Genomic DNA, 115,343 nt, shown 5'->3' with positions numbered 1-115,343 from the left:
TCAGCCTTGGCAAGTCCTTCTCTCCCAGAACTCGCTGTCAAGACGTCCCAGCTGGCGACCATTTCTAAGCTCAGCTGAGCCACTTCCCGAATATCCTCTTCATCATCAATTACCAGGATGCGCTTCGTTGTCACCATTGGAGTTTTCCTTCCTGTTGGGAACTATCCGATTCAGCAAGGCAATGATGCGCCCTTCAAATTGTTCTGGAGTAATCCGACCTTTCGTGAGAAACTCGGTTTGTTCCAACTGTAGCCGCTCTCGTTCGGCATTGTTCAAATCCTTAGCAGAATATACCACGATTGGGATGTGGCGCAGGCGATTGCACTGACGCAGCCAGTCTACTACAGCAAAACCATCGTACTCCGGCAGCACGATATCCAGCACTAGCAAATTGGGATTCATCGTTGCTAATTTTTGAATTGCCTCGCGTCCGTTTTTCGCGTGAATCGTTTCCAAACCGTGGCGCTCAAACCGAGCAATCAGTACCCGCGCCAGATCCAAGTCGTCTTCCACCAGCAAAACTTTGGCAACCTTTGCCTGTTGCAAGGATTGCTCCAGTGCTTGAAATAATGATGCTTCATTCAAGGGTTTGCGAACCCAGCCCGTAAAATCAGGAGGTCGCGGCTTGTCATCATCTGAGTTTGGTGGAAGCGATACCTGAGGCGAAATGTCGTTGATTGGAGAATCTGCGCTGTCAATATTAGAACCGGCTGCATTCTCCATCGTAATTGAATTGGATGCGATCGCATCTGACGGAGCAGACGGCTGCAACTGACCCAGATCGGTTTGCAGAAGGTCTCCCTCTAGCAGGCTACTTAAGGTCTGATTCTCTAAAGAAGATTTGAGGAAATTACTCTGCTCTGGCGATAAAACGCTGAAAATGACGATAGGAATCTCTCTCGTATCAGGTCGCTGTTTCAAAACCGCCATTGTTTGCCAACCGTTCATACCGGGCATAATCAGGTCGAGCAGAATTACAGCAGGTTGCTCCTGTAGCGCCAATTCTACAGCTTCTTGACCTGAGAAAGCCGTCTTGACTTGGTAGCCGCGCTGTTCTAGCAAAGTTTGGACTACGGTACAGACCGCAGGCTCATCATCGCACACCAGCACGAGAGGCGTACCCAGTGCATTGTCAGCGTCCGAAGGTAAGGGCACGGCACCGTCCTGAGTAGCTAGGGAGGATTGGGCTAGCGCTGTCGTTACATCCCCCTCAGAGAGATTCTCCCGTTCATCCTCAGCATTCAGCATTCGTGTCTCACCGCTCAAAAGGGGCAGTGTGAAGAAAAAGGTACTACCTTCATTCAGCGTACTTTCGACCCAGATGCGACCTCCATGCTGTTGCACAATGCTGCGGCAAATTGCTAACCCCAGACCTGTGCCACCTTTATCGCGCGAGTCAGAGGCATCAACTTGTTGGAATCGTTCAAAGACGTTTTCCAGCTTCTCTGCGGGAATCCCTCGTCCTTGGTCTTTCACTTTGAACAAGACTGTAAGGGTGAGAGGTTGAGGAGGCGAGGGGGTAAATTCTTTCTCTGTTCCACCCTCCCCGGCTCCAGGAGCGAGAAATCGCGTCTTTACAGGCTCCGCGGTCTGTTGAATTTCGGCGCTGAGATAGACGCTGCTGCTAGGAGGAGAGAATTTGATGGCATTGCTGAGTAGGTTCGTCAGGGTCTGGATAATCCGGTCAGGATCGGCGTACAGTTGGGCGGATAGGGGAGATACGCATAGGGTGACTCCGGCTTTGTCAGCCATTGCCCGCATCACCTCTGAAGCTTGAAGCATTAGAGTTGCGGCATCGCAAATCTGATGCTCCATCGCTACCTGACCCGACTCGATGCGCTCAATATCGAGGATGTCGTTAATCAGGCGCACTAAGCGGTCGGTATTCGAGACGGCAATCTCCAGCATCCGTTGAGCCTTTTCAGGTTTAGCCATGAGCAGACCCCCTGCCAGCAAGCCGAGGGCACCACGAATCGAGGTTAGAGGCGTCCGCAGTTCGTGGCTGACGATGGAGACAAACTCATCTTTGAGGCGTTCTATGGCGCGGCGATCGCTAACGTCACGGGCGATCGCTGAGGCACCCGTAACCTGACCCGCCCGATTCTTGATCGGAGAGATCGTAATGGCAACATCAATTTGACTGCCGTCTTTTCTAAAACGCACGCTTTCATAAGGGGGGATGCGTTCTCCCTGCTTGATTCTTGCCAAAATTGACGCCATCTCATTGAAGCGGTCGGGTGGCAGCAGAATCGAGATCGGCTGCCCCTTGACTTCTTGGGCGGTATAGCCATAAATTCGTTCAGCCCCAGAGTTCCAGCTGGTAATGATTCCATCCAGTGTTTTGCCTACGATCGCATCTTCTGAGGACTCAACAATCGAGGCTAGTTGGGATAAAGCTTCCTCGCCCCGCTTGCGTTCGGTGATGTCTCGTAAAATTACAGTAAATATTTTTTCGCCAGCTAATTCCAGCTTAGAAATGGAAGCTTCCGCCGGAAACTCCACACCATTTTTACGCTGTCCAAATACCTCGTTGCGCTCTCCCATTTTCCGGGCGTTACCCACAGAAGTGTCAAAATTGCGGATATGCTGACGGTGAGCGATCGCAGCCCGTTTCGGCAGCAGCAAATCCAGGGACTGACCAATTACCTCACTGGCGGTATAGCCAAAGATTTTTTCCGCCCCTTGGTTAAATAAGGTAATTTGTTGTGTTTCGTTTACCGAGATAATTGCATCCTCCGCAATATCCAAAATTCCAGCCAGTCGCGCTTGCGATGCCTTTCTCTCCTCCTCTGCCAACTTGCGCTGCGTGATGTCTTGAATCTGAGCATTAAACAACGGTTCACCCTTGGCATTATGCACCAGCGATGCACTCAAGAAAATCCATACAATGTGTCCCTGTTTGTGGAGGTATCGCTTCTCCACGTTGTAATGCTGAATCTTGCCAGCCAGCATTTGGCGCATATATTCCAGATTGGTTTCTAAATCGTCTGGATGCGTAATCGCCGGGAAGTTCGTAGCCAGTAATTCTTGCTCCGAATAGCCAACGATCTCGCATAAAGAACGATTGACTTCCAGCCAGCGTCCATCTGTTGCCACCAGCGCCATTCCCACCGCCGCATAGTCAAAGGCACTCCGAAATCGTTCTTCGCTTGCTTGCAGCGCCTCCTCCATCTGCAAGCGGTAGGCGATTTGGGTTTCCAGTTCTCGGTTCGTTGCTTCCAGCACTGCGGGGCTTGGAAGAGCCAGTGCTTTAGGAACCAATTGCACCAGAGACGCAGCCGTATACACCGAAACTAAAGCGGTAATTGCTTTGATAAACCCCGATAGCCAATAGGTAGGATGCCACAGCGTCCAAATCTCCATGACATGGGTGGTACCACAGGCGATGATAAATGACCCAAATAGCAAAAAAATCCAGTCAAATGGGAGATCCTGACGCTTGCGGACAAAGTAGAACAGCGTCACTGGGATCGAATAATAAGCAAGGGCAATTAGAGAATCGGACACGATATGAAGCCACACCAAACCAGGCTTCCATAGGTAGCAATGACCGTGAGGGATAAACCCTCCTGAAGTAAAAAAGACGTTTAAAAATTCCAGCATTAAGCTTCTTTCCTTAGCCTTGAAGTAAAAAAGACGTTTAAAAATTTCAGCATCAAGCTTCTTTCCTTAGCAGCCTGAGTCTACCTTAAGGTAAATTTTCTAATAGAGTGAAAAGAAGCCTCGAAACAAGACTTTAATAATCCCATTACCCCCGTTGATAATCTCATTTCGTTTGACTGTTGGTATATTTAATTTTCCGAAGCTACCGATTGGTCAAGACAAGGAGAATTGTAAGTTTTTGGCAATCCAAAATAGTATAGCAATCAGATTTTAGTTGTGATTTAGGGGTTCAGATCCCCGACTTCTCTAAATTTGGGTTCTGAACCCCTAAATCATTTAACACGGCGATACACTCCTTCTCCTGCTAGAGGGATTTATAGTCTTCCTAGCCAAACTAATCAATTTTTTTGTATTTCTTTTCTTCGCGTCCTGGGCGTCCTTTGTGGTTCGTAAAAAACAACATTTCAAAAATAAAACATAATTGCGATAGCTTTTATTATTTTATCAATATAGCTTTTACACTTAAAAGGGTTTACATAGACGGAGTTAAGCCTCATATTATTAAATACAGATTTGAGTAAAGGTGCGTTTGCCAATCAGTCTATGAATTCAGAAGATATTCGGATAGCGATCGCGCAAGCGAGAGAGGCCTGGATTGCTCGTGACGCAGAGGCTCTAACCGCACTGTTTGCACCCGATGGTGAAATCATCCTACCGGGTCAACAATGGCAGGGGCAAGACAAAATTCGGCAAGAAGTTACTCATTTTGCTCAGCAATATTCAGACATAAAAATTGAGATTCAGCAGATTATCGTTGATGGCGATCGCGCAGTAGTCGAGTGGTATTACGAAGATACTGAAAATGCAACAGGTCATCGGAACAAAGCTGATGATGTCATTGTGATCAATTTCAAAGAGGGTCAGATTAGTCGCTGGCGTGAATATTTTGATACTGAAACCCCTAAGCTAAGAACACAATGATTGACTCTATCTATCAGAAACTTAAAATCGTGATGATTTACCCAACTTGTGTAGGCTCAGGGGATGGTTCTAGGGGAAACGCCAACCACACCCAAAGGTAAATCGGCAGACCAATTCCGGTTATAACAACGCTTAAAACGACTATAGCAACCCGTACACCCAGGAGTGACAGTCCCCACCGTTGCGCGATCGCTGCACACACTCCTGCAACGACCTTGCGGCGACGGCTGCGGTAAAAAGTGGCAGTTGGTCTTTCTGGTGTGTTTACCCCAGTTCGCAACCTGTTCCTTTTGAGGATTAAGGAAATGAGGAGTCCGACAAAACCCACAACCCCGGATGGAATCGTGAAAATTGCACCCCAATGAGCAAAGGTCATAAACGTAATCACATCCCCAAGCCAGGGGGTTCCAGGACATTTATAGATAACGATTCCCCTACCACCGGCTTCACAGGCGAAGCGTTCAGCCAAACCCGTACCTCCCAAAGTCAGTAGAATTGGGAAAATGCTGTAGAAAACACAAACGGCAAGCAGGACTAATTGCCAAGGAATCGAAAGAGAACGTCGAATTGCGATCGCAGAAAGCGCTGGGCCGAAAAATAACAGCGCCGTAATTATAACTAGAGAAAAAATGTCACCCATTTGCCGATTCCTAATATCTTGTCTTACCGTAGAAAACGCTGAGCTAGAGTTGCTTAGCGATAGATTCTAGAGGATTGGGTTGAGCATTTTTTGGATATTGCGGCACCACCGTTGGGTAAGGATTGATCAGAGCATCGTCAACCCAGCCGGAATAATACTTGACACTGGTAGAATTCTTCGACAGATTCACGAACTCCAAATCGCCTCGCATAGCATTCAGGTTAATGCCGCCGCTAGCATTGTGCTCTATAGGCCCAATGCCTCTCGGCCCCCCTCCAGAGTGACACTCACACACTTCATCAAATCCTCGGACAAAGCGCGAACCATCCCAATGCCAGCCATTAGCAGGCCAGGAAACAGGAGAAAACCACACCGGCGGTTTTTCCGATGACCCAAAAATCTCAGACCAAGAAGTTGCTCCCTGCCCATCCAGCGTCGCTGTGAAGCCTTGGTCATATCTCACCTCGTAACGACCTTTCCGGCGGAGCAGGGATTGACCGCTACTACTATAGTCTGTAGGCAGCCACCAGAGAACTTCAACCGTTTGTCCCGCAGGCGCATCGAGAGTAGCCGCAGGCGTCTCATTCAACAACGCGCTGTAGAGGGGTACTTTCTCAGTCGGCAGTCGCGCGGTGATGGCAAATCGCCAGCATTTCCAATCAGGATTATCAGGTACTGACAATTGCAACTGGCAGATACCGTTGCCAGTCCCAACCCAAAGCCGATCTGATTCCAGCAATAGCCGATCGGGAATGGCACCGATGAGGGGACTATTATCCACGCGGTAAGAAGTTACAGAACCCGATTGCAGGTCAGAAGAGTCGGGACGATATGCCACTAATCCCATTCCTGGTGAATAGTTGTTGCCTTCCCCACTTATTTTTGTTGCCATCCAGAATGTTGGTCGGTCGGGGGTTCCCGCAATCTCGAAATCGAGAATCTCCTGTCTATCCATCCCCTGTGGATGAATAACAGTCCATTGCTCTTGCTGTGGGTGATAACCGACAAGCGTTGTTTTGCCGGTATAACCTTCTCCTTGCGGAAAGGCAAGTGACCACCATAAGCGATCGCCTACAATTTTAGCGGCGGTAATGTAAGGAAAGCTCAAGCAACCCCCTGTATAAAGGGTTTGCGTTTTTGGTTGCTTACTTTCGGGCGTAATTAGCGTAATTACGACTTTTGCTTCTTTTTGGCAATCTGGAGTTTCTGAATTCCCTTTACGATTTACCCGATATTGATAAGTCTTGCCTTTATATTTAATCGTTTCATAACGAGAAGGCAGATTTAACTCTCCCCCTAGCGCTTTTTGATGCTTCTCCGGCTGAGAAACAAAATTCTTCGGGAGGCTTCCTGGCTGCACAGAAAAGTTACTACTATTTTTGTCAAAGACAAAATCATACTTGCGCGATTGAAACTTTACAGTATCGCCAGAAGTCACAATGTTGCGGATGTGAAAATCAAACGCCTGGGAAGGCAATTCATCTTTATCAGAAACCAGTTTGGGCAATTTAGTATCTGAATGATCCGAATTCACTATCTGGGAACTTTTGTCAGGTTGTGAACTCGTTTTTGGGTTTGAAGCTGTTGATTTAGTAGAATTAGTTGACCGCTCAACTGCCTGAGGAGATTGAGGAGTTTGAGTTACACAGGCATTGAGGATTCCAACAATACCGAAAATTGCGACAAGATGCTTCAAAGAGAGGTTTCCTCTCTTTCTGGAAAAATAATTTAATAGGGAAATCACGTTGAAACAGAGATGAACACGATGGATATAGATACAATCTTCGTTTTTAGATTTCCCGATAAGTAAGTAAAAAAAAGTTTATTTAAGTCACACTTTCTCTAACGTTTATCAAAAGTCTATAAAACAGAATTTTTTCAAGTTTCAGCCTTTTCGAGATGTCTCCGTGTGTTGTAATCAAGAACACCTCGATCTCTTGAAAACTAGATCGTGCGCTTACGTGCTGTCTCGACTAACGCCTGAAAGATGCGTTGCTGATAGGGATCGTCGAGAGCAAGTTCGGGATGCCACTGAAGCGCGATCGCCCAAGAATGGTGTTCGTGTTCCATCGCTTCAATTACCCCATCAGCAGCGCGTGCTGTAACCCGCCATCCAGGCGGTACTGTCCGCACAGCTTGATGATGCCACGAGACTATCTCCGGCTCTGTGATGCCAATTATGGCAGCGAGGCGACTCTCAGGGTCAATTTGCACGGGATGCTGGCAGAAGCGAGATTGATGGGTGCGGTGCGCGATCACGTCCCCAAATTCATCCGGCAGATGCAGCACCAAGTTGCCACCTGTTGCGACTACCAAAATTTCTAAACCGCGACAAATCCCTAAGATTGGGATATCTGTATCTAAAACCAGCTTGGCTAAAGCTAGCTCAAAGGTATCACGCTGATGATCGACGTTATAAACGGTGGGATGAGATGAGTCGTTGTAAATAGCGGGGTCAATATCACCCCCGCCGGAGAAGATCAATCCATCAATTCTTTCTAAGATGGCTGCGGGATCGGGTTCTCCCGGTGGCAGCAACATCGGTAAGCCACCCGCTAAGCGCACTGCCTCTACATAGTCGCCTCTGATGCTAAACAGGCGCGTATCCATCTGACCAGCGGTCGTAATTCCAATGAGTGGCGGCTTAGATTTCATTTCCTGATGTTAGCAGTTGATTCAGGCGATCGCTCTGGCTTCGTCACCTCAGCATTGTGAGATTCTTTCCCTGATGCTGTTACAAGCAATACAGTTCCCTGAGCCGTTTTAGGAGATCCTGCAACAGGGCGTGGCGAAAAGGGAAAGTAACCGCATCATTCTCAGCCAGCCCGCAGTCCGTCTTGAACTCAAGTTCAAGGCTCATGGCTGAGGTCCATTCAAGTGGGCTGAAATCCTTACTCAGTCTGCTTCAGAAGACTTGATTCTGTTAGCAAGGGGTTTAAACTCCTGGTGGGTAAACTGTACATCGACAAAGCCAAGCCAGAACATCATCCCCGCTGTTTGGGTTTCCCGGAAAGTTGCTATTTGTGAATATTCCCTAGGGAGTAATCAAACGAGGTTAACTTTGGGTTAAGGTAACATTAACAAGAGATTTTGAAATAAAGACTCAATGTCATAAAAAAATAGCCATGACCAATCCTGACCAAGTGAGCAAAAACAGCTTTCTTTCCCCTCAAAGTCGCTACTACGGCTCATTTTCACCCGAACATCTCGCTTTTAATGCCAATTTGCAAGAGTTTGCTCACAAAATTGGCTACATTTCGGCTCTAGAGACGGGAGGTAAGCTTGCTCCCGAACAAGCATACGAACAAGTAAAGGGTCTCTGGAAGCAGTTAAAGCGGAGCAAGAAGGCGCTCTCGATTGGTGTAGAGCGACCCTCAGAAACAAGATAATTTTTTGAGAGTAGCATTTCAAATAAAACTGATACAAGCGGGTTGAGCAATGGAATTGCTGAACACTATTTTTGTTGTCATACCGTCATTGAATGGCTACATAGGAACTGATGACAAAAGTGTTGGTGATTGAAGATGAAGAGGTCATCCGTGAGAGCATCCTAGATATCCTGAGTGAAGGGGAATTCATTCCCATTGGTGCTGAGAATGGCAGTATCGGAGTGCAATTGGCAAAAGAATTGCGTCCCGATTTGATTTTATGTGATGTGAGAATGCCAGAACTTGATGGATACGAAGTTCTCAGGGCACTTCGTTCCGATCCGGTTACAGCTCCAATTCCCTTCGTTTTTCTCACGGCTGATACTTCTGAAAACTTCTTTCACCAAGAGCAACTCTTAGGTGCAAACGGTTATCTTGCTAAACCGTTTACAACTGCCTCACTTCTAGAAGCGATCGCTACTCATCTGAGAAAATAATGTCTTGGGAATGTATCCTTGAATTTCATACTAAAGGGGGAGGCGGAGTCTCCCTTTTTATTATGTTTAACCAGATGCCAGTAAACAAGGGAAGTTTTAGATAAGAAAACGGCTATTTCTCATTGCTTTCTCATTACGCCTGAAGACTTTCAACGCATACTTGTAGAGAGTGTACAGGAAGCAACGCCGTGGGAAAAACGGAAAAACAGAACATGCTGGCAGGCGAGTTGTATCTAGCGTCTGACCCAGAACTCGCTGCTGGAAGCAAACGGGCGTCTCGTCTATTAAGAATGTACAACGCGACGACTGAGGAAGAGCTAGAGTTGCGATCGCAAATTCTCAATGATTTGTTCGCTCAGGTAGGCTCAACGGTTCAAATTGTACCTCCATTTCACTGTGACTACGGCAGCAATATTTACGCTGGCAACGGGTTGTACATGAATTATGGATGCGTAATTCTAGACTGTAATACCGTTCATATCGGTGACAATGTTTTGTTTGGTCCCTACGTGCAAATTTATACGGCTTATCATCCGACCGATCCTCAAATCCGTCAAACGGGGCTGGAACTCGCTGCACCGATTAAGATTGGCAATAATGTCTGGATTGGAGGCGGCACTATCATTTGTCCAAGGGTGACAATTGGCGACAACACGACAATTGGAGCTGGCAGTGTTGTTGTCAAAGATATTCCTGAAAATGTCGTGGCTGCTGGAAATCCCTGTCGCATCATTCGACCAGCAACTTAAGTTTTGCTAAGTTTAATTAGAATTGATTAAAGAATTTTTAATAATTTAACAGTGAGATGACTCCAGAAGAAACTAGATTAAAAGAAGACCGGGAGCGCAAAGCTTATTGGCGGCGATGGGGGCCTTATTTGAGCGATCGCCAATGGGGAACGGTGAGAGAAGATTATAGTCCTGATGGCTCAGCTTGGGACTATTTTACCCACGATCAGGCTCGTTCTCGCGCTTATCGCTGGGGAGAAGATGGGATTGCCGGAATTTCGGATAACCATCAGCGACTTTGTTTTGCGATCGCGCTTTGGAATGAGGAAGATCCGATCCTTAAAGAAAGGTTTTTCGGTTTAACGGGAAAGGAAGGAAATCATGGGGAAGATGTCAAGGAATATTACTTTTATCTTGACAATACCCCCACTCATTCTTACATGAAATGTCTCTATAAATATCCTCACAAAGCCTTTCCGTATTCCCAACTCGTTGAAGAAAATAAGTGTAGACGTTATCAAGACCGAGAATTTGAGCTACTCGATACTGGAGTGTTTGATTCTGACGCCTACTTCGATATTTTTGTCGAGTATGCCAAGAATTCACCGGAGGATATTTTAATTCAAATCAGTGCGGTCAATCGGGGAACGGAAGAGAAAACCCTGCATCTTCTACCAACCCTCTGGTTTCGCAATACATGGTCTTGGAATCATTCTGAAGAGAAGCCTAGAATCAAAAGACTTAAAAGTGACAATCATCTAAGTATTTTAGAAGCGACTGAAGCAAGCCTAGGCGAACGCTGGCTTTATTGTGAGGGGAATCAGGGGGCGGAAACACCGCCCTTACTGTTGTTTACAGAAAATGAAACAAATCAGGAAAGATTATTTGGGGTAAATAATCCCTCGCCCTACGTAAAAGATGGGATTAATAATTATCTTGTATCCGGTCAAGAAGATGCTGTAAATCCAAACCAAATAGGGACTAAATTTGCTGCTGATTATATCTTAAAAATTGGTGCAGGCGAAACTAAAGTTGTTCGACTACGACTAAGCGACTCTCCCGGCTTTGCCGAACCCTTTGGCGTCGATTTTGACACAACTTTTCAAAACCGAAAACGCGAAGCTGATGAATTTTACGAACAAGTTACTTCTCCGTGTTCTCTAACAGAAGAGAAGCGAAATATCCAGCGACAAGCTTTTGCGGGAATGTTGTGGAATAAGCAATTTTATCACTACGTTGTAGAAGAATGGTTAAAAGGCGATGCGATTCATCCAGCACCAAAGTCGCGCCGAAATATTAGGAATTCTGAGTGGATTCATCTTTTCAATGATGATATTATTTCCATGCCAGATAAATGGGAATATCCTTGGTTTGCTGCCTGGGATTTAGCCTTTCATGTCATCCCCTTGGCAACAATCGATCCAGATTTTGCAAAGCGGCAACTCGATAGATTGACGCGGGAATGGTATATGCATCCCAACGGTCAATTACCAGCCTATGAATGGGATTTCAGCGATGGGAATCCGCCGGTTCATGCTTGGGCAACATTCCGCATTTACAAGATTGAACAAAAAATGTATGGTTGCGCTGATAAGAAGTTTTTAGAGCGCGTATTTCAAAAGTTGTTGCTTAATTTTACCTGGTGGGTGAACCGCAAAGATATTGGGGGAAAAAATGTATTTCAAGGCGGTTTTTTAGGCATGGATAACATTGGTGTCTTTGACAGAAATGTGGATCTGCCTACCGGAGGGAATTTAGAACAGTCTGATGGTACAAGTTGGATGGGAATGTACTGTCTAAATATGCTAGCGATCGCGCTAGAGTTGGCACCAGAAAACTCCGCTTACGAAGATATCGCCAGCAAATTTTTTGAACACTTCCTTTATATCGCTGATGCAATGAACTGTATGGGCGATGCAGAGACATCTCTGTGGGATGAAGCGGATGGTTTTTACTATGATATGTTGCATTTACCTGATGGTAGCTATTTGCCACTAAAAGTGCGGTCAATGGTTGGGCTGATTCCTCTATTAGCAGTTGCCACAATCGAACCAGAAACTTTAGAGAAGCTTCCAGGTTTTCAACAACGAATGCAATGGTTTATTCAAAATCGCCCTAACCTGAAACAAAATGTTGCGTGTATGGAAACGCCAGGGGTTGGTGCTAGAAGATTACTCGCGATCGCTTATCGAGATAAACTCCGCCGCATCTTAGAAAAAATGCTCGATGAAAACGAATTCTTAAGCCCCTATGGGATTCGCTCTGTTTCAAAATTTCATGCGAAAAATCCCTACATTTTTGGGGTAAATGGCGAGCAATATCGAGTAGATTACGAACCCGCAGAATCCAGTAGCGGCTTATTTGGAGGGAATTCCAACTGGCGCGGTCCTATTTGGTTTCCAATTAATTATTTAATTATTGAATCTCTCCAAAAATTTCATTACTACTTGGGTGATGATTTCCAAGTCGAGTGTCCCACAGGTTCTGGGCAAATGATGAATCTCTGGGAAGTCGCCACAGAATTGTCGCAAAGGCTAACCCGAATTTTCCTTCAGGATGAATCAGGTAAACGTCCGGTTTATGGCGACTCGGAAACCTTTCAAAATAATCCCCATTGGCGCGATTTAATTCTGTTCTACGAATATTTTCATGGCGATAATGGCGCAGGACTGGGCGCTAGTCATCAAACTGGCTGGACAGGTGTAGTCGCTAAACTCATTCAGCAATGCGGCGAATACGGCGGACAAAATCAAGCTTCCAAACCTGCTCAAAAATAGACTGAACGGTGAACTATTATCAGTAGCAGGGTGATTCAGCTTACTACTGCAAACTGGACGGGCAAAGTGTTGGGAATTGAAAAACTGGGGAAACCGGAATTCAAGGCTGGAGTCAAATGGTTAGCTTGGTCAGCCGGTCTAGCAGTAGCAAGCGTTGGGGGCTGGCTAGTTTATGGGTTGCTGCTAAATCGCTCCGGCGACCCAGTGGCGGTGCGTTTGGTAAAAGTAGAGCGAGGCACCGTTGAGAACACGATCAATGAAAGTGGCGTGGTTGAATTGGGCGGTCAGCAAACCCTGAAATCTCCCGCAGAAAGCGCTGTGGAACGGGTGTTAGTGCAACTTGGCGATCGCGTTCAAGCTGGTCAAAAACTGATCGTTCTGCGCGACACCAAGCAAGAAACGAGCCTCGATGCCCAGCAGTTGGAGATTACGAAACAGGAACTCACCTTAGCACGCAGTCGCCAGAAAGTTTTAGAAGCTCAGGAAAGGCTAACAACTGCCCGACGAGAACTCCAAAATCGTGCCAATCAGCAGGCGGCGATTCGGAAACAGGAACTCAGTATCAAACGCAATCAGCAGAAGATTGCGGAAGCTCAGGAAAAGCTAATTGCTGCCCAACAGGAACTCAAACAGCTGCAAGCGCTAGCTGAAAAGGGCTTTATTCCAGGTAAAGAACTCCAAGACCAACAAGAAAACGTCCGCAACGCCCAATCTGCTCTCCGGGACGCTCAGTTAGAAGCGAGTACGAGTAGCCTGGAACTCCAGAACCTTCAGCAGCAGCGTCAAACGGACCAGCAAGAAATCTTAGACAAAGTGGCGACTGCACAAACTGAACTGCGACAGGCACAATTAGAAGTCGCTACCACCAGTCGGGACATCCAGATGAAGGTGCTGGAAATCAAAAATCTTCAGCAGCAACTCCAAAACAACATCGTCACTGCGCCCATTCAAGGAAAAGTTCTCAACATCATGGTCAAGAATGGGAATGGAGTCAATATCGGGAATGACCTGTTGACTTTGGGCGATCCGACACAAGAGTTGGTGAAACTCAATCTTTCCACGCTGAATGCCGCCAAAGTGAAAAGCAATCAACGTGTCCGCATTAGTGTGATTGGTCCCGATGCGAAGAAATTCACCGGACGAGTGCAAAGCTTGTATCCCCAAGCGATCGCTAGCACTTCTGGCAGTAGCGAACAGGAAAGCCAATCTGGGCAAGCCACAGTACCTGCAACCGTCAAGCTTGACCAACCCACCCGCAGATTAATTCCTAGCAGCCAAGTCAGCGTCGAAATCATTTTGCAGCAGCGCCAGAACGTCGTGGTTTTGAATACGGAAGCCATACAGCGTTCTGCGCCTAAACCCTTTGTTTGGGTGAGAGACTCTTCATCCAAGGCGCAAAAACGAGAGGTATCTTTGGGGCTAGAGGGATTAACAACCGTGGAGGTGACTGCGGGCTTGCAAGCAGGAGACGCGGTGGTGTTACCCCCGCCAGATGTTTCCCTAGAGCCAGGAACGCCCGTCGTTGTCCAAGACAAATTAAAAATGAAAAATAAAAAGTCATAGGTAATGGGTAATGGGTAATTGGTAATCAATATCCTTGCTCTGTTGCTCAGCCTGGGAAACAGAAAAAAGAAACATGAGAAGTTATTTTTAATTTTTAATTGATATGAGCCTTTCCGCCTTCGACCTCTTCGCCCTCACCTGTAACTCCCTACGCAGCAACCCTGTGCGTTCTACCCTCACCACTTTGGGCGTTTTTATGGGTGTAGCGGCAGTCAGCGCCACGCTTCAAGTTGGCAGCATCAGTCGGGCGGTAATTGCCAAGCAACTCGCTGAGAGAGACGCCCCTCAGGTATTTGTCTACGTGCAAGAGGAACTCCGGTCAGAAGACATGGAATACTTGCGACAGCGGCTAGAGGGCGTGCGGGCAATCAGTGCCTCTAGTGGGTTCTATCCGAATCCTCAAACCTTATTTCAGGATGAAGAAGCCGAACCTGACATGACACCCGTTACTCAAGACTTTCTGCTGACTTCGGGTAAGCAATTGGTAGCAGGGCGCTTCTTCACCCCTGCCGATTTTGAAAACTATCGCCCTGTAGCAGTAATCGATGAATTTTTAGTAGACAAACTTTTTAAAGGTCAGAATGCTGTTGGAGAAACCATTTATGCCAACGCCAGACCCTATGTCGTTGTCGGGGTCGTGCCAACCGTTACCTCATCTTTTCGGGAACCTGAAGGTGAGGTATGGATACCGATGTCGTTTTACTACGCCCTGACGGGTAGCCGCGACATTGGCTCTATCCAAATACGCCCTTACAAGATAGAAGACTTAAAGGATTTGGCAGACAAAGCCAAGCAACTCATGGAACAGCGCTTCCCAGGCAAAGAGGTTTATGCCTCGAACAACGTGCGGCAAATCTTGGCGCAGCAGGAAACCCTGGAAATGGCATCCAATGGGCTGACAGCGGTAGGAATCATTTCGCTACTCATCGGTGGCGTCGGCATTGCCAATATCACGATCGCAGCAGTAATGGAGCGTACCCCAGAAATTGGGCTGAGGCGGGCAATTGGAGCAAAAAGGCAGGACATCTTGCTGCAATTTATTCTGGAAGCGGCAATTCTGAGTTTATTGGGGGGAACTGCCGCTATCATCTCGGTGCATGGGTTAACGATGGTCGTCGCCGAAACTTTTAAGTTACCTTACGAATTTGAAAGCAAGACTGCTGCCTTGTCCTTAGGAGCTGCACTGTTGGTGGGAGTCGGCGCGGGGTTTTTGCCTGCGGTGAGAGCTAGCCAGCTCGATCCAGTGAAAGCATTGCGTAACTCTTAGCCTCACTAATAGGCATTGCGTAAAGCAGCTCAATTTTGGATTTTGGATTAAATCGGCAATTGTTCCATCTAAAATCTAAAATCAATCAGCTAAAAGCTACCCGCAATCATGCACAAGCGCGACGACCTAAATTCTCAACCTCCAGCTTCTAGCGGTAGGTTTTTGCCTCCTATCCGCTCTCTTTTTGGGGGAGTCGTTCTGCTTGCGAGTGCAACTTTGGGCACGGCGTTGACGTTAGCCGTCGTTCTTAAGCTTCATTCAACGGTGGTAAGCGCGACTACTACTAATGTTCCGACAGCGATCGCTCAGACACAGACGCCGGTACTCGCACGCCCGATTCCTGTTGCGCCGACGGATAGGGCATCGGAAACTGGGTTAAAGAATGCGATCGCTCCTTTCTCGGTTTCCCCTCTCCCAACCAAAACTAGTCAAATTATTAACACCCAGCCAAGACAATTCCCATCTTTTCTTACGGCTACTAGGCCGCCTGTGCAAGAAGATTTGGGAATATCTATTATCTCCCCATCAGCAAAAATTATTCCCAGCCCATCTTCGCTCCCAATTGCAACATCTAGGTCAATTTTAAATACTTTATCTGAAGCCAGAAAACCAGCCGCTTTATTAGCTCAAACTAGACAAAGCCCTAACCAACAAGAATCCGTAACAACTGGACGTAGGATTCAATTAACCCTAGCTGATGTTGTAATTTTGGTATTGCAAAACAACAAAGATATCAAAAACGCTTATTTAGAAAGAATCGCCCAAAGGCAAGACTTGGCAGTAGCGGAAGATGCATTCGTCCCTGATTTTACGCCTAAACTATCATTGAATCTCGACCGCTTTGGTTCGGGGGGAAGCACAAGCACTAATAGCGATGTTGGCGTTGGCGCAACTGTTGAAGTTAGGGTTCCTACAGGAGGCAGGCTGAGTTTTGGCTGGGAAACAAATGGTCAAACGTCAAATATAAATAATTTCAATGTTGATAATGACGATCTATTTGGCTCAAATCTTCAACTGCGTTTAACTCAACCTCTCCTCAGAGGTGCTGGTGTTGCAGTTAATCAAGCTCCCGTTGAAATTGCCCGACTCGATGAAAGAGCAAATATTCAAGGTTTAAAATCAACTCTCATTAATACTATCACTGACGCTATCTTAGCCTACCGCAATTTACTCAGAGCGCAGGAAAGACTGAATATTGAGCAAATTTCTCTAGAAAGTGCCCGACAAATTTTAGAATTTAACCAAGTCTTGATTGAAGCTGGCAGAATCGCGCCAGTTGAAATTGTCCAAAGCCAGACAGATATTGCAAATAGAGAAGTCAGTTTGTTAGCGGCTCGGAATAATCTGGAGTCTGTCAAATTAGCTTTATTGGATATTCTAGATATCGAGCAAACTCTTAATATTGAACCTGTAGAAAAAATAGTATTGCAATCAAAGTCTTTAGATTTAAATAATCTAAAACAAGTTGCCTTTCAAAACAGACCGGATTATTTGCAAGCACAGTTCAGCTTGGAAAGAACAAAATTTGAAAGATTAATTGCCGATAATAATCGGCGCTGGAATTTAGACTTAGATGCAGCTTACGGCAATTCCCTAAATGACACAACCCAACTAACTGCTGGGTTAATCTTGTCGCGTACCTTCGGCGATCTCACTGTGGAACGGGATTATCAACGAAGTCAAGTAAACTTCCAGCAAGCAGAAAATACTTTAGAAAATCTGCGTCAAAGTATCGATATTCAAGTAACAGATAGAGTCAGAAATGTAAATTTGAGCCTCAGACAGGTGCAACTTGCCCAACAAGCAAGGCAATTAGCCGAAAGAACACTAGAAATAGAACAAGAAAAACTGAGATTGGGAAGGTCGGCAATTTTTCAGGTTGTGAGTTTTCAGAATGATTTAGTAGAAGCAAGAAACCGAGAACTGGATGCAACGATTGAGTATCTCAATGCCTTGACAAATCTCGATCAATCGGTTGGTACAACATTGGAAACTTGGCAGGTGACGATTGAAAGAAAATGATATCAAATTTAAGGAAAAAAACTATTGTTAAACTACCTGAGTCTCGGTCTCAAATAGGATTCGTTTAACTGAGGCTAAAGTAAAACTATCTTTTTCCAATTATTTATTACCCCTGACCGATTCTATCGGCATCACGTCATGAAAGCGGGTATAGTCAATCGAACGCCGCCCGTCTGGCATCCTCGATAAGATATCCACAAAACGCATATTCCACAGGATATCTGACGTGGCAAAGGAGTGACGGGCATGGATCGTCTGTGAAACGATTTCGTCTAACCCAGTCAGCATCACGACGATCTCACTTTCCGACTCAGCCAGGGAGTCCACTGTAGCCCCATAAAGCGGACTCGTCTCGTCAATCTGATGCATCACGGTCCAGCTCAATGCGAACATAGATGTATGACTGCGAACCAATTTGAGATCGTAAAACCGGCGCATGAATTCTCCCTCTCGGTTGACTTCGTTGCGAACTAAAGTCACCCGGATCTGCGCTTCTACAATTACGTCGCGGCGCTGGTTAGCCGTCCGAAACATCAGAGTCGGCACCCCATCATAGGGAGCGATCGCTGCCACGCGACTGAAAATCACCCTCGCCGTTGGCACGGAGAACCGCGCAAACGCCAGTCCAGTCGCCATTGCCACTCCGAAAAGACCCGCCAGCGCTTCGACTGTCACCACCGCATTCGCGTAAGGCGTGCGCGGATACATCGCGCCGTAGCCGATGGTCGCCATTGTTTGGACGCTAAAGAAGAAGGCATCAATGAAGGAACCTGGGCGAGCGTTTTGGATGCAATCTCCTCCGGCTAGATAAATGAGAGCAAACACCGCGTTGGAGACTAAATACAACACACTGAACAGTGCTAAGAACCATCCCCAGGAAAGGGTAAGCAGCAAATGATACAGATCGCCCCGATGAAATCCTGATACCCCTCGCCGCACGATGTTCAACTGCCCATCTTGGCTGATAAAGCGTGTTAATGAGGGCGAACGATATCTTTTGCCCATAGATTGTTGTTATTAGGAATCGGCCTCACGCAGGCAACCTTTCCTAGAAAGCTATCCCATCAAGAGGACAAACACAAGCATCTCGGTTGAGCCATCGTTCTCCCACCTGCTTCAGCGCTGTCATCACGGGTTGAATTTCTCGCCCCTTCTGGGTAAGCGAATACTCTACGCGGGGAGGAATTTCTGCGTAGACTCGGCGTTCTATTAAACCATACTCTTCTAGTTCTCTGAGCCGTATCATCAGCGTTTTGGTGCTAATTCCAGGCAATGCTTCTAGGAACTCGTGGGTACGGCGATCGCTGGCAAACAACTCTCTGAGAATCAGAATCGACCATTTACTGCCGATTAAGTCAACTGTGAACTGAATTGGGCACTTTGTCTCTATGCACTGGCTGCTGTTAAGCATTGATGCCTCTAGATATCGCTCTCTTCTTTGCTTATTCTGACCAATCTTCTGAAGGGAGGAACGCTGAAGTTAGCTCTCGCCAAATATTTTAATCTTTCTTAATAAAGCGCTGGACAGGTTGCAGCAGGTTAATCTTTTACTTTTGGTAACTATAGTGTCCTTCCGGTTACTGTCAGATTTACGGATTTTCTATTTTTAGGAGTTGAGTAGGATGCAAATAGAAGGAACAAACAACCTTCCTTCCCACATAGGGTCTTAATAAAAAAATAGCTGGGGTTTTACCAATGATTCGATTACTTGTCGGCGTATTAGTGTTTGTTATCAACACAATTTACCGCAATCGCCCCTATCCTCGTTTTTACGTACTAGAAACAGTTGCTCGTGTCCCTTATTTTGCCTACTTATCTGTTTTACATCTTTACGAAACAATCGGAATGTGGCGCAGAGCGGATTGGTTGAAAGTTCACTTTGCTGAATCTTGGAACGAACTCCACCACCTCCTGATTATGGAATCTTTAGGAGGCAATAAAAATTGGTTTGATAGATTTTTAGCACAACATACTGCTTTAGTTTATTACTGGGTTGTCGTTTTTCTCTATATCATCAGTCCCAGCTCTGCCTATCACTTCATGGAATTAGTGGAAGGACACGCTTATCATACTTACGAGACTTTTTTGCAAGAAAATGAAGCAGAGTTAAAAGCTACATCTGCACCACAAATTGCTATCAATTACTATCGAGACGGCGATTTGTATATGTTCGATGAATTTCAAACCGGACGAGTTCCGGAAGAACGCCGTCCCGCCATCAACAACCTCTACGATGTGTTTGTAAACATTCGGGATGACGAAGCCGAACACGTCAAGACGATGGTAGCTTGCCAGAAGTCTGATGCTCAATTAACCTTCAAGAGTCCGCATACTATAGAAGTTGGTACAGCGCTTCTCGTCCCAGGTGAAGAAGTTAAGTCTGTTGCTATTCAATAGAATTCGCTAATAAAACAATAAAAGTAGAGATATTGACAACATCTCTATTTTTATCGTTTTATCAAGAATTTAGAAACGGCTGCATCTTGTTTTTGCAAAAACATTACTTGTCTTAATTGCCATTCAGAACCCCACGCTAAGCCTCCCCGTAAACACTTATAAGTTGGATTTGGTTCCAAGTACCGAACCTAAGCAGGTTTTGGATTTCTAGCTTTAAGTGAACTGGATTAGGAATTAAGCGATCGCATTCTTGTGAAATCTCAGCCGTTCAACCAATTCATAAAACGGTGTCCAGTTATCTTCTTGGTCAATTTTCTCCCAAACCGCTTCTATTTCTGGTCTAACTAACACCGTTTCGGGATTATGATGACGCAACCGATTCGCTATATTATCCAGCTCGCTGTCTGGGAAACTGAGTAAAGTTTGTAAAAATATATTTCTCCAATCTTCCAATAATGCGGTAGCCTCAGGCGCATTCAAAAATTCATCTGCTTTCAGAATATTTCTCGCATCGTCACGCCAATTGCGGTCAAACTGATTTGTTACTTCCCAAAAGAAACCGTGATAGCTTACTTGTGTTTCTACCAGCAGTTTCAGGGTTTGCATCACTAATTCTTCTGCGGCTAAATTGGGCAGATTCTCGAATCCCAGTTTACCAATCATCCGCGCGGTGTAAGTTCGGTTATAATGCTCGGCAAATTGGGATAGAGCAACTTCCATCTCTGCCATAGGAATAACCGCGGATAAAGGTTGTTGGAGCATTTCTAAATTGAGCTGGCAAATCCCTGGTTGATTGCTGTAGCTGTAGCGTCCGTAATAGTCAAAGTAGGCAGCAGTAAATTTGGGATCGTAGGTGTTAATAAAAGCGTAGGGACCATAGTCGAAACTTTCCCCAGTAATTGACATATTATCGGTGTTTAAAACCGCATGGCAAAACCCAACTGACATCCATTGAGCAACAAGTTCTGCAACCCGCTTAACTAATTCTGCATAAAACAGAATGTATCGGTCTTGCTTATCTTTGAGGTGAGGATAGTATTGTTCAATTACATGGTCTAACAGCTTTTCGATTAAATCCTTGCGCCCAAAAAAGTGCAACCGCTCAAATGTTCCAAAACGAATGTGGGAACGGCTGAAACGAATCATTACCGAGGATCTTGTTGGAGAAGGTTCATCGCCTCTCCAGAGTCCTTCTCCCGTTTCAATCATCGATAAACAGCGGGAAGTACGAACTCCTAAATAGTGAAGCGCTTCAGCAGCTAAAACTTCTCTGACGCCACCTTTAAGCGTGAGTCTACCATCGCCTCCTCTAGAATACGGAGTCGTACCAGACCCTTTCGTCCCAAAATCATAAAGTTCTCCATCCGTACCGCGCACTTGTCCGTAGAGGAATCCTCTGCCATCGCCTAATCGAGAGTTATATTCTCCAAACTGATAGCCGTGATAACGCAAAGCTAAGAACGGTTTGACTCCTTGAAACATCCCAAACGCTTCGATAAAATCATCGTCTGTCACCGCGTCTGGTTTCAGTCCCAATATTGGTAATAATTCATCGTTGCGAAAGCGCAGAATATATTTAGGAAAGTCTGCCGCTGCTACTCGATCAAAATAATCATCGCCTAAGGCTTCTAAGGCAGACTCATAATTGAGAGTTAAAAATGGATTGGAAAACTTTTCAGGAGTCATAAGTTACTAAAATACCCAATGAATGTAATTCGTGCCTATACAAACGTAGATGCGATCGCGGCTTCCCAAAGGGTAGTTTGCCTGCGCGGACTGAAACAAACATTATAAAGATTGCGTAGGCAGTCTTTGTTTGTATAGCGCCAGACTTTAGTCTGTTAGCGAAGCGGCACGAAGTGCGCGCATCTTTGCCAGATGTTTCATTTCTATGCTACGGATAAGCAAGTATACAGTTTCAGCATCAAAAGACTGAAATATGCTTATTCGTTCTGCTACACCGGCTGACGTGCCATCTGTCCTCCCAATGGTTGCCAAGATTTGTGCCTTGCATGAAGCTTGGGATTCGGCAAAGTATGGATTCTTGCCGAATCCAGAGTTGCGTTATGAGAAGTGGTTGGGTAGGATGGCGTCTAGTGCATCGCTGGATGCGCCACCGCAACGCGATCGCAATATCTTCCTAGTCGCTGAGGCTGAAAATAAGCAAGTGGTGGCGTTTCTGGTAGCGACGGTAGAACGGGAAATCCCCATTTACCGTTTACAGGAATATGCTTTTATTCACGACCTCTGGGTTGAAGAGGAATATCGCCAAGCTGGAATTGCGAAGGCGATGGTGATGCGAGCGATTGAACGCTTTAACTCAATTGGAGTCAAACAAATTCGCCTCGATACGACTGTTGCTAACGAGGCGGCGAGGCGATTATTCTCTTCCTGTGGCTTTCGGCTCAGTACGATAGAAATGCTGATTGAATTAGGCTGATACGAAGAGAACGGCTTATTTTGTAAGTAGGGGCATCGGGTTGAACAGCTCTACCGTACTCCACACTCTTGTTTGGACAGCCACCCGCACCAGAGTGTGAACCTTCCCTTCTCGTTCAGACCAAGGTGTGTTTTTTGAGAAGCTTAGCCAATCCCGGTATCCCTTCCTCCACGTTTTTCTTAGCCGAGCCGCGCAATTTTTTATAGGTACCCAACGCGAGGCTGCTTCTGACGCTCTCCATCCTGGCATCGGTAACGCTCAGGATAGCATCTGCGGCGGGAGAGCGGCTGGCAACGAAGTGCGTGACTGGATCTCCTTTCTGGACACTCTCGCTCCAAATGGGATCGAGTGCTGTACACAATCCTGGCAGGAACTGCTCGACGGCGTAGCCAATGTACCCTGGCTTTATACCCTTGACCGCGCTGTAGCCTGCCTTTATAGCAAGACCAGATATACCTGACTTGGAAGCGACCTCCTCATCGATCAATTTGCAGAAGTCATCTACAACTTCAGCCTTTTTGTTTGGGTTCAAGAGCTGGTCGCTAAGTGCCATTTCGATCCTCCTAAGTGTAAAAGCGCTAGTGTAAAAGCGCTGGATTTTGATTCCACTAATTGTTTAGGGAAAAAACAGAATAAATGCTATCACAGTTACAAACTCTTATAAAGAAAAACTTAAGCGCATAGTTAATCTGGGGGAAGCGATCGCCCCTATCTTCTACCTGTTACAACAAGGGTGTCAATGGCGGGCGTCGCATAATTTTGCAAGATTGCACCAAAAAATTTTGTATTCTTCAAAGTCGATTGAGATTACGACTAATCAATCAAACTTGCTATGACTAATGCCCTGCGGGTGATTTAGCGCTAGATCCTTTCCCTAACAGGACTTACGCAGTTAATTAGTGAATGCCTGATTCTATCGTAGGGACATGGCAATCAAAAAGCCCCTACAGCGTGTTGACGTGCATAAGCCCTACCTAAAACTGACTCAGGCTAGATTTGAATATCTTCAGCAACTCCGCCAGACAACTCATGCCAAAATTGCCCAAATGTTTGTCAAGTTGTCAGAGGATTAGCTACTGCGTGTAATACAAGGACTGGCAATCCTTAACGATGTGTTTGAGGGAAAGGCATCCGAAGCACCCAGTTAATACTACGGTTTAATTTGACTTGAGCGAGAAACCCCGGCGTGTCTGCCGATATTTTGCCAACTGCACTTGGAAACTTACCGTATCAGTCATTTCCCCACTTTTGACTTGCAAAGTCCACTGACCGGGGCGCAGCGACCAAAATAGCGAATTCGATGGTTGCGTTGCCAGCTTTTCGCCATTTAACCACCACTCTACAGACTGGCTGAGCGTTCCAGCTACTTTAAACTCTAGTTGCTGCATTTCTGTCTGTGCATTCTCTGTACCTTTGGGATTCGTTTTTTCACTTGGGTGCAACAAGAAAACATCGCCATTGTGAGGAGACAAAATCTTAACGCCACTAGAGACAAAACTTGGTTGATGCTGCCTTGCTAACCACTCATCGTACTCTGGAGGCAACTTCGCAGTACCTGACTGACGCTCATAATCGCTAATATCTTCTGCGTAAAAATATTCTTGCACTACTGAGGGGCAATCTGGGGTAGGGCGTAAGCCAGAAATCACACAGATTGGGCGTTGCACGAGATTTTCTGGAGGGGGAAAGGTGGCGGGTTCTCGATTCTGATGGAGGTGTAACATGATGCGATTCCAGAGGGGTGCTGCACCTGTCACCCCCGAAACCTGCCGCATAGGATCGCCGTTAAAATTGCCCACCCAAACGGCTACGGTGTAGTCGGTGGTAAATCCAACCGTCCAAGTATCTCGAAAATCCGAGGAAGTGCCTGTTTTAACTGCTGCGGGGAATGGTAAAGCTAGCACCGAGTCTACCCCAAAGGCACTCGCACGAGCATGGCGATCGCTCAACATATCCGCAATCAATCCCCAGGTGGAAGGGTTAGAAGGTTGCAGCTTGGAAGGTTTGCGGTTGGCAGATGGCGGGTTGGAGAATGTGGTGACTAGCGGTGTGGCTTCTCCACGTCTTGCTAAAGTAACATACGCCCTCGTCAACTCCCATAAACTGACTTCACCGCTACCCAAAATTAACCCCAATCCGTAATGTTCGGGCGACCGATTCAAATGCTCAAACCCTAATTGATGCAGATGATTTAGAAAATTTTGCACACCGACTTTTTCTAATACCCGCACCGCCGGAACATTCAGGGAATTTGCTAAAGCGACGCGAACTCGTACTGGCCCTAAAAAAGTTTCATCATAGTCTGTAGGACTATAGAGTTTTGCACCGGGAATCGCGTAATGAGTTGGCACATCCGCCAAGATAGTATTCGGACGAATTGTGCGATTTTGTAGGGCAAATTCATATAAAAAAGGCTTCAAGGTAGAACCGGGTTGGCGCAATGCCTGTACCCCGTCGTTGCGACCGAGTTGGGGTTCATTAAAGTAATCGGGAGAACCCACATAAGCCAAAACTTCCCCCGTGTGGTTGTCAATGACTAAGGCAGCTGCGTGATGGACATTATTGGGGGTGAGGGTACGAATCACTTGCTGCACTTGCGCTTCCACAAATTGCTGCAAAGGGCGATCGATACTGGTGCGGATCTGGGACATCCGATTCGGGATAGCGTTTTGTAGGGTGCTAGAAGATTTTGGATTTTGAATTGAAGAATTAGATAGTTGATTAGATACCCAAAATAAAAAATGAGGGGCGGCAATAATTCCCTGTTGTCTCGGTGCTAGGGAAATCTCTTCTTTATAGGCTCGATCTGCTTGCGTGCGAGTAATATAACCATCTTCAACCATGCGATTCAGGACATAAATCTGCCGCTTTTTGAGGCGTTTCCAATGATCGTAGGGATTGAAATAAGTGGGATTATTCGGAACGGCGGCGAGAAGACTCGCTTGGGCAAGATTGAGTTCGCTGGCAGGAATATCGAAATAGTTACGAGAAGCGGCTTCTAAGCCATAGATATTCCCCCCCATTGGCAGGCGATTGATATAGGAAGAGAGGATTGCATCTTTATTCATACCTGCTGCGATGCGCCAAGATAGCCAAATTTCACGCAACTTGCCCGGTAAGGTGCGGGGAACGGGGTCTAACATCCGCGCCAGTTGCATCGTAATCGTAGACGCACCAGAGGTAACTCTTCTTGCCTGGATGGAATCTTTAAGCGATCGCGCTACAGCTTTCAGATCCAGCGCCCCGTGATGATAATATGAGCCATCTTCAGCAGCTAGAATCGCGTTGATAAAGTGGGGCGAAACTTGATTCAGCGGCACCACAGCGGTATGCTCTTGGTCGCGGGTCAGCAACCTTCCTAAAGGAAGTCCATTGCGATCGCTAAATTCTATCGCTTGCGTATCCTGGGCAATATCTTTGGCGCGAACGGGTGCCAGATAAGGAAGCGATCGCACGCTCAATCCCAGCAACACCAACGCTAAGAATCCGCGAAATTTCTGGTTTCTTCCCCAACGCCACAATAGTTGCTGAATTTGGATTTGCCCCTGCTTGGGTTCTCTCATCATTTAACCCTTTAGCCAACGAAGACTTACCCCCTTATCTTCATTGTGGCGATCGCCTTTACCGGATGAAGGTGTTTTTAGGGGATGCGCGATCGCATCTTCCCTCTAAGCGCTTGAAACTGGCAGATGGTACGCTTCCACCTCAAGAGAATGATGGGTAATTCTTCCTAATCACCCACTAGGGTCAGCCAATCGGATGAAGCAAGTACCCTTAAACCGCCGTAGTTTTGTAGTAATACAAGTAACTTATCTATAAAACAATACGGTAGCCATTATGAAGATTGTTCTACACACTTTTGGTTCGCTAGGCGATTTGCATCCTTATATAGCGATCGCCCTAGAATTAAAGGCACGCGGGCATCAAGCAGTCATTGCCACAGCGGGGTTCTACCGTAACAAAATTGAAGCGGCTGGTCTTGAGTTCCACCCAGTCCGTCCCGACTTGCCCACAGACGTTGAACAGCAACGAGAACTTGTGCGTCAGATCATGGACAAGCAAAACGGTACAGAATACGTCTTTCGCCAAGCAATCTTACCTTATGTCCAAGAAACTTATGAGGATCTGATGTCGGCAGTGCGCGGTGCTGACCTGTTGGTGACGCACCCCCTCAGCTTCGCAGGAACGTCCGTTGTTGAGAAAACAGGAATTCGTTGGGTTTCCAGCGTACTGTCTCCAATGTCGTTCCTCTCCGCCTACGATCCCCCAGTGGTGGCGACTTTCCTCAGTTGGCTGAATTTACGCATACTTGGCCCTAGGTTTAATGGATCGCTCATCCGCCTTGCCAAAAATCGTTTCAGCTCGTGGGATGAACCCCTGCGACAATTACGGGCGCAGCTTGGTTTATCTCCCCTTGCCGATTCTATGTTTAAAGGGATGAACTCCCCCGACTTAGTGCTGGCTTTATTTTCAGAAGCTCTCGCAACTCCTCAACCCGACTGGCCAAAGCAGACTTGCATTACCGGATTTACTTTCTACGATCGCAATGGCAACGCTGGTCTATCTCCGGAATTGTCGTCATTTTTGGATGCGGGAGAACCGCCAATTGTCTTTACTTTGGGAAGTTCCGCCGTGTGGGTTGCTGACAAGTTTTACCTCGAAAGTGCCAAAGCTGCCTTAAAGTTAGGCTATCGGGCTGTATTGCTAGTTGGCAACAATAACCCCTCCCTGCCAAAAGAGTTGCAATCTAAAGATATTGGTATTTTTGACTACGCTCCCTACTCGGAACTGTTTCCCCGGGCTGCTGCGATTGTGCATCAAGGAGGCGTGGGCACAACCGCACAGGTGTTGCGTTCCGGTCGCCCGATGTTGGTCGTACCCTTTAGTAACGACCAACCAGACAATGCAGCACGCATTACTCGTTTAGGAGTCGGACGGACTATCGATCGCGATCGCTACACTGCTTCCCGTGCGGCTAAGGAACTCGATCGCCTGTTGCGCGAACCTCGTTACCAGGCTAAAGCTACAGAAGTTGGCAATAAGGTACGAGCAGAAAACGGGGTTAAAGTTGCCTGCGATGCAATCGAAGCACAATTGAAAAAAGATAAGAACGCTACCAACCTTCAAAGTGCGTCCGTCTCGCCTGTTTAACTATTTTGTGGATAGATGTGATCGCGTCTTTAGAAGATTGGAGCGATTTGGATAGACGCGATCGCACTTTTGCATTAGTAAAATTTACCAAGACCTTTATCGCTGAATAAGGAGATGACCTATGGCAATACAGTGTTATAACATACGTAACTACTATCTAATCAAAAGGTGATAGTATGCACGTCATCAAGATTCGACGGATTGGCAATTCTTTGGGAGCAACGTTGCCTAAAGAAGTATTGCAGAAACTGAATGTCAACGAGGGAGATACTGTTTTTTTGACAGAAACGGCCGATGGGTTTCAAATAACTGCTTACGATCCTGATTTTGAAGCAGCGATCCAATCCTTTGCAGAAACACGCAAAAACTACCACAATGCCTTACGGGAATTAGCTAAATAGGATGGAACCGCGATGGATGTCAGAAACAGCACCAATCTCGAGCTAGGCAGCGTTACTTGAAACTGCTAGTTGGTATTTGGCATATAGTGTAAGTATGGAGTGAATACTATGGCAACACATAACACTTGGGAAAGACTGGGAAATGCTGTAGAATACTTGGCTTCAACGCAAGACAAACTACAGGAAAGACTGAGCCGAGCTTTTCGGGCATATTTATCGGCGCTTCAAGTTAAAGATTTTCCGGAAGAATTGAAAGAAGAATTCAGTAAAATACGTGAAGAAATGCTAAAAGAAGAACCTTTTGGAGCAGAACGTAATATTGAGTCAACGACCAAAGTAATGACTGATGAAAAAGCGGAAGAAATAGCTAAAAATATTTTCAATTTATATGACCAAATTACCCGAAATTACTGTAGTCCTGACGAATATTAAATTAACAATACAAGGAAATAGCTCATCAATCTACAGTCATTCATAATACTAGGGTAGGCACTGCTAACCTTACCAAACTTAAAAATTATCAGGGTCTATTCCCTTTTGTCGTAACTTGGCAATTAGGGCATCAAGCTGTTGTTGTGCTTGTTCAGCTTGCTCTTCTGGAGAAGAATATCTTTTTCCCTCAGAGTCTTACCAGTACAACCATTCCCGCGTCCATCCCTCGTAAGTGCCTCGTCCCTGTCCAATTCCCAAGCCAATCTCAGGCATCCATACAGGCTCACCGGGACAACGCACATAGACTTGTTGCCTGGAGTTTAGCCGAGTGTGAGTAGCGTTAGCTCAGCATAAAGTAAAGATTTTAAGCGTAATGATTCTCCTACCCGGAAGACTGAGTAGTTGAAATGTAGACCTCTTGTTAGTGGGTCATGTAGGGATAACTCTTGTGGTTTACCCTCCGATGAATTACCTGCAATGAGGGAAAAAGTTATGCCAGTTTCAATTCCTGATACAGATTCGCTTTCTTCCCTTCTTGCACAGGATAGTACAGATAAATCCTTTCAACAGATAGGCACAATCGTGAGAATTTGGATGCGGTTTCTGGTTGTCGTAGCATTCGTACTGGGGATAGCCGGATGTGGCGTGATTAATCTCTCTGGAAATGAACCACTTCCAGCAGTTCCCTCTCTAGCGACGCCGCAACTACCGGACTGGATTGAGGAAATTAGCCCGACTGGTGAGGTTGAACCTTTAGCGCAGATCCGCATCCGATTTAAAGATGCTTTAATTCCTGTTGAGAGTCTTGATAGCCCCGATCAACAGCAAAAGCTGAAACAGTTTGAGATTTTGCCGCCGCTACCAGGGCAATTTCGATTTTTGACGCCGCGAATGGTGGGATTTCAAGCCGATAAAGCATTGCCGAAAGCAACGCGAGTCAGAGTCACTCTGAAAGCTGGTTTGGCGGATCTAAAAAATCATCGTCTGGATAAAGATTTAGCGTGGACTTTCAATACCGAACCGATTAAACTAACTAATTTACCGACTACTAATCCTGAAAATCCTGATAATCAAGCGATCGCTCTAAAGCCAACTCTAAAATTTAACTCAAATGTAGAACTGGATATCGCTTCAGTCCAAGAGCATTTGAAGCTAGTTCCGGAAGGAAAACAGAAGGATATACGGCTGAAAGTTGACTTAGAAAAAAAAGAGACACCCTCAGAGAATGAACAGCCACAGGAGAAACTTGACCATTCAACCCGCAACTGGACATATAATTTAGTACCGCAGCAGACTTTAGAAAAAGCGACTCGTTACCGCTTAGAATTTTCTCCGGGTTTGCTTCCTACTCGGGGGAATCTGCCCAGCGAGATATCTTATGTTAGTCAGCTAGCTACTTATTCACCTTTGAAATTACTGATAATTAAATATTACGGAGTACCCGATGCCGGAGGGACTTATGGTCGGTTTGTGAAAGGAAGCCCTCAACTGCAATTTAATAACGGGCTTGACGCAGATTCAGCGATTGAGAATATTACTGTAACTCCTGCGCCAAAAGAAGCTATTAAACTGGTTCAAGTTCCTGATGGAGAAAGTCTTGTTAATCTCAATCCTTGGGCATTAGAACCTGCCACTACTTATACAATTACTGTCGGTAAAAAACTCAAGGATAAGTTTGGGCAAACATTGGAGAAGCCAGTTACGCTGAAATACGAAACGGGCGATGTAGCTGGAGATATTTGGGTACCATCCAATCTAAATATTTTCCCATCGGGTAACGATTTGAATTTGAATATTTCTACTGTAAACTTACCGGAATCGAAATATAAAGCGGCTTATCGGGTATTGCAGCCGACAGATTTAGTTTATGTAGATTCCGCTTATCCCAGAGGTGATGGAAACGATTTATTACCGAATCCCAGTTCTTGGCAAAGTGTCAAGGTATCGGGTAAGAAAAATCAATTAGTTGATGCGACTGTTCCCATCCGGGAAAAACTGGGTACTGCTACGGGAATGTTAGCTTATGGGGTTCAGGCGCGAACTAATCGTTATGAAGAAAATGGTAAGCAACAATGGCGCGAACCGACGACTTATGGAATGGTCGAATTGACTAATTTAGGAGTGTTTGCACAGTGGTTCCCTGATTCGGGATTGATTCGCGTGCATCACCTCTCAGATGGTTCTCCCGTAGCATCTGCACCTGTCGAGATTTATGAATCAAAATTGGAGGCAAAATCTCGTCCTCAACCTGTACCTTGTGCATCAGGGAAAACGGATGAAGCGGGGACATTACTGTTGCGTCGTGAGGATATGCAGCAATGCACAAAATCTAATTCTGGATTTGAACAAGGGCCTAAGTTGCTCGTAATTGCTCGCGAAAATCAAGATTGGGCATTTGTCCGCACGGAAGAATATAGCGGTGCTTATGGCTATGGTGTTGATGCTGGATGGGATGATGAGAAGCCAGTATCGCGGGGGGTTATCTTCTCGGATAGACAGCTTTACCAGCCAGGGGAAAAAGCATCGTTTACGGGTTTTGCCTACTACTTACAAAATGGAAATATCCAGCAGGACAAAAATTCTAGTTATAAAGTCACTCTCTTAAATCCAGATGGTCAAAAAACGGATTTAGGTACTCAAACAACCAATGAATTTGGAAGTTTTTCTCTAGAAGTGCCGTTTAAGGCTAATCAACCGCTTGGCTATTATTCGATTCAAGCGAAAGGCAAAAGTGGTGTAGAAGTTTTGGGTGACTTTCGCGTTGCCGAGTTTAAACCGCCTAATTTTAAGGTTGAGCTAAATCTAGATAAAGAATTTGCTCTAAAAGACCAGCAAGTTGAAGCGAAATCCACTAGCAATTATCTGTTTGGTGCGCCTGTGGAAGGCGGGAAGGCTCAATATTACGTCACGCGATCGCAAGCTGATTTTAAACCGAAAGGGTGGGAGCAATTTTCTTTTGGGCGACAGTGGTTTTGGCCTGAGGAGAGTCCGACTGTTGCCAGCGATGTGTTGCAATCCAATCAGGTATTAGATGGTAGTGGGAAGAGCAGCCAAATTGTCAAGATAGCCAAGGATTTGCCTTACCCGATGACGTATCGGGTAGATGTGCAAGTCGCGGATGTGTCGAATTTGTCAGTATCGGATTCTAAGACGTTTACGGTATTGCCCAGCGATCGCTTAATCGGGTTACAATCCAATTTCGTTGCGGATGCTGGTAAAGAGTTTCCCGTCCAAGTTATCGTTACCGATCCTACCGGCAAGGTGATGGAAGGACAACGGGTGCGCGTGGAACTGCAACAGATGAAATATAGCAGCGTCACGCGGGTGGTAGAAGGCAGTAATACCGCTAAAAATCAGGTCGAATATAAGACAGTTGCACAGACAGAAGTAAAATCTGGAACCAGTCCTCAATCTGTCTCTCTCACACCTCCAGAATCGGGTTCTTACCGGATTCGAGCAAACTTTGCAAACACTAAGGATGAAGTTACCGCAACCGATTTGCAGATTTGGGCGACTGGTGGCAATGCGGTAAGTTGGGGAGAAAGCGATCGCGATCGCTTGGAAGTCAAACTCGACAAAGACACCTATAAACCGGGTGAAACGGCTACCGCTTTAATTCAATCTCCTTATCCGGAAGCCGAGTTATATTTTGCCGTTGTCCGCGACAAACCCCTGTACAAGACAATTACCAAAGTCAAAGGGGGTGCGCCGCAGATTCAATTCCAAGTAACGCCGGAAATGCTGCCTAATGCCGCAGTAGAGGCGGTATTAGTTCGCCAAGGCGTTCCCCTAAGTCAAGTGGAACCCGGAAGCTTGGAAAACTTGGTGCGGATTGGGTTTGCTCCTTTTAAAACCAACTTGGATGATAAGTATTTGAAAGTCCAAGTTACCCCAATTCAAACGCAACTAGAACCGGGTGTTCCAGAAACCGTACAACTAGAACTGAAGGATGCACAAGGCAACCCAGCACAAGGACAGTTTACCGTCATGGCGGTAAATGAAGCGGTGCTGCAACTCAGCGGTTATCGTCCGCCGGATTTGGTGCAGACTGTTTATGCAGAGCAGCCGATTTCAACTCGATTTAGCGATAATCGTCCAAATGTGGTGGTGCAACCAACCTCAATGACGAAACCGAAAGGTTGGGGTTATGGCGGGGGACAATCAGCAGGAGCAGCGAATACCCGCACCCGCAAGGATTTCCAAGCTTTAGCTTACTACAACGGCTCTGTTCTCACAGACGCAACAGGGAAGGCAGAGGTGACATTTAAGTTACCCGATGACTTAACAACGTGGCGGGTGATGGCAGTTGCTACCGATGGGAATTTGCACTTTGGTAACGGCGAGGCGACATTTATCACCACGAAACCGTTGCTGTCTAACCCTATATTGCCGCAGTTTGCACGTCCGGGCGATCGCTTGGAAGCTGGCTTATCGGTGACAAACAATACCCAGCAAGCAGGAAATCTGGCAATTAATGGTGTGGCGAACGGTTCGCTTCAGTTTGCAGAGAATAAACCTGCCAATCTGCAAACCAAAGCAGAATCTGGTACTCGTGCTTATCGCTTTCCCATCGTGGCGGGAAGTGCGGGTAAATCTCAGGTGAAGTTTATCACTCAGTTGAATGGAACCGCTGATGCCTTTGAAGTGCCTTTGGAGGTGAAAGCGCTAGAGATTACCGAACAAGTCGTTGAAAGCGGTACAACTACGAATCAGGTGAAGATTCCCCTAAATGTGGATAAAAAGGTTGTCCCTGATGCGGGAGGTTTGGAGATTTCCCTTGCCAGTACGCTGATACCGGAAATTACCGCACCAGCGCGTCAAGTATTGCAGGATGAGCAATTGCCATTCTTGGAACCGGCGGCGAGTCAATTAGCGATCGCATCCAGCTTGCAAACGCTTTCTCAAAAATACGGTCAAACCTTTGCACAATTCAACCCGACTCAACAAGCGAACCAATCTCTAGAACACCTGCAAAAACTCCAGCAACCGGATGGTGGATTCGCTGCTTGGCCTGGTCAACAGAAGTCCGATCCGTTAGTATCTCCTTACGCAGCTCAAGCTTTGGCAAGAGCCTCGAAAGCGGGACTGACGGTGGAACCGAGAATGGTGTCTCGCTTGACGACTTACTTGAAGAAAATTCTTGCAGATCCCGGTCAATATGATTTTTGTAAGCAGCCACTCTGCAAGAATCAGGTGCGACTAGAAGCACTGTCTGCGTTGGCGGAACTGGGAGAAAAGCGCAATGACTTTCTTGCAGACATCTACGCACAGCGCAGTCAATTCGATCCGGTTACGCAGATTAAGCTGGCGCGTTACCTGTCTCAGTTCCCAGAGTGGCAAGAAGAATCTCAAACTCTAGCGAAGCAATTCCAGCAGAATATTTATCAAACGGGTCGCACTGCTACGGTAAATTTACCCCAAGGTTTATCTTGGCTCAACTCGTCAACAACAGCGCAAGCTCAAGCTTTGCGCCTTGCGATCGCGCAAAAGACTAACCCAGAAATCCTGGATCGGTTGTTGCAAAGTCTCCTGACACTGCGACGAAACGGCACTTGGCAGAATACCTATGACAACGCTCAAGCACTCACTGCTTTAGTGGAATATAGTCAGACACAGCCAACTCCGCCTAACTTTGGCGCAACAGTGAAACTGGCTGGCAAAAAATTGACAGCGGCGCAATTTAAAGGATACGCCAACCCCAGCCAGGATCTTAAGGTGCCGATGACCCAGTTACCACGCGATCGCCACGATCTGATTGTGCAAAAATCGGGTCAAGGTACGCTGCACTACTTGGTTGCCTATCGCTACCGCTTACAGGGAAATCAACCGGGAAGATTTAACGGCTTACGGGTAACGCGAGAAATCCGTCCTGCCAATGAAGAAAAGGTGTTGCGAAAGCTCAGCCTTTACGCTTCTGATGAGCCGTTGACGGTGAAAAGCGGTCAGGTGTTTGATATTGGTTTGGAGATTATTACCGATCGTCCGGTAAATCGTGTGGTCATTACCGATCCGCTCCCAGCCGGGTTTGAGGCAGTCGATGCGAGTTTCCAAACTTCTACGGCTGCATTACAGGCAAAAGAAGATAACTTTGGCTTCAAGACGATTTATCGCGATCGCATTGTTGCATATAGCGATCGCTTGGAAGCCGGGGTCTACTCCCTGCACTACCTCGTCCGTTCCGTGACTCCAGGCACCTTCCTTTGGCCTGGTGCAGAAGCCCATCTACAGTATGCCCCAGAAGAGTTTGGACGCTCGGCTTCTTCTACTTTAAAAGTGTCAGATTAGAGTAGTTCGGAAATTGACATTATGTTCTCTCTCCTCACTCTTATCTAAATCCGGCTGATTACCCAAAATACTCTGGAACCCCACCTTGCGATCGCCTGCGGCTGGCTCCGGCTCCCCTCCTCGCTTGCGGGGAGGGGTTGGGGCTGGGGTTCCAAGACACTCTCTAAGCCAGATTTTGCCTACTTTTGCCTTTTGTATAGCTTTTGCTTTTTAACTTTTGCTCGTTTGCCGATTACTTTTGCCGCGATCGCCCTTTCTTTGCAAAGATTAGATTGTTATGCCACAACGGCAGTTATGGCGATATCAAGACTAAGTAAATTCATAAGGGAAGCAGCATGGCTGGAAAAACAATAAATAATAATGCCAGTGGTTTTCTGGTTGTCCTCTTGCCACTGGCGTTTGCGATCGCCTTCCTGTTTGTAGCATGGCCTGTAGTGCTGGCACTGGGGTTGGTGGGCATCTGTTTAAAGCTTTGGCAAAACTATCAATGGCAAAAGTGGAGCCAGCAAGTCAATCCTTTTTTCCATCAGCTAATTCAGGAAACCCAAGGGCGCGTTACAGCACTCGACTTGTCAATGAAAGCAAATCTCTCTGGAGCGGCAGCGCAGCGGTACTTAGATACAAAAGCCCAAGAATTTGGGGCACGCGCCCTTGACTATCAAGACAAAGGCAAAGTGTATTACTTTATTACTGCGAACACTTTAGGTAGCATCTTTGACGATAGCGAACCTTCTAGTCAATCTTATGTCAATGATGCTCCAGAAGCTGTGGCACCTGCCCGCAAAGAGCAGCAACCACAGGAATCAGCGGATGACGAGGAGTTTGAGGAACCTGAAAACGAACCCACTGACGAACAGAGGGCTTCTAAAGCGCTGATCCAATCCGAACTTGCAAGGCGGCTGGATGTTCATTCCAGTACCATTTACAAACGCAGAAGTGAGCCATACTTCGCAGATTGGAGCCAGGGCCGAGATCCAGAAGGAATATCCTGGAGATTTGAACCCGACAATATGCTATTTTTCCCCATCGAAACCGAATCTTAAAAGGAAAGCTGAACCAGCATCAAGGTAAAAGGCAAATTTTCTGGAAAAAGGATTCAGTTTGGAAGCACAAAAAGGCAAGGGACGATTCCCTTGCCTTTTGCTGTTTGTAGGGTATCTGCTTGCCTACAACACGGTTATCCCTCCCCGGAGGATTGAGAAGCATTAAGAAATTAAAATGATCCTTAAAAAAAAGGCAAAATAAGAAAACAAAGGTTAATAAAACGGGTTTGCATCCTACTGTGTCCAACCTGTCGAAAGCATTTATGAATGATCGAACCAAAATGGTCTGCTAATCAAGCAGTTAAGCTGGATACGAATTATTACCCTCGTATCATTAATAAGAAGATAAGCTTAGTGCCGCGTCAGATTAGCTCAAAACAATCCGAAGCACTACGAATCATCGCTCGTCAGGTTGCGGCTCAACAAGAATTACGCCGTGGTTTGAACCGTTTGACCCATGCCCCTCAACCGCACCCACGAGGGGACAAACAGCCGGAGCGCTTTTTTACGCTCTCAGAGGAGCGCCTGCGCCTACTAGAATCCGTTGTTGTCAATGCGAATGACGCGATTGTAATTACGGAAGCCGAGCCATTGGAAGAACCACTTGGCCCCAGAATTGTCTATGTGAATAATGCCTTTACCAAGATGACCGGCTATCAGCCGGAAGAGGTAATCGGCAAGACTCCCCGCTTATTGCAAGGATCTAAAACTCAGCGATCGCAACTCGATAAAATTCGTCAAGCTTTGTCACGATGGGAGCCGGTCAGAGTTGAGTTGATTAACTACCGCAAAGACGGTTCCGATTTTTGGGTAGAACTGAATATCTTACCCCTGGCAGATAGTACGGGTTGGTTTACCCATCTGCTAGCGGTGCAACGAGATATTAGCGATCGCAAAGCTGCTGAGTATGAACTAAAATCCCATGCGCGGGCCTCAGCAGCAGTGGCTCAACTGGGGCAAGGGGCGCTCTCTGGCACCAATCTAGATGCGCTGATGCAAGAAGCAGTGAAGCTGGTTGCCCAAACCCTGGAAGTGCCCTATTGCCAGGTTATGGAACTGATGCCGGGAGGCAATGCTTTCTTCATGCGGGCGGGCGTTGGTTGGCAGGAAGGGCTGGTGGGTTCGGCAATCATTGGTGCCCACGATCGTTCTCAGGAAGGATATACCTTGCTGACAGGGAAGCCAGTGATTGTGGAAGACCTCCGGATCGAAACGCGCTTTTCCGGAACGCCGCTGCTGCACAACCATCGTTTAATCGCTGGTATGAGTGTGATTATTCATCGTCAGGGGAACCCGTTCGGTGTTTTGAGCGTTCACACCCCAAACCACCGACGGTTTACGGAAGACGAAGTTCATTTTTTGCAAGCAGTTGCGAATGTCTTGGCAACGGCGAATGAACGTCAGCTAGCGGAAGAGGCGCTGCGGGAAAGCGAAGAGCGCTATGCATTGGCGGTTCGCGGGAGTAATGAGGGGTTGTGGGATTGGAACCTAAAAGCCGAAACCGTCTATTTTTCGCCGCGATGGAAATCGATGTTAGGTTGCCAGGAGGATGAAATTGGCGATAGCCCGGAGGAGTGGTTTAACCGCGTACATCCAGAAGATTTGGAGCGAGTCAAAAGCGCGATCGCTGCCCATGTGGAAGGACTGACTCACCACTTCGAGAAAGAATATCGGATGTTGCATAAAGATAAAACCTACCGATGGATGCTTTGTCGAGGAATGGCGATTCGAGATGCCAATGACAAAGCCTACCGGATGGCAGGATCGCAGACGGATATTACCGACCGCAAAGTGGCTGAGGAACATCTCATCTATGATGCATTTCACGATCCGCTGACAGGTTTGCCGAATCGAGCCTTATTTATGGAGCGACTGTCCCAGGCGATCGCGCGAACCAGAAGACAACCAGAATATCTGTTTGCCGTCTTATTTCTGGATCTCGATCGCTTCAAAGTCGTCAATGATAGCCTCGGTCACGTCATCGGAGACCAACTGCTGATTGCGTTAGCAGAGCGGCTGCAAAGCAGCGTCGCTTCTGGTCTGCAACCCTCTCTGTGTGGCAGCGATACTGTGGCACGGCTTGGGGGCGATGAATTCGTCATCCTCCTAGAGGAAATTCAAGATATCAGTGTCCCCACTGCGATCGCTGAACGCATCCAAAAAGACCTCCGGCAGCCTTTCAACCTAGATAGACACGAGGTTGTCGTGACAGCCAGCATTGGCATTACCTTAAGTGCAATCGAGCAGCAAAGCGCATCAAGCACTTACAAAACTTGTCCCTACCCCGGAGACGTTCTGCGTGACGCAGACATCGCTTTATATCGGGCCAAAGCACTAGGCAAGGCCCGTTACGAAGTGTTTACCACCGCTATGCACACTCATGCGATGGCTCGCTTAGAGTTAGAAAACGATCTCAGACACGCCTTAGCAAGGACTGAGATCAAAGACCGGCTTCCCACAAAAATTGTCAATTCTTCTGGCTACTCTTCACTTAGTCTCTTGGGGAAGGGGAAGCGCCTACAGTCTGCATCTTTGAGTCATTCTTTCCTGCTTCACTATCAGCCCATTGTCTGCTTCATGACTGGCAGAATTACTGGTTTCGAGGCACTGGTGCGCTTGTCCCACCCGTTTCGCGGCTTGGTTTCCCCAATTGACTTTATCCCTATCGCCGAAGAAACAGGGATAATCATCCCCTTAGGCGCTTGGGTTCTGCGCGAAGCCTGCCGTCAGATGCGGCTTTGGCAACAAGAATTTCCTGGCTTAGCGCCATTAACGATGAGTGTTAATCTTTCGGGTAGACAGTTTTCCAAACCCAATTTAGCCGAGCAAATTCAGCAAATTCTCCAAGAGACTGAGTTACCAGCGCCAAGTCTCAAACTGGAAATTACCGAAAGTGTGGTGATGGAAAATGCCGCTGACGCTACGGCTAGTTTAGAGCAACTGAGCAACTCCGGAATTAAACTCAGTATTGATGACTTCGGAACCGGCTATTCCTCTTTGAGCTATTTGCACCGCTTTCCACTCAATACCTTAAAGATAGACCGTTCCTTTGTTAGCCGGATGGATGCAGAAGGCGAAAATTCTGAGATTGTCCAAACAATTATTACACTGGCTCACCATCTGGGATTAGATGTAATCGCAGAAGGTGTAGAAACGGCGACTCAGATGGAACAACTGCGATCGCTACGTTGCGAAGCTGGGCAAGGATTCTTCTTTTCCAAGCCGCTCGATAGCGAATCTGCGAGAGCATTAATCGCCGCAACCCCTCAATGGTAAGACTCTGAAAAAGGCAAAATTAAAAATTAAGATGATTTTTAATCTTCTCAATCTACTAACTATTGATGAAATCCCTCAACGATTTTTGCACTTGTGGTTGGTTGATGTAGACCTTGGCGGCTTCAATTAGATTCATGACATTTGCCGGACTCGCATCATCGATATCGTCACTCAACCGTTTTCCGGTCAACTTGCTATCGAGTTTAAATTGCAAGCGCAAGTAACGATTATCGTCATCAATAACCTGTTTAGCAATGTAACTATTAATATCTGACGAAGCATCAAAAATTACATCAATAATCGGGAGTGCCCACTGAATCGCACCCCATTGTTGGGCACTTTCAAGCGGAATTGCGCGGGTAAGACTTCCCGTACCGAGAGATAAAACCGAAATCTCGTCGGGTTTATAGCCCAACCGAAGGGCTTCAGCGATCGCGCAAGCTGTAGGATTATTTGCCCCAACACCGCCGTCAATCACCGAGTATACGTTGGTAATTCGGTAAGCAGAGGTATTGTTGGGCACTACGTTCCACGGCGCATCCACAATCGCCATCCGAGTCGCCCCTCTGTAACCTAGGATGCTACGAATCTGACCGCGTCCCGTCCCACCAGTGATTTCAATCTGCATTTGATTGTAATCACCATTGTCTTCTGCGGCTTCTTTCCCTAAAGTAATCGAGTTTGTTTCTCCGCTTTGGGCAATCCCTTCTTCCTTTTTATCTAGTCTATAGGCAGGAAAGAAAGTTGGGGCGGAGGCAGAACAGACGCACGCTTCCCATAAGGGAATTTCAGCAAAGATTCTGCGCCAGCTTTTAAAAATAATCGGTTCTCGGTTAATTGTGTCGTAGGCAGTAATTAAGAGTTTTGTTGAAGTGATTTCCGACAGTTTTTTGTATTTAAATTCTTCTTTGAGAGAGTCAATCAAACCTTTATTTGAGTATTTAGGGGCAGAAGGTCCATACTGAAGAAGCAACCCTACCCGTTGCGCCGACCAAAGGTTTCGGTAGGGAAAGATTCGAGTTCCTTTGTTCTGGTACACATCTACGATGTCTTGGGCTGTGCGATCGCTAGCAATCGACGCCGCCAAAATTGACCCGGTAGAGGTTCCTGCGATTAATTGGAAATATTGACTTAAGGGCTGACCGATAATTTTCTCAATCTCTGTCAGCATCGTTGCCGAAATGACGCCCCGGATACCACCACCGTCAAAACTCAAAATGCGAAAAGTCACGCTTTTTTTCTCTCCTAAAGACTGCTCTCAAGTCTAATCGCTAATTGCTAATTTATCCGGGTTCATGGTTTTTTTCCCATTACTCATGACCCATTACCCCTTACCCTTTTGATTCGTTCTCGTGATGTCAATCGTGATTTTGCCACCAAAGTCTGGAATCGGTGCGCCCGGTTTCGTTAACCGCACTTGGACTTGTGACACTTGCTTGAATTCCAAAATGGCATCTGCGATCGCGCTGATTAACTTTTCGACTAGGGCAAACTTAGCGGTTTTCACCAAATGCTTCACTGTCGAAATTACCTGGCGGTAATCTAGAGTGTCTTCTATTGCGTCGCTGATGCCTGCTGGTGCCAAATCTAGCCACAAAGTCAAGTCCACTTCAAACCATTGCCCTAATACCTGCTCTTCTGGTAAGTAGCCAGTGTAGCCATAACAGCGAATTCCTGTTAGCTGAATGCTATCCATTTTCTCAAAAACTTTAATTTCCTTTCTACTTCAAACCTGAGAAGCCAAAACTTCTCCCAAATTCTCCTCTTGTACCTTTGTTAAATCTTCAAGATTCTCAATCATTGTGGTGCAAATCTCATCTAATGGCAAATCATTCGGATTGCGTCCGAAAGGATTTTCAATTTCATTGCCAATTTCTTCAATGCCAAATAAAATAAAGCTAATTATACCGACAACTAGCCCTGTCCACCAGCCGGAACTATCGACAATTTGAAATGGCAGCGCAAACCCATAGATCAGCAACAGTCGCTTTAGGTAAATCGCATAAGCTAAAGGAATGGGTGTTTCTAAAATGCGTTCGCAGCTGGTTAAAGCTTCTACTATTTGATCTAGCAATCCATTCATTGCAGCTAACTGATTGTTATTTAAGTAGTTCCGCTCGTGTTGCTGCTGTAGGTAATCTCCAATCCAAAGTGCAATTTTTAGTGGGGGATTTTTAACATTTTTAAGTTGGATAAATTGGGATGGAGTTACCATTTCTAACTCGTCGTTTAAAGGCTCTTGTCGTAACTGCAACTTAGTCGCGATCGCAAAAGCCCCCAGTAACCGCATTACTGATGCTTTATTCTCTCTATCTATCGGTTCTGCTTCCGGAACCGATACCTGAATTTGCCGCGCTAAATTGCGGACGTTCACCACTAAAACCCCCCAGGATTTGCGCCCTTCCCAGAATCGCTCGTAAGCCGTATTTGTCCGAAAAACTAATAATAAACCTAGGACTAGATTGTAAACAACATTAGTAACCAAATTATCTAAAACATTTCCAGATATCGGCAACTTAAGATAATAGAGGATAGAAATTAAAAAACCAAACCCTCCACACAAAAGAACGCGGGGGAAAATAGTCGGTACGACTGAACCCTGCAACCGTAAAGCCATTGCAAACCAACTTTTTTTCTCGATAGTCATGCTGCTATTTATTAGCTGGACTGAAACAAAAAAAGATTTAACTAATGGCTATTTCCTTTATTCAACAATATCTTGGCGAGTGCTAGCAACGATATCAAATAGCTCTTTTTGCTCTGTCTGAGGAACTTCAAACTTATCCAAACTTTGTTGAAAATCCGCCAAAAAAACCTCCCACTCTTCAGGAGAGATTTTCAGATGAACATGAGAATCGTGCATTGAACGACCCGTATATTGTTGTGGGCCACCTGTCGCCCAGCAAACCATTTCCGTCACAAGATACTTAAAACCTGCTTTTGATACTCGATGATGTGCTTCATCTACGAGAGGATTCGCATTTAATTTTGGGTCAACCATGATTCTGTCAATGAAATCATCGACTACGGCTGCAATATTGTAAACACCGCCCAGACGCTCGTAAAGTGATGGTTGTGAGTTCATAGACATGGCTCCTTTTTTAGTTCAAAGATTCCTGAATTGTCCCTTCCCAATGCCAGAATTAGCGATTACTAGGTAAGCCTCCCAATGTTTTTAAAAACATCAATCCTACTTTAAAACCTACCCCAGCGCTCGTGAATAAAATTTTTCTTGCCTTCTGTCGAAAAAATTCATCCCTGACTTTCCCCGTGCTGGTTTTGGGAGGTGGGAAAATTAAGAAAATTAAGAGAGTTTCTCTGTAAATTTCATAATGGAGATGCTCCCAATGACTGACTTTAGACCTACGAAAACTCTCGCCAGATATTCGTACTACACCTAGATCGAGTTTTTACAAATCTCGATGGGTGAAGGGTTTGGCATCTGCACCGCTGTATGTGGCGGCAATGTGTCCATCGCCAGCAATTTGATATTTGTATGTCACCAGTCCTTCTAAGCCTACAGGCCCGCGAGGAGGCATCATTTGGGTACTGATTCCCACTTCTGCGCCCAATCCGTAGCGGAAGCCATCGGCAAAGCGAGTTGAACAGTTATGAAACACTCCAGCGGCATTGACTTGTGCCAGAAAATTACTGGCAGCAGCAGCATCTTCTGTCACGATGGCATCAGTATGCCGAGAACCGTAGGTATTAATATGGTCAATGGCTTCTGAGAGAGAATCCACAATTTTGATTGAGAGAATCAAATCGCTATATTCTATCGCCCAGTCGGCTTCTGCCGCCTGTGTAATCTTCAGAATTTCGCAGGTGCTTTCATCGCCTCGCAATTCTACTTTTTTTTCTTGCAAAGTATTCGCAACTTGCGGTAAAAATTCCGATGCGATCGCGCGATGCACTAGCAGAGTCTCTAAAGCGTTGCAAGCGGCTGGGTAGTGGGTTTTGGCATCTACAGTAATCGAGATCGCTTTTTGCAGATCCGCTGCTTTGTCCACATAGACGTGACAAATCCCTTCCGCATGACCTAAAACAGGAATGCGAGTATTTTCCTGCACAAAGCGGACAAATGAGTTAGAACCTCTGGGAATAATCAAATCCACATATTGATCTAATTTCAGCAGTTCTAAGGTTTCCTCTCTGGTTGTTAGCAACTGCACCACATCTGGGTTAACTTCAGTCTTCGCTAATCCCTGGCGAATGGCTTTCACCAGTGCTTCACAAGAACGTACCGCTTCCTGTCCGCCTTTGAGGATGACACCGTTGCCAGATTTGATAGCAAGGGTAGAAATTTGCATCACTGCATCGGGACGCGCTTCAAAAATCACTCCCAGGACGCCTAGAGGACAGGTGACGCGCTTGAGGATTAATCCCTCATCGAGTTCCCTGTGAACCTGCACCGCGCCCACGGGATCGGGCAGCCGCCCCACATCTCGCACTCCGGCGATCGCTGTTTTTAGTTTTGTTTCATCTAACTTCAAGCGGGCGTAAAGCGGTTTGGGGATTCCTGCCGCCTCCGCTGCCTTACAATCCGCTGCATTCGCCGCCACAATCTCTGGTGTTGCGGCTTCTAGCGATCGCGCGATCGCTTCAATCGCTTGGTTTTTCGCCTCTGTGGACAGAACTGCCAAGCTTCGCGCTGCTTGACAAGTTTTTTGAGCGATCGCACTTAAGGTCATGGAAGCAATCTGGGAAGTCATGGCTCTGAATCAAACGCCTACGTTCAAGCCAAAGTTTAGCAAAATGTGGCTTCTGTTTAAATTCTAATAGATGGGATGCCTGAGTTTAAATCGGATGAACCTAAGGCTAGAGATAGGTTTGCTACTTTTTAATTGATTTATCAACTAAATTTATTCGCTTTATTTTAGCTAAGTTTAATAAAATCTTAATTGCTGTTGGTAAAATATATAAGTAGTATGAAAATAAAATTTTCAAAAAAATTACAAAATCTAACTTACTATGAATATACATCAAGAAAAACTGTTATTTTCTGCTAGCCCACCCGCAGCTCAACAGTTGCACTCAAGACAACAGTTGCGGCTTTATTTGGCTCAAGAGTACCAAAAAGCGCAGCAGTTACGAGCTGATGGCGCTAAAGAGCGCCAAAAATCACAGCAGTTGCTAGCTAATTTGCCTAAAACCCGTCAAAAATTACAGCAATTGTTGGCTAATAGTGCTGAAAAGTGCCAAAAGTCGCAGCAGTTATGCGCTAATTCAAATAGAAGTGTTCCGGTCGAGCTGTTAGACATTGATTTAGACATTGATTTAGATGAACGCCTTCCCGCGATAGAGTTGCCCTTAGATTCATTAGAGTATTTCGACGCGCTTGTGCAAGCGCAGTCAGACGTAGAGACTCGTCTGCAAATGATAGATCGATTGCAGTTAGACTTAGTAGAAAGTTTGCGATCGCTTGAGAACTCGCTTGAGGAATTGTCACTTGATCTAGGCAAATGTCCGCTAAAAGAAGAGCAGTTGATAGAAAATCAGCAGCTAGATACCTTAGACAGGGATATATCCCAAGAAGCTCCCGATAGACTTGAGGGGGAAAAAATTATCAAAGCCATTGACAAGTTTCTCGCTCAATATTTAAGCGGAGATGGGTCAGGGAATAATGCATCAATCGCCAGCGACACTCTTTGAGTGTCGCTGGCGGCGATGATATTTTTGATTTAGACCGGCACATCTATGAGGGCGTGTTTGTGCCATACCGCTACCAAACCTTAGAACCGCAATATATTCCACCCAACTGAAAAGCGCTATCGGTTCTAAATTTCGGAAATTTTCTTCATCCAACCTGTAGTTTCAAAAGGAGCGAACACTGCAAGCGCAATGTTCGCCTTCTTCTTGGTGCTGAGGACTCAAACCGCTAAAGGCGCGGGTCGTAAATTTCATCGCAAATTCATATAAGTATCCTTTGCCTGTGAAGAGTATATGAAGTTACACGGTTTCAGTATTTTAACGGAAGATAATCGAATCCAATGACCTCTAAGTTAGGTAAAGAACAATCAGGAAATGGGTTTCAGAAAATGAGTGCAGTTTCACAAAACGGATGGGATTCCTGGAGAATGGCATCAATCGCGATCGCTCGGAATGCAAGAGCATTGGAACAGCTATCGGAGAAACTGACCTCAAAGTACACAGATTCAGAGATGGCTGGGATATGGCGGCAGGCACGCTTGGTGCTGGCAGAAGAAGATGAGTGCTGGCTGGAAGAAGAACTGTATCGCATCCTCATTCAGGATTCCCAGTTAGCAGCTTAAAAATTTAGAGTTCCTTTTTTAATTCGCCCGAAGCTGCTAACTGAGCTTTCGCTTGTTGCCAAAGCGTTTCCAACTCATCTAATGTGTAATCTGAGAGGGGACGGTCGGCAAAAGCCTCCATTTTTTTTAGACGCTGAATAAATCGCTGATTCGTTCCCTGCAAAGCTTCTGAAGGATCAAGATCGTACCAACGGGCAAGATTAATCACCGTAAATAATAAATCTCCCAGTTCCGCTTGCTGATGGGCTTCGTCTTCCTGTTGCAGTGCCTCTTCAAATTCTGCTAACTCTTCGTGAAACTTCGCCCACACGCCTTCAATATTCTCCCACTCAAACCCAGCCGCCGCCGCCTTTTGAGATATCTTCATCCCCGCCATCAGTGGCGGCAATGTGCGGGAATAACGAGTCAGTTTGCGACTTAGCTGTTGCGTGTCTTGAATCGTTTCTCCTTTTTCTGCGGCTTTGATCTTCTGCCAATTTTCGTGGACTTCCTCCGCACTTTCGACTTCAACCTCTCCAAAGACGTGAGGATGACGGCGGATCAGCTTTTGAGTCAGCCCCTGAACTACATCGGTTAAGCTAAATTGCCCGGATTCGCTGGCAATCTGCGCTTGCAGCACCACCTGTAGCAATAAGTCCCCCAGTTCTTCAGCGATCGCTTCTTTATCCCCAGTGCGAATCGCATCTACGACTTCATAAGCTTCTTCGATGACATATGGAGTGAGCGTTTGGGGAGTCTGCGCTAAATCCCACGGACAACCCCCATTGGGCGATCGCAACTGGGCAACAACCTCAATCAACTGTTGCAGCGCTTCTAGTGCAGTTTGAGGCATGGGATGAGCAGATTCTGGGGAATTCAACATAAACGAAAACTCAGTTTGCCTTTCGATCTTACCTTCGCGTTCTCTGCGTCTTGGCAGTTGGTTTCTTGAGGGTGCGCCGACTCACTTTGCCGGTTCGCTTCCGAGTCTTCACCCGCTTAGGCATCACCGCCTTCAATCCACTTTTTTTAAACCGTTTGTAGGCAGAACCCCCCCAGTCACTGAAAGAGTGACTCATTGCACCCAATTCCAAACCCACAAATAGTGCTATCCATTCAGCCGGGTATTGAGTAAGCGATCGCTGCGCCTGATTCGCTACTACCTGCCAAGTCCACCCGACACCCCAGACTAGCTGTAGTATCCCCAATATCAACAATCCCACGAGAAAGAGCCAGCAGGCGAGATAGAGCGATCGCACGATTGTCCCAATTGCTAACCCGTGGGAAAAAATCGAGCGGTGACGTAAACTCTTCTGGTAGGGTATCCAAATCCACCGCAACCAGCCCCAACGCTGATAAGGACGCGAGTTTAGATCCAAGTCTGGGCTAAACATCAGCCCGCTGAATAAAAATCCTCCGGAAACGATTAACGTCAGATCGCCACTGCGAGTCAGCCCGAACGTCATGCCAGCCACCCAAGGCAGGCACCATAAAGTAATGCGATCGTGCGTCCGACCAGAGGGCATCCGTTAAAATTTGAGATTTTTTAAAATTTATTCTGTTTGAATAGTAGCAGCAGCAGCGTAATCTGCTATTATCTAAAAAGTGTCTGAATTTGGGCGGTTAGCTCAGTTGGTAGAGCGCCTGCCTTACAAGCAGGATGTCACTGGTTCGAGTCCAGTACTGCCCATTAAAAATTGTATAGTGACTAATTATCTGTCATTCGTGACAGATAAATGTCATTAACCCAAATTCCGCTTCATCCAGATTCATATTGGAGAAGCGAAAGGATGCGAGAATCTTGTAGCACATTATGGAACCGAACGATTGGGGTCGCCTGTTGTGCTGTCTTGGAGCGATCGCGCTTCACGCCACTTTGCGATCGCATTTATCAACGCTTGCAAGAGAAGATCAGAAGCTTTGAGCAGTAGATGAGTCTATAATGATGGGGAATTCAGCTACCAATGTCAAAATTTTTATTAAAGCGATAGGAAGGCTTCATTTCTTAAACTTCAGCTTGATAGGATATAAGATTACCGTCATCATCTGAGGTTATGACGTGTAACTCACAACCTTCGAGGGGTTTAGGAGCAATGGGATATCGGTTTTTAGTTTTGTACTGTTTGGAGCCAATTTCATCGGTGTAGAATTCTCCTATCCAACTACCTACGACTTTCGCAAAATTTATCAACTCATCTTTAGGTTGATTTTGGTTAGACGTTTTCTTGAAAAACTTTGTAGATGTCTTCTTATCAACTTGGGCAAATGAAACATAAGCTCCCTCACCTGGAGCTATTGCCACTGTGAATATTGCGTCCAATATTCTTGATGCTCGTTCTCTAGCCCGGATATATGTGGGATGTATTTTGGGATGATAAGGCTTGTCTAATTTTGGACGGTAACAAAATACCTCAAAGCAAGAGCAAATGAAAGCAGGGCCATTATTATCAAGATTTAGATTTTTCAGCATTTCTTTTAATCCTGAATCCTTAAAGTTGATCGCATCAACATAGGTTACCTCAGTCTCGAAATCGATTCTATGGATACGAACCATTAGGATAGCCTGATGTTGCCAAACAATAAGCCCTATTTCGTCACTTCTGAGTATTTCACCAACAAATAGGCAAAGGCTCTTAATGAATCCTTCTACAAGATTAGAGTCTAGTTTCCTGCTGTAAGCCCATTTAATATCAGATACTTTAATTGTTTTAGTCAAAATTTCCAGTCTCCTTAAAACAAATTTCAGAAAGGCTCTATCACTGAAAAAGTGTAGGTTTAGATAAACAATACTGATGACCGTTATAGAATCAAAAATAATGAGCGCAGGGAGGCTAAACTGAAAAAGAGTTTTCGGTCGTCCTCATGTCTTCCCCACAAACTCCACCTAAGTCTCCTGCATCCAAGATACAACTGACACCACGCGAAAAGGCAGAGAAAGTCCTAGCAGCAGTCTTTGACCCGGTAGATGTCATCGGCAAGGCTGTGATGGGCGACCTGTGGAAAACTTTTTGCGAGACTGTACAGGATGCGATCGCACTTAGTCTGTTACTCCAGATTCCGAGCTTGATTGGAAAATGGATTTTGGGTAAAGAGTTCTCAGGGTTTGATGTATGTATGCAGGAAAGTCCATTGGGGGTCAACCGCTATGCCTGCTTCATTATCGTTATCTCGGACTTTTGCCTTTGGATGGTTCTGGCAGGTCGGGTCATAAGCCGTTTTCTGTCAGACCTTAATCAACTTCTTGCAAAGAAGGGAGGTCAACGTGTCGGCAAACCCTAATTCATCGATGCTTGCAGAACTTCAAGCTAGCTTGAAATCACTACTCAGGCAGGTGTCCTTCGTTTTTCTAGGGTTCGTAGTTTTGCTGCTAGTAACCGGAGGTAATCTACCATTCTCTTGGTTAGTTACATATATTGTCATTGGAGTTCTTTTTGTTGCCTGGGATGAGTACAGACGTAATTTTCACTATTTAGAACCAAGTGAAAAGCTTGTTGAGCTAGCTGAAGAAGAATCAAATCAGCAGTCACAACGTTTAATAACTAAAGATTTTCAACTGGCAATACTCCGGCGAAGTATCCGTGAATGGAATGCCTGGAGGCAAGAAGCACCGATAGAGATTCACCTCAGCGGAGCTAATCTCCGTGGAACTAACCTCGTTGGGGCTGACCTCGCTGGGGCTGACTTTCGCGGAGCCAACCTTCGTGGGGCTAATCTTGGTGAGGCTGACCTCCAAGATGCTGACTTTCGAGACACCCAGCTTAGCAGAACAAACTTTCACGGAGCCAACCTCACTGGAGCCAACTTTAGTAGAGCTAACTTGAGTGAAGCAAACTTTAGCGAAGCAAACCTTAGCGAAGCAAACTTCAGCAGAGCGCATCTCGGCGGAGCTAATTTTAGCGAAGCAAACCTTAATGAAGTCAACTTCAGCAGATCTCACCTCAGCGAGGTTAACTTCAGCAGATCCCATCTCAATGAGTCTAATTTTATTGGGGCTGACCTGAGTGGGGCTGACCTCAGTGGAGCTGACTTCAGCGGAGCCAACTTTCTTGGGGCTGACCTCAGCGGAGCTAACCTTCATGAGACTAACCTTAGCGGAGCCAACCTTTACAGGGCTGATCTCTGTGGAAGTAATCTGCTGAAGACTATCCTTAGCTACGCTAACCTTATCGGGACTAACCTTAGCGAGGCTGAATTCACCAGCATTGTTGTAGAAAACGCTATCTTTGGGGACAACCGTGGCTTAACAAAACAAGACAAAGCTGATTTACGTGCGCGTGGAGCTATTTTTCGGAACTTCCCTGACTCAGATATTCCGGCTTCCGTGAGAAGGTAACATAAAAGTCTCTACATTCTTGGCGATCGCTCATTCACTCCCAACTTCGACCCAGAAGATACAATAAAATCTTGATCGCCGGAGGTGAACGTGATGCCCCCACTACTGAACAAAACAACCGACCAACGCATTATCCATCAAGGAACTTGGGAACAGTTCAAGTTCATCCAGAAGGGCTTTGAGGGTTCTCCTGGGGTGCGGCTGTTTTACTATGACGGGACGATCGAGATTCTTATGCCGGGACGCGAACATGAAATTTTTGCCAGTATCATTGGTTACTTGGTGACTACTTTTCTTGCAGAAAAGGGCATTTTCTTTCAGCCAACTCGGTCGATGACTCAGGAAAAAGAAGGAGTTGTCTCGGCTCAAGCGGACGAATCTTACTGCATTGGGAGCGTGAAGTCGCTTCCAGATTTGTCGATTGAAGTTGTCTTTACCAGTGGAGGCACCAGCAAGTTAGAACGCTATAAAGCTTTGGGCGTTCCAGAGGTTTGGTTTTGGGAAGATGGATTGCTGAAGCATTATCATCTTCGAGACGGTAGCTATGAACCCATTGAGCGCAGCCAGCTACCGGGACTCAGCGAACTCGATCCCGATCTGCTCAGACGCTGCATTTTGATGGCAGAAACTGACGCTGGAGAAGCGATTAGAGCATTCCGCCGAGAGATATAGCTTTAAGTAGATTATGCAGATTGTTGTATTGCCATCCTGGGGTATTTCTTCTTAAGAGTTACATCCACTCAGCGCGAGGTTATTAAGAGGTTATTAAAACGATGCGATCGCGTTTTGCATGAAGTAAGGGCGCGATCGCGTTTTGTTTGATGAGTGCGATCGCGGTTAACCCAGCGCGGGAACGGCAGGATTCATCGGTTGAGGGCGAGTAGAGCTAATTTTAGACACCGCTAAAGATTGCGATCGCACTCTGGCATCGCGATTAATTTACAATAATTTACTCAGCGGGTGCCGATAAAAGACCACGCTTGGCGCAACCTGCACTGAGAACCAACGCCCAAACAGCAGGCATTCTTGCGATCGAGTTGATCCCTATTCCCTCTACAATTGAACAATTCAGAATGTCCAGCAGGACTTGCTTTTGCGCGAGAGGGAAAATGAGCCATCGTCCGATTATTCTAGGCATTGTTGGTGACAGTGCCGCTGGGAAAACAACACTAACACGAGGAATTGCTCAGATATTAGGTGAAGAAAATGTCACCATTATCTGTACAGACGATTATCACAAGTACGACCGGATTCAGCGTGCAGAGAAGGGAATTTCAGCACTGCATCCCGACTGCAACTACTTGGATATCATGGAGCAACACCTGTCCCTGCTTCAAAATGGACAGCCCATCCTGAAGCCGATTTACAACCACGATACCGGGATGTTCGACCCGCCTGAGTATATCAAGCCGAGCAAGTTTGTGATTGTTGAAGGGCTTCTCGGTTATTCAACCATGAAAACCCGTGACTATCACGATGTAAAAGTTTATCTAGCACCGCCTGAATCTCTACGCGCTGAGTGGAAGATCAAGCGAGATACGATGAAACGGGGCTATAACGAAGAACAAGTTCGCGAACAATTGAGAAAGCGCGAACCAGACTCAGAAGCATACATCCGTCCCCAGCGCCAATGGGCAGATATCGTGGTCAGTTTCTACCCACCTACAGACACGCCAGAGGAGAACAGTTCACACCTGAATGTGCAATTGGTACTCAGACCAACAATTCCACATCCAAGCTTGACCCAAATTTTGAACCCAAGCAGTCCTAATTACAAACCGGCAATTCGCCTGGAACTTGAGCGGGATATGGGTAAGCCGGTTGATGTGCTAGAAATTGATGGTCAAGCCACGAGCGAACAAGTCAAAGACTTAGAGCGGATGCTGTGTAACGACATCCCCGATTTACTGCCTTTCTGTAGCTTGGACGGCACCCCCAATCTGGGTACTCTCGTCGGGACAACAGGGGAAACGCTCCAAAGTTACCCTCTGGCACTGACTCAGCTACTGGTTGCCTATCATATGCTCAAAGCTGCAAATATCCACACAGTAAAGAATTAAAAAATTAAAAATGCAAAATTAAAAGTTGAATTTATCAATTTTTAATTTTTAATTCTTAATTGTTTTGTTCTTGGCGCGATCGCAACTCTTGCGAGACTATCGGGAAAACTAGATATAGTCTTTCCCGGTGCATTTATGACCTATTGCCTCAGAATTGCAGATATACCCCTTAGCGAACGTCCTCGCGAACGATTAATGGCTCAGGGAGCCAAAAATCTTGCAACCGCTGAGCTAATTGCGATTCTGCTAGGCACGGGTCAAGGAGCAGGGAAACTCTCTGCTGTCGGTCTTGGGCAGTACATATTACAAGAATTAAGTCAACACCAACGCGATCCGCTGGATATGTTACGAGATATCAGCGTTCAAGAGTTGACAAAAATCCCAGGTGTAGGGCCAGCAAAAGCAACCACAATTCTAGCAGCCGTTGAGTTAGGAAAACGGGCGTTTCTATCTCGCCCCGGAGTTAGCACCATGATAGACAGTCCTGCTGCTGCTGCTGCTGCACTCAGTCATGAGTTGATGTGGCAGATGCAAGAACGATTTGCTGTTGTGCTGTTGGATGTGAAGAATCGCTTGGTGGGTACTCAAGTGATTACCATTGGCACTGCGACTGAAACGTTGGCTCCTCCCCGCGAGATTTTCCGAGAAGTCCTTCGCCAGGGTGCGACGAGGCTGATTATTGCACACAATCATCCGTCAGGGAGCATTGAACCGAGTCAGGAAGATATCGATTTGACGCGCCAGTTGTTGATGGGAGCGCAATATTTAAGTATTCCGCTGCTAGATCATTTGATTTTAGGCAATGGGGACTATCTGAGTCTGCGGCAAACAACAACCTTATGGGAGGAGTATCCGCAGGGGGATTGAAGTCGTGACAACGTCCCCATAACCTCTATACTTTACCCACATCTGTTGAAAACCCTGTCATGCTACGGGAAAGGGCGCAGCCTTTGGATAGCGAGTTGCCCGTTTTTGTCCTCAAGTTATCGCTCAAATGCGAAGCCCTACAGGGTTTTTGGACTTATGAGTAAAGCATAGCTATTAACCTGGAGGGGTTCTCTAATTCACAAATGAGAGTTGCTGATTATGAAGAAGTCGGAAAGCTAAATCACTGGCTCCTAACTAAAAGAAGATTGCTACATAGACTACTTTTGAAAGTCTTTTTAAAATTCATGAAAAGCATTGGCGAGATCCCGACTTCTCCAAGAAGTTTGGGATCTGAATCGCTTGTAAAAACCGTTTTGGCTAACCGGCATCTTTGTAACAATTTCTGTAACAGAAGCCCTGTTTGCATCTTATTGCGTCTAGATTCAGGAGAAAGATACGGGTAATCCTGCTATTAATCGGCAATGCTGCTAAAAGATGTCCGAGACTATCAAATTCTGTTTCTATCCTTGTTCCTGTTTTTGGGGATTTGGACAAGAGACTGGACGCTAAGACCGGATCTAATTCTAGTGGTGATGATAACTTGTCTAGTAACTCAGTCGCTAGCAGTATCGATTAAACAAAATCTATTCAATTTGCTTCCGGTACAAGATAATTGTCCAAATGAAATTGATTCTGGTTTAACAAATGTTCTTGCCAAGCTTTCATTACGGAGTGCCTTGATTACGGCTTTAGGTTTGAGTTTGCTACTAAGAGCCGATAGTTACAGCACGATGATATTGGCAGGCTCTTTCGCAATTATCAGTAAATTTATTTTTAATTTTCGGAACAAGCATTTTTTTAATCCTGCTAATTTTGGCATTATTGCAGCACTTATCTTGACAAAAGATGCCTGGGTTTCGCCCGGACAATGGGGAGATGAATGGTGGTATGCGCTGTTATTTGCAGGCACAGGGGGGACGATTTTAAAACGAGTCGGTCGTTGGGATACAACTGCGGCTTTTTTAGGTTCCTACGCTTTTTTGGAAGCTATTCGCAATATTTGGCTTGGTTGGACGTGGGATGTATTTTTACATCGATTGATGAGCGGTTCTTTGTTATTATTCGCTCTATTTATGATTACAGATCCTCGTTCTATTCCTAACGCTAGGATTGGGCGTTTAGTATGGGCAGTTTCTATTGGCTGCTTAACTTTTCTCTTGCGAAATCAATTTTTTGTATCCACTGCGGTTTTTTGGGCTTTATTTGCTTTGGCACCCTTGACCATATTTCTAGATTTTATCTGGACAGCGCCCCGATTTTCATGGGGAGAGAACCCCTCACCGACATTCAGTAATTTAGTCATTAATAAATCTGAGGAAATTGAATCTGAGACGTATCTACAAGCGTAAATTTTTACTACTTACTTACTAGAAGAGGCGGCAATGAAGCTATTTCGGATTGGGAAAACTTTAGTGATAACGCTTCTGGCTGTTATTTGCTTTGCTCCGACAGCCTGGGGATTTTGTGGCTTCTATGTGGCAAAAGCGGATACAAAGCTTTACAATAAAGCCTCGCAAGTGGTAATTGCTCGCGATCGCGATCGCACTATTTTAACGATGGCGAATGACTATCAAGGCGATGTCAAAGACTTTGCCTTGGTTGTCCCCGTTCCAACAGTGCTTCAGAAAGAACAGGTTCACGTTGGCGACCCTAAAATTATCGAACGATTAGATGCTTTTAGTGCGCCGCGACTGGTGGAATATTTCGACGAAGATCCTTGTAATCCGGTCATGTACGAGAGACTCGCTGCACCAGCAGCCGCACCAGCGTCAGGCGCTGCAAGAGCTAGCAGGGATGAAGACAATAGCTTGGGTGTCACGGTAGAAGCTCGTTTCAATGTAGGAGAGTATGACATTGTTATTCTCAGCGCAAAGGAATCAAACGGTCTAGAAACGTGGCTAAATCGCAACGGATATAAGATTCCACAGGGTGCAAAACAACTGCTGCAACCCTATATCCGGCAAAACATGAAGTTCTTTGTTGCAAAAGTCAATCTTAAAGAATTTCAAAATTCCGGTTCTCAGTTTCTGCGACCCTTACAGATGGCTTACGAATCGCCTAAATTTATGTTGCCGATTCGTCTAGGGATGATTAACGCTACCACCGAGCAGGATTTAATTGTTTACGTTTTATCCCCTAAAGGACAAGCTGAAGTTACCAATTACCGGACTGTAAAAGTCCCTTCGGATGCTGAAATTCCAGTATTCGTTAAAAACGAATTTAGCGATTTCTACAAATCGATGTTTCAAACTTCTTACACTCGTGAAGATAAAAAGGTTGCCTTTCTGGAATATGCCTGGGATATGGGTAGCTGCGATCCATGTTCTGCCGAACCTTTAAATCGAGAAGAACTGCGGAAAGCTGGTGTCTTTTGGCTAGATTCGGGTAGCCACGAGTCAGCGCCTTTCCGGAGATCCATTGCTCCTTCTAATGATGTGTTTATCACCCGTCTCCATGTTCGGTATACCCGCGATAAGTTTCCGGAAGATTTAGTTTTCCAAGAAACATCAAATAACCAAAATTTTCAAGGTCGTTATGTTCTACGCCATCCCTTTACGGGAGATGTGAAGTGTCAAGCGGGTCAACAGTACAAAAAGTCTTTGACTAGACGATTTGAACAAGAAGCGCAGACTTTAGCGAAGCTGACAGGGTGGAATATTCAGGATATTCGCAAGAAAATGCCTGTTGCACAAAGCAATTCTAGGCCTTGGTGGCAAAATATTTTCCCTTGACACTTCGCTTAAGTCTCATAACTTTACATTTCTGTTAAATAAGTAGGTTTTTTATGAAGCTTCCGTGAAGATGAGGCATCTTAAAACCTGCTTATTAGCTTCATAGGGTTGTCTTAACGTGCGATCGCTACTGTGTGAGGAATAACCAAAGCTAAGTACAAACACGGTTGCTATGAAGATCCAGAAAGCTCTAATTTCCCGGTTCGATCGCCTTGTATCCGGAGGATTGCTGACAGCAGGGATATTAGGAGCGATCGCGATCGCGTCTGGGTCAGCCCAAGCCACCACTCTCCGCTTTGCCACATTCAACGCCTCACTAAACCGCAACGCTGAAGGTCAACTCATTACCGATTTGTCAACCCTGGACAACGCACAAGCAAAGACCGTTGCTGAAATCATCCAACGAGTCAACCCTGACGTGCTGTTAATCAACGAATTCGACTATGTAGAAGGCGGAACAGCAGCCCAACTATTTCAAAATAACTACCTTTCAATTAGCCAGAATGGTGCTTCCCCCGGTGAATATCAATATCGCTACGTTGCACCCTCTAACACTGGCATACCTTCTGGATTTGACCTAGACAACAATGGCACAGTCGGCGGTCCAAACGATGCCTATGGCTTCGGATTCTTCCCCGGACAGTATGGCATGGCGTTGTACTCCAAGTATCCAATTTTAGAAGAAAGCATCCGCACCTTCCAAACCTTCCTGTGGAAAGATATGCCGGGAGCCTTACTTCCCGACAACCCAGCGACACCCGAACCCAATGACTGGTACTCCGAAGCAGAACTTGAGGTAGTTCGTCTCTCCTCCAAGAGTCACTGGGATGTCCCTATTAACGTTAATGGAGAGATTGTTCACGCTCTCCTGAGCCATCCTACGCCGCCAGTCTTTGACGGTCTCGAAGACCGCAACGGTAGGCGGAATTTTGACGAAATTCGCTTTTGGGCAGACTATATCACACCCGGAGAAGGCGATTACATCTACGACGATCAGCGCACCTTTGGAGGACTGAATGCTGGTTCAAGCTTTGTGATCATGGGCGACCAAAATTCCGATCCTTTTGATGGAGATAGCTTACCCGGTGCAATACAGCAATTGCTGAATAATCCGCTTGTCAATACCAGCGTTACTCCCACCAGTGAAGGCGGTACAGAACAGGCAATTTTGCAGGGCGGTGCTAATCTAACCCATAAAAGTAACCCAATATTTGATACAGCTGACTTTGCGGATGGGACACCCGGTAATTTGCGCGTAGATTACGTTTTACCATCGCAGGATTTAGAGATTGTTGATGCAGCTGTATTCTGGCCTAAGAGTAGCGATCCCCTATTTCCTCTAGTGGGAACGTTCCCATTCCCCAGTTCCGATCATCGCCTGGTGTGGGCTGATGTTCAGATTGCTGATAATATCGTCAGCGTACCTGAACCCTCTGCGACTTTGGGAATTTTCAGCCTTGCCATTCTGGGGATAATTGGTAACTCCCGCCGTCGCCGCCAGTCAATTACTTGAGACAATTCTTCTACTTAGGTTAGCGATCGCTATCCTATCTTGCCCCTCCTCGTTCAAGGGGTGGGGTTGCGGATTTTATCCAGCTTCTCTTTCCAGCAGCAAAGTAACAGGGCCATCATTCTGAATTGCTACCTGCATCATCGCCCCAAATTCGCCTGTTTCCACGCGCAAACCGCTCTGGCGCAACTTAGCGATAAATTGTTCGTAAAGATTTTGGGCGATCGCAGGCGCAGCAGATTTATCAAAAGAGGGGCGGCGTCCTTTGCGACAATCTCCGTAGAGAGTGAATTGGCTGACTACCAGCAGTTCTCCCCCAATTTCTAGAACGGATTTCTCCCAACGCCCGCTACCATTTTGCTCATCTGGAAATAAGCGCAATTCCAGACATTTACGAGCCATCCACTCCAGCTCGGCTTCGGTATCCGTTTCAGCAATGCCTACGAGTAAATTAAGTCCGCGCCCGATTTTGCCGATTATTCGATTTGAAACTTCAACTTGTGAGGATTTAACTCGCTGAATGACAACACGCATAATTAGCTTCGATACATCTGTAGGGACATGACAATGCCATGTCCCGACCAAACATTAGAGCCGCAATCTATTTGACCTAACTGAGAAATGCTATTAGTAATTAGTTAATTGCTAATTACTCAAGACTATTTCCCAAAGCCCTTACCGCGAGTGGTAGAAGGTACACAGACACAACTTTTGATTTGCTGTTGCAGGGTTTCTTTATCTAAATCCTGACCAATCAGTACCAACTGGCTTTTTGGTTGCCCTTTCCAATCTTCATCGTCGATGGAGAAGCGCTTGCCGCACAGGTGGAAAATATGACGCCGAGGACTTTCATCAAACCAAAGAATTCCTTTGGCACGAAAGACGGTTGAGGGTAGCTGATTATCTAAGAAATTTTGAAACTTCTTAATAGCAAAAGGCTTGTCGCTTTCAAAGGAAATCGAGGTAAACCCGTCATTTTCCAAGTGGTGGGAGTGATGATCGTGGTCGTGATGGTCGTGGGTGCAAACACCATGATCGTGGTCGCAATCATTATGATCGTCGTGATGATCGTGATGATCGTGGTCATTGTCATGGTCGTGGTGGTGATGGTCGTGACCCTTTGCTGCCTCTTCGTTTTGGAAATATTTGTCAGTTTCAAATAAACCGACGCTGAGAAGTAACGGCAGCGGTACCTGTCCCTTAGTGGTTCGCATAATCCTGGCACCGCCTTTCATATCCCGAATTCTGACTTCTAGGGAGTCTAAGTCTGCTTCATCCACCAGGTCTGCCTTGTTGAGCAGGATGATATCACCGTATGCAATCTGGCTGGCGGCGGCTTCACTGTTAAATAAATCGAGACTGAAGTTTTCCGAATCTACCACCGTAATGATGGAATCTAGGCGGGTCATGTCTCGCAGTTCGGTACCTAAAAAGGTAAGTGCCACTGGCAGGGGATCTGCGAGTCCGGTTGTCTCGACTACCAGATAATCGACCTTTTCTTCACGTTCCAGAACTTTGTAGACGGCTTCCACGAGATCGTTGTTAATGGTGCAGCAGATACAACCGTTACTCAACTCCACCATATCCTCGCCGGTGGTGACAATCAACTCATTATCAATGCCGATTTCACCGAATTCATTAACCAGAACAGCGGTTTTGACGCCTTGCTGATTGGTCAAGATGTGATTGAGGAGAGTGGTCTTGCCACTGCCAAGGAAACCTGTAATGATCGTCACGGGTAAGCCGTACTTGGGGGCATCCATCTCTGGAGATTGACTGGGAGTGGTGGCTGGTTGCATAGTGCGAGTTTCAGATTTTCTCAAAAAACGTTGATAGAGCTATACGTAAATTAGTGTAGGATCTAAGCGCTAAGCAGAGTGCGCTAAGCGGAGTTTAGGTCTAGATCCCGATGATGGATTGAAATGGAGATCCAACCTTTTACTTTATAGCAAGCGAACAGCTTCGCATACGCGCTTGCGCGATCGCTCTCTTCCTCCAGCTTACCTAACTCCACAGAAGGCATTCTCCAATTTTTCTGGCATAAGCAAATGGTCAGTCGATACCTTTAGCACGGTTGGCATCAACTGACCATAGTTTATCTTTAATAAAAGCAACTCATGGATACAAGTTGCAAGCCAAGCAGATTTGTTGGTTGAGGCGATCGCTTATTTAGTCAACTTCAGCCCTTTACCTTGCTTGCGTGCAAACGCCATCAAACCCAGCACGCTTAAACCCAACAAAGCTGACGGTTCTGGAACCGAGGCGTTTTTGCTTTCGGCGCTGAAGGTAGTGGCGTAAGAAAGACCAGGATTAATCGCTGTGGGGTTGGTGTAGCCTGCTTCGATAACTTGGAGTCCCCCTTTGCCGACTGGGATATAAGCAATGCCTTCTTGATTTACGTCTACTACTTCTCCCAGATATTCAACTAAAGCATCTTTAATTACATTTCCTTGAAATAAAACTTGAATTGGTAGGGATTCTCCTTCCATTACCTCAAAGGGATTCTTCAAAGCCATAATTTCAAGTGGAAGACCGAAAGACTGGGAGAGGGGTTGCGACCAGTCATAAAGAGCCTTGGTGTACTTCAGAAAATTGCTGACATTGACGTAGTTAAGTGCCTCTGCTTCCTGTTTGGAAATGTTTATAGAAGTAGAGTCAGCTGGGTTTGTGAGCCAGAAGCCATTGTCATATAACGCGGTCAACGCTGCAATGTTTCCCTGAGGGATAACAGATACACCATCTTGGATTTTAACTTCAAGAGGAACAAGCTGTTTGTTTATATCGTAGCCTTGGGCTGACTGAAACTTTGCCACATCATAAGGTTCTGGCCCCTCTTCTGGATGACCAAAAACCAGATCGTAGTCTCCGTTTCCTTGTTCAAACCAGACGACGTGAGCGAAAGCTGGTTGAGCCAGCATTACGGGCAAAACGGCAGCCGCTAAAAGTAACTGTTTTAAGTGTTTTTTGAACATTTTGTTGCTCCTTAAGGGTAGATGCGTGGTGCTGGTTGGTGCAAATAGGGCGTGACCTAGCAAAACGGGAAATAACGGGTGATAAAACCCCATCCGAAACTTGCCCTGAAGCCGAACGCTTCAGAGTAAAAGGCTTGCAAGACTTTTGAAAATGAATCTCAAACTCTTTTCGTCATTTACATTACCGAACCAGTAGAAACACTACTAGCGGCTAGGGCATATCTTTACTGATTCTTTAAATAAGCAGGGATTTTGAGCAGAATTATAAAGATTGAGTAAAGTGAGCGCCCAAACGCCTGAATAGTCAAAAATATTTATCTGGGTTTCTACTGGTAAGCGCCTATCTTTTAATGAAGAGATCGTGAAGAGAACGCAAAAATTGAGGGGGAACTGAGACTCGTGCGGTCAGTCAAGCGATGCTGTTAGCGTTAGTGTTAGCGGATGCGATCGCGCTAAGCAGATGTTGAAGCCGCATTGATACCTGGTTGCTCTCTCAAGCACCTATTTTTTTGAGACTAAATTGTGACAAAGTACAATTTTAATTTCGGATGACTGGATGGCTTACTGACCAGGGAATTTAAAATACTTATACAGATGCACTTTATTTCTTAAATTCTAGGAATGACCCTCACACTCTACAACACCCTCACTCGTCGCAAGGAAGTCTTTGAACCCGTTGAACCTGGTAAAGCCGGGATGTACTACTGCGGCGTGACGGTGTATGACTATTGCCACTTGGGTCATGCGAGAGCTTGCATCGTCTGGGATGTGACGCGCCGATATCTGCAATTTGTCGGTTATGACGTGCGCTATGTGCAGAATTTTACCGATATTGATGACAAAATTCTCAACCGGGCACGGCAAGAAGGCTCGTCAATGGAGGAAGTCGCCGAACGCTACATCCAAGCTTATTTTGAAGATATGGCGCGGCTGAATATCAAAGAAGCGGATGAATATCCGCGTGCTACACACACGATAAATGGGATTCAGCGGCTGATTCACGAATTGGAACAGAAAAATTTCGCCTATCCCGCTGCGGGTGATGTTTACTATGCGGTGCGTCAATTTCCGGAGTACGGCAAGCTGTCGGGACGCAGGTTAGAAGATATGCAAGCAGGGGCGAGTAACCGGGTGGAGGTGGAAGACCTGGAAGCGTCCAAGAAAAGAGACCCGTTTGATTTTGCACTGTGGAAGGCGGCAAAACCGGGGGAACCCGCCTGGGAATCGTCTTGGGGTGCGGGTCGTCCGGGGTGGCACATTGAATGTTCGGCAATGGTGCGCGATCGCTTGGGCGATACAATCGACATCCACGCTGGCGGTGCTGACTTAATTTTCCCCCACCACGAGAACGAAATTGCCCAATCGGAAGCGGTAACTGGCAAGCCGTTAGCGAACTACTGGCTGCATAACGGGATGGTGACGGTAAATGGCGAAAAGATGTCTAAGTCTCTGGGCAACTTTATCACCATTCGAGAGTTACTCGATCGACCCGTCGATCCAATGGCGGTGCGGCTATTTGTTCTTACAGCCCAATATCGTAAGCCGATTGATTTTACTGATGAAGCAATTCAGGCGGCAACTAACGGTTGGAATACGCTGAAAGAAGGTCTGTTGTTTGGATACAAGTACGGTTCCCAACTGGGTTGGATGGGAAACCCCGCCAATCTCCCCCTCAGCGAGGGGGGACATGACAACGCTGTGGAAAGATTTCAGGCAGAAGTGGATGATGACTTGAATTTTCCTGGCGGGTTAACCATATTGTTTGAACTTGCCAAAGAATTAGGCAAGCAGGGGAATATCCTAGTTCATCAGGGTAAAACCGAGATCCCACCCGAACAACTAGAAGGTCAGTGGCAGAATTTAGTTGATTTGTCAAGTGTCTTAGGCTTGGAAGTGAGTGCTGATGAGATCGCAAAGCTACAGGTTGAAAGTACCGCTTCTGGTGGTTTAAGCGATGCCGAGATTGAAGCGATGATTCAGCAGAGACAGGACGCGAGGAGTGCGAAAAATTTTGCTGAAAGCGATCGCATCCGCAACGAGCTACAAGCCAAGGGCATTACTTTAATTGATAGCCCAGAAGGTACGCGATGGCACTGTAGCTAAGCCGTCAGCAGTCAGTCAAGACAATGAATCATAAATAAATGGCGCTGACAGAAGAGCTTTGAGATAAATCTCTTACCTTAAAGCTTGCAACCTGTAAAACAGGTTGGGAGCCTTTGCTTTCCCAGTATTTGGGTCAGTTTTAACTAACGTTAGCTCTTAGGTCGTTCGCGCTAAGAGCTACGTTAGCTAAACTCACACCTGGCACCAAACCCTGAGAATGGAATTCTGGGGCGATCGCATTCCCAATCCCAAAAGCGCAGACTAACCGGAAGTCAAGGTTTTCTAACCTACTCCCGGCAGATTTCGTTTGTGTGCTTGCTGTCGCTGTGCGGTTTAAACCGCTTGGTGTTTTGCTGGAATCTACACTAGAGGAGAGTGTTAATTCACACCCGTGGTAGATGCTTAGCATTTAAAGTTTCCGTATAGTGTATCCAATAACACGTAAATTTACGGAAAAAATTGCGATCGCTTCATCCGGAAACAGCGATCGCAAACGTGTAGAGATCGGTAGCACTACGCAGCTTCTAAAAAAAGCTTGATAGTAGCCATACTGAGTCAGGGGATTACCAGAGGTGCGATGGGACTGATGCACAAAATTCCAGAAGACACTTCTAACTGGTTACAAGAAATGCTAAACAGGAATCAACAGCAAGTAATGCCCTGGGCATGGATTGAGCAAGCATCAGTAAGCCGGATTGAGGATTTTGAATCAAGCCAAACAGACGCAAGCCAAACAGACACCACTTTCCAAGCGTCACCCCTACATTTAGATTCGACGCTAGACGAATTAACGCTCTACAACGCTAGCATCGACTCGGAACGCTTCGTAGAGGAAGCAATCCAGATTTTTGAAGCGAACCCGTTGCTTCCTGGCATGATTATCACCGAACAAGGTAATTTTGTCGGAATGATTTCGCGGCGGCGCTTCTTTGAGAATATAAGTTGTCTCTACAACTTAGCGTTATCTTCCCCGCCCTCTCTGAAGGCTCTCTACAGCTTTGCCCAATGTGAAATTTTAGTATGCGATCGCAACACTTCCATTATCGAGAGTGTACAGCAGTCCTTACAGCGATCGCCCGAACTTATTCATGAACCGATTGTCGTGCAACTGCAACCGGGAATTTGCAGACTCTTAGACGTACATCAGTTACTGATTGCTCAATCGCAGATTCATCAACAGGCAGCAGAAGCACTGCGGCAATCAGAAGCCCAATCCAGAGAGAAAACAACCCAGTTGGAGCAAACCCTGCATGAACTCCAGCGCACTCAAGCTCAACTGATTCAGACCGAAAAAATGTCTGGATTGGGGCAAATCGTTGCCGGTATCGCCCACGAAATTAATAACTCCGTCAGCTTCATTTACGGCAATCTCACCCATGCCAGCGAGTATGCCTACGACTTGCTGCACCTGCTGCACCTGTTTATCCAGCACTATCCTCAGCCGGTGTTGGAGATTCAAGAAGAGATGGAAGCCATTGACCTCGATTTTCTGAGGACAGATTTGCCGAAACTTCTATCTTCAATGCAATTAGGTGCAGAGCGTATCTCTGAGATTGTTCTTTCCCTGCGGAACTTCTCCCGACTCGACGAAGCAGAAGTGAAGTGTGTCGATATTCACGAAGGCATCGACAACACACTCCTGTTTATGCAAAATCGACTCAAAGGCAGAGGCATGCGCCCTGACATTGTGGTTCGCAAAGACTATAGCGCCCTTCCCTTCGTAGAATGTAATGCTGGGCAACTCAACCAAGCATTTATGAATATCTTCTGCAATGCAATTGAGGCACTAGAAAAGGAAATTAGTCATAGGCAAGGAAATACTCATCACTCATTACCGACAATTCGGATTCGCACAGAAGTCGGAGATAACAATCAAGTTTTAATTCGGATTGCAGACAACGGCATTGGGATGACCTCTGAGGTGCAGCAACGATTATTCGATCCCTTCTTTACTACTAAACCTATAGGCAAAGGAACTGGCTTAGGGTTGTCAATTAGTTATCAAATTGTGGTAGAGAAACACAGCGGTCAATTGACCTATACTTCCGAAACGGGGAAAGGAACAGAGTTTTTGATCGCGATTCCGATTCGGCAGTACAATTCATCCGCTACTCTATCTCAGTGCGCCTGAGCCAAAATTTCTGCTTATCTTTTCCTAAACCTTTTAAATCAATTGTTATGGCGATCCTATTTAAGTGTGGATGCTAGTAGTTCAGATGCCCGACTTCTCTCTCGAAGTCGGGCATCTCGACTTCACGAATCCTTTAGGATTGCTATATCAAGGTAGAGGTACGGTGGATTTCTGTTAGCTGCCTCATTTCAAATCTGGTAGATTTCCCACAAGAGGAAAGCGCTTCCTCTATCTACCCGCATTTCAGGGAGGAGAGACAGAGCCAGAGACTCAGGCTCTCTTCGGATTTTGGGAAATGGTGAGTAATCAACCGGAGTGGATATCACTACCTAATTAGGCAGAGCAAATTAACATTAGTACAACTCTTTAGATAGACGAGGCAAGAAAATAATAGAGGTAGGGTTTTAACAAAGAGTTTCAAGAAATATGTCTTTAGGCTGCTAACTGACGTAACTGATTGAAGGTCAATTTTTTTTACAACCAACATTTGTTCAATTTTGGCAAGAAAGCTGCCAAAGTCAGTATTTTTTAGCCTAAGTTCAGGATATTTCCATGAGTACGCAAAATCAGAAACATTCGATTAAAAAGCTTGTTAGCTTGATGAGCGTTGCTGGCGCTAGTGTTTTCCTCAGTTTTCCAGCATTAGCCCTCATCAATTCCAACTCTACTGCGAGAAATCAACAATTATTAGCCCAGAGTACTCCAGGTGGGGCACAAACAAATCCATCTGGCGCTGGTACTAACCAACAAACTCCCGGTGGTACTGGTACGGGTACTAACCAACAAACTCCCGCCAGTACTCGTACTGGGCAACCTAACTATGAGGTAATTAGCCCAGGAGTTGTGCAACAGAATCCGGCAGGCGCAGGCACTACCCAGCAAACTCCAGCAGGCACGGGAACTGGTACAACCCAACAAAATCCTACAGGTACAGGTACTGGGCAACAGAATCCGGCAGGCGCAGGCACTACCCAGCAAACTCCAGCAGGCACGGGAACTGGTACAACCCAACAAAATCCCGCAGGTACAGGTACTGGGCAACAAACTCCAGCAGGTGCGGGTACAACTCAGCAGAATCCCACAGGTACAGGTACTGGGCAACAAACTCCATCAGGCGCGGGTACAACTCAACAAAATCCAGCCGGAACTGGTGCTGGGCAACAAACTCCGGCAGGCACGGGAACTGGTACAACTCAGCAGAATCCCGCAGGAACTGGCCCTGGGCAACAAACTCCATCTGGTGCGGGTACAACTCAGCAGAATCCAGCCGGAACTGGCGCTGGGCAACAAGCTCCATCTGATACGGGTACAACTCAGCAGAATCCAGCCGGAACTGGCGCTGGGCAACAAACTCCATCTGGTGCGGGTACAACTCAGCAGAATCCCGCAGGTAATACAGGGGCTACGCAACGGAGTGGTCGGCAGGGGACTTATACTCAATACATGAGACTTGGGTACGCTGCAACCCAACAAAGGGATTATCAAACTGCTTTGATTAACTTTAGAAGGGCGCTTAGTCTACGTCCTGGCGATTCGTATGCGACACGAGCGATTAGCAATGTAGAAGGGTATCTTCAACGGAGTCGTTAGTTAAGTCTTCGGTGAGGATCGACCAATAGGGAAAACAGGGAGTCGCGATCGCGACTCCCTGTTTTTTAGACTAATTCTGCCTGACGCGCGATCGCTTCCTACCAGTCTGTCATTAGAAGCTCAACTCCTATGCAGCGCTAGTGCGGGTGCGGAGTTTGTCAATTGTCACAGCAATAATGATCACAAGACCTTTGACAACTAGCTGCCAGAAGAATGACACGTTCATCAGGGTTAACCCATTGTTGAGGAGGGCAATAATTAAGGCACCGAGTAAAGTCCCCCAGATGGTGCCAATGCCACCCGTGAAGCTGGTTCCTCCTAAAATTACGGCAGCGATCGCATCAAGTTCGTAGCCTTGACCTAACATACCCGTCGCACTGTAGAGACGTGAGGCGCTCATCACTCCGCCTAAACCGGAAAGCAACCCACTCACACCATAAACAAATAACAGCACCCGACTCACCTTAATTCCTGTCAGCCGTGCTGCCCGGATGTTACCGCCTACGGCGTAAATATGCCTTCCCAATACTGTCCGTCTTAAGACAAACCAACTCGCTACAACGGCAAGCAAAGCAATCACAACTAGCCAGGGAATGGGGCCAAGATAATTGTTGCCTATCCAAGCAAAATTTAGATTTCGATTTAGAACGGTCGTGCCATTAGCAACTAAGTAAGCAACACCCCGCAAAGCCGTATAAGAACCAAGCGTGACGATAAAAGGTGGCAAACCTAAATAGGCAATCAACGACCCATTTAGTAAGCCTAATCCTAATCCTGCTAATAGGGCGGCTGGAATGGCAAGTAAACCAAGACCAGGAATCAACGAGACAAGCACCCCAACAACTGCTGTTACGCCCAAAATTGACCCCACAGAAAGGTCAATTCCTCCGGTTAAAATCACAAATGTCATTCCGGTCGCCAGCACGATATTGATCGATGCTTGCCGAATGACATTAATCAGATTTCCGGGCGAAAGAAAGCTTGGCGTAACAATTGAAAAAATTATACAGATTGCCACCAAAATTGGGAGAATGCCAGCAACCTGAATGAAATTTCTCCAAGCTTGACGCTTACTTGCTTTAGAGCGATCGCTCGTTCCATTTCTGGTGGTTCTTACTTCTGTTTGACTCATGATTTTGCTACCTCTCTTGCCCCTGTGGCATAAGCCATGATGTTCTCTTGTGTAATCGCTTCCCCAGTCGAGCCGCCTACTTCACCAACCAGGCTTCCCGCACGCATCACCAAGACGCGATCGCTCATTCCCACAATTTCCGGCAGTTCGCTGGAAATCATCAAAATGGCTACACCTTTTGCTGACAGATCGCTAATAATTCGATAAATTTCGCTTTTCGCGCCAATGTCAACGCCGCGCGTAGGTTCATCGAGCAAAAGTACCTTAGGATTAATTGCCAACCAACGTGCCAGCAATAACTTCTGCTGATTTCCCCCAGATAAATCCATTGCTTTGATGCTTGGACTGGCAAGACGAATCCCTAAGTTGTTAATAGCATCAGCTACAATCTTAAACAGGGATTTTGAGTTTATAATGCCAGCTTTGGCTTCTCGTCCAAGGACATTCATGGTGATATTTTCACCAGAACTTATCTCCAGAAATAGACCTAAATCCTTACGATCTTCTGGTACATAGGCAATTCCCGCTTCAATTGCATCATCGGGTGTCGAGATATTGAGTGAACGACCTTCCAGTTTTATTTCACCGCTAGCCTTTCGGTCAGCGCCAAAAATCAGACGCGCAATTTCAGTTCTGCCTGCACCAACCAAGCCCGCTAAACCAACAATTTCGCCAGCATGAAGTTGAAAACTCGCAGATTTTACCTTGCGCCCATCACTTAAATTCTTTACCTCAAGGACTACTGGGCCAGGACGTGTTTGACGCTTATGTTCGTATAAATCCTGTAAAGAACGACCCACCATCATTTCTACTAAGCGAGGGGCGGAAATTTCACTCCTCTCCAAAGAGCCAATATACCCACCATCTCTAATTACGCTAACGCGGTCAGCAAGCGCATAAATTTCTTCCATCCGATGGCTAATATAAATAATCGCAATCCCTTCATTCCGCAAGCGGCGAACAACCTCGAAAAGTTTCTCTGTCTCTCGGTCTGAAAGCGCTGCTGTCGGCTCATCCATTACGAGAATGCGGCTCTTATGTTTGAGCGCCCTAGCAATTTCAACTTGCTGCTGTTCTGCAATTGAAAGGGTCGAAACTAGATCATTCGCATCAAAACTTGCATCAAGGTTTTGCAAGACTTCAGAAGCTTGACGCCGCATTCCGTCTTGGTCAAGGAAGGTACCTCCTTTCTTAAGCTCACTCCCCATAAAAATGTTTTCAGCTACTGTCAGATTTGGGGCGAGATTAAGCTCTTGATAAATAATGGCTATACCCAAATCTCTAGCTTGACCTGGGTCGGTCATTTTAACAGCTTGACTGTCAATTCTGATTTCCCCTGCATCGGCTATGTAGGCTCCAGCCAGGATTTTCATCAGCGTACTCTTGCCTGCACCATTTTCACCCATGAGAGCATGAACTTCCCCAGGATAAATAGTGAGATTTACACCATGCAAAGCGGTGAAACTATTAAAGGTTTTTGTAATTCCTTGCATTTCGAGTACAGGTTTAGTTTTTATTGAGGGTTGCGTGCTACTTGCCATCAGAAATCCCTGTAATGTTTGTGAAAGTAAGATTCAAATGGATAGATTATCAAGCCATAAATTGGTTAAATTAACGACAAAAGCTTGGTTATTCACTTGTCCAACCTTTATGCTGATTAACATTTTCCCGAGTAATCAAGGTGACTGGAATGAGAATGTTTGGATTGGCAGGCTTGTTCCCTTTCAAAATGTCGTTCCCGACCTCAACTGCCTTCGCTGCCATGCGAAAAGGGTCTTGAGCCGCAGTCGCAACAAATAAGCTATTTTCCTGCTTGAGCGCATCTAGAGCTTCGGGTGCGCCATCAACGCCAACAATAAAGAACTCTTTCCGCTGCGCTTGTGTAGCAGCTAGCTCCGCACCAATACCAGAAGGGTCATTAATTGCAAAAACGGCATCAATTTTTGGAAAGGATGTAAGCAGATCGCTCATGACTCTCAACCCACCATCACGGCTACCTTCTGCATTCTGATCTTTTGAAAGGATCTTGATATTGGGATATTTGGAAAATACGCTCAGACATCCTTGGACCCGCTCAACGACTGAAGCGACGGGTGGCCCATTGATAATGACAACATTGCCTTGACCCTTCAGTCGATCGGCGATGTATTGACAACTTACTTCACCGGCTTGCACGTTATTGGAGGTAACAGTGGCATCAACACCACCTTCAGCGGCAGTATCAACTGCAATGATTGGAATTCCTGCTTGTTTAGCTTTTTCAACCGCGGCAAAAATCCCCTTACTGTCAGCAGCATTGAGTATAATCATGCTGACATCTGAGGCAATGAAGTTTTCGATTTGATTAAATTGTTGATTTAAATCGTCCCCGCTGGAGACGAGTGTTGTGCTAACGTCCCCACCACCGATTCTCTTAGCTTCCGCCTCTGCACCCTTACCAACTTGTACAAAGAAGGGGTTGCCGAGGTCGCGCACTGTTACAGCAACAGATGAAAGTTCTGAACTGTTTTGTTGGCTGTTTTGAGCGTTCCGGGGAGCTGACGTGCAACTCACAAGAGCGCTACTAGCTAGACTAAAAAGACTCAATGCGATCACTACTCGTTTCACCTTAAACTCCAATGAGTGTTCATTTGGAAAGAGTCGCTTGCGAATATGAGCTTGCAAACCCAACAGAAATTTTTGGCGGATTTAAGTTCTAATACCTAACGTCTTAGGCAAAAAACTCTCCAAGTATAGGGTTATACAATTCCTTTTTTTTTCTTGCTAGTAAAATTTTCCCGATTCGATTGCCAGAAAGCTTATTTGAAGAAAAATCTTCAGGAAAACTCTCCTACCTCCCTCTTAAGAAAAGTTTTTCCCCTAAAACGTATTAAAAATTATCTAAGCTTTCCAGGTTTAAAACTTAGAGAGAACTTTTTAGCAAAAGTTACCAAAGGTTTTGTTTAAAGGCTTGCAGAGTCTTCTTCAATTGGACTCTTGATATTGTAATGTTCGGACTTAAGCACTGGATTAGCATCAATCTTAAGATAGAGGAAAGACATATAAAAAAAGCAATTTTATTGAGTTTTGTATATTAGTTATTATGAAGATTATTCGTTAAATCCTTAAGAGGTAGTTTAAAGTAGTTTTAACTATGTAATATCGATTCTGTTAATAATTAATAACTTTTTGCTTTCACGTATCTAATATAAAGTACATAGCCCGGAAACTGTATCCCAACCCGATCAATCGTATTTTGATGAATTTACAAGGGACTCGATCCGGCAAGCGAAGCGCAAGTTTTAGAGCCGTTGCTGTCTTACCACCAAGGCAGAATCACACTTTTCATTAACTACAGCCCTAGAGTGATTAATTGGGGAGCATTCCCTGAATTTCAAATACACGCCCACACGCAAGAAGCATGGAGCTACGATAAACGAAGCCTGCCGGAAGCAGGCTAAAATTCTTCAGGCTGCTCCCGGCAGCCTTTGCACGCGCAAGCCCGACCCTTCAGGCGAATTCATTGGGATGCTCTCGCTTAATCGAGCTAGATTGGATTATTTGTCTGGAGCCAGGTCACTTGAAATTGCAAGGTGTTCTGGAGGAGCTAAAAGTCCAAACTAGCGATGATTTGGACTTTTAGATTCCCTGATTTAGCTTAGTTTCCAGAGGTATTAGAGAGGTTAACATTGCCGACAGGGGATGCAGAAACACTTTTTATGGTGACGTTTGCCTTGGCATATACCGTGTTGTCGCCCAAGAAAATCAGGTTGGAAGTTTCGTAAGGATTGGAATACCCGGCAGGCGGTGTAAATCCGGTATATTGACGCAGTTCGCCTTGCAAAATGGGAAAGGTCGAACCGTTGATAAACAGTTGATACTGGTTGTCTTTGACATACAAGACATAGTTATTCATCGTTTTTTGGACGTTGAAAGTCACCTTCTCGCCTTGAGTAAATCCAACGTTTTGCGCCCAGACTCCATTTTTCCAGAAACCTAATTCCAGTCCATAGGGTTGGGTTTCACCAGCGACACTATCGCTCATCACAATCAAGCTGAAGCCTGCACGATTGTCGTTAGTGTGAGTTTCTGAACTAATCTTGACGCTAAAGCTGATGGCATATCCACTACTGCGGTCAAGCAGCACTGGCGATACTTTGAAGTAGCCTGCCTTATTTTTGCGATTCCCCGTATCCAAAAGAGTGCCTTCACTGGTAGGTGTTGCAGTAGGCGCAGGAGACTTAACAGCATCTTCTAGATACTGCCATCCCTGTTGATCGAGCGTTTCATTTGGCTCTGATACACCGTCGTAGAGAGGAACAGCGTTGGTAGAATTGGCTCCCATCAGTAAGGTAAAGCCAACGGTAAGGACGGCTAGAGTTTTTTTCATGGGGTTGTTTCCTTTAATGACGATCTTGTAATTAAAAAGCCGATGTTTGTAATTTTTTTGGAGGGTTGGTCTAGCGTAAGAGGGCAGCGAGTCTTTGAGTTTTAACGCCAAAATTAGCTCAGGGTATTTTGGATCTTACTTAAGGTAGAAGACAAGAAAAATTCCTAGTTAAAGGATTTTTCATGGCGATCGCTCGCGGTTTCTCCCACCCATCACTGCCAAAAATGTTTATCGCTTGAGAACCCAGCAACACCTTATCGGTACGAGATAAAGCTTATAAAAACTTCATAACTGGAAGCGATCGCTCTCATACTTATAAAGCCGATGCATAACACTCGGAACTCTTGAATTCCCAATCAATCCCGATTCCAGATGCTTGATATCTTGCACCCTACCGAATCAAGGCTCTGCCTCAATTCCTCTCGTTCTTCAGGCTGACGCTTAGAAACGAGGGGTGGATAGATTGTTATCTTCCCAGTTCCCAGAGTAAGGTGTCAAATGTCTGTGTTCCCTACCCCGAACTCAAAGATCCAAATTCAATGAACCGTAGCTGAACTGCTCTAAGAAGTAGATTTCACCGCTGACCTGAAGATATTGCTAACAGTATTATCACTGATGAAGAATCCTTTACTTTGAATTCATGATTTAAGGGTTTTAAATGAAGTTTTCGTGAATTCATCACGATCCGGCAAGTAATCGGATCATTTCATGGTAGAAGTCACGAGCGCAATCATTTTTAATGTTATTTATCTAAAGTTGTTGTGCTAAAAAACACTAACTACCAAGGAAAAAATTATAATTATCAACTATCTAAGGATATATTTTTTAAATAAAATTAAGCGAAATACAGCAATCCTATTTGAGTTGTGAGATGCTAGCCCTTCAGATCCCCGACTACAAGAGAGAAGCTGGGGATCTTACCTTCACGAATCATTTATGCTTGCTCTAGGATAGAAATTGCTGAACAGAATGCTGAACGGAATGGAGTCCTACTTGAGTCAGGTTTCAATTAAAACCTAGAAGTTCTCCAATTGCTTTGAGAATACTCAGATAAAAATTACCTTCCATTGCTCGAAACAATACAAATTCGCCGGGAGTCCCGAAAAATGGTCTGAGAGTCCAACCTAATTGACAGCCAACTAAAGCATAAAGAATCAACCAAAATTGCAAAATCCTGGTGCGTGTGTCTTGTGCGGCTTCGTTATCTTGTACGGACATCAACTGGACTCCCTGATACAGGAAAGTAACACCAGTAAATCCGGTAAGGGCAAAGATAGCCACATTTAACAAGACGAAAAATTGGTAGTTGTGAGTAGTAATTAGAAAGAATAGCACTACAGGTGCCAAGCTAAATTCTAGAACGCTAATCACGGCAACAGAGGTCAGAAGCATGGCGAAATACTGTCCAATACTTCTAGTCGATCCAGAAAGAATGCTGAAGAAATACAAAGTTGGCAAGCAAAGAATCAGCGTCATTAAGTAGAAGCAAGGCAATTTAAAAGCAGAGGACAATGCTTGTAAAGAGCTATGAGATGAACCGATAATCGCGCCATAAACGGCAAAAAACAGGGAACTGCAAACGAGCAGAGAGATGATTTTACTGGGAAGCCTGACGCCTTGACGAATTTCTTCCATAAATCCTTGGCGATCGCGCAGCAGCCCCATTAAGACGGTAAAGTAGTGGGTGGCTTGAAATTCTCGATTAATCATGGTGTGATCTTTTGACTCAGAGCCAAGAGACGTTTAATAATAAATTTGGGCTGAATGGCACTGACTGACGCCCTGAACTAAAGTACGGGCTAAGAGCTAAAGTCAGTTAAAACTGACTAAAGTGCTGGTATGGCAAAGGCTTTCAACTTGTTAAAACGGGTTGTGAGCTTTAAGGGGAGAGATTTATCTCAAGATTCTTCTGTCGGTGCCATTGAACTTGGGATAACCTACAGTCTTTAACTTAGCTTTTTCGAGTTGAGCCGGAAATATTTAGATATTGGGTTGAGTTGTTCCCCGTTCGGAAAAACACACTTACCGCAAGTCTTTTCAAGAAGTCTATATTGATACTCTCTGGGCTTTAGTTACGGAGATTCTTGGTTCAACGATATACCTTTAAATCGCCTATCTTAGCGGCATTGGCAATAACGCTACGTTAAAGCTGTTAGCATACTGCCTGACCATATATATAAGCCCTACATCTTTCAGGCTACGTGCGATCGCTTCCAGAGCCATATTCCCAAGCTTGGCGGAAGCGATCGCAGTAGTATCGAGGGATTGGTGGTAACGTCTTTATCCACGGTTTCAGGGCAGTTGCGAGAGGATATAGAGCGGTGTAAACTCCTAAGTTTAGGTAGTGAACCATCCAATCTAGCAGCATCGGGATTCCCACAAGGGGTATAATTCGAGCCACTAATCCGGGGTGAGTGACGGCTGTTTTCAACAGGGTTTTTGATAAGGCGGGAAACTGGACAACATCTTGTAAAAATGGGCGTAATACCTCATCTCCCAGCTGTTCCATCGCTTGAAATACACTAGAGAGCAACTGGTTGATTTGATTTGGGTCAACTTTTTGCTCGATTCCCACGCCCATTGTTCTTTGAAACAGCCAGGTTACGGCAATATTCGGCTGATAAGGTTGCAAAAGTGCCAAAGCATTCTTATTGAGAGCATCTATTTGTAAAGCCTCGTGAATGCCTTCTGTTAACCGTTTCAAGTGCCGCACCATTGCTCCAAACCCGCCAAAGCTGACGGGAGATTGGTTGCCACTGCTATCTCCTACTGGCAGAATGCGACTCCAAGGCATCTTTAATGAGTTGCGGTAAGAGGGAAAGAAGCCAAACAGCGCCCGTTGAAATTGCAGTTGGGACACTTCCACACCTTGATATTCGGGCAACAGGCGTAGGTATTCTTCAAAGAAAAATTCCAAACTGGGGCGACTTTTGTCAGCATCCAGGTAAGTAAATAGATAAGTTGTTCTGCCATCTCGTGCAGGGAAAGCTTCCCAAAAGTATTGGCATTGATTTTGAATCGAGGTGAAAGTTGCAATCAGATCGCCGGTTTCATTTTGAGGAAAGCCTTTGGCGCAACTACCCACGACTAAGCAAACGCCTTCTGGTTTTTCTCCCTGTCGCGCTTGTTGAACAATCGGCGAGAAACTTCCCATCGCATCTATGAACAACCGTGTTTTCAAGCTGCTTGATGCTTCCACGCTGACGCCATCTGGGTGTATAACTGCCCCTTCAAAGGGGGTATTCTCAAACAACTGTCCGCCAGCAGCGAGAAATTTCGATTTGAGCGTGTCTAGCAGAAAAACAGGATCGACGCCGATATTCAGGACATCGCGCACCCAAATGTCAGAACCTCCTAAAAAGCTGACGCGGGCGGGATTATACTCGGTTGCGATCGCTTGTTCTAATTCGGCTTCAGTCAGCAGATTCAGTTCTAAAAATACCTCCAACTCTTGACGGGAGATATTCCACTCTTGATCTCTACCGCGTAATATCCCTCTTTCAATTAAGGCAACTCGCCACCCCAACTGAGCTAAAGCAGCACCGATGAAAATTCCCAAAGTGCCGCCGCCGATCACCACGTCCCAGTCTACGCTTCCCAGAAGCTCTTGGCTTTCTTTCACTACTATCGGAATTGGTGTAGTGTCTTCCTTGATGGCTTGCCAGAGGCTATCAGCTTTACGCAGTCCAAAGAGAGGATTTCCCGGTACCTGAGATAGAATCTGTTCGGTTAGGGTCATGGATATTTGCAAAAAATACTCCCAATCCATCCTAATCGGCAGAGTTCTCAAGGTTGCAGCTTTTGGCTTGCTGAGCTTGATGCGACCAGATTTTAGAGTCAATTGTTGCTGTTTCAGTACAATTACTGTGAACACCTGACAAGAAGTGCGAACCGACAGGTCAGCGCTTCTCTATCGCGTGATGGTACAGCAGATTTTAAAGCCTCGATTACCGCTTCCTCCACCGCTGATGATGTCGGAGGAAGGTTCCTTTGCGAACATGACGCTTCTGACGCGAATGCCTGCGATCGCGCAGCGCGTGATTGCTGAAAACGATTTTCCGGCATCGATTGTAGACAATCTGGAAACCTTGATCCGGGACTTGCCGCATGGAATCGTGCGATCGCTCAAAGATGATAATGGCCCAGATTTAGCTGCGTGGACGAGATATTTAGCACCTTTTCTGGGGAAGCGCTGGATAGACATTCCCTGGTTGTTTGCCGAGTTATACTTTTTCCGGCGGATTGTGGAAGCAACCGATTACTTTCTGCCAGGATCGAGCCAAGGCGTAGATCCCTACGGGTTGCAAAAACGCTTAGGTTTGGAAACGGCAATGGATTCAATCCGGGCAATCGCCGCTAGGATTGGGACTAACGCCAGCGATCGCCATACCCGTTTAATCCCACTGCTCTATTTTTCACTGTGGGGCAACCGCGCCGATCTCAGTCTTTGGCCTGTTGACGCTGGAGAAAGCGATCGCAGCCGTCAGGAAATTCAGCACGAAGAGGCTCATATTTTGGTCGATGATACACCCATCATTGCGGACAGGATTGCCAGCCTTGATGGGGGAAGAATTGACTTCATCGTCGATAATGCTGGTTTTGAACTCGTCTGCGATTTGTGCTTGGCAGATTTTCTGCTAACCACTCAGGCGGCTGAGATTTCCCTGCACCTGAAGCGGTATCCTATCTTCGTTTCTGATGCGACCATTCAGGATCTGCACCACACTTTAGAGGTTTTGGCTGCTGACATTGATGGAGAAGTGCGATCGCTATCTTGGCGCTTGCAAGACTCTATCGCTTCCGGTCGTTTGCGATGCTATGACGATTTATTTTGGACAATGCCCTTGCCTTTCTGGGAAATGCCGTCTGCTTTGCGACAAGAGTTAGCACCCGCCAGCCTAATTTTTATTAAAGGAGATGCTAACTATCGCCGCTGTTTAGGCAATCTCCACTGGGACTTTACTACCCCTTTTCAAGACATTGCCTGCTACTTCCCAGCACCGTTAGTGGCACTACGCACCCTCAAATCTGAACTGGTGGCAGGTTTACAGCAAACTCAGATAAACACACTTAACGAAGAAGATCCTCACTGGTTAACCAATGGACATCGAGGGGTTATTCAGTTTGTTGACTTTCTCGCTTAGAAGCGATCGCGCCCTCCATAAAGTAACTCAGCCCGAAAAAACAAATTTGAATTAAAGGCGATCGCTCTTATTCAATTCAACCAGAGATGGAAATTGCCACAGAGATGATTTTTAGAAAAGAAACCATGCTGACATTTATGATGAGAAAGGCAATGCTACTTACCGATTTTTAGTCAGACTCCTCGCCCGGATCGCTTGCTAATTAGCCTTTAGTTGCAAGCGAGATAGCACGTTATTTCCTACAATCAGAACAAGAGTTTCGCTAAACAATTGAATTGCCATGAACTTGCCGCTGGGTCGCCTGTCCTTTTATCAGGAAATCAATCAGCCAGATGAGCAAATTAATCTGGCAAAAGCTGCCCTAGACATCGCCCAAGAAGAATATCCAGACCTCGACCCGGATGAATACCTCACTGCCCTCGATACAATGGCAGCGGAGGTACAAGAACGCTTACCTGCTCAACGGTATCCCCTGCGGGTGATTCAAACTATCAATCAATATCTTTACGACGACTTAGGTTTTACGGGAAATAACGAGAACTATTACGATCCCCGCAATAGCTTTTTAAATGATGTAATCGATCGGCGCACTGGCATCCCAATCGCTCTATCGTTAGTTTATTTAGAGATTGCAAGACGCATTGATTTTCCAATGGTTGGGGTGGGAATGCCGGGACATTTCCTGATTCGCCCGCAGTTTGAGGAAGTGGGAATCTTCGTCGATGCCTTCCATCGCGGCGAAATTCTGTTTGAGCAAGATTGCAGAGATCGATTGGCTAAGATTTACCAGCAATCCGTGCAACTGCAAGCAAATTTCGTAGAACCCGTGAGTTCTCGGCGCTTCTTGACCCGGATGCTGACGAATCTGAAAATGATTTACCTGAACCGGCAAGAGTTGCAAAAAGCACTTGCCACAGTGGAACGGATTTTGCTGTTGTTCCCAGACGCACCGATGGAATTGCGCGATCGCGGTCTTCTCTACTTCCAAATGGGGCGCTGGGCAGAAGCATCCCAAGATTTAAACATTTATCTAGCGATGCTTCCCAATGCCGAGGATGCTGGTGTGATTCGCCAGTTACTGACACAAATCGAACAAGATATCTATTAATTATTCGCTAGTTATTCGCGATCTATCTCTTCTGCGACTCGTTTGAGACGTCGTAATTGAGCTTGCATATCGGCTTTCGTCCAGGCGGCGGCGAAGGTATTAAAACCCCATCGCACGAAGGGACTGGGAATTTCAAACTCGAAGCGATTCAGCAGGCGCGTGCCTTTTCTCGTTGCCTCTGACTGACATTCCCAGCGATCGCGTCCTTTAAAAAATCCTTCAAAGCCCCACACAATTAGCCCCGGTTCTCGCTCTACAATCACCGTTTCGAGAGTCGGTTGCAATAGGGGAATTTGAATAATAAACCGGCTTTGACTCCCCAAATCTGTTCGCCACTCTCCAACGGGTTCGCACCGCAACGCCGGATTCAGCCATCGATGCATCAAGGCATTATCGGTAATGCAGCGCTCAACCACCGTTGCACTAGCATTGATTTGGATAGATTGCTCAAAAACTTCAATAGGGGACATACTATACAGCTTACTGGGAGTGAACGCTATACAAACACAAATCGGGAAGCACCGCTAAAAATCGCAAATATTCGACTTTTTCGGCTTATTTATCTATAAAGATAGATTAAAAACTTAGGTTGCTGGTCTATATCTATCTCATCCTGTTTTAGTCGGCTTTATATTCTCCAATGCAGTGGCTAGAGAATTTATCAGCGTAGGATAAGTCTTGGCATTCCTGCTAAGCAGCGTAACTTTTGTATATTTGCCCATCCGACGTTAACTCAGAACACCATGAATGGAACTTGGCAAGGAATTACACTCACTCTCTTTCGAGAGGTGCCACTCAGGTTGAACGGGTTTTTAGCACAGAGTACACCCGTACCGGCGGCTGAAACCGCTCCGGCAACCAATAATTTTGCGTTTGACAATATTTTTTCAAATCTTGGACTAGGCAGTTCGCTAGTGGATCTGATTAAGGCGATCCTAGCGTTAGTCGTTGGCTTGATCATAGCTTCACTAGCGGCGGCGGCGGTGCGAGGCCTGCTGAATCGCACGGACATCGATAATCGTTTAGCAGCGTGGATTACGGGTCGCCAAGGCGCTGAAGATGGGCCGCCTGTGGAGAAATGGATCTCCAGCGTGGTGTTTTGGCTGATTATGCTCTTTGCCATCGTTGCTAGTTTACAGACTCTAAAACTAACAGCGGTTGCTGGTCCTCTTAACACTCTGTTAGAGCAAGTCACCCAGTTCATCCCCAAACTGGTCAGTGCAGCGATTCTTTTAGGAATTGCCTGGGTACTGGCAACTTTGACAAAGCTAGTGGTGACGCGGGGACTGCGGGCGCTGCGGTTAGACGAACGTTTGGGCGAGCAAACGGGAGGTCCGACACCGGGGGGTACGACACCAGGGGGTACAACGCCAGGGGGTACGACGCCAAGAACAAACCAGTATTCTCTGAGCGATACCTTAGGGAATGCTCTGTACTGGTTTATCTTTTTGCTATTTCTGCCGTTGATCTTAGATGCCCTACAGCTACAGCAGGCACTGGGTCCAGTTAATAACCTGCTGAATCAAATTTTGGCAGCCGTACCCAATATTTTGACGGCTATCGTCATCGGTGCAGCGGGATGGTTGCTGGCGCAGGTGGTGCGGCGGATTGTCACGAATCTGCTGACAGCAACCGGAACGGATCGGTTGGGTGCGAGGTTTGGAATTTCACGGGCAACCGGCGGACAGACGCTCTCTTGGCTGATCGGGACAATTGTTTTTGTCCTGATTTTAATCCCGACCGCGATCGCTGCGCTCAATGCTTTGGGAATTGCGGCAATTTCGGTTCCGGCGATCGCCATGTTGACCCAAATCCTCAACGCGATTCCGCTAATCTTTACAGCAGCGTTGATTCTAGGTCTCGCTTATGTGGTTGGACACTTTGTTGCCGAGTTAGTCACCAACATCCTTACCAGCGTCGGATTCAACAATATTTTCTACTGGCTGGGACTCCAACCTAGACCCTACACCCGCGCCACGCCAATTCTACCTGCGGCTCCAGAGGCACAAAGACCGCCTACTGGACAAGACACCGTCCTTCAGCAACCCACGCCTCCCACCCGCACCCCGTCAGAACTCGCCGGGATTGTGGTATTGGTTGGCATCATGCTGTTTGCGACAGTGGCAGCAACCAATATTCTGCAAATTCCGGCGTTGACTCTGTTGGTCAGCGGCATTGTGGTGATATTAGGTCGCATTCTCGCCGGTTTGGTGGTGTTTGCGATTGGTCTATATCTTGCGAACCTCGCCTTTAACTTGATTACCAGCTCCGGTACTCGCCAATCGCGGATACTTGGACAAACTGCTCGGATTGCGATTATCGCCCTGGTTTCAGCAATGGCGCTGCAACAGATGGGAATTGCTAGCGATATCGTTAACTTAGCTTTTGGTTTGTTGCTAGGAGCGATCGCAGTCGCGATCGCGCTTGCTTTCGGTCTGGGTAGCCGCGATGTTGCAGCTGGGCAAGTCCGCGAATGGCTGGCATCCTTTAAAGAAGATAAAACGTCTCGCTAATCACAAATTTTCTCGGTCAGTTAAAGTAGGGTGGGCATCCGTGTCCGCCCTTTTCAAATGTTCCTCACGCACCATCATTCCTTAGCACCTGCTTGCTTGAGCAAATCAATTATCTTGATGTATCCTTTGTAGTTGGCAATGTCTAGGGGTGAATTTCCCTGTTTGTCTCTTTCCTGTACGTTAGCCCCTTGGCTAATTAGCTTTTTGACATTATCAATATTATTTCTAGCGATAGCCAATAAGAGTTTTTCATTTATATTCTCGCTTTGCAGCAAAGATTCTTCCCAGTCTTTCCAAGACTCTTCTAATTCTTGCTTTTCCTCTATTTCTAATTCCTTTTCAATATCTTTAAGAGTAAAAATCAGGCGATTAAGTATCATTTTTTGCTTTTGATTTAGCAAGGTTTCATTAATTTTTTCAATCCGTCTGTAAAGAAAGTCTTCAAAACCTCTGTTTTGCAAGACACTTCTGGCTAGTCTGGGGAGAAAGTAACACAAAGCTTCATCTGAAATAAGCCAAGCATCACAAATCATCATTGAACATTGCTCGTCGCTCATTTCATTTTTGGAAAATTCACCAAAATCTTGCTGAATCGCTAAATATTCACCTTCAAGCACTCCCTTTTCTGGAAGAATAGGGATGAGTAACGGTTTTTTTAAGCCTGAGAAAGCTTGGTTAATATCTTCTAATAGAGAACTATATTTCATTTTGCGAATAAGCAATTGTGAAAATCGGGAATCTATCAAAACTTACTGGTTGTAAAACTACCATAATATGAATTAAAAGAAATACCTGATAGCCTAGATGTTGTAAAAGATAATTTGTAAATATATTTTAAAAAAATCTCTTGCACCTCTTCCTAGCAGTTTTCAGGGTGCTAGTAAACGACTTTAATATATACAAAACAAGTAGTTTGCTATAAGGATAATGAGTTTAAAAAAAACAAAATATCATTTTCAGTGGTTGATGATTTTGCAAGTTGAATTAGATAAATATCAAGGAAGAAAAAACGGTAGTGGTATAGAATCAGTAGTGATAAATCCACTTTCACCCCCTACCGTACAAGGCTTTGAGCATTGAATATCACTACCTGTTTACCACTACCGAAAAAACAAGCGATCGCTTGTTTTCAAAAATAGCGATCACTTGTTTTCAAAAATAGCGATCGCTTGTTTTAACTTACTAATTTTGCACTCAACTCATTCTTAATCCGATTCAAAATTGAGGCTTCATCCAGCGAAGTCAAGATGCGACTCACCACGGCTTTTGGGCCATCTGGTCCCCAGGAAGCGCCATTCGCCAAGTAAGTTTTAGTGACTTGTCCAATCCCGTAAGAAGACACCCCAGAAACACCTGCCTGAGTCACAGCAACTGATAGGTAGGGACCTAAAGACACCCCACCAGTTGCGGGTGCTGAGAGTCCTAACAGACTTTTCAGAGAACTCAGTCCCAAAGTTGCCAAAAGTTCACTAGCGCTAATTCCACCCATACTGATGGCAATTTTTTGTAGCAGTCCCACCGCTCCCGGCTGGGTCATCGGGATGCCATAGAGTTTAGACAACGTGAGAATCATTGCCACGTCGATAACGGCACCGCTGAGGAGATCGACAACCGTGACCGGGTTGAGGGCGATCGCAACTGCCTTCGTCATCACCCCTTTCCAGATAATCTGATTCGCACTTTCATCGCGAATCTGCATCTTCCTAGCAATCATCTGTTCGTTCACATCATCGGCATACAGCATGGTGTTGAGCGCTACCAAAGCCTTGCCTTCCCGGTGCAAAATTTCCAAAATTTTCAGCTTCAAATCCAAAACTTGTGGCGATCCCGGTCGTCGCTGCACTGCCCTTGTTCCGTCAGGACGACGAACCGCCTGCGCCACCAGGGGAGAGGCAGCAACCATCACAATTTCATCCGGTGAGAGCAATTCCCGCACCCGTTCATCCCGAATTTTGCGGTAAATCGCCATCCGGTCGGCATCCGGATACTGGTCGATTTTGTTAAATACCAGCAACATCGGTTTACCGACTTCCCGCAATTGCGATAGCGCCTCGTATTCCACCTTGTTCATGTCGCCCGAAATGACAAACAGCAGCAAGTCTGCTTGTCTGGCAACTTGTCTGGCTAAGGTCTCGCGGGTTTCTCCGTCTACTTCGTCAATTCCAGGGGTGTCAATTAGCTCGATTTGGGAATTGCCTGCACTCGGCAGCGTGACTCGCAGGATATCGCGATCGCTTCCCGCCTCATTCTCCTGAGTCAGTTGCCAGTTGGCACCTTGATGGGTGCGGGTGACGCCATGAAGCGGTCCCGTTTCAAACACGTTCTGACCTAATAAGGCGTTCAGTACCGAAGATTTACCTCGTCCCACCATCCCAAAGGCGGCAATCTGGACGACTGAGCGATCTAACTTCTCCAGCATCGTTGCCAAATCATTAATCTCAGATTCCAGCCCCGTCCGCTCTTGAGCAGTGAGATCCAGATTGTCTACCAAGTCTCGCAGAGCATTTTGCGCCTTTTTGTAATTCAGTTCTGCTTGGATGTCATCAAAGCTCAAAATGGCGTTGTCTAGTTCCCGATCCAAATCTGTCGCGTCCGAGGTTTGTGAAGGGAACTGGCTGGTATTTGGGGTTCGGTCAGACGATAAACGGCTCAAAATTGCACCTTTTGTCCTCAGATGTTACTCTTCTTTCATCCTAGTCAATACCGATCTAGTCTGGCACTTTCCATATCCAGAGGGATATTTTTACACGGTTCGTGCCAGCTCAGTATCAGCTGTGAGAATGATGTTATCTCGAAGGCGATCGCAATAAGTTTAGTATTGTTGCTGCTAATAGGTATTTGATCGGCACAGCGATTGTGAGTTCTAAGCGTTTACCTCAAACTACTGCCCACGTCCGAATTACCCATCTTTCCTGGCAACGGGGCTTTCTAACAGGGGAAGTCACGGCAGCAGAATATGAATGGCAGTTCCAATGGTGTTTCCGACAGGGTCAATTGTCGGTGACACCTTCTTTGGGACGCGCTTTAATTCAGGAACCTCTGGGTCGATTTTTAGAACAGAAAGATTACCAGCTAGAGCCTGGAGGAGACTATGCATTTACGATTCGGGCAGAACTTTAAAAGTTTTGAGTTTTGAGTTTTAAGTTTTGAGTTCAGTTTAAATTAAGAAAGTTAAGAACGACAGAGTTTCCTAGTTCCTAGTTTCTCGTTGCTTTATATATCTTTCGATAAGGAGGATGGCAACAATGTCATCGATTGGTCGAGGAAGACTCCGCATACCTTGGGGAATCAGGCGTCCTAAACCTTGGGGAGGGTACATTTGCCAATAGCGATCGCGGGCTTCCAAGGTACTGTAGCGCTCATCTACCAGGACAATCGGCACCGACGTTGGGAACTCTTGCTGAAGTTTCTTTTTCCAAATTTTAGAAGTCGTTTGATCCCCCATCACTAGAGTATCAATCGGGAATTTTTCACACAAGTCAAGGAGCGTTGCGATCGCTGCTTCTGCTGGTACAACCTCGTGGTAATGCAGAGAATTGTCTTTCCCCACTACGGCTAAACCACACTTATCGCGTCCTGGATCGAACCCTAAAATCATCTGAATTGGCTAATAGCGAATTTACTAATGGTTAATTGTGATTAGTCATCACCTCATGACTAATGACGAATAAATTACATTCTTACCACAACTTCTCCGTCTTCAACCGCCTCCAAATTTAATTTCATGGGTCCTGCAATATAGGCGTCCTGTGCCACGACCGCCTTCAGAGAAACTGGCTTATTGAGCTTCTTCAACTGCTCGATAAACCGAATCAAGCTGACAATTCGATTGTCACCAACCTGAACCGTATCGCCCAAAATCCCCGCACGAGTGGCTCGGAACTGGGATGCTCCAAGCAGCAAGTCAATCCGCTGCCGAATTTGCTGGTCGGTCATGTTTGAAGGATCGGCAGATGTTGTAGCAACGACATCACCAGTGCGGAATACAACTTGATTGGGCGCGGCGTCTGCAAAGACTTGTACTTGCTTTTCTCCCTGCACATAGTTACCTGCCGAAAAAACTCGGACTACATAGTTTCGACCATCCTGAATCTGGTTGATCAGTTGTTCTACCTGCGCCTCTGTAATTTGCACGACCCGTTCGTTCGCCACCTTGTTGAGACCGGGTTGGGTTGCTTTAATCGCAGTCCGATTCGCTTCCCGCAACAGCTGCTCGATGACCTGTCGGGCTGCGGCTGGCTCGACAATGCGAAAAACGCCAGCAGCCAGAACCTGACCGCGTAGGAGAGCCAGACTACCCTGACGCAGAGTTTGATAGGACTGGTAATACTGTTCTAGGGTTGCCACTTCCTGCTCTAGGGAAGCTTGTTGTTTTTCAAGTTCTTTGAGGCGATTTTCACGCTGAGCAATCACCTCATCTCGTTGAGAAATCTTGTTGTCAAGTAGAGACAAGGCTTTGTCTCGTTGGGCAATTTGCTCGTCGCGATCGCTCAGCCGCTTCCTAAAGGCAGCAAGTCTCTCATCAAGTTGGGCAAGGGCTTGATCCCGCTTGACAATTTGCTCGTCGCGTTGGCTAATTGCTCGGTCTTGCTGGGCAATTTTTTGGTCGCGCTGAGTCACTTTCGCTTTAAATTCAGTAATTTCAGCTCTGACGCGATTTCGCTGCTGGAGCAGTTCTTGGCGTTCTGTTTGAAGTTGTTGGATTTCGGAACGTAGCGTCTTCGCTTGCCCAGACACAGAAGTAAGCTGTTTTTGGGTTTGCTGAAAGCTGCTGGCGACCCGACTCAATTCGCTTTGAGTTTGATTCAGTTGTGCCTCTGTCTGCCCTTGTTTAGCCAGCGCGGCTGCCAAAGATCGATTAATCGCATCTAAGCGCTGCTGGGCAACAGATTGCTGGGTGCGAGCTTGAGCGAGTTCCTTCTCTACTTGCTCTTTTTGGGCGGCGGTTTTGGCAAGTTCGCTTTCGGTCTTCCGTTTCTGCTCGTTTGCTTTGGCAATATCCTTACTTGCTGTTTTGAGTTTTTTCTGCACTTCTTGAAGTCTAAAAACTCCAATCCGCAATTGTTCGCTGGTCGCGAAGATGATTGTTAGTGTTGAGGCAGAAATTGTTAGCCCCGTCAAAATCGTTACCAAAACAGCTGTTTTGCGGGGACGCAGATTGAACAACGACAGGCGTGCTTTTCCCACGCGCGTGCCAATGCGATCGCCTACCGTTGCGATGACGCTTCCCAACACTAAAATAGACAAAATCAGGAAGAGCGCACTGTCGGTCATTGTCTGCTACAGTCATTCCAGTTACAGCCTATCGCATCGCAGGCTAGAGAAAGGGTTAACAGGAATTAAAGATCGAAGGTGAAATCGGAAAAGTTAAAGGTTGGAAGGTTGAAAACTCTCCGCTTAAAACCTGACACCTTTTAACTCAACTCCTGACTAAATGTTAAAACTTGATAACTTGCTCGCGCTACCATGCCGTTTTAACCGACAACCTAACCCACAACCTGACCAGAGCCTCTAGCTGTTTTCAAGTAAACTGCTGACTCAGTGTAACTGGGTTGTGTACCGTAATTTTTTTCTTGTGGATAGAAATCATTTTTTCCTCCCGCAAATCTCCCAGTAAGCGGGTGACAGTTACCCTAGTGGAGCCGATTGCTTCAGCGATCGCTTGGTGAGAAAGCTTCAGATCGATCGTAATTCCATTGGCGCTAGGGACACCAAAATCGCGGCACAGAATTAACAGAAAACTCACCAAGCGCGATCCCATATCTCGGTGAGCTAAGGTCTCAATCATCATTTCTGTTTGCAAAATGCGCGAAGAAAGCCCTCGCAGCATCAACATCGATAGCTCTGGATCTTTGAGTGATTGCTCTACTTGATCGATCGGTGCCGAAAGCAGCTCCACTGGCGTAAATGCTACGGCATGATAAAACCGATCTGAACGATGCCCCGTAATTAAGGACAAGACCCCAAAAACGCTGTTTTCTCGCAGCAGCGCCACGGTAATTTCTTCCCCGGCTTCATACACACGAGACAGCTTGACTGCACCTTTGAGCAAAAAGTATACCCGTTCAGCCGGGTCTCCTGGGAAAAAGATTGTCTTGCCCCGCTCAAAAGTTTCCACCACGGGTGGAAACGCCCCACCTCCCAATTGACGGAACACAGCTGCTAGCGGTCTATCTTGCGTCACTACCACTTCCTTCTTCCTAAATGCTGCCCTACAGACTTCTGCAACTTTCTGTCGGAGGAACTTTAACCATAGCAAAACAACTATGAGAGTTTTCTGACATTAGACACAGATAAACTGACTTCCCGGCGGTTTTTGTGCTATTCGATACATAATTTTAAAGTAGTCTACCCGGCGACGCTCTTTAGTTCTCTCACCGCTTAAGGCAAGTAAGATTGTTACGGGAAATTTAGATACTCGACAGTATCTGCGCCATCAGGTGTGATGCATGGTCAGTCGGGAGGCATGACCCTTACCCGTCCTGGACAGCCTCGATCAGAGCGATCGCGATCTTGAATACTCCCCTAAATCGGATATCCTCTAATATTGCCTTCAAAATCGACATTTATGCTAGATTTAACCGGAAAAAACGCCCTTGTTACCGGCATCGCCAACAACCGATCGATTGCCTGGGGGATTGCTCAGCAACTGCACCAAGCGGGTGCGAATCTAGGAGTGACTTACCTGCCAGACGACCGAGGTCGCTTTGAAAAAAAAGTGGCAGAGTTAGTAGAACCCCTCAGCCCCAGCTTGTTTTTACCCTGCGATGTCCAGAATGAGACCCAAATTCAGTCTACATTTGACGCCATCCGCGATAAGTGGGGCAAGCTAGACATCCTGATCCATTGTCTTGCCTTTGCGAACAAGGAAGATTTATCAGGTGATTTTAGCAACACTACCCGTGCTGGCTTCACTCAGGCTCTAGAAATTAGCACCTATTCTCTGGTGCAACTTGCCGGGTCAGCAAAACCGCTGATGACAGAAGGTGGCAGTATTGTCACACTGACTTATCTAGGCGGCGTTAAGGTGATCCCCAACTACAACGTGATGGGAATTGCCAAGTCTGGATTGGAAATGAGTGTCCGTTACCTGGCATCTGAACTAGGTCCACAGAATATTCGCGTGAATGCAATTTCGGCGGGTCCCATCCGCACTTTGGCATCCTCGGCGGTAGGTGGCATCCTGGATATGATCCATCACGTTGAGGAAGTGGCACCGCTGCGACGCACTGTAACTCAGAAAGAAGTGGGAAATGCGGCTGCTTTCTTGTGTAGCGATTTGGCAAGTGGCATTACAGGTCAGGTGCTGTATGTCGATGCGGGATACGAGATTATGGGGATGTAGAAAGAATCAAAAATTAAAAATTAAAAATTAAAAAGGAAAGATTCTGCTAATTTTTAATTTTTAATTTTGCATTTTTAAGGCTTTCGCGTCTCCCAGATGCTCAGGAACGTAGGATAATAAACTTAACTTTATTTTCTTGAGTGAGCATCTGCGATGCAGGCACGCGATCGCCAATTTCCACCTTCTCCAAGCATTGAACAGCTTTTGTCTCCTCGCATGGCAAGGGTTCCCCGCAAGACGGGGGAAACGGATGTCATCGTCACCGTCAAATTAGACGGGAATGGAACTTGCAATGCCAAAACCGGCATTCCGTTTTTAGACCATATGCTGCATCAAATCGCCTCTCACAGTTTGATTGATTTGGATGTGCAAGCGACGGGAGATTTGGAAATTGATGACCACCATACCAATGAAGATGTGGGAATTACCCTAGGAATGGCGTTGCATCAAGCACTGGGCGATCGTAAGGGAATTGTCCGGTTTGGGAATTTCCTCGCCCCTCTCGATGAAGCGTTGGTTCAGGTAGCGTTAGATTTTTCCGGACGTCCTCACCTCAGCTATGGCTTAGAGATTCCCACTCAGCGAGTCGGGACTTATGACACCCAGCTGGTGCGGGAATTTTTTGTGGCGGTAGTAAATCACAGCCAGATGACGCTGCACATTCGCCAACTAGATGGAATTAATTCGCACCACATTATTGAAGCGACGTTCAAAGCGTTTGCGCGATCGCTCCGCATGGCAATCGAAGTTGATCCCCGTCGTGGCGGTACGATCCCCAGTTCTAAAGGCGTGTTATAGGTCTCCTTGCAAATAAACCTCAATAAACGCAACGAGAGCCGGGGAAATTCAACAGGCTCTCGCTGCACTCTCCTGAAGCCTCCGCGACCGCTGACTCTCCATTCTCCTATGTTTTTAGATAGGAGACACTCAAGAGAGAGGTTTACGGATATAACCATATTTATTGCTAATCATAACTTTTGCTAACCCTTGCGAAAAAGAGCGAGCGCTATCAAATTGGGGCTTAATTAAGAACTTGCCACTCTTATTAATATAGCCCCATTTGTCGCCCTTCTTTACCGCTGCTAGGTCTTCTGAAAAGTTATAAATATTATCAAATTGTGGGGGAATGACAACATTGGTTGCCTTGTCAATATAGCCCACTTTATTGCTTAGCGCTATCCCCGCCAATCCTTGAGAAAAGCCCCCAGCCCAATCAAATTGGAGTGGAATAACAATATATCCCATTTTGTCAATATACCCCCACTTATTATTACTGGATATTACGGCTAGTCCTTCCGAAAAAAACTTAGCTTCATCAAATTCCAACGGAATAATAACATCTCCCCGATTATCGATGTAGCCCCATTTGTTGTCTTTTTTTACTGGCGCGAGTCCTAGGGCTGACTCAGTGCGATCGCTTATAGAAAAAGATTCAGCCGAATCAAACTGGGGCTGAATGACAAAGTTGCCTTTCTTATCGATATAGCCCCATCTTTTACCGATTTCTACCGCCGCAAGCTCTAAGGCTGACTCAGTGTGATCGCTCATAGAAAAAGATTCAGCCAAATCAAATTTTGGTTTAATTACCAAGTTGCCAATCTTATCGATATAGCCCCATTTTCCATCTATCTTTACCCCTGCCAGCCCTTGAGAAAAAGTCTTAGCCAAATCATATTTTGGTTTAATGACAAAGTTGCCACTCTTATTGATATAGCCCCAGTTGTTCTTTAGGTTGACTGCCGCTAACCCTTGGGAAAAAGATTCCGCATTATCAAATTGCGGTTTGATTGCCAAGTTGCCTTTCTTATCAAGATAGCCCCATTTGCCGTCTATTTTGACTGCTGCCAGCTCTTCTGAAAATGAATCAGCCCAGCTAAATTTAACCGGGATAACTATTTGCAGATTACGGGCTTCTCCCCCAGTTGCATCAAAATTAACTTGAGAAGTCCGAAAATTTGAGATTGCTTCACATCCAGAAATTAGAGCGATCGCTAATCCAAATAGGACGCTAGCAGCCGCGACAAGCAATCTGTTGTGGCAGGTTGCAATTTTCATAAAAGTACCCTATCCAATCGCAGCAAAGATTTAAGGAATCAATATTTGTTAATCATCTGAAGTAAACCCTGTTATTGTCAGTCAAATTGTAAAGCTTGCTTGTAATGCCTGACTAGATTAGGCTATCCGAATTTAGAGCTAAAAAATTAGAAAGACACCCAGCTAGCTGAGTGCCTCCGTTTTATATCAGCGCGTGTCTTACTATTTCAACATTAAGAAGGGGTGCGAGGAGCTGTTAGCACATCCCAAGCCGCTTTAGCAGCTTCGGCTAGGCGATCGCCTAAAGTTGACACTTCCTTCACAATGGACTCCCAGTTTTTCTCTGCGTCCATTTGGATGAGTTTGATCGAGTAGGAAATTCGCTCTGGATCGAACAGCTTATCCTGTTCAATCTTCTCCCGTGCTTGTTTCACTGCATTGAGATAGGCATCACGAGTATATTCACTAGCCGATTTCGTTTCTACCTGCGCCCGTTTTTTAATGGCGTCAATTAGTGCCATCGTTTCGCGCTTCAAATCTTCAGATTCGCCTGCCATATTTTCATCAACGATAGCCTTTGTCTCCGGGCTAACGGTTATGGCGGTTTCTGTATTATTAGGTACTTCTGTATTCACGGCTATATCTCCTTTGTAGGGTTTTGAGTGAAAAAGATTAGCTTTTAGTAAGGTTCGGCTGGTAATTTCAAAAACCGGAAAATTGAAGAAATGCTCGTACAGACCTATAGATCATCAGAGGTAGCTAATCTATTTGGGCAAGAAACGCGATCGCACTACCAATTGTGATAGCAACGGCTTGAGTTAACGTGTCGCGATTGTATATATGGTAGAGTTCGTAGGTTCATCACAGCTACTAAACCAATTCCTACCAAGGCACCCGTCCAACCACCAATGAACCAGTAGCTGACGGCAGTGATTGGCGCACTAAACAGACCTAATCAGGCAACGGTTCTAAACTGATTCACTCCGCTTGCTCTCGTTGAAGGCATCTGCTTAAATAAAGCGCTATATCAGAAATAGCATTTCGGTAGTATATTTCCTTCAGCCTATCGGTATAATTCCAGAGGGTTGTGGGGAGAAAGCGACAGCAAAGGAACGGGTTAACTAACCTGACCTCCTATGAGAAATCGCTGGCTTGGAGACCCTTCATTCCCTCAGCCTGAGACTCTAATTTTCGAGCTAAATGCTGCAAGACCCCGCGATTCGTCATCCCATTGCCATCAGTTTAGGAGCGATCGCTGGAGCATTGAGTCGCTACTATCTCACCCTCTGGTTTGCCCAACGCTTCGGCACCAGTTTTCCCTACGGCACCTTTTTTATCAACCTTACGGGTTGCTTTGGAATGGGTTTTTTTGCCACTCTGGTCTTAGAACGGGTAGCCAATATTCCCCTAGATGTGCGGTTGATGGTGACAACCGGATTTTTAGGAGCTTACACAACTTTCTCCACTTATGGGTTAGAAACCTATAGTCTATTGCGCGATCGCAGTTATGCCACCGCCGGTATTTACTGGGCAGCGAGCGCCATACTTGGAATTATTAGCGTTGAGCTAGGCACGCTTCTAGCTCGGATCGGGCGGTAAAAAAAACCATGACTGCTTAACACGCGCCATTCCCAGAGTCTTCAATTCTCGATCCTTGGAGACTAGATTGGTCGAGGAAAAATGTCAACAATTGATTAAATAGGGCGGTTGGCTCTCATTGGTGCTGCATTTACTCTTAAATCCCACGAAAACAACCGTACCAATGCCCTTTAGACTAAAAGCAGCAACAAACTTAACACTGGATTAAGAGGGTCTACCTTGACTGACACTAATACTCCCTTCCAGACAGTCTCGCGCAGCGAACTCCGGCAGCTCGTCCGAACGCAGCTGCAAATGCTGCTTGAGACGGAAGACCTTCAGGGGGCAAAAGCAATCCTCGTCCCGGTGCAACCGGCGGACATTGCAGAAGCCATTGAAGGGTTGCCAGAGGCGATGCAAGCGATCGCCTTTCGCTTGCTCTCCAAAGACGAGGCGATCGAAGTTTATGAATATCTAGACTCCAGCGTGCAGCAGGCGCTGATCGAGGAATTCCGTCGGCAGGAAGTTCTAGACATTGTTGATAAAATGTCCCCAGATGACCGGGCACGACTTTTTGATGAACTGCCCGCTACCGTTGTCCGTCGTCTGCTCGAACAGCTCACCCCCACCGAACGCCAAGCGACAGCGCAGTTGTTGGGTTACGAGGCGGGTACTGCTGGACGATTGATGACCCCAGAGTATATCTCTTTGAAAGAAAACATGACGGTGGCGGAAACGCTAGACCGAATTCGCAGTTTAGCCCATGCTACTGAGATTATTTATTACCTCTATATTACGGATGCCGCCCGTCACCTGACGGGAATTTTATCCTTGCGCGACTTGGTCATCGCCGATCCCGATCAAAAGATTGGGGATATCATGACCCGTGATGTAGTGTGTATTTATACCAGCGATGACCAGGAAGAAGTGGCGCGGCTGATCGGGCGCTATGACTTTCTTGCCGTTCCGGTGGTAGACCGGGAGAAGCGTTTGGTGGGCATTGTCACCGTTGATGACGTGATTGACATCATCGAACAAGAAACGACGGAGGATATTTACAAACAGGGCGGTCTCCAGTCGGGGGGCGACAACTATTTCCAGACGGATTTACTCACGGTGGCTCGCAAGCGCGTAGTCTGGTTGTTCGTTTTGCTACTAACCAATACTGTCACCGGCACGATTATCAAAGCGGAAGAGGAAATTCTTCGGCAAGTGGTGTCGCTGGCGGCGTTTATTCCCTTGTTAACCGGGACTGGCGGGAATGTAGGTTCTCAATCCTCGACAGTCGTGATTCGGGGCTTGAATACCGAAGAACTTCGAGAAATGGGGCCAGCACAGGTGGTAATGCGAGAAGCGATCGCTGGGGCACTCCTGGGAGTGATGTTAGGCACCGTGGCAACGTTATGGGCTTTCTGGCTCCTGAATGGAGATTGGGCTGTCTCGCTGGCTGTAGGGATTAGTTTGGTGGCTATCTCGGTTTTGGCATCAGTTGCGGGTTCCGGTCTTCCGTTTATCTTCCGCGCCGTCGGGTTAGATCCGGCTTTGATGTCAGCGCCGTTTATTACAACGGCAGTTGATGTATTGGGCGTACTGATTTACTTTAATTTGGCGCGGCTAATTTTGAAGTTGTAGAAGCAGCGAGTAACTGGATGTCAGTTGAATCAGGAAGTCATTAAGAAGGTGATATCAAATCCGCTTGAAGAACCTAGCGCATTCTCGCCCGCGTAGCGTGCCGGAAGGGGATATAACCGCACTTCTGGCCGCTTCGCTCTCACCCCACCCCCTGGCAAAGAGGGTTTGGAGATGAGGTTTCAAATGATGGCGATTCAAACGAATTTGAGATGCGTGAAACTAAACGTTTCAGATAAAATTTTGCGTCTACAATTCTGTTGCTGTATCAGGAGCAACGATTTCCCCTTCCATACTCATTAAAGCTTCTTGATCGGTAATCAAATCACTCAACTCATGGAAAGTAACGCCCATATCTTCACAAGCTTTCTTGAGTTCTCGCTTAAAGGTGCCTAAATCCTCACCATAACCTGACAGATGAGCCGCAGTTTCAACTCCCTGTTTTGCATTTGCTTTAGCACAATCAACCAGCTCTAAACCTTTGAGAGGTGTGGGTGAGGCCATAAGTAGTTTTGAATTTTAAGTTGTATTATTTGCAGCATACTGAGATTTACTCCAGAGACTTATCCTTCTGGAGTTAGAAAATCGAGGGAATTTAAATGCTTTTAGCGATGGTGCCAATATTTACAGACAGCATAGGCGAGGGTAACGACGCCGGTAATAATGGCAGATTCATCCACCTCAAATTGGGGATGATGTAGCGGGTAGTTTTTTCTGTCCGGGTATCCCACGCCTAGCCGAAACATCGTACCGGGAGCGTGTTCCAGATACATTGAAAAGTCTTCCGCACCGAGAGAGGGTTCCAGTAAAATTTGGACGCGATCGCTTCCCCAGGCTTCTTTGGCAGCTGTTTCCACCAACTGAGTCAGCGCTGAGTCATTTTGTACAGAAGGGACTCCCCGGCGATAGTTGACTTCGCAGGTAGCACCGTAAGTTTTACAGATATTGCAGACAATCTGCTCGATCCACTGGGGTAGACTGGCATGAGTTTCTGGATGCAGCGATCGCACAGTTCCCAATAATCGCACATGATCGGCAATCACGTTTGGGGCGCGTCCGCCCTCGATTTTACCAATCGTTAGCACGACCGGGCGCAGCGGGTTCTGTGTCCGGCTAATCGCTTGCTGAAGAGACGCGATCGCTTGTGCCGCAATCCAAATAGCATCAACTGCCTCATGAGGACGCGCTCCGTGCCCAGATTCGCCTTTAATAATAATCTCCAGATCGTCTGCGGCTGCTGTCAAAGCACCGTAACGAATTCCCACCGATCCTGCCGGGATAGACGGGAAAACGTGAACGCTCATAATCGCGCTGACATTCTCCATCGCTCCATCTGCAACCATCCACCCAGCTCCTTGGGCAATTTCTTCGGCTGGCTGGAACACAAAGCGCACATTTCCCGGTAAGGTATCTCCGAGCTGGGATAGCACCATCACCGTGCCTAACCCCACCGTGGTGTGGACATCGTGACCGCAGGCGTGCATGATTCCCGGAAGACGCGAGGCATACTCTAAACTGGTACGTTCTACAATGGGCAAAGCATCCATATCAGTGCGAATTGCCAGCAGTCGCTCATCGATACCTTGTCCTTTCAACTCTCCAATTACGCCAGTTTTACCAACAGCTTCTTGGACGTGAAGCCCACAGGAAGACAGCACGCCAGCAACATAGGCAGCAGTTTGGTATTCTTGACCGCTTAGTTCTGGGTGAGCATGGATATGTCGTCGGATTTCAATCAGGCGAGGCGCTAGTTTTTCAGCAATGTCTTTAATACGAGTCAGCACGGATTTATTAATTGAGTGAACGCTTATTTCATGATAAGAGTGGTTAAAAATATCAACTGCCCTTTAGTAATTCAATTATAAAGACTGTGAGCGATTACTGAATAATCGGTAAATAGAAAGCGATTGCAGAATATTTACAAAAGCAGTGATTCTGAACCTTGACAAAACCACGATAGAGGCTATATACAGCTAGCTGGAGGTGATGCGATCGCTACTAGGATTGATTGATCTCAAAACGTACTATTAACAACCATCCCAAAATCTAAATATCTTTCCGCCGACATAGTCGAGCCTATAGATTTCGATACTTTATGCATAAAAAATTAGGTAACAATCGCCGATTTATAGGCGATTTCTTCAGGTTATAAAAATAAATTAAAGTTAGCATTGCCGGAAGAATTACTTTATCAAGAAGTAAAAAAATACTAACTGCCAACAAGTAGCGATCGCCTTCAGCTAATTATGCAAAGCTTGTAGTCATGTATCTGCTTGAGCGATCGCTTATATTAGCCCGTTGCTAAAGTCTAGACGTATCGGTAGCCTGCAAAGCCCAGCCTAGGTGAACTAACGAGATATTAAGCTAGCGAGTCTGGATCTAACCCCATCGCACGAAGTTGTTTTGCTAAAAGTTGGGCGCGTTGTTCGGCAAGTTGGGCGCGTTGTTCGGCAAGTTGGGCGCGTTCTTCCGGTGTCAGCAATCTTTGCCCTTGCTTGTCGTACCAGTACAGCCACTCCCTCGTTATTCCTTGATAAATTCCCCGTTCTGCACCAATCGCCAATCCCATTTCTGGTAGCCAAACCGGGTTTCCTGGCTGCAACACATATTCGCCATCAACCAACCGATGCACTTCTAGATGCGGCTTTCTGCGACGACGGGAGGAATAAATTACGTAGTACAAAACCCCTAAATTTGCATAATCTAGCTTTTTCTGGCTGTATTCTTTCCGATAAGTTTGGGATACAACCTCTAACACCATCGTGGGCACACGCTCTTCTTCCCAAATTGCATAACTTAAGCGAAGTTCTTCATCAAAGAACCGCTCGACTCCTAAGCTAAGAAATCCATCGGGGACGATGGCTGGTTTATCCGGATCGTAGTAAATTCCCATATCTACGCCAAAAAACCAATCCATGCGATCTGCCCAAGCCATAGCCAATATTGCTTTTAGCAAACCGGGGATTAAATCTTGCAGTTCATTATCCACAGGCGTTTCGTCAGAATCGGGTAGCTCCTCGGAAGAGGGAAAATACTTCGGTGGCTTGTACTCTAACATGACTAATTTCCCTAAGACTACTGACTCTATGATAAATAAGTAGATACAAACAAAAAAAATTAGAGAAGCCCATTTTCTAAAAAACAGATTTCTCTAATTTTATCCAAGACAGGTAGACTTGTCGCTTAAATAAGGACTTAATCGCAGACTGCAAAATTCTTTTGTTTGCCCTCTACGAAATACAAAGCTTCAGAACAGTAAGCGAGAGAATCTACATCAAGTTGTTTGGGTGGTTCATCGGTTTTGCTAACTTTCCACAATTCAATTGCTGGTGTATTAATATAAGTCTTTTCTTCTGACGATTCTGCTTTCAAAGGGCTATACTTGCGGTTAGCTAAACCTTTTTCTCCTGCGGGTTTGAAGTCCATTGAAGTGTAAATTACCCCTTCTTCTGGCTTCGTGATGCGCCGGTAATCTTTCACGAGCGATCGCTCAAACTTTTCATTGCCTTGATTCAGTGCGATTTGAAACCGGAAGTCAGCCGTTTCTTCAGCCACTAACAACATGGCATAGTCTTTCAACCCATCTTGATTAAAATCAGCCGAGAAGATGCTGCAAGTAAACTTCTGGTTCGGAGTTTCACTAGACTTAAAGTTGCGAATCGATGGCACAAAATCGGATTCCTTGGCGAGGCGGTGTTCGCCTAGCGTTGCTTTCACAGCTTGCGGGACTTCGCCTTGACACTGCAAATCGGGTAACTCAGCCACTGTTGAAGGAGTTGGGGAAGTTGAGGGAATTGGGGAATTTGTCGATGTTGTTGATGTGAACTGGTTAGAATTCGTTGTAGAGTTACAAGCACCCAACATCAGAACCATTGCCAATAGGGAAATTTTTTTTGTCATGAGCTGCTAATTAAATCGGTCTGCTCAAGTAGTGCTTCCAAGATGCGATCGCAAATTCCGGGGATTGAGCGATCACGGCTCAGGCGACACACCGTTAACGCCAGCCCAACCAACGCAGAAAAGGCACAACCAAGTAGTAACTCACGCCTAGCCAGAAGGCTATGGTGACACCCAGAAGACTGAAAAAACCAAGGCTGGGGAGGAGATCGAACGCACTGAGAGTAAAAAAGCCTAAACCCGCAAAAACTCCGGCTGTGCCAGCTGCGGCGACAACGGCGTGAACCAGTTGATGACTCGGCAAACCAAGACCGAGCGTTAGCGGGCCAACAGCAACTGCAATCAACGTTACCATTTGCAGCACCGTTCCAGCAGGCATCAGATGGCAAACCAGCCACCCCAACCCATAGCCGAAGACACCCATTAGTCCAGCGACTAAACGACGCTTGCGTTGACCAAACCCTCCTGCTTCAGTAAGACCCCAAGCCGTTCCCCATCCAGCGAACGTAAACAAGAGAATGGCTTGTCCGACTGGGGGTGGAATATAGGGGAAAACAGACGGTAGTTGCGCCAGCAAAGCGGCGAAATGAGTCCCCAAAGGGAACACATAAGCCAAACAGAAGCCAGTAACTGCAAACACACCCCCTGCAATCCCGCCGACAACCATCTCCCAAAGTGTATCCAGGCAAGCTGTCACAACTTTAGCGATCGCTCGAACCACGAAAAGAGCCGTTTGACCCGCTAGCGTCACAATAGAGGCGATCGCGACCCACAACAGCTTCAGACTTCTGCTGGCGATGGATGCGATCGCATCCGAGAAAGACTGCGGAACCTGGCTGGTTTTCGTCTTCATTGAAGAATCCCCAGCCAGACGCTGCTGAATTTCCACAGCCGTCGCCGGTCGCTGGCGCACATCAGCCTGCACCATATCATCCAGCAAATCAGCGAAGACGGGACTCACCGGGACACAATGACGCCAACGCAACTCTCCTGTCGCCGGGTCTTCCAACTCCGGGGGATATCGACCCGTGAGCAAGTGAATCATCGTTTGACCCAGCGCATAGAAATCTGCCGCAGGTCCCACCGCACCCCCAAAAATCTGCTCTGGCGGACTGTATCCGGGAGAAATCAACCGCGTTGAACTTGCCTCTTGACCCACTTGGACGGTGCCCATCTGTTTCGCCCCGCCAAAATCAATTGCTACCAATTGCCCGGTTTCCTGACGCAGCATCAAGTTGGAGGGTTTAATATCTCGGTGAATAATCTGCCGTCGGTGCAACTCTTGTAAAATATCGAGTGCTTGCTTCAGCCAATTCGTCACCAGCGACTCCGGGCACCCTTGAGGATAGTGGCGATCCAGGATATCTTGCAATGTCTGACCGTTGATTTTTTCCATTACCAGACAAGGCAGACGCCGGTAAGAGGGATGACCCAAATTCACCACAAAATAGCTATCTGGCTCGACGCTAGGGACGCCCGGATGATGCAGACTTGCTAAAACAGATGCTTCTTGTTCAAACAGTTCCTGCGCCTTTGATGAAGATTCCAATAATACCTTCAGCACCCGGTCTGTTGCCAACTGCAAATCCCAGACTGTATAAATGGCAGCGAACCCACCAGCGCCTAAAGTCTGGAGAGGAATATAACGATTGTTCAGATGTAGCGGTGCCCCACAACAGTTGCAAAATTTGTTTCCCCAAGGCTGGGGATAGGGACGCGAACAATCCGGATTAATACAGTGGGCAGCACTGGTCACAGACTAGAATTAGATGAAAACACAAGCTCCCTCGATTCTACCCGACGCCTCAGACTAACCGGAAAACCCGCCAGGATAATATCTTCATCAGTGATAAGTAAATACGATATTACCGCTCTTGGGGAACTTTATTTTTGTTCTACAATCGGCTGAGCGCTTGATAAAGGCACATTGATTCTTAGAACGACATCTATTGGGCGGTATCGGGTGCAATCTAATAATTTAAAGCGTTTAGATACAAACAAAGCCGAAGAATTGCTTCTCCGGCTTTGTTCTCACTTGTCACGCTCCTCTAATTTATTACTAAAAATTTATTTGGCAGAGAGAGCGCTAGCTGCCTGCTGTTGAATCCATGCTGAATGCAAGTCCTCCTCTACAAAAGCCTTTTTTCCAGACTTTAAACTTTCAGCTATAAGCACTTTGATGGTTGGTAAATAAACCCCGTTGACCATTTCATGCCCGTAGCCAACTACTTTACCAGTATTTCCGGTTTTTTGACTAAGAACATCATCCCCTATAGCAAACATGGTTGCCGTCCTTTTCTTATAATTCTCCCACTAATTTAATCCCTGTTTTAAACCCTTGCTTCTATCGAAAGGAAGGAGTAATTTTTCTAAAGAAATATCCGATTATTAAGTCATTAAGTGATTTTGAATACAGTATTTAAAATTATCTTTGTTTTTTTAAAGCAAACTCTATTTTCTTTTGATAAACTTAAGATAGGTGTATCCGTTACCAATTTTACAATTTGCCGAAAATCTAACAAATCGAGATGCTCAATTAACTTGATTTCTCCCCGCTACTCCTGGGTTGGAACCTATAGCCAGCATAAATAGCAAAACTAAATAAAAATATTTAATGGAAAATATATACAATATTTATAACCGAAAATACAGTTAGAAATCAACACTTTATAAGTGTATCTTAAAAAAATATTCATTTAACTAGCAATCCCTATAAGCAGCAACGGCGAACAAGGAATAAAAGAGGTAATTGACTGCTAGATAGAAAAGCCTCAATATCTTCCTCGTTAAGGGGAACTCTTATTTATCTGATTGCAAATTTAAAGATAATCAGCAGTCTGCTAAAAACTAAAGTCTGTAAGAGACTCGGCGTTACCAGTTTCTTAGGGAAAGTTGTTTTTGTTGCAGGTTTTGAGGAGACTTGAGACAAAAATCGCCATGCCATCAGGTGCAACCTCAAGAGGGGAGGAATTGTGGAAATGTGCGATCGCATACATACTCCACTGTTCTATCGCTTGTGCAGTTTTTTTTAATAAACTATATAATTCATCTGTCTTTAGTAAGATTTTAAAGATTTCACGGCATTACATCCTCAAGCCTTCTACCTAACTGCCGCACACGAAAGGTTAGCCGGGAAAGGGTTGAGGGCTACTCAATCAGGGAAAGTATTAAGGCTGTAAAGAACCAAAAAATGTAAGCGTATAAAAAATAAAAAAAGACAAGCTTGTAACTCTGCAAACCCAGTAAAACCGTCGGTAGCCCCAGTGTTTTTACGGTTAATTTTAGTATTTATAATTTTCTAAAGATTACTGAGTTGTTCAGCCTAACCCGTGTAATTACCGGGAAATTTGTGACTCTTAGCCTAAATCTAGTGATTCTTCTGAGGAAATTAGTAGCCAGCTTGTGGGGTAATAAGGGAAGAACAACAACAGCCCAGAGCTGAGAAGGCTAAACCATGACGACATACATTACTTTTGAAACCGCGCTACGGATGCTTGAAAACGCCTATTTAGCTTCAACTATCTTTCTCCTTGCGGCTTCTTACCTGGGTTTAGTAGCGATCAACAAGATTGAAAAAGCTAGCGACAACGTCCCATCACGGTAACTTCAGTTCTCGTTAAACAGCGATCGCTGAAAGTTATCGCTCAAATAGTTTGACTGTTAAAAGTACGTATCTAGCACTCGCGCTACCCTCAACCAAGCAGCGAACTGAAGTTGACAGACTTCCGGAATCATCAGCATCAATCGTGTAGGACAAGTAAATACTTACTGTCCCTCCCAGGAATGACTGCGATGGGTTTGTTCAGCAAAATATTCAGTAATTAGAACATTACTCAGAACAAAGTTCTAGCGGTGCAGATTGTGCAAGTGATGTTAATTAAAAACCGAGGTTAAACCTATCCCCTCACGCTTTCGGATTAAATCTCGATAAATATTCTTCAGTAGAGACCAACATAACCCCTGTCAAGGGGTTTTTTTTTCTGGTTAGGATTCCCGGTAGGCGCTTAGCACTCGCATCGCTCAGAAATCTCTCAAATTTCTACTTTTTGTCCTAGTTTTATTAATCTTTCCTCGTAGCGCATCCCTATACTCTTGCGATCGCAACAGCAGCGATCGCGCAGTCATTCTACTGTCTGGCGCTACTGACAAGGTTCTGCTTATACTTTCTAAAATAATTTATTTCTTCATCCCTCTGGGGGTATATTTTACTCCTTCTTTAGGTATACTTGGCAGAACCGCAAACACAGTTAGGAAGGAAACCTAAATGTCAGGAATGAACTACTTAGAGTTAGAACAAGAAATTGCCAAGATGGCTAGGGCGATGATGACCCGTAATAGCCAGATTGGAAAAGACCTAATCGCGAATTTGAGAAGTCAGATGACCGTGGCAGAGATCGGTGGCATGATGCTGGTGAGTATCGAACGTATAATCTGGTTTGACACCGATTCAGTGTTCTGGACGATAGAGAATCTCATTCCTGCCGATGTAATGCAAGAAATTCGTACTATTACTTCAGTCGCCGTCGGCAAACGTTTGATTTGCAAAGGATTTATGCCAGGAAAAGATTTTAGTGTCGATGCGGCTGGCAAGCTGCTACTCAACGACAAAGCTAAAACAGCGATATTACCTCTGGCGACTCTGACTCCTTTGAAAAGCTGAAGATGCCGCCAGACAATTGGTTAGAAAGCACAACGCTAGACAAGTGAAAAATTCTGAAGCATTGTGCTATCAAGTCTAAGCCTGAGTTGTAAACATCTTCATTTCTAGTGAGTCACAGGATTTGTAGTGATAAGAATCACTAATGAATCAAATGGGTATCACACCCCCCAAACAGATTCGATCACTGAGGGGTATAAGTTAGATGCAAGATACTCAAGTTAGAGGATTCTGTGACTTACAATGCCCGACAAAGCCCTCATTACTAAACCGATTAACCAACCTACAGAAATCTTAAGCCAGTTGCACAGTGGACAGCTCCTCCGGGTCGATGGTTGTCGCGGCAGTGCCTTAATTATCTGTCATCGCCATCATGCAGAATTGGCAGGACCTGGTGCGGGGATTGGCAGCCTGTTTGATATTAATTGTAGCCGGGTGATTCCCATTGGCAACCCAGTAGTAGTTTGCCCTGAGTCTCGCGCCGAGAGACAAAAAGCTTATGAAATCCGGCAACAATGGATTCGCTTTACTCAAAAAGCAATGGAGTATTGCGTGCCGTTGCAGCGTGCCCGGATCATTGTAGTTTTATTTGAAAAATACTTTGGTGTTGAAGCGACTGCCCAGATGCCGGATGAAATTCTGGCTCAATTAGTGGGAGTTTTGCCAAAAACAATCCTAATGGCGCGTCGAGCGACTAGCCAGCCCTGTGAGAGTACCCCAAGGCAATCTACAGTAAAGGTGTTAAGTCTAACAGAAGGATGAGAGATGAAAGGATTCGTTGATTCGTCTTCTGGTATCCTTCTCTAACCCGCCTTAAGCAAGGATGAAGTAGGAAAGAAGTACAGAACGAACAATTCCTTCATCGTTCATCCTTCGCCAGCAGGCTGGTGATTAGATCAGCTTGATGGCGCGGAGACCGAAATACAGCCCCACAGCAACAGCAAAAGCACCACCCAAAAGTAAGACGTAAGCGATCGCTCCAGAGATTTCCATGTTTCCGATAGAACGCAATATCCACTATTGAAACATCAAGTGGAGTAGAATACAGCCCACGGGCGCTTGTTGGTTGATGGGGTTTGGCTTATGGAATCAGTGATTCGGGTTAATTTACCGCAGCAGGCTTACGAAATTGCGATCGCATCTTCGGGTCTAGGGCAACTAGGCGCTAAGATGACCAATTTGAATTTAGGGAAGAAAGTCCTGGTTGTTTCTAACCCAGAAATTTTCCGGCACTATGGTCAAGAAGCGATCGCATCCCTGAAAGAAGCTGGTTTTGACGTTACCGAACTAACCCTTCCCGCTGGCGAACGCTACAAAACTCTCGACTCTGTCCAAAAAATCTACGACGCCACCTTGGAAAATCGCCTAGAACGCTCGTCAACGCTTGTTGCGGTAGGCGGTGGTGTAATTGGTGATATGACTGGCTTTGCTGCCGCTACCTGGCTGCGGGGGATTAACTTTGTACAAGTTCCGACAACACTCTTATCAATGGTTGATGCTGCCATTGGCGGCAAAACCGGCGTTAATCATCCCCAAGGAAAAAATTTAATTGGTGCCTTCCATCAGCCGCGACTGGTTTTAATTGACCCAGAGGTGCTGAAAACCTTGCCGGTGCAAGAATTCCGCGCGGGGATGGCAGAGGTGATTAAGTATGGGATCATCTGGGATGCTGATTTATTTGAGCAGATGGAGCGATCGCCATATCTTGACTCACTCCCCTCTCTTGATGCTCGTTTATTGCAAGAAATCCTGACGCGATCGTGCCAAGCTAAAGCTGATGTCGTCAGCAAAGATGAAAAAGAAGCCGGACTTCGCGCCATTCTCAACTATGGTCACACTATCGGTCATGCTGTAGAAAGCTTAACCGGCTACCGCGTCGTGAATCATGGGGAAGCGGTAGGGATTGGGATGGTCGCGGCAGGTCAGATTGCAGTTAACCTTCAGATGTGGGACAAGGCAGACGCCCAACGTCAAGATGCCCTAATTCAAAAAGCCGGATTACCTACCCAGCTACCAGTGGGGCTAGACATCGAAGCAATTATTGATACATTGCAAACCGATAAAAAAGTGAAAGATGGAAAGGTGCGGTTTGTCCTTCCCACCCAGATTGGGGCGGTCACTGTAACCGACCAAGTGCCGTCAGATGTAATCCGACAGGTGCTGCAACAAATGCTTACTCGCTAGTAACCTGTAAGCGCTAAAAAGTAAGCGCATGAGTGGTTTAGCTGCCTTGGGCTATACCGTCAATTGGGTAACGAAGTCGGCTGCTGTGCTACTTCGAGATGATCCAGCAGCTATCAAAGAAGCAAGTCTAGAGGCACTGGATCAGTGCCTCTGAGTAATTGTCTTTGCCGCCTTGGAAATAAATCGTGCTGAAAAAAGAAGCCATGAAGATGGCTCCTTTTTTCCTTGGAAGGGAAGCTGGATGGGCAGATTCTGGAGGAATGGAGAGCGATCGCTATTTTCTGGCAATAACCCACACCGCATGAATAATTCCGGGAAATAAACCTAGAAAAGTCAAGACCAGATTGATCCAAAAGTCTTTTCCAAAGCCAACTTGCAAGAAAACACCCAGCGGTGGAACAAAAATAGCGATCAAGATACGGAAGAGATCCATAAAAACACCTTTTGAAAATTATTGGGAATTTCTACTAGAATGTCATTAATTTGGGAGATCCCCCTCTCTATTCCGATAGAAATGTCAATCTATCGGTGAGCTGATAGGATAAATTTACTGTGATGTTTGCTACTAAAATGCTTAATCTTTTTAAGATTTTTAAAATATTAAGTAATATCTATAAGTAGAGAGATTAGCGAAAGGGGATGGTGGGCGAGCGCTTAGAAGCTATTGGTTTCTGCCAAAGCATCGCGAAAATCCTCCTAACATCAGGCTGCGTTGCATATTTAACGCCAACGCAGGAACTTTTTTGGGGAAAATCAGTCTAAGATGCGATGTTGCCCCGAACAATATGAAGTTATTCTATTAGAAAATAAAGGCACAAATAAGCAAAGCTATTATTGCAGCAAATCCAGCAAAATCTAAGCGTCGCTGATATGGGTATTACTGCTGATACAGAAGCGTTGTCGAGGGAAATTAAGGGTGCAATGGTAAATGACCTAGACCAGCAGGTTGAAGATTCCCTACAGCGACTTGAGCAGCTGTGGCAGTGTACTGAAAAGTTACCAATATCTCACCTAGGGCCACTCGTGGATGCTCTGAAAGAACTATCAAACCAGCTGCAAAAGATGCAGGGCGTCATCGAGGAACTGCGCCAACAAATTCAGCAAGAATTCGCTAACAAAAATCACGCAGAACTCGAAGAACAGCAACGTTCCCCAGCCGAGGGTGCGTTGATCTCCGATTCCACTCCCCAAGAAATGCAAATAATCGAGCCTGCTCATAGCAATTCAGAGGCGGTTTCTCAGGGAAGGGGAATTGGGTTTTTGGTGACAAATCGAGAAGCCGTAATTTTATCAGCTAACTGGACAAGCGGTGAGTTGCTCGAAAGCATTCCAGAAACCTTGATCGGTAAGCCGCTGGTGGAGTTTGTGGCAACGGATGCTCACAGGGACTTTCACACTCAGCTCAGCGCCCTCCAACAGGGATCTGTTGCCAATAACTGGGAAATCTGCTTGCAAACAAGGCAGGGTAAGACGTTTAACGCTATTGTTACTGTCGAGCCAGTGCAAGAGCCGCAATTTCTGCAAGTTGTGGGTCTACGCTGGCTGTTGCAACAAATACCTCCCTCTCAAGACGATCGGTTAGTGGATTGTTCGGCGGCAAATTGGGAGTGTGCCGAGAGGAATCTAAAAAATCAGGTTGAGGGAAAAATTACCCAAAATGATAGCGGGGTAAAAGATACGAGGTTGCAAAAAACGCTGCACGAGCAACCCTACGACCAGCTCAATCGCGATCGCACAACCCACTTGCAACAGATACTCGACTTTGAAGCAATGCTTAAACGCATTACTGACAAAGTCCGCGATACCCTCGACGAAAACCATATTTTGCAAACTGCCGTCGAAGAATTAACCTTGGTGTTGGGGATTGAAGGCTGCGATACAGCTTTGTACGATGCCAACCAAACCACGGCGACAATCGTTCACGAGTACACCCAAGGATTACCATCAGCGCTAGGGCAAGTCGTCACAATTTCCGACTTGTTTAAAGAGGATGCTCAATTGCTGAAAGGTCAGTATTTCCAGTTTTGTCATCTAATCCCTGAGATTCGAGGAGCGGTGGCTATCCTCGCTTGTCCAATTTTTGATAGCCAAGCAGTGTTCGGGGATCTGTGGTTATTTAAGCGGCAGGAAGAAGCTTTCAACGAGCTGGAAATCCAGCTTGTGCAGCAAGTGGCGTCTCAATGCGCGATCGCAATTCGACAAGCCCGACTCTACCAAGCAGCGCAAGCCCAAGTCGCAGAATTGGAAAAGCTGAATCGCCTCAAAGATGACTTCCTGAGTACCGTTCCCCATGAATTGCGATCGCCAGTTGCCAACATGAAAATGGCGATTCAGATGTTGGGGATTGCCTTGAATAAAGACCACGGACTGTTTGCAGAACTCTCTAAGCCACCAGCCCAAAGAAACAAAGTGGCTCGCTACTTCCATATTTTGCATAACGAATGCGAAAGAGAAACCAACTTAATCAACGATCTTCTAGAGTGGCAGCGGATCAATGCAGAGATTCAGCCTTTGGTACTGACAAGCATTCAGCTACAAGATTGGCTGCCCACAATTGTAGAACCTTTTCAAAAGCCCGCCCAAGAACGCGATCGCCACTTAGAAATTCACCTTGAGTCAGAACTGCCTCCCTTAATTTGCGATCGCACCAGTTTAGGACGCATATTAAGCGAGTTACTCAATAATGCCTGCAAGTACACGCCATTAGCTGAACGGATTGCGGTAAAAGCACGTAGCGCCGCCGATAAGATGGAAGTGAGTGTAATGAATACCGGCGTAGAAATTCCGACAGGCGAACGCGAACGAGTCTTTGAAAAGTTTTACCGCATTCCCAACTCCGATCCCTGGAAGCAAGGCGGGACTGGTTTGGGACTAGCCCTGGTACAGAAATTGGTTGCCAATTTAGGAGGCGCGATTCATCTGGAAAGTGCTGCCAATTACACTTGCTTTACAGTGTCGTTGCCACTAAAACCTTCGATTGTTTCCGACGCGGAATCTCCCTAGAAAATCAGCCGCCACTGATTTTCGCTTTGTATCCCAAAGTTGCGAGAACTTGGACGAGTTTCTGAGTATGATCGCCCTGAATTTCAATCGCATTTTCCTTCACTGTGCCCCCCGTGCCGCACTGAGCTTTCAACTGTTTTGCCAAGGCTTCCAGAGTGTCTGGTTTTACCTGAAAGCCACTAATTACAGTTACAGTTTTGCCCTTTCTTCCTTTCCGAGATGCCTGAACTTTGAGGTTTTGCTGATTAGGGGGTAGTTCTGGTACGGGTCGTTCTAAGGCATCTGAATTATCGGTGTTTCCGAATTCCGAGTAGATAACGCGATTTTGAGCGGGTGTTTTAGAACTGGATGCTTTGCCCTTGGAAGAAGACATAACAGTGAGTCGGGTAAAAGTTATTCAAGAACAGATTAGATCGAGAAGGAGCCGGAAATCTCTTCAAAATTTGGGCGCGAGCTTTGTCCGTGATTTATTCAGATGTAACGATCCTATTTGACTTGTAAGCCAGGAACTCTCGCCTTTAGGAATCATTGAAGAGTGCTATATAGCAGTTCTCAATGAGAGTGTGTGAAATACATCTGGAGGAGCGTGTTTGTCTACCCTGTAGGGCAATTTTACCGAATTTTTTAAATCTCGATTGCCGCCAAAATCGAATCAGCCGCCCCTGCCATCCAGTCAATGCAACTCCAGTTCCTATCTCAACGGCTGCACCTCCCACTCCTACTCTATCTCCGAGATGCTAGAACCTTCCGGCCCAGTTCCAGCTCACTAATTTTGTTTTGGATAAACTCATCGAAACTATAATGAAGTTTGTGTTGTAATTCCCACAATTCGCTGTGACACGTACTCCCATTTCTCCGGATTCCCAAGAAACTGCTAACGCTTCTGTACAACAACCCGACGCACTAGGGCGATTTGGACGATTTGGCGGCAAGTACGTGCCGGAAACGTTGATGCCAGCGCTGAGCGAGTTGGAAGCGGCTTTTCAAAAATACCGGGCTGAACCTGCTTTCCAGCAAGAACTTCAAGGATTGCTGCGGGATTATGTAGGTCGCCCTAGCCCTCTTTATTTTGCCGAACGTTTGACGGCTCACTATGCAAAGCCAGATGGTACGGGACCGCAAATTTATCTGAAGCGGGAAGATTTGAACCATACGGGTGCCCACAAAATTAACAATGCTTTGGCTCAGGTATTGTTAGCAAAGCGAATGGGCAAGCAGCGCATTATTGCAGAAACGGGTGCCGGACAGCATGGCGTCGCTACAGCCACGGTTTGCGCTCGATTTGGTCTGGATTGCGTCATTTATATGGGCGTCCAGGATATGGAACGACAATCGCTGAATGTGTTCCGGATGCGGCTGATGGGGGCAGAGGTGCGCCCTGTGGCGGCGGGAACGGGAACGCTCAAAGATGCCACGTCGGAAGCCATTCGGGATTGGGTAACGAATGTAGAAACAACTCACTACATATTAGGTTCGGTTGCAGGCCCTCACCCTTATCCGATGCTGGTGCGCGATTTCCATGCAGTAATTGGTCAGGAAACTCGCGCTCAAGCGATGGAGAAATGGGGCGGCTTGCCGGATATTCTCCTGGCTTGCGTCGGCGGTGGCTCAAATGCGATGGGACTTTTCTACGAGTTTGTCAAAGACTCATCAGTCCGGCTGATTGGAATTGAGGCGGCTGGGGAGGGCGTTGATACCGAGAAACACGCTGCCACGCTTACTAAGGGACGGGTAGGAGTTTTACACGGGGCGATGAGCTATTTGCTGCAAGATGAGGATGGTCAAGTGGTGGAGGCGCATTCTATCAGTGCTGGTCTAGATTATCCCGGTGTTGGCCCGGAGCATAGTTATCTCAAGGATGAGGGTCGGGCTGAATATTACAGCGTGACTGACCAAGAGGCTTTGGTAGCGTTTCGGCAGTTGTCGCAGCTAGAGGGAATTATTCCAGCGTTGGAAACGTCTCACGCGATCGCTTACCTGGATATTCTCTGCCCTCAACTGACTGGCAATCCCCGCATTGTCATCAACTGCTCTGGACGCGGCGATAAGGATGTGCAAACAGTTGCTAAAGTCCTGTCTCTTTAAAGGCGATTAACTGTCTTTTCAATTCGGTCATGGCTCAAGAGTATTGAGTAAGATTTACCCACTACTCTTCATTTTTCATGAAACAAAACAAGGTAAAGTAAACTGATTGAAACCTCCTTGCCTCACCGAAAAGCAAAGAGAAATTTGGGGTGAGGTTGCGAGTGGATATATTGTACTCAATACATCGCACTTGATTGAGAACGTTCCATCCTCAACGATTGGAAGAAGCCAGATTACGAAAACGTGTAAATTGCGGATCGAATAATAGTCTTACAGTCCCTACCGGCCCATTGCGATGTTTTGCAATAATAATCTCTGCAATGCCTCGGTCAGGCGTGTCATTGTTATAGTATTCATCCCGATAAAGCATGATGATTAAGTCAGCATCTTGCTCAATACTTCCACTTTCACGTAAATCTGACATCATCGGGCGCTTATTGTTACGCGCTTCGACGCCGCGACTGAGCTGGGATAAGGCAATAATCGGGACGTTGAGTTCGCGGGCTAAACCTTTGAGACTTCGCGTCATTTTCGACAATTCTTGTACCCGATTGTCACTGGCTCCTTCCATTAATTGCAAGTAATCTAAGAGAATTAATCCCAACTGTCCATGCTGTTCTGCCTGGAGACGACGAGCTTGCGATCGCATCTGCATCACCGTCATGTTAGGCGTATCGTCAATGTAGATTGGCATCTCCGAGAGGTTGCCGAGGGCGTGTGAGAGCGGTTCCCACTCGTTTTGACTAATTCGCCCAGCCCGCAGGCGGTTACTCTCAATCTCAGCCTCACTTGCCAGCATCCGCTGCACCAGCTGTTCTTTAGACATTTCTAGACTAAAAACAGCGACTGGCAATTTATGAAATTCAGCAATATTGCGAGCAATATTTAAACAGATAGCGGTTTTCCCCATAGAGGGTCTTCCCGCCACAATAATCAAGTCAGAACGCTGAAAACCACCAGTCATCGCGTCGAGGTCATAGAAGCCACAGGGAAGACCGGGGAGAGCCAGATCCTGATGGCGGATTTCAATGTCCTGAAACGTATTGATCAGCGTGTCGGAAATGGGTACCAGACCTTGCTGCGGGCGATCCTGGGTGAGGCTAAAAACTTTCTGTTCCGCCTGGTCGAGAATCGTTTCCAGCTCGGTCGCTGTCTCATAACCCAACTGAGAAATCTCGCCGCCTGCCTGAATTAACTTCCGGCGCAGGTACTTATCCATCACCAGTGCCGCATACTGGTCGATGTTGACGGCGGAAACAGTGCGATCTACTAGTTGGGCTAACTTACTCTGTCCGCCCACCTTGTCAAGTTCGCTCCTGTCGTACAGCCAAGTAGTAACACTCATCAAATCTGTGGGTTTGCCTTGACTGCTCAAGGCAAGGGCGGCGCGATAGATTGCCTTATGAGCGTTAATCGAAAAGGCGTCTGGCAGCAGGATATCGGCAACCCGACCGATGGCTTCCGGATCTAGTAAAATACCTCCCAAAATGCTTTCTTCGGCTTCAATGTTTTGGGGGGGTAAGCGATTCGCCAAGGACGACATCGCTTCGTTACCGTTTTTGCCTTGGAAATTCAGTTCGTGAGCCATAACAAGGCCGTTCTCAGAAAGATTCAGACCACGAGTATGATAATGGGGGTTAAGCGATCGCACTCCTGCTTCACTCAACCCCCTTTCCTGGCAGGAAACTATCGGTCAAACCGTTGTGGCGGCGACTCAAGTTTTCAGGTAAGGCACTACGATTAGCTGGGCACAACCTGAATTTGCACAACCGCACTAACTTCAGGGTGTAGCTTGATCTCTGCTTTGTAGGTGCCCGTCTCACCAATATCGGGAAGACTAACCGTCCGACGATCGATTTCCTTCCCAGTGGCTTGGAGAATGGCTGCCACCACTTCTGCGCTGGTGACGGTACCGAAAATGGCATTTTCCTCACCCACCTGCTTGGCGATGGTGTAGCTGCCCACAGCTTCTATGGCAGTCTTCAGCTCAAGGCTTTGCTGTTTTTCTTCCAACAGGCGCACCCGCTCTTTTTCTTTGCGCCGTTCGACTTGCTTGAGCAAGCCGGGAGTGGCAGGAATTCCCAGTTGTTGGGGAATTAGATAATTCCGAGCATAGCCGGGAGCGACTTCAACCAAGTCACCGCTTTTTCCTAGCTTGCTGACATCTTGATTCAAAACTAATTGCACGCGCTTCGCCATAGTTTTTTTCTGCTACAGACAAAAGAAAATTAATCGTGGGGTAGAACACTCCATACTACGAAAATATGTTGAGCGATCGCAATATAAAATCTGAATTCAACAAATACCTCGCGGTCTTGCAGGGGTGCAGAATCCTAAAACCGATCTTTCATCCCCCGCAGTCGCGCAAAAGTCTGCACGGGATCTTGGCTGTTCACCGCTGATTGCAGCGTCGGAGTGTCCCAACGCAAAAATGGATTCGTGCGCTTTTCTACTCCCAGCCGTGATGGCACCGTTGCCTCGAAACGACTGCGGGCGGCTTTGACTTCAGCATAGCGGGATTGTAAATCTGGGTTTCCCCCATCAACTGTGAGAGCAAATTGGAGGTTCTTCAGGGTGTATTCATGAGCGCACCAAATGCAGGTCGTATCGGGTAAAGCTCTGAGCTTGCTCAAGCTGGACACCATCTGAGTGGGTGAGCCTTCAAACAACCTGCCACAGCCACCGGCAAACAAGGTGTCACCACAGAATAAATCGCCCGTCTCCTCAGCGGTTGCTGGCGCGAAGTAGTAAGCGATGTGGGCGCGGGTATGTCCGGGAACGAAGAAAACTTCGCCAATTCTATCGGCAAACTCGACGCGATCGCCCTCCTGCAAAAATACCTGTTGCCCCGGAATCCTCCCTTTATCCTCAGCCCCCCCATACACGCAAGCATCCGGAAAGCGTTGTATCAGCTGCCGATTTCCGCCCACATGATCGCTATGATGGTGAGTATTGAAAATTGCCACCAACTGCACGTCAATTTCTTGCAAGCGTTGCAGTACCGGCTGAGCTTCAGCGGGATCTACAACCGCTGCTATCTTCTGAGTCGGGTCATGCAGCAAAAAGATGTAGTTGTCAGAAAGTACCGGAATTCGGTCAACCTGCATTTACCACTGCCTCTGTAAGCGAGTGTTCTGACGGAACAGAACTTTATCATTTCTTAACATTATTCTTACAGAAACTTTAGACAAATGCCAACGAACGGCAAACAGATAATCTTAAGTAAGCACCAGTCATAATCGCCGAAAATTAAGGAGCAACCAACCGTCTATGCCCTGGACACGAGAACGCCAGTCAAACCTACAGAATCAACAAATGGTAGACCGTATCCTTTCATCGGGTCAATTGACCCGAACCGAGTATCTACATCTGACAACGGCTATCCTTTCAGATTACCTAGTGACAGACGAAGAACGTCGCCAGCTTAATCGCATCTTTGACAATATCCAAACAGGTCATCTAAAGTTCGCGGACTAGACCTTCTTCAAATCCCTCTCTTAGCAGCAGGGGATGACGAAAAGACATTTAACCTCTGCTGACCTGATTTAGTTGCCATTGGTTCTTTCTGCCGTATACCATCCCCCTTTTTTGCTGATGTTCCAGATTCACCGATTATACTAATGAAGAATGAAGGCGGTCTCTAGAGTGCATTAACTTGGTTTTTCAAACTAGCTTGTACTATTACTCGCTCAACCTATGTTCAACGATTCTAAAAATACTTAAAATTTGTGGATTTACAGCAAAACAAAAAATTAAAAATCTCATTAGTTGTTAGCGATCTATCCGCTAGTGGGGCAGGAAGATGGGGGGGGGCTGTCCGCACATTCCTGCTATATGAAGCCTTAAAAAAACTAGACTATGAAGTAAAAATCTTTGGGTTTGTTTTTGGCGACGAATCATCACAAATATCTCAGTCAGAAATACCAATTGTTGCCATCCCTTGCGCTTATCATTCAGGTTTTATAAAAGCCGCTCAAAAGCTCTTAAAACAAATAGATGGAGACATTATATACGCCGTAAAGCTAAAACCGACAAGTTTTGGGTTATCTATTATCAAGAAGCTAACGGCTCGTCGTCCGGTTATTTTAGATATAGATGACTGGGAACTCAGTTGGCATGGAGGCGAACAATGGAAATATCGTCCCAGTTTAAAGCAATTTTATAGAGATACTTTGAAACCTGATGGGGCATTAAGATATCCAGATCACCCTCTTTATTTAAAGTGGATGGAAAGCTTAGTATCTTATGCCGATACCGTTACCTTACATACTCAGTTTTTGAAAGAACGCTTTGGAGGTGTGTATTTACCGAATGGTAAAGATACGACTCTTTTCGATCCTAGCCAATTCGATGCTGAGGCAAGTAGAATCCGTTATGGTCTTGCAGACTACCGGATTTTAATGTTTCCTGGAGCGCCACGACCTTACAAAGGTCTTGAAGATGTCTTAGCAGCACTAGAGATGCTAAATCAGCCAGACCTTAGACTTGTAATTGTTGGGGGAAGTCCATACGATGCCTACGATAATCAATTGATGCAACAGTGGGGGCGTTGGATTATCAAATTGCCAAAATATCCAGTTTCAGAAATGCCTGCTGTAGTAGCCGCTGCCCATATTGTGGTTGTTCCCCAACGAGATACCCCTGCCGCGCAAGCTCAATTCCCGCTCAAACTAACCGATGGGATGGCAATGGCAAAGCCAATTCTGTCCACTTACGTTGGCGATATTCCAAAGATTTTAGGCGGCACAGGTTATCTAGTTGCTCCTGAATCTGCAGAAGAAATTGCTGAGAAAATACAATGGATATTCGAGCATTTAGATGAAGCAAATCAGCAGGGCATGAAAGCAAGGGAAAGATGTATATCCCTCTATAGTACTGAGACAATGGCAGCTATACTATCTGATGTGATTAAAGATTTGCAAGTAGCTGGGAAACTTTAAATTATCAAGGAATTGAGGCTCAACTCGTAGCAAAAAAATATGCTTTCAAACTCTAGTAAGTTACTTCTAAAATTTGCGTTACGCTATCCTATTTTAGTCGTAGCGACAATCATTCTTGGCTTCTCCGGCGCTTTATTTAATGGTGTGAGTACAACCTTAATTGTACCGGTAGTGCTGGACTTTTTAGGGCAAAGTCAGCTGGATTTAAATGGAGGACCCCCGATCATTCGGAGAATGCTATCTGTGTTTGACGGTTTTTCGGGAGAAAACCGTCTCATAGCAATGACGGCAGCAGTATTACTAGCCATTATTCTGAAAAATGTGACTAGCTATATCAGCTCTCTAGTCGGTAGTTACCTATCTAAATCCTTAGTTAATGATATTCGTAAAGAAGGGATTCAGCTCTTATTAGATGTCGATCTTGAGTATTTTGGAAAAACGAAAATTGGAGATGTTATCAATCGATTAGGACAAGAAGTTAGCCGGACTGCTGGTTCAATTCGCGTTTTAATCCGGCTGTTTGTTACAGTAGCCACAATTTTAGTATTTGTTTGGATATTATTATTAATTTCTTGGCAACTTACCTTAGCCTCTACAGTTCTGTTGGTTTTAGTAACGCTACCAAATCAATATTATATCCAGCGATCTAAGAGATTCGGAAAGGCGGTATCAAGAGCATCAAAGGCTTATTCTAGTGCCCAACTTGAAGTTTTGACTGGGATTCGGCTCATCAAAAGTGTTAGTAATGAAGAGCGAGAATTTGAGCGACTAAACAAACTGATTAAGGAACGCGAACAAGCGGAATTACAATCGCAAGCGAACTCGGGAGCGATTGGACCTATCAACGAAGTATCGGGAATTATTGTTGTATTAGCAATTGTATTGTTAGGTCGTGCTTTGTTTTTGCAGCAGTTGGAGTCGCTTTCAGCAGTACTGCTGACTTATCTAGTTGTCTTGTTCCGGTTACTGCCTTTCGTAGGTCAGTTAAACAGCGCGAGGGGCGAATTTGCCAACTCTGCCCCCAGCGTTGAAGTGGTGACAGATTTCTTGCGCCGGGATAACAAACCATTAATGGTGAATGGTAGCGTTCCTTACACCGGATTTAAAGAAGAAATTCGTTTTGAGGGCGTGTCTTTTGCCTATCCGGGGAATGAGGATTTAATTCTAAACAAGATAAATTTAGGAATTCCTAAAGGAAAAACTCTTGCTTTAGTAGGAGCATCGGGGGCAGGCAAGTCAACGCTAGTCGATCTGCTACCCAGATTTTACGATCCGATAGAGGGTCGCATCACGATAGATGAAAGAGATATGAAGGAATTTGACATGCACTCGCTGAGGAAAGAGATGGGCATTGTCAGCCAAGATACATTCCTATTTAACGATTCCGTCCGTAATAATATCGCCTACGCATGGGAGAAATTGACTGATGAAGAGGTGATTGCAGCGGCTAAACGAGCAAACGCCTACGAATTCATTGTGAATTTACCCCAAGGCTTTGATACAACGATAGGAGATCGAGGAGTTCTCCTATCGGGAGGACAACGACAACGGATTGCGATCGCTCGTGCACTGCTACGCAACCCAGAAATCCTGATTTTAGATGAAGCCACCAGTGCCCTGGATACGGTTTCAGAGCGTTTGGTACAACAGGCAATTGATGAGCTTTGCCGCGATCGCACAACAGTGGTGATTGCTCACCGCCTTTCCACCGTCCAGAAAGCCGATCAAATTGCCGTGATGGAAAAAGGTTGTGTTGTAGAACTCGGCACTCATGAAGAACTGTTAAAGAAAAACGGCTACTACACTCGCCTGTACTCAATGCAGTTCTCTGAAACAACTCAAAATGTCATTAAAGCCGCTGTTAATGAAGCTTTAGTCAAAACCTCTTACGAAGTTCGGTCTCGTTTGAACCCGATGATTGGTTTCCTCAAGTTAGTGGTTGATGACTTAGTAGACAGTACAGAAGAGTCGCGCGAACTGACTGAGGAAGCTTACGAGTCGGCAATTCGCCTGCTCAGAACTTTAGAATTTCTAGAAGAAAGCTCGAAAATTAAGTAAAAATATAGCTTTCTCTTAATCTCTTTTCCTAGTTCTCAGAGAAAAATCCTCAATGGTGGTGAATCAGCGTATAAATAATTTAACGTGAGTTCGGGTTAAGCGGAGGGGAGCAAATTGTGGTCAATCGCAATCGAGGGCTTGTTCGGCTGGTGACAGTAAGCGATTAAGCCACACACCACGTTCACCA

General features: G+C 46.1%; 99 protein-coding genes and 1 tRNA gene (1 of these 100 running past the window's edge). 52 read left to right on the top strand and 48 right to left on the bottom strand.

The window, feature by feature from the left end; all coding sequences use genetic code 11:
- Positions 1–134 carry the 5' portion of a response regulator gene (locus tag H6H02_RS15950; RefSeq protein ID WP_190819449.1) on the bottom strand. The gene continues 247 nt to the left of window position 1, outside the view, so 134 of the gene's 381 nt are visible here — the first part of the coding sequence; it begins with the start codon at positions 132–134; the stop codon falls past the left edge of the window.
- A complete protein-coding gene (locus H6H02_RS26895; protein ID WP_190819430.1) occupies positions 106–3,603 on the bottom strand; it encodes a PAS domain S-box protein in 3,498 nt (1,165 codons plus the stop codon). Before H6H02_RS26895 ends, H6H02_RS15950 begins: the two co-directional genes overlap by 29 nt.
- Before the next feature lie 603 nt (positions 3,604–4,206).
- On the opposite strand from H6H02_RS26895, the gene H6H02_RS15940 reads away from it, so the two are divergent.
- Positions 4,207–4,584, top strand: a complete 378-nt coding sequence (locus tag H6H02_RS15940; protein ID WP_190819429.1) for a nuclear transport factor 2 family protein — start codon at positions 4,207–4,209, stop codon at positions 4,582–4,584.
- A gap of 37 nt (positions 4,585–4,621) precedes the next feature.
- On the opposite strand, the gene H6H02_RS15935 is transcribed toward H6H02_RS15940, so the two are convergent.
- The 3 genes from H6H02_RS15935 to H6H02_RS15925 form a co-directional block, all read right to left on the bottom strand.
- Complete coding sequence (locus tag H6H02_RS15935) at positions 4,622–5,224, bottom strand: PspC domain-containing protein (RefSeq protein WP_199329230.1); 603 nt, start codon at positions 5,222–5,224, stop codon at positions 4,622–4,624.
- 43 nt (positions 5,225–5,267) lie between these two features.
- Entirely contained in the window at positions 5,268–6,920 is a 1,653-nt protein-coding gene (locus H6H02_RS15930) for a hypothetical protein (RefSeq protein ID WP_190819427.1), read from the bottom strand.
- Positions 6,921–7,168: 248 nt separating this feature from the next.
- Entirely contained in the window at positions 7,169–7,879 is a 711-nt protein-coding gene (locus tag H6H02_RS15925; RefSeq protein ID WP_190819425.1) for a gamma-glutamyl-gamma-aminobutyrate hydrolase family protein, read from the bottom strand.
- Between the two features lie 470 nt (positions 7,880–8,349).
- Here H6H02_RS15925 and H6H02_RS15920 point away from each other — a divergent pair, with 470 nt between their 5' ends.
- From H6H02_RS15920 to H6H02_RS15890, 7 genes are all read left to right on the top strand, one after another.
- The gene (locus H6H02_RS15920) at positions 8,350–8,613 is read left to right on the top strand and encodes a hypothetical protein (RefSeq protein WP_190819423.1); all 264 of its coding nucleotides are present in this window, start codon (positions 8,350–8,352) and stop codon (positions 8,611–8,613) included.
- 110 nt (positions 8,614–8,723) lie between these two features.
- Positions 8,724–9,089 carry a response regulator gene (locus H6H02_RS15915; RefSeq protein ID WP_190819421.1) on the top strand — a complete coding sequence of 122 codons (366 nt, stop codon included), beginning with the start codon at positions 8,724–8,726 and terminating at the stop codon, positions 9,087–9,089.
- Between the two features lie 188 nt (positions 9,090–9,277).
- Positions 9,278–9,838, top strand: a complete 561-nt coding sequence (locus tag H6H02_RS15910) for a sugar O-acetyltransferase (protein WP_190819419.1) — start codon at positions 9,278–9,280, stop codon at positions 9,836–9,838.
- 56 nt (positions 9,839–9,894) lie between these two features.
- Positions 9,895–12,594 carry a glucosidase gene (locus H6H02_RS15905; protein ID WP_190819417.1) on the top strand — a complete coding sequence of 900 codons (2,700 nt, stop codon included), beginning with the start codon at positions 9,895–9,897 and terminating at the stop codon, positions 12,592–12,594.
- A 30-nt stretch (positions 12,595–12,624) separates the two neighbouring features.
- A complete protein-coding gene (locus H6H02_RS15900; protein WP_347342620.1) occupies positions 12,625–14,157 on the top strand; it encodes an HlyD family efflux transporter periplasmic adaptor subunit in 1,533 nt (510 codons plus the stop codon).
- 103 nt (positions 14,158–14,260) lie between these two features.
- Positions 14,261–15,424 (top strand): ABC transporter permease, encoded by a 1,164-nt coding sequence (locus tag H6H02_RS15895; protein WP_190819415.1) that lies wholly within the window; start codon positions 14,261–14,263, stop codon positions 15,422–15,424.
- Between the two features lie 108 nt (positions 15,425–15,532).
- Complete coding sequence (locus H6H02_RS15890) at positions 15,533–17,446, top strand: TolC family protein (RefSeq protein ID WP_190819413.1); 1,914 nt, start codon at positions 15,533–15,535, stop codon at positions 17,444–17,446.
- A gap of 99 nt (positions 17,447–17,545) precedes the next feature.
- On the opposite strand, the gene H6H02_RS15885 is transcribed toward H6H02_RS15890, so the two are convergent.
- Both H6H02_RS15885 and H6H02_RS15880 read right to left on the bottom strand, forming a co-directional pair.
- Positions 17,546–18,451, bottom strand: a complete 906-nt coding sequence (locus tag H6H02_RS15885) for an ion channel (protein WP_190819411.1) — start codon at positions 18,449–18,451, stop codon at positions 17,546–17,548.
- Positions 18,452–18,494: 43 nt separating this feature from the next.
- Positions 18,495–18,857, bottom strand: a complete 363-nt coding sequence (locus H6H02_RS15880; RefSeq protein ID WP_190819409.1) for a helix-turn-helix domain-containing protein — start codon at positions 18,855–18,857, stop codon at positions 18,495–18,497.
- Between the two features lie 284 nt (positions 18,858–19,141).
- On the opposite strand from H6H02_RS15880, the gene H6H02_RS15875 reads away from it, so the two are divergent.
- A complete protein-coding gene (locus tag H6H02_RS15875) occupies positions 19,142–19,843 on the top strand; it encodes an alternative oxidase (protein WP_190819407.1) in 702 nt (233 codons plus the stop codon).
- A gap of 234 nt (positions 19,844–20,077) precedes the next feature.
- Here H6H02_RS15875 and H6H02_RS15870 read toward each other — a convergent pair whose 3' ends face one another.
- Complete coding sequence (locus tag H6H02_RS15870; RefSeq protein ID WP_190819405.1) at positions 20,078–21,529, bottom strand: YdiU family protein; 1,452 nt, start codon at positions 21,527–21,529, stop codon at positions 20,078–20,080.
- A 253-nt stretch (positions 21,530–21,782) separates the two neighbouring features.
- Between H6H02_RS15870 and H6H02_RS15865 the strand changes: the two genes are divergently transcribed.
- Positions 21,783–22,283: a GNAT family N-acetyltransferase gene (locus H6H02_RS15865; RefSeq protein WP_190819403.1), complete on the top strand. Its 501-nt coding sequence runs from the start codon at positions 21,783–21,785 to the stop codon at positions 22,281–22,283.
- Between the two features lie 115 nt (positions 22,284–22,398).
- Here the strand turns inward: H6H02_RS15865 and H6H02_RS15860 are convergent, their stop codons facing one another.
- Positions 22,399–22,836, bottom strand: coding sequence for a hypothetical protein (locus H6H02_RS15860; protein ID WP_190819401.1), 438 nt, complete (start codon positions 22,834–22,836; stop codon positions 22,399–22,401).
- Positions 22,837–23,209: 373 nt separating this feature from the next.
- On the opposite strand from H6H02_RS15860, the gene H6H02_RS15855 reads away from it, so the two are divergent.
- On the top strand, positions 23,210–23,356 hold the full coding sequence (locus H6H02_RS15855) for a hypothetical protein (protein WP_190819399.1): 147 nt from the start codon (positions 23,210–23,212) through the stop codon (positions 23,354–23,356).
- An 84-nt stretch (positions 23,357–23,440) separates the two neighbouring features.
- Here H6H02_RS15855 and pbpC read toward each other — a convergent pair whose 3' ends face one another.
- On the bottom strand, positions 23,441–25,738 hold the full coding sequence (gene pbpC, locus H6H02_RS15850; protein WP_347342619.1) for a penicillin-binding protein 1C: 2,298 nt from the start codon (positions 25,736–25,738) through the stop codon (positions 23,441–23,443).
- On the opposite strand from pbpC, the gene H6H02_RS27915 reads away from it, so the two are divergent.
- The 7 genes from H6H02_RS27915 (at position 25,714) to H6H02_RS15820 (ending at position 38,871) form a co-directional block, all read left to right on the top strand.
- Positions 25,714–26,007 (top strand): hypothetical protein, encoded by a 294-nt coding sequence (locus H6H02_RS27915; protein WP_347342618.1) that lies wholly within the window; start codon positions 25,714–25,716, stop codon positions 26,005–26,007. The genes pbpC and H6H02_RS27915 overlap by 25 nt on opposite strands.
- Positions 26,008–26,120: 113 nt before the next feature.
- Positions 26,121–27,434 (top strand): glycosyltransferase, encoded by a 1,314-nt coding sequence (locus tag H6H02_RS15845; protein ID WP_190819394.1) that lies wholly within the window; start codon positions 26,121–26,123, stop codon positions 27,432–27,434.
- A 176-nt stretch (positions 27,435–27,610) separates the two neighbouring features.
- A complete protein-coding gene (locus H6H02_RS15840) occupies positions 27,611–27,835 on the top strand; it encodes an AbrB/MazE/SpoVT family DNA-binding domain-containing protein (protein ID WP_190819392.1) in 225 nt (74 codons plus the stop codon).
- A 108-nt stretch (positions 27,836–27,943) separates the two neighbouring features.
- On the top strand, positions 27,944–28,267 hold the full coding sequence (locus H6H02_RS15835; RefSeq protein WP_190819390.1) for a hypothetical protein: 324 nt from the start codon (positions 27,944–27,946) through the stop codon (positions 28,265–28,267).
- Positions 28,268–28,861: 594 nt separating this feature from the next.
- Entirely contained in the window at positions 28,862–34,552 is a 5,691-nt protein-coding gene (locus H6H02_RS15830; protein WP_190819443.1) for an alpha-2-macroglobulin, read from the top strand.
- 335 nt (positions 34,553–34,887) lie between these two features.
- Positions 34,888–35,595: a hypothetical protein gene (locus H6H02_RS15825; RefSeq protein WP_190819388.1), complete on the top strand. Its 708-nt coding sequence runs from the start codon at positions 34,888–34,890 to the stop codon at positions 35,593–35,595.
- 267 nt (positions 35,596–35,862) lie between these two features.
- Complete coding sequence (locus H6H02_RS15820) at positions 35,863–38,871, top strand: EAL domain-containing protein (RefSeq protein WP_190819386.1); 3,009 nt, start codon at positions 35,863–35,865, stop codon at positions 38,869–38,871.
- Between the two features lie 55 nt (positions 38,872–38,926).
- Here H6H02_RS15820 and H6H02_RS15815 read toward each other — a convergent pair whose 3' ends face one another.
- The 5 genes from H6H02_RS15815 to H6H02_RS15795 form a co-directional block, all read right to left on the bottom strand.
- Positions 38,927–40,102, bottom strand: coding sequence for a patatin-like phospholipase family protein (locus H6H02_RS15815; protein WP_190819384.1), 1,176 nt, complete (start codon positions 40,100–40,102; stop codon positions 38,927–38,929).
- A 93-nt stretch (positions 40,103–40,195) separates the two neighbouring features.
- A complete protein-coding gene (gene folB / locus H6H02_RS15810; RefSeq protein WP_190819382.1) occupies positions 40,196–40,567 on the bottom strand; it encodes a dihydroneopterin aldolase in 372 nt (123 codons plus the stop codon).
- Positions 40,568–40,597: 30 nt separating this feature from the next.
- Entirely contained in the window at positions 40,598–41,518 is a 921-nt protein-coding gene (locus H6H02_RS15805; protein ID WP_190819381.1) for a bestrophin family ion channel, read from the bottom strand.
- Between the two features lie 57 nt (positions 41,519–41,575).
- Positions 41,576–41,956, bottom strand: coding sequence for a group 1 truncated hemoglobin (locus tag H6H02_RS15800; RefSeq protein WP_199329226.1), 381 nt, complete (start codon positions 41,954–41,956; stop codon positions 41,576–41,578).
- 325 nt (positions 41,957–42,281) lie between these two features.
- Complete coding sequence (locus H6H02_RS15795; protein WP_190819376.1) at positions 42,282–43,583, bottom strand: glutamate-5-semialdehyde dehydrogenase; 1,302 nt, start codon at positions 43,581–43,583, stop codon at positions 42,282–42,284.
- A 259-nt stretch (positions 43,584–43,842) separates the two neighbouring features.
- On the opposite strand from H6H02_RS15795, the gene H6H02_RS15790 reads away from it, so the two are divergent.
- Positions 43,843–44,523, top strand: a complete 681-nt coding sequence (locus tag H6H02_RS15790) for a hypothetical protein (protein WP_190819374.1) — start codon at positions 43,843–43,845, stop codon at positions 44,521–44,523.
- 338 nt (positions 44,524–44,861) lie between these two features.
- On the top strand, positions 44,862–45,143 hold the full coding sequence (locus H6H02_RS15785) for a hypothetical protein (RefSeq protein ID WP_190819372.1): 282 nt from the start codon (positions 44,862–44,864) through the stop codon (positions 45,141–45,143).
- 4 nt (positions 45,144–45,147) lie between these two features.
- Here H6H02_RS15785 and mazG read toward each other — a convergent pair whose 3' ends face one another.
- On the bottom strand, positions 45,148–46,005 hold the full coding sequence (gene mazG, locus H6H02_RS15780; protein ID WP_190819370.1) for a nucleoside triphosphate pyrophosphohydrolase: 858 nt from the start codon (positions 46,003–46,005) through the stop codon (positions 45,148–45,150).
- 28 nt (positions 46,006–46,033) lie between these two features.
- Positions 46,034–46,648, bottom strand: coding sequence for a metal-binding protein (locus tag H6H02_RS15775; protein WP_190819368.1), 615 nt, complete (start codon positions 46,646–46,648; stop codon positions 46,034–46,036).
- 91 nt (positions 46,649–46,739) lie between these two features.
- Here H6H02_RS15775 and H6H02_RS15770 point away from each other — a divergent pair.
- Together H6H02_RS15770 and H6H02_RS15765 are read left to right on the top strand one after the other, a co-directional pair.
- A tRNA-Val gene (locus tag H6H02_RS15770) sits at positions 46,740–46,812 on the top strand.
- A gap of 100 nt (positions 46,813–46,912) precedes the next feature.
- Positions 46,913–47,053, top strand: a complete 141-nt coding sequence (locus tag H6H02_RS15765; RefSeq protein ID WP_190819366.1) for a hypothetical protein — start codon at positions 46,913–46,915, stop codon at positions 47,051–47,053.
- 74 nt (positions 47,054–47,127) lie between these two features.
- Here the strand turns inward: H6H02_RS15765 and H6H02_RS15760 are convergent, their stop codons facing one another.
- Positions 47,128–47,838, bottom strand: a complete 711-nt coding sequence (locus tag H6H02_RS15760; protein WP_190819364.1) for a hypothetical protein — start codon at positions 47,836–47,838, stop codon at positions 47,128–47,130.
- A gap of 146 nt (positions 47,839–47,984) precedes the next feature.
- Between H6H02_RS15760 and H6H02_RS15755 the strand changes: the two genes are divergently transcribed.
- The 8 genes from H6H02_RS15755 to H6H02_RS15720 all read left to right on the top strand — a co-directional run bounded on the left by H6H02_RS15755 (position 47,985) and on the right by H6H02_RS15720 (position 56,687).
- A complete protein-coding gene (locus H6H02_RS15755; RefSeq protein ID WP_190819362.1) occupies positions 47,985–48,401 on the top strand; it encodes a hypothetical protein in 417 nt (138 codons plus the stop codon).
- 7 nt (positions 48,402–48,408) lie between these two features.
- Positions 48,409–49,455 (top strand): pentapeptide repeat-containing protein, encoded by a 1,047-nt coding sequence (locus tag H6H02_RS15750; protein ID WP_190819360.1) that lies wholly within the window; start codon positions 48,409–48,411, stop codon positions 49,453–49,455.
- A gap of 93 nt (positions 49,456–49,548) precedes the next feature.
- Complete coding sequence (locus tag H6H02_RS15745) at positions 49,549–50,127, top strand: Uma2 family endonuclease (protein WP_190819359.1); 579 nt, start codon at positions 49,549–49,551, stop codon at positions 50,125–50,127.
- Positions 50,128–50,564: 437 nt separating this feature from the next.
- Complete coding sequence (locus tag H6H02_RS15740) at positions 50,565–51,515, top strand: phosphoribulokinase (RefSeq protein ID WP_190819358.1); 951 nt, start codon at positions 50,565–50,567, stop codon at positions 51,513–51,515.
- Positions 51,516–51,650: 135 nt separating this feature from the next.
- Positions 51,651–52,382, top strand: a complete 732-nt coding sequence (radC, locus tag H6H02_RS15735; protein ID WP_190430057.1) for a DNA repair protein RadC — start codon at positions 51,651–51,653, stop codon at positions 52,380–52,382.
- A gap of 482 nt (positions 52,383–52,864) precedes the next feature.
- Positions 52,865–53,791: an RnfABCDGE type electron transport complex subunit D gene (locus H6H02_RS15730; protein ID WP_190819357.1), complete on the top strand. Its 927-nt coding sequence runs from the start codon at positions 52,865–52,867 to the stop codon at positions 53,789–53,791.
- Between the two features lie 33 nt (positions 53,792–53,824).
- Positions 53,825–55,174 carry a DUF2330 domain-containing protein gene (locus H6H02_RS15725; protein WP_190819356.1) on the top strand — a complete coding sequence of 450 codons (1,350 nt, stop codon included), beginning with the start codon at positions 53,825–53,827 and terminating at the stop codon, positions 55,172–55,174.
- Positions 55,175–55,346: 172 nt separating this feature from the next.
- Positions 55,347–56,687, top strand: a complete 1,341-nt coding sequence (locus H6H02_RS15720; protein WP_190819355.1) for an endonuclease/exonuclease/phosphatase family protein — start codon at positions 55,347–55,349, stop codon at positions 56,685–56,687.
- Between the two features lie 75 nt (positions 56,688–56,762).
- Here the strand turns inward: H6H02_RS15720 and dtd are convergent, their stop codons facing one another.
- The 3 genes from dtd to H6H02_RS15705 all read right to left on the bottom strand — a co-directional run bounded on the left by dtd (position 56,763) and on the right by H6H02_RS15705 (position 59,656).
- On the bottom strand, positions 56,763–57,218 hold the full coding sequence (gene dtd, locus H6H02_RS15715; protein WP_190819354.1) for a D-aminoacyl-tRNA deacylase: 456 nt from the start codon (positions 57,216–57,218) through the stop codon (positions 56,763–56,765).
- 125 nt (positions 57,219–57,343) lie between these two features.
- Positions 57,344–58,483, bottom strand: a complete 1,140-nt coding sequence (locus H6H02_RS15710) for a GTP-binding protein (protein ID WP_190819353.1) — start codon at positions 58,481–58,483, stop codon at positions 57,344–57,346.
- 366 nt (positions 58,484–58,849) lie between these two features.
- Entirely contained in the window at positions 58,850–59,656 is an 807-nt protein-coding gene (locus tag H6H02_RS15705; protein WP_190819352.1) for a DUF4198 domain-containing protein, read from the bottom strand.
- A 621-nt stretch (positions 59,657–60,277) separates the two neighbouring features.
- On the opposite strand from H6H02_RS15705, the gene cysS reads away from it, so the two are divergent.
- Entirely contained in the window at positions 60,278–61,759 is a 1,482-nt protein-coding gene (gene cysS, locus H6H02_RS15700) for a cysteine--tRNA ligase (RefSeq protein ID WP_190819350.1), read from the top strand.
- A 139-nt stretch (positions 61,760–61,898) separates the two neighbouring features.
- Here cysS and H6H02_RS15695 read toward each other — a convergent pair whose 3' ends face one another.
- The gene (locus tag H6H02_RS15695; protein WP_190819349.1) at positions 61,899–62,168 is read right to left on the bottom strand and encodes a hypothetical protein; all 270 of its coding nucleotides are present in this window, start codon (positions 62,166–62,168) and stop codon (positions 61,899–61,901) included.
- Between the two features lie 126 nt (positions 62,169–62,294).
- Between H6H02_RS15695 and H6H02_RS15690 the strand changes: the two genes are divergently transcribed.
- A complete protein-coding gene (locus tag H6H02_RS15690; protein ID WP_242040734.1) occupies positions 62,295–63,890 on the top strand; it encodes an ATP-binding protein in 1,596 nt (531 codons plus the stop codon).
- Positions 63,891–64,442: 552 nt separating this feature from the next.
- A complete protein-coding gene (locus tag H6H02_RS15685; protein ID WP_190819347.1) occupies positions 64,443–65,480 on the top strand; it encodes a tetratricopeptide repeat protein in 1,038 nt (345 codons plus the stop codon).
- Positions 65,481–65,607: 127 nt separating this feature from the next.
- On the opposite strand, the gene H6H02_RS15680 is transcribed toward H6H02_RS15685, so the two are convergent.
- The 6 genes from H6H02_RS15680 to H6H02_RS15655 all read right to left on the bottom strand — a co-directional run bounded on the left by H6H02_RS15680 (position 65,608) and on the right by H6H02_RS15655 (position 74,720).
- Positions 65,608–66,612, bottom strand: a complete 1,005-nt coding sequence (locus H6H02_RS15680) for a ribose ABC transporter permease (protein WP_190533929.1) — start codon at positions 66,610–66,612, stop codon at positions 65,608–65,610.
- Positions 66,609–68,153: a sugar ABC transporter ATP-binding protein gene (locus H6H02_RS15675; protein ID WP_190819344.1), complete on the bottom strand. Its 1,545-nt coding sequence runs from the start codon at positions 68,151–68,153 to the stop codon at positions 66,609–66,611. The genes H6H02_RS15680 and H6H02_RS15675 overlap by 4 nt, the downstream gene beginning before the upstream one ends.
- 88 nt (positions 68,154–68,241) lie before the next feature.
- The gene (locus H6H02_RS15670) at positions 68,242–69,219 is read right to left on the bottom strand and encodes a substrate-binding domain-containing protein (protein ID WP_190819342.1); all 978 of its coding nucleotides are present in this window, start codon (positions 69,217–69,219) and stop codon (positions 68,242–68,244) included.
- 1,030 nt (positions 69,220–70,249) lie between these two features.
- Complete coding sequence (locus H6H02_RS15665) at positions 70,250–70,981, bottom strand: hypothetical protein (protein WP_190819340.1); 732 nt, start codon at positions 70,979–70,981, stop codon at positions 70,250–70,252.
- A gap of 1,005 nt (positions 70,982–71,986) precedes the next feature.
- The gene (locus tag H6H02_RS15660; protein WP_190819339.1) at positions 71,987–72,691 is read right to left on the bottom strand and encodes an actin-binding WH2 domain-containing protein; all 705 of its coding nucleotides are present in this window, start codon (positions 72,689–72,691) and stop codon (positions 71,987–71,989) included.
- 487 nt (positions 72,692–73,178) lie between these two features.
- Complete coding sequence (locus H6H02_RS15655) at positions 73,179–74,720, bottom strand: FAD-dependent oxidoreductase (RefSeq protein WP_190819439.1); 1,542 nt, start codon at positions 74,718–74,720, stop codon at positions 73,179–73,181.
- A gap of 181 nt (positions 74,721–74,901) precedes the next feature.
- Here H6H02_RS15655 and H6H02_RS15650 point away from each other — a divergent pair, with 181 nt between their 5' ends.
- Together H6H02_RS15650 and H6H02_RS15645 are read left to right on the top strand one after the other, a co-directional pair.
- Positions 74,902–76,125, top strand: coding sequence for a damage-control phosphatase ARMT1 family protein (locus tag H6H02_RS15650; RefSeq protein ID WP_190819338.1), 1,224 nt, complete (start codon positions 74,902–74,904; stop codon positions 76,123–76,125).
- Positions 76,126–76,405: 280 nt separating this feature from the next.
- A complete protein-coding gene (locus H6H02_RS15645; protein WP_190819337.1) occupies positions 76,406–77,233 on the top strand; it encodes a SirB1 family protein in 828 nt (275 codons plus the stop codon).
- 11 nt (positions 77,234–77,244) lie between these two features.
- Here H6H02_RS15645 and H6H02_RS15640 read toward each other — a convergent pair whose 3' ends face one another.
- A complete protein-coding gene (locus H6H02_RS15640) occupies positions 77,245–77,703 on the bottom strand; it encodes an SRPBCC family protein (RefSeq protein ID WP_190819336.1) in 459 nt (152 codons plus the stop codon).
- Between the two features lie 273 nt (positions 77,704–77,976).
- Here H6H02_RS15640 and H6H02_RS15635 point away from each other — a divergent pair, with 273 nt between their 5' ends.
- Positions 77,977–79,746 (top strand): mechanosensitive ion channel, encoded by a 1,770-nt coding sequence (locus H6H02_RS15635; RefSeq protein ID WP_190819335.1) that lies wholly within the window; start codon positions 77,977–77,979, stop codon positions 79,744–79,746.
- 74 nt (positions 79,747–79,820) lie between these two features.
- On the opposite strand, the gene H6H02_RS15630 is transcribed toward H6H02_RS15635, so the two are convergent.
- Positions 79,821–80,453 (bottom strand): ankyrin repeat domain-containing protein, encoded by a 633-nt coding sequence (locus tag H6H02_RS15630; RefSeq protein WP_190819334.1) that lies wholly within the window; start codon positions 80,451–80,453, stop codon positions 79,821–79,823.
- Between the two features lie 220 nt (positions 80,454–80,673).
- Between H6H02_RS15630 and H6H02_RS15625 the strand changes: the two genes are divergently transcribed.
- The gene (locus H6H02_RS15625; protein WP_190819333.1) at positions 80,674–80,826 is read left to right on the top strand and encodes a hypothetical protein; all 153 of its coding nucleotides are present in this window, start codon (positions 80,674–80,676) and stop codon (positions 80,824–80,826) included.
- Positions 80,827–80,920: 94 nt separating this feature from the next.
- Here H6H02_RS15625 and H6H02_RS15620 read toward each other — a convergent pair whose 3' ends face one another.
- Positions 80,921–82,327 carry a GTP-binding protein gene (locus tag H6H02_RS15620; RefSeq protein ID WP_242040735.1) on the bottom strand — a complete coding sequence of 469 codons (1,407 nt, stop codon included), beginning with the start codon at positions 82,325–82,327 and terminating at the stop codon, positions 80,921–80,923.
- Between the two features lie 275 nt (positions 82,328–82,602).
- On the opposite strand from H6H02_RS15620, the gene H6H02_RS15615 reads away from it, so the two are divergent.
- A complete protein-coding gene (locus H6H02_RS15615) occupies positions 82,603–82,866 on the top strand; it encodes a DUF3146 family protein (RefSeq protein WP_190819330.1) in 264 nt (87 codons plus the stop codon).
- A 70-nt stretch (positions 82,867–82,936) separates the two neighbouring features.
- On the opposite strand, the gene H6H02_RS15610 is transcribed toward H6H02_RS15615, so the two are convergent.
- From H6H02_RS15610 to ntcA, 3 genes are all read right to left on the bottom strand, one after another.
- Positions 82,937–83,344, bottom strand: a complete 408-nt coding sequence (locus tag H6H02_RS15610; protein WP_190819328.1) for a pre-16S rRNA-processing nuclease YqgF — start codon at positions 83,342–83,344, stop codon at positions 82,937–82,939.
- 74 nt (positions 83,345–83,418) lie between these two features.
- Positions 83,419–85,020, bottom strand: coding sequence for a DUF3084 domain-containing protein (locus H6H02_RS15605; RefSeq protein ID WP_190819326.1), 1,602 nt, complete (start codon positions 85,018–85,020; stop codon positions 83,419–83,421).
- A gap of 247 nt (positions 85,021–85,267) precedes the next feature.
- The gene (ntcA, locus tag H6H02_RS15600; protein WP_190819325.1) at positions 85,268–85,936 is read right to left on the bottom strand and encodes a global nitrogen regulator NtcA; all 669 of its coding nucleotides are present in this window, start codon (positions 85,934–85,936) and stop codon (positions 85,268–85,270) included.
- A 378-nt stretch (positions 85,937–86,314) separates the two neighbouring features.
- Between ntcA and fabI the strand changes: the two genes are divergently transcribed.
- Entirely contained in the window at positions 86,315–87,091 is a 777-nt protein-coding gene (gene fabI / locus H6H02_RS15595; RefSeq protein ID WP_190819324.1) for an enoyl-ACP reductase FabI, read from the top strand.
- A 153-nt stretch (positions 87,092–87,244) separates the two neighbouring features.
- Positions 87,245–87,889, top strand: a complete 645-nt coding sequence (gene hisB / locus H6H02_RS15590; RefSeq protein WP_190819320.1) for an imidazoleglycerol-phosphate dehydratase HisB — start codon at positions 87,245–87,247, stop codon at positions 87,887–87,889.
- 129 nt (positions 87,890–88,018) lie between these two features.
- Here hisB and H6H02_RS15585 read toward each other — a convergent pair whose 3' ends face one another.
- A complete protein-coding gene (locus H6H02_RS15585) occupies positions 88,019–89,146 on the bottom strand; it encodes a WG repeat-containing protein (protein WP_190819312.1) in 1,128 nt (375 codons plus the stop codon).
- 212 nt (positions 89,147–89,358) lie between these two features.
- On the bottom strand, positions 89,359–89,760 hold the full coding sequence (locus H6H02_RS15580; RefSeq protein WP_190819310.1) for a hypothetical protein: 402 nt from the start codon (positions 89,758–89,760) through the stop codon (positions 89,359–89,361).
- Positions 89,761–90,325: 565 nt separating this feature from the next.
- Here H6H02_RS15580 and crcB point away from each other — a divergent pair.
- Positions 90,326–90,724 carry a fluoride efflux transporter CrcB gene (gene crcB, locus H6H02_RS15575; protein ID WP_190819308.1) on the top strand — a complete coding sequence of 133 codons (399 nt, stop codon included), beginning with the start codon at positions 90,326–90,328 and terminating at the stop codon, positions 90,722–90,724.
- 219 nt (positions 90,725–90,943) lie between these two features.
- On the top strand, positions 90,944–92,335 hold the full coding sequence (mgtE, locus tag H6H02_RS15570; RefSeq protein WP_190819306.1) for a magnesium transporter: 1,392 nt from the start codon (positions 90,944–90,946) through the stop codon (positions 92,333–92,335).
- 246 nt (positions 92,336–92,581) lie between these two features.
- Here the strand turns inward: mgtE and H6H02_RS15565 are convergent, their stop codons facing one another.
- The 6 genes from H6H02_RS15565 to H6H02_RS15540 all read right to left on the bottom strand — a co-directional run bounded on the left by H6H02_RS15565 (position 92,582) and on the right by H6H02_RS15540 (position 98,512).
- Positions 92,582–92,836: a hypothetical protein gene (locus tag H6H02_RS15565; RefSeq protein WP_190819304.1), complete on the bottom strand. Its 255-nt coding sequence runs from the start codon at positions 92,834–92,836 to the stop codon at positions 92,582–92,584.
- A gap of 101 nt (positions 92,837–92,937) precedes the next feature.
- On the bottom strand, positions 92,938–94,116 hold the full coding sequence (locus H6H02_RS15560) for an amidohydrolase (protein ID WP_190819302.1): 1,179 nt from the start codon (positions 94,114–94,116) through the stop codon (positions 92,938–92,940).
- A gap of 575 nt (positions 94,117–94,691) precedes the next feature.
- The gene (locus tag H6H02_RS15555) at positions 94,692–95,390 is read right to left on the bottom strand and encodes a Uma2 family endonuclease (RefSeq protein ID WP_190819300.1); all 699 of its coding nucleotides are present in this window, start codon (positions 95,388–95,390) and stop codon (positions 94,692–94,694) included.
- A gap of 137 nt (positions 95,391–95,527) precedes the next feature.
- On the bottom strand, positions 95,528–96,232 hold the full coding sequence (locus H6H02_RS15550; protein WP_190819298.1) for a hypothetical protein: 705 nt from the start codon (positions 96,230–96,232) through the stop codon (positions 95,528–95,530).
- 94 nt (positions 96,233–96,326) lie between these two features.
- A complete protein-coding gene (locus H6H02_RS15545; protein ID WP_190819296.1) occupies positions 96,327–97,985 on the bottom strand; it encodes a protein kinase in 1,659 nt (552 codons plus the stop codon).
- Between the two features lie 311 nt (positions 97,986–98,296).
- Positions 98,297–98,512, bottom strand: a complete 216-nt coding sequence (locus tag H6H02_RS15540) for a hypothetical protein (protein ID WP_190819294.1) — start codon at positions 98,510–98,512, stop codon at positions 98,297–98,299.
- 1,171 nt (positions 98,513–99,683) lie between these two features.
- On the opposite strand from H6H02_RS15540, the gene H6H02_RS15535 reads away from it, so the two are divergent.
- The 3 genes from H6H02_RS15535 to H6H02_RS15525 all read left to right on the top strand — a co-directional run bounded on the left by H6H02_RS15535 (position 99,684) and on the right by H6H02_RS15525 (position 101,648).
- Entirely contained in the window at positions 99,684–99,833 is a 150-nt protein-coding gene (locus tag H6H02_RS15535; RefSeq protein ID WP_190819292.1) for a hypothetical protein, read from the top strand.
- A gap of 660 nt (positions 99,834–100,493) precedes the next feature.
- The gene (locus H6H02_RS15530; RefSeq protein ID WP_242040733.1) at positions 100,494–100,889 is read left to right on the top strand and encodes a hypothetical protein; all 396 of its coding nucleotides are present in this window, start codon (positions 100,494–100,496) and stop codon (positions 100,887–100,889) included.
- 240 nt (positions 100,890–101,129) lie between these two features.
- Positions 101,130–101,648, top strand: a complete 519-nt coding sequence (locus tag H6H02_RS15525; RefSeq protein ID WP_190819290.1) for a hypothetical protein — start codon at positions 101,130–101,132, stop codon at positions 101,646–101,648.
- Between the two features lie 129 nt (positions 101,649–101,777).
- Here H6H02_RS15525 and H6H02_RS15520 read toward each other — a convergent pair whose 3' ends face one another.
- A complete protein-coding gene (locus H6H02_RS15520; RefSeq protein ID WP_190819435.1) occupies positions 101,778–101,873 on the bottom strand; it encodes a cytochrome b6-f complex subunit PetL in 96 nt (31 codons plus the stop codon).
- 96 nt (positions 101,874–101,969) lie between these two features.
- Here H6H02_RS15520 and aroB point away from each other — a divergent pair, with 96 nt between their 5' ends.
- Together aroB and H6H02_RS27665 are read left to right on the top strand one after the other, a co-directional pair.
- Positions 101,970–103,070 carry a 3-dehydroquinate synthase gene (gene aroB, locus H6H02_RS15515; RefSeq protein WP_190819288.1) on the top strand — a complete coding sequence of 367 codons (1,101 nt, stop codon included), beginning with the start codon at positions 101,970–101,972 and terminating at the stop codon, positions 103,068–103,070.
- A gap of 28 nt (positions 103,071–103,098) precedes the next feature.
- Positions 103,099–103,224: a hypothetical protein gene (locus H6H02_RS27665; RefSeq protein ID WP_277922558.1), complete on the top strand. Its 126-nt coding sequence runs from the start codon at positions 103,099–103,101 to the stop codon at positions 103,222–103,224.
- 120 nt (positions 103,225–103,344) lie between these two features.
- Here H6H02_RS27665 and H6H02_RS15510 read toward each other — a convergent pair whose 3' ends face one another.
- Complete coding sequence (locus tag H6H02_RS15510) at positions 103,345–103,503, bottom strand: YqaE/Pmp3 family membrane protein (RefSeq protein WP_190819286.1); 159 nt, start codon at positions 103,501–103,503, stop codon at positions 103,345–103,347.
- A gap of 437 nt (positions 103,504–103,940) precedes the next feature.
- Here H6H02_RS15510 and H6H02_RS15505 point away from each other — a divergent pair, with 437 nt between their 5' ends.
- Positions 103,941–106,073 (top strand): ATP-binding protein, encoded by a 2,133-nt coding sequence (locus H6H02_RS15505; RefSeq protein ID WP_206757290.1) that lies wholly within the window; start codon positions 103,941–103,943, stop codon positions 106,071–106,073.
- A 4-nt stretch (positions 106,074–106,077) separates the two neighbouring features.
- Here H6H02_RS15505 and H6H02_RS15500 read toward each other — a convergent pair whose 3' ends face one another.
- Positions 106,078–106,446, bottom strand: coding sequence for a translation initiation factor (locus H6H02_RS15500; protein ID WP_190819282.1), 369 nt, complete (start codon positions 106,444–106,446; stop codon positions 106,078–106,080).
- A gap of 461 nt (positions 106,447–106,907) precedes the next feature.
- Here H6H02_RS15500 and trpB point away from each other — a divergent pair, with 461 nt between their 5' ends.
- Positions 106,908–108,158 carry a tryptophan synthase subunit beta gene (trpB, locus tag H6H02_RS15495; protein WP_190819280.1) on the top strand — a complete coding sequence of 417 codons (1,251 nt, stop codon included), beginning with the start codon at positions 106,908–106,910 and terminating at the stop codon, positions 108,156–108,158.
- Between the two features lie 211 nt (positions 108,159–108,369).
- Here the strand turns inward: trpB and dnaB are convergent, their stop codons facing one another.
- The 3 genes from dnaB to gloB form a co-directional block, all read right to left on the bottom strand.
- A complete protein-coding gene (dnaB, locus tag H6H02_RS15490; RefSeq protein WP_190819433.1) occupies positions 108,370–109,746 on the bottom strand; it encodes a replicative DNA helicase in 1,377 nt (458 codons plus the stop codon).
- Positions 109,747–109,898: 152 nt separating this feature from the next.
- On the bottom strand, positions 109,899–110,357 hold the full coding sequence (gene rplI / locus H6H02_RS15485; RefSeq protein WP_190819278.1) for a 50S ribosomal protein L9: 459 nt from the start codon (positions 110,355–110,357) through the stop codon (positions 109,899–109,901).
- A 134-nt stretch (positions 110,358–110,491) separates the two neighbouring features.
- Positions 110,492–111,265: a hydroxyacylglutathione hydrolase gene (gene gloB / locus H6H02_RS15480; protein ID WP_190819276.1), complete on the bottom strand. Its 774-nt coding sequence runs from the start codon at positions 111,263–111,265 to the stop codon at positions 110,492–110,494.
- Positions 111,266–111,428: 163 nt separating this feature from the next.
- On the opposite strand from gloB, the gene H6H02_RS15475 reads away from it, so the two are divergent.
- The 3 genes from H6H02_RS15475 to H6H02_RS15465 all read left to right on the top strand — a co-directional run bounded on the left by H6H02_RS15475 (position 111,429) and on the right by H6H02_RS15465 (position 115,156).
- Positions 111,429–111,635, top strand: coding sequence for a hypothetical protein (locus H6H02_RS15475; RefSeq protein ID WP_190819274.1), 207 nt, complete (start codon positions 111,429–111,431; stop codon positions 111,633–111,635).
- A 251-nt stretch (positions 111,636–111,886) separates the two neighbouring features.
- Positions 111,887–113,098, top strand: a complete 1,212-nt coding sequence (locus tag H6H02_RS15470) for a glycosyltransferase (protein WP_190819272.1) — start codon at positions 111,887–111,889, stop codon at positions 113,096–113,098.
- Positions 113,099–113,137: 39 nt separating this feature from the next.
- The gene (locus H6H02_RS15465; RefSeq protein ID WP_190819270.1) at positions 113,138–115,156 is read left to right on the top strand and encodes an ABC transporter ATP-binding protein; all 2,019 of its coding nucleotides are present in this window, start codon (positions 113,138–113,140) and stop codon (positions 115,154–115,156) included.
- The last annotated feature ends 187 nt before the right edge of the window (positions 115,157–115,343 follow it).

The sequence above is a fragment of the Coleofasciculus sp. FACHB-1120 genome, assembly GCF_014698845.1.
Taxonomy (GTDB): Bacteria; Cyanobacteriota; Cyanobacteriia; order Cyanobacteriales; family FACHB-T130; genus FACHB-T130.
This window is presented reverse-complemented; position numbering and strand designations above follow the sequence as displayed.

Coding starts and splice junctions, on each gene's coding strand:
- H6H02_RS15565 (WP_190819304.1), bottom strand. CDS start 92,836: ATGGCCTCACCCACACCTCTCAAAGGTTTAGAGCTGGTTGATTGTGCT.
- H6H02_RS15725 (WP_190819356.1), top strand. CDS start 53,825: ATGAAGCTATTTCGGATTGGGAAAACTTTAGTGATAACGCTTCTGGCT.
- H6H02_RS15755 (WP_190819362.1), top strand. CDS start 47,985: ATGTCTTCCCCACAAACTCCACCTAAGTCTCCTGCATCCAAGATACAA.
- H6H02_RS15885 (WP_190819411.1), bottom strand. CDS start 18,451: ATGGGCAAAAGATATCGTTCGCCCTCATTAACACGCTTTATCAGCCAA.
- H6H02_RS15500 (WP_190819282.1), bottom strand. CDS start 106,446: ATGTCTTCTTCCAAGGGCAAAGCATCCAGTTCTAAAACACCCGCTCAA.
- H6H02_RS15775 (WP_190819368.1), bottom strand. CDS start 46,648: ATGCCCTCTGGTCGGACGCACGATCGCATTACTTTATGGTGCCTGCCT.
- H6H02_RS15870 (WP_190819405.1), bottom strand. CDS start 21,529: ATGACTCCTGAAAAGTTTTCCAATCCATTTTTAACTCTCAATTATGAG.
- H6H02_RS15805 (WP_190819381.1), bottom strand. CDS start 41,518: ATGACTATCGAGAAAAAAAGTTGGTTTGCAATGGCTTTACGGTTGCAG.
- dnaB (WP_190819433.1), bottom strand. CDS start 109,746: ATGGCTCACGAACTGAATTTCCAAGGCAAAAACGGTAACGAAGCGATG.
- H6H02_RS15730 (WP_190819357.1), top strand. CDS start 52,865: ATGCTGCTAAAAGATGTCCGAGACTATCAAATTCTGTTTCTATCCTTG.
- H6H02_RS15855 (WP_190819399.1), top strand. CDS start 23,210: ATGGCAATCAAAAAGCCCCTACAGCGTGTTGACGTGCATAAGCCCTAC.
- H6H02_RS15510 (WP_190819286.1), bottom strand. CDS start 103,503: ATGGATCTCTTCCGTATCTTGATCGCTATTTTTGTTCCACCGCTGGGT.
- H6H02_RS15535 (WP_190819292.1), top strand. CDS start 99,684: ATGACGACATACATTACTTTTGAAACCGCGCTACGGATGCTTGAAAAC.
- H6H02_RS15825 (WP_190819388.1), top strand. CDS start 34,888: ATGGCTGGAAAAACAATAAATAATAATGCCAGTGGTTTTCTGGTTGTC.
- fabI (WP_190819324.1), top strand. CDS start 86,315: ATGCTAGATTTAACCGGAAAAAACGCCCTTGTTACCGGCATCGCCAAC.
- H6H02_RS27665 (WP_277922558.1), top strand. CDS start 103,099: ATGAGTGGTTTAGCTGCCTTGGGCTATACCGTCAATTGGGTAACGAAG.
- H6H02_RS15905 (WP_190819417.1), top strand. CDS start 9,895: ATGACTCCAGAAGAAACTAGATTAAAAGAAGACCGGGAGCGCAAAGCT.
- H6H02_RS15505 (WP_206757290.1), top strand. CDS start 103,941: ATGGGTATTACTGCTGATACAGAAGCGTTGTCGAGGGAAATTAAGGGT.
- H6H02_RS26895 (WP_190819430.1), bottom strand. CDS start 3,603: ATGCTGGAATTTTTAAACGTCTTTTTTACTTCAGGAGGGTTTATCCCT.
- H6H02_RS15720 (WP_190819355.1), top strand. CDS start 55,347: ATGAAGATCCAGAAAGCTCTAATTTCCCGGTTCGATCGCCTTGTATCC.
- H6H02_RS15835 (WP_190819390.1), top strand. CDS start 27,944: ATGGCAACACATAACACTTGGGAAAGACTGGGAAATGCTGTAGAATAC.
- H6H02_RS15865 (WP_190819403.1), top strand. CDS start 21,783: ATGCTTATTCGTTCTGCTACACCGGCTGACGTGCCATCTGTCCTCCCA.
- H6H02_RS15645 (WP_190819337.1), top strand. CDS start 76,406: ATGAACTTGCCGCTGGGTCGCCTGTCCTTTTATCAGGAAATCAATCAG.
- H6H02_RS15800 (WP_199329226.1), bottom strand. CDS start 41,956: ATGAACTCACAACCATCACTTTACGAGCGTCTGGGCGGTGTTTACAAT.
- H6H02_RS15845 (WP_190819394.1), top strand. CDS start 26,121: ATGAAGATTGTTCTACACACTTTTGGTTCGCTAGGCGATTTGCATCCT.
- crcB (WP_190819308.1), top strand. CDS start 90,326: ATGCTGCAAGACCCCGCGATTCGTCATCCCATTGCCATCAGTTTAGGA.
- H6H02_RS15625 (WP_190819333.1), top strand. CDS start 80,674: ATGAGTTTAAAAAAAACAAAATATCATTTTCAGTGGTTGATGATTTTG.
- H6H02_RS15610 (WP_190819328.1), bottom strand. CDS start 83,344: ATGATTTTAGGGTTCGATCCAGGACGCGATAAGTGTGGTTTAGCCGTA.
- gloB (WP_190819276.1), bottom strand. CDS start 111,265: ATGCAGGTTGACCGAATTCCGGTACTTTCTGACAACTACATCTTTTTG.
- H6H02_RS15525 (WP_190819290.1), top strand. CDS start 101,130: ATGCCCGACAAAGCCCTCATTACTAAACCGATTAACCAACCTACAGAA.
- H6H02_RS15875 (WP_190819407.1), top strand. CDS start 19,142: ATGATTCGATTACTTGTCGGCGTATTAGTGTTTGTTATCAACACAATT.
- H6H02_RS15585 (WP_190819312.1), bottom strand. CDS start 89,146: ATGAAAATTGCAACCTGCCACAACAGATTGCTTGTCGCGGCTGCTAGC.
- H6H02_RS15650 (WP_190819338.1), top strand. CDS start 74,902: ATGGTACAGCAGATTTTAAAGCCTCGATTACCGCTTCCTCCACCGCTG.
- folB (WP_190819382.1), bottom strand. CDS start 40,567: ATGGATAGCATTCAGCTAACAGGAATTCGCTGTTATGGCTACACTGGC.
- H6H02_RS15790 (WP_190819374.1), top strand. CDS start 43,843: ATGAATATACATCAAGAAAAACTGTTATTTTCTGCTAGCCCACCCGCA.
- H6H02_RS15935 (WP_199329230.1), bottom strand. CDS start 5,224: ATGGGTGACATTTTTTCTCTAGTTATAATTACGGCGCTGTTATTTTTC.
- H6H02_RS15685 (WP_190819347.1), top strand. CDS start 64,443: ATGAGTACGCAAAATCAGAAACATTCGATTAAAAAGCTTGTTAGCTTG.
- H6H02_RS15895 (WP_190819415.1), top strand. CDS start 14,261: ATGAGCCTTTCCGCCTTCGACCTCTTCGCCCTCACCTGTAACTCCCTA.
- rplI (WP_190819278.1), bottom strand. CDS start 110,357: ATGGCGAAGCGCGTGCAATTAGTTTTGAATCAAGATGTCAGCAAGCTA.
- H6H02_RS15840 (WP_190819392.1), top strand. CDS start 27,611: ATGCACGTCATCAAGATTCGACGGATTGGCAATTCTTTGGGAGCAACG.
- H6H02_RS15605 (WP_190819326.1), bottom strand. CDS start 85,020: ATGACCGACAGTGCGCTCTTCCTGATTTTGTCTATTTTAGTGTTGGGA.
- H6H02_RS15695 (WP_190819349.1), bottom strand. CDS start 62,168: ATGCTAAGCATCTACCACGGGTGTGAATTAACACTCTCCTCTAGTGTA.
- H6H02_RS15860 (WP_190819401.1), bottom strand. CDS start 22,836: ATGGCACTTAGCGACCAGCTCTTGAACCCAAACAAAAAGGCTGAAGTT.
- H6H02_RS15710 (WP_190819353.1), bottom strand. CDS start 58,483: ATGCAACCAGCCACCACTCCCAGTCAATCTCCAGAGATGGATGCCCCC.
- hisB (WP_190819320.1), top strand. CDS start 87,245: ATGCAGGCACGCGATCGCCAATTTCCACCTTCTCCAAGCATTGAACAG.
- H6H02_RS15925 (WP_190819425.1), bottom strand. CDS start 7,879: ATGAAATCTAAGCCGCCACTCATTGGAATTACGACCGCTGGTCAGATG.
- H6H02_RS15940 (WP_190819429.1), top strand. CDS start 4,207: ATGAATTCAGAAGATATTCGGATAGCGATCGCGCAAGCGAGAGAGGCC.
- H6H02_RS15550 (WP_190819298.1), bottom strand. CDS start 96,232: ATGACAAAAAAAATTTCCCTATTGGCAATGGTTCTGATGTTGGGTGCT.
- H6H02_RS15475 (WP_190819274.1), top strand. CDS start 111,429: ATGCCCTGGACACGAGAACGCCAGTCAAACCTACAGAATCAACAAATG.
- H6H02_RS15750 (WP_190819360.1), top strand. CDS start 48,409: ATGCTTGCAGAACTTCAAGCTAGCTTGAAATCACTACTCAGGCAGGTG.
- H6H02_RS15880 (WP_190819409.1), bottom strand. CDS start 18,857: ATGCTTAACAGCAGCCAGTGCATAGAGACAAAGTGCCCAATTCAGTTC.
- H6H02_RS15890 (WP_190819413.1), top strand. CDS start 15,533: ATGCACAAGCGCGACGACCTAAATTCTCAACCTCCAGCTTCTAGCGGT.
- H6H02_RS15915 (WP_190819421.1), top strand. CDS start 8,724: ATGACAAAAGTGTTGGTGATTGAAGATGAAGAGGTCATCCGTGAGAGC.
- H6H02_RS15640 (WP_190819336.1), bottom strand. CDS start 77,703: ATGTCCCCTATTGAAGTTTTTGAGCAATCTATCCAAATCAATGCTAGT.
- radC (WP_190430057.1), top strand. CDS start 51,651: ATGACCTATTGCCTCAGAATTGCAGATATACCCCTTAGCGAACGTCCT.
- H6H02_RS15675 (WP_190819344.1), bottom strand. CDS start 68,153: ATGGCAAGTAGCACGCAACCCTCAATAAAAACTAAACCTGTACTCGAA.
- dtd (WP_190819354.1), bottom strand. CDS start 57,218: ATGCGTGTTGTCATTCAGCGAGTTAAATCCTCACAAGTTGAAGTTTCA.
- H6H02_RS15635 (WP_190819335.1), top strand. CDS start 77,977: ATGAATGGAACTTGGCAAGGAATTACACTCACTCTCTTTCGAGAGGTG.
- cysS (WP_190819350.1), top strand. CDS start 60,278: ATGACCCTCACACTCTACAACACCCTCACTCGTCGCAAGGAAGTCTTT.
- H6H02_RS15660 (WP_190819339.1), bottom strand. CDS start 72,691: ATGATTAATCGAGAATTTCAAGCCACCCACTACTTTACCGTCTTAATG.
- H6H02_RS15655 (WP_190819439.1), bottom strand. CDS start 74,720: ATGACCCTAACCGAACAGATTCTATCTCAGGTACCGGGAAATCCTCTC.
- H6H02_RS15785 (WP_190819372.1), top strand. CDS start 44,862: ATGACCTCTAAGTTAGGTAAAGAACAATCAGGAAATGGGTTTCAGAAA.
- H6H02_RS15740 (WP_190819358.1), top strand. CDS start 50,565: ATGAGCCATCGTCCGATTATTCTAGGCATTGTTGGTGACAGTGCCGCT.
- H6H02_RS15795 (WP_190819376.1), bottom strand. CDS start 43,583: ATGACTTCCCAGATTGCTTCCATGACCTTAAGTGCGATCGCTCAAAAA.
- H6H02_RS15745 (WP_190819359.1), top strand. CDS start 49,549: ATGCCCCCACTACTGAACAAAACAACCGACCAACGCATTATCCATCAA.
- H6H02_RS15630 (WP_190819334.1), bottom strand. CDS start 80,453: ATGAAATATAGTTCTCTATTAGAAGATATTAACCAAGCTTTCTCAGGC.
- H6H02_RS15540 (WP_190819294.1), bottom strand. CDS start 98,512: ATGTTTGCTATAGGGGATGATGTTCTTAGTCAAAAAACCGGAAATACT.
- H6H02_RS15920 (WP_190819423.1), top strand. CDS start 8,350: ATGACCAATCCTGACCAAGTGAGCAAAAACAGCTTTCTTTCCCCTCAA.
- H6H02_RS15765 (WP_190819366.1), top strand. CDS start 46,913: ATGCGAGAATCTTGTAGCACATTATGGAACCGAACGATTGGGGTCGCC.
- H6H02_RS15830 (WP_190819443.1), top strand. CDS start 28,862: ATGCGGTTTCTGGTTGTCGTAGCATTCGTACTGGGGATAGCCGGATGT.
- H6H02_RS15530 (WP_242040733.1), top strand. CDS start 100,494: ATGTCAGGAATGAACTACTTAGAGTTAGAACAAGAAATTGCCAAGATG.
- aroB (WP_190819288.1), top strand. CDS start 101,970: ATGGAATCAGTGATTCGGGTTAATTTACCGCAGCAGGCTTACGAAATT.
- H6H02_RS15820 (WP_190819386.1), top strand. CDS start 35,863: ATGATCGAACCAAAATGGTCTGCTAATCAAGCAGTTAAGCTGGATACG.
- mazG (WP_190819370.1), bottom strand. CDS start 46,005: ATGTTGAATTCCCCAGAATCTGCTCATCCCATGCCTCAAACTGCACTA.
- H6H02_RS15680 (WP_190533929.1), bottom strand. CDS start 66,612: ATGAGTCAAACAGAAGTAAGAACCACCAGAAATGGAACGAGCGATCGC.
- H6H02_RS15555 (WP_190819300.1), bottom strand. CDS start 95,390: ATGTTAGAGTACAAGCCACCGAAGTATTTTCCCTCTTCCGAGGAGCTA.
- H6H02_RS15465 (WP_190819270.1), top strand. CDS start 113,138: ATGCTTTCAAACTCTAGTAAGTTACTTCTAAAATTTGCGTTACGCTAT.
- H6H02_RS15705 (WP_190819352.1), bottom strand. CDS start 59,656: ATGTTCAAAAAACACTTAAAACAGTTACTTTTAGCGGCTGCCGTTTTG.
- H6H02_RS15665 (WP_190819340.1), bottom strand. CDS start 70,981: ATGAAAAAAACTCTAGCCGTCCTTACCGTTGGCTTTACCTTACTGATG.